Consider the following 109481-nt stretch of genomic DNA (forward strand, 5'->3'; position numbering starts at 1 on the left):
GCCGACCTGTCCAGGGCAGTTACGACAGACATCGTGACTGACAAGCGCACGAAGATGCCAGAGGGGTGGGCCCCTGAGGCATAGCGGTGGCGGATGGCGGTCAGGATCGGACGAAGAGGCCGCCGTGCCACAGCCGTGCCAGATACAGGGGTCAGCAGCGGTCAATAAGGGTGGCTGGGGATGAGCCCGTGCCCGCCAGCTCGGTCCGCGAAGCGGCAGGTCACCGACCCGATGGCCCAGCCTCGCTCCTGACGCGGGTGTCGCAAGGTTGTACCGCGAACAAGGTGGACGTCGAGGGCGACCAGGGCCAGGCACACGTACGAGGACACCGCCTGAAGCCCCGAGCTAGCTGCACGAGTCGCAGACACCCGTTGAAGGAAGCTGCACAAAGCATTTGCCGCAGACTTGTGGAGGCTTCTCGGTACGTTGGCGGCGACGCTCGATGGCAGCCTGATACTTGGGCGCAAGGGCAGGCACACCACCTCCAGCTGGCAAGGTCGCCCCAAAGTGGCGGTAGCAGTTCAGGCGGGCGCCAGCAGCGTGCTGTTCACGCTCCAGCACATCTTCTACAGGTGGTTCTCCAGCAACCTCCAAGACCTCCTTGTAACCGTCGCCCACCATGCCGTCGTCACTGCGAACGACTAGAGCGGTCAGCGGAGGATCTCCACGGCGATGCGCTGCCCGGACCACCCTGCCAAGGACGGAACCGATCCAGTTGTGCAGGAGAGCCTTGGTGCGAATCCCGGTCCTCTGCTGGATCTCCTCTGCAAGCTCCTTGTAGGTGATGACAGCGTGATAGCTGCGCGCCACGTCCGCGAGGACCACGTACGCCTCTCTCGCCCAGGCTTCACGGGCCTCTTGCGCCGTGGGCAAGGTGTTGTCCGGTCCCACGCTCAAACTCACGGTGTCTCATCTCCCCCGGCCCGCGATGGGGTCTCCGCGGTGCCCCTAGCCCATCCTTCCCCAACCTCCTGTCGAAGCACCAGTAATCGCCGCCAAGCCTCAACAATGCCGAGCAGTTGAATCAGGGCGTGCGTGCCACTTTCGTGCCAGATCGTGCGGGGAACCACGGGGAACAGCGGAGGCTGGCCACAGGTTCGGCCAGGGCTCCAACACCGATTCGCCGCAGGTCAGCGCAGCAACTGCCGCTAGAAAACCCGAGCTTCCCAAGCTGAGGTCCGAGTGCCTGTATGCACAGTTCGTTGGCGCCGTCCCAGGTTCAGCACATCTGACACCTCGCGGAACGCGGGGCGGCACTATGCATCACGTGTCATTAGAAGGAGTAGTAGCCGTAACGACGGTTGTTACAGCGTTCATTACCGTCCCAGCCACCCTGGTCGCCGCGAACTGGACCAGGCGAAGCATGGACAGAGCTGCTGATGCCGCAGTAGCCGTTGGACTTGGCCAGTCCGAGGCTGCGGTGCAGGCCGCTCGGCTCCAGGGTCGTGCTGGTCGCGAGCATGCGCTGGAGAGTGAGCGTCGCGTCGCGTACACGCAGTTTCTACGCGCAGCAGACCTCTTCGTGCGAACGGTGCGAGAGTTACCAGCCATTCCCCACGAGTCTCGCAAGGACCTACTAGATCAGAAGGTCACCGGAGTAGTTGAGGCCCAGGCAGGTGTTGCCGTACTGGGGCCGCCGGCCATCACGGCCCGAGCGCGGGAGGTACTGAAGCAGAGCCTGGAGCTGGAGAAGTTGGCAGTGCGGAGAGCTGTGCTTCGATCAGCGGTCAGCGCTTTGGAGCACCACTGGTGCCCGCGTGATGCAGAGAATTGCGAAGACCCGCACCATGGTTCGGCGTTCGTCGCCTGGGATCTCCTCGCTCGATGGGGGAGCCTAGAAGACGAGGACAGGTGGGCGCAGCTTGATTTCCTGCAGTTCGTGCTGCAGGAAAGTCACGCCCTCACCATGGAGCAGATAGACCAGGTGCTTGATGTGGCCAATTCCGTGGTCTGTTGGGACCTCATGATGGGCGGATGGCTCCGTGATCCGTTGCTTGAGCGGTTTCAAACGCTTCGTGATGAGTTCGCCGATGCCGCCTGCGGCTCCCTCGGAAGCCCTGTCATCTAGGCCAGCGAAGCACAGCGAGACGGACTAACGGCCCGGAGCGAGGACGACCTCGGTCCGGGCCGTCTCGGGGCCGTCCGAGGCCGCTCAGCAGTGGCCAACAACGACCAACGACGACCATCCGGACGTCCGGAACCACTGCCCTGACCAGCAAAAACCCAGCTCACCAAGATCCCCGACAAGACCCAGGGCAAGAAGAAGTAACTCGACGCGATCAAGCCCCCGGACCTGCGGTTTCTGCGGGCCGGGGGCCTCTTGATGTCGCACCTCGTTCGTGGTCGGCGGTCCTCGGGCTGCTTGTGCGCCGGTGCCCTTACGAGTAGAAGCCCCTCCAGTACTCGTCATGACCGCATGTGAAGTCGCCTGGGCGCTCCGCCCTGAGTACCTCGTACCTGGCGACAAAGACCTTCAGAGCCTCGTGGAGCGAGCAGCCCAGATGCTCGCGGAGGGTCTTGATGCCCAGGATGGTCTGGTTGCTGAGGATCTGCTCGTCGGCGATGTCGACTGTGGCGTCATCGGTCATGGTTGCGATCGAATCCGAAAGTCGGCTCACCGGGCAACCACGTTTGCTGCGCCCGGCACCTAGGACCAGTACGGGTCCGGCTCCTGCTGTTCCCTCGCCTCTGCGTGGGCTCCCGCATCACGGAGGGCCGAGACGGCTGCTGCCGCGTCTTCCTCGGGTACGTGGTCGAGGACGACGACGGGTGCCCGCGTCACCAGAACCTTGCTGCGCCAGAGGCTCAGTCCCGTCAGCCGGCGCACGACCTGGACGACGTCCGTCACGCGTGCACCGGGGTCGGTCAGCAGCACGTCATGGGGTGTCTCGTCGCACATCAGCCAGATGTACTCGTCCGCCATGTCTCCCCCGTCTCGCTTCCGGTGCGGAGCGTACGAGCGTTCAGTCGTCATGTCGCGCCGTTTCCAGGGGCGTTGAAGACAGTGACCACCGCTTGCGCGCTCGCTTCGCACCGTCCCCCGTACTCCTGGGAAGTGCCATGACCTTGCTCCGGCAAACAGTTACCCGAACGTAACTCGGGCGGGCGTTACCAGGGGTAACTACCAGTGCTAGTTTTTCGCGCAATCACCGCAGCAGCGCGAGGAGTGAGCTGTGAGCCGTTACCGAAGCCGTCCGCGTTCCACCTCCAACCGTCTGGCCGCCGCAGCGCTCGCCACCGTGGCCTGCCTCTGCGTCGGCGCCGGCACGGCCGACGCCACCGTGACCGACACCGCACCCGTCGTGTCCCGGGGGGTCGACATCCCGGCCTTCTACACCCCGCCCGCCCAACTGCCCGCGGCAAACGGTGCGTTGATCCGCCAGGAGCCCCTCCCCCTCGGGGTGTCGCTGCCCGGCCTCGACGGCCGCCCCCTGCCGGGCACCGCCACCCGGCTGATGTACAAGTCCACCGACTCCGACGGCCGGGCCGTCGCGGTGACCGGCGCCTACATCGAGCCGTCGGCGGCATGGAAGGGCGGCGGGGCCCGCCCGCTGGTGGCGGTGGCCTCGGGGACCATGGGGCAGGGCGACCAGTGCGCGCCCTCGTACGCCCTGCAGCACCCGCTCACCGTCAACGGGCAGACGCTGTCCGTCGGCTACGACAATCTCGCGATCTACCGTCTCCTCGCCACCGGGGCGGCCGTCGTCGTCACCGACTACGTCGGCCTGGGCGCCACCGACCGTCTGCACACCTACGTCAACCGCGTGGACGAGGGGCATGCGGTACTGGACGCGGTCCGTGCGGCGCGCGCTCTGCCCGGCACGTCCCTCACCTCCGGCTCCCGCGTCGGCCTCTACGGATACAGCGAGGGCGGCGGTGCCACCGCGTCGGCGGCCGAACTCCAGGCTGCCTACGCGCCCGACGTCCACCTGGCCGGAACCTACGCGGGCGCGCCGCCCGCCGACCTGACCGCCACCATGAAGGGCATCGACGGCAGCGTCCTGGCCGCCGCCCTGGGCTGGGCGATCAACGGCTTCGTCCAGGCGTACCCCGACATGCGGGACGCCGCCGAGGCGAACCTCAACGACGCCGGGCGCAAGGCCCTCGCCGACACCTCGACCATGTGCATCGGCGAGGCGATGGTCCGCTACGGCTTCGCCCGGAGCAGCGCCTGGACGAAGAGCGGCAAGTCCGTCGCCGAGATCATCGCTGCCGATCCGCGATCCCAGGCCGTCCTCGACGAGCAGCGCATCGGGACGCTCGAGCCGGCCGGTCCGGTCCGGGTGGCCACCGGCGTCCAGGACGACATCGTCCCGCACGCCCAGGCCCGCCAACTGGCCGTGGACTGGTGCCGCAAGGGCGGCGACGTCACCTACACGGCCGTCGACCTGCCCAACCTCGGCGACAAGATCCTCACCAACCACCTCGCTCCGCTCGTCACCGACCAGGGAACCGCGATCTCCTGGCTCACCGACCGGCTTGAGGGCAAGCCGGCCACGTCCAACTGCCGGACGATGCCCTTCCAGCGCTGACCGAGCCGCCCCCAGCGGCCCCGCCCGCCGTTACGGAGCCACCAGTCGCCGCAGTTCAGGAGCCGGTGGAGTCCGACGGCGGGCGGGGGCTGCCGAAGCCGTGTTCCGAGAGGTCGAACCGGTTGCCCAACAGCTACGACGCAGCGGCCTGCCGCCACGCCCCCGAGGCGAGTGCTCGATGAGCAGGAGCTTGCGCAGTGACGTACGGATGCGCGAAAGGACTCCGCGGCGCGGCGCGGCGGTGCGGGTGCAGACACGACTCCAGGCGAGCTGGCACACCCTCGCACACCCTCGCGCTGAGGAGTTGCAGGTGGGGCCATACTTTTGGCCCTGGCTGACGCGAACCGGCGTCGGGTCGTGGCCGAACTGGCCGAACGGCCGGATGAAGAGCGCCTGTGCGCTTCCTTCGACCTGCCGGTGGGCAAGTCCAGTCGCACCCGTCACTGGCGAGTGCTGCGCGAGGCGGGCCTGGTGTACCAACGCGACGCCGGGAACGGCCTGTACATGCGCCTTCGCAAGGAGGACCTGGACCGCCGATTCCCGGGCCTGATCCAGGCCGTGATCGCCGCAGGCCAACCGTAGGAAACGATGTCTTAGTCGTCCACCACCTCTATCCACCACCGCTATTTCACGTTGTGCGCGAAGAAGCCGTGGGGGCAGTGGCCGCATCTACCGTTGTCGCCTTGGGTCCATCCCTCGCACGCGCTGCAGGCCAGGCAGTTGAGTACGTCCGTGAAACCCGCGCCCTCCAGGCGGGATACGGCCGTCCTGTGGACCTCGTCCAGCTGAGGTTCCAGCCTTGCGATGTCCTCTGCGTTCTGTTCGAACGCTTGCTCCTGTGTGTCGGTCAAGTGCTGACTGAGCGCCATTGTCTTCCCTCTTTTCCTCGTTTCAGTCGATAAGTCACGCATTCACCCTTTCGATTGTCTCGCAAGCCGGGCGGGGAAGCATCCGCCCGCAACGGCCAGTTCGACGTCAACTATTTCCTCGGCGAAACGGAAAAGGGTCAACAATGCCGCTCACCCCCCGGCGCCCCGGCCACCGTCCTCACGACGCGAACCCCCGTGCCGCGCGCAGGACGTCGCCGGGAGCCGTTCCGCACTGGGCCCACGCGATGCCGACCCCCGCGTGCATGCGCACCGTCTGGTCGCCCAGGGGGATGGGCAGATGGATCCGGGACTGCATCCAGACCGCGGCGGTATGCGCGTCGGCCGGGCCCAGGCCGTCGGCCAGGACGACGAACTCGTCACCGCCGTACCGCGCGACCGTGTCGCCGTCGCGTACGGCCTGACCGAGGCGTCGGGCGACCTCGACGAGGACGCCGTCCCCCGCGTCGTGCCCGAAACGGGTGTTGATCGCCTTGAAGTCACGGAGGGCGAAGAACAACACGGCCAGACCGTGCGTGTTGCCGTCGCCCAAGGGGGCCCGGACATGGGTGTGGTGCGCCGCGGTCGCGACGGCGTGGCCGGGGTAGAGGTCGTCGGCCCCCTCCACGCCATCGGACCCCTCCACGCCATCGGCCCACACCACGGCATCGGACCCCACCACGGCATCGGACCGCCCCGGATGTGCGCAGAGCCGGGCGTCGATGCGGGCGTGCAGCTCGGAGGAGTTCGGCAGGCCGGTGAGATCGTCGTGCGAGGCACGGTGGGCGAGGACGAACTCGCGTCGCTTGCGTTCCTCGATGTCCTCGACGTGCGTGAGGAGGAAACGCGGGCCGTCGGCGGCTTCCGCGACCACGCTGTTGCGCAGCGAGACCCACAGGTACGTCCCGTCGCGGCGCCCGAGGCGCAGTTCCGCGCGCCCGCCCTCGGCGTTGGTGCGGAGCAGCACCTCCAGGTCCTCGGGGTGGACGAGGTCCGAGAACGAGTAGCGGCGCATGGCGGAGGCCGGGCGGCCGAGCATGCGGCACAGCGCGTCGTTCGCCCGGAGGACGCGGCCGTGCTGGTCACCGCCCATCTCGGCGATGGCCATACCGCTGGGCGCGTACTCGAAGGCCTGCCGGAAGGACTCCTCGCTGGCCCGCAGCGTCTGCTGCTCCCTGTCCAGCCTGACCAGTGCGCGTTGCATGTTCGCGCGCAGTCGTGCGTTGCTGATCGCGATGGCGGCCTGAAGGGCGTATTCCTCCAGGTCCCTGCGTTCGTCCGGCCTGGGACGGCGGCGGGTGAGGGGGTGGTCCACGGAGATCACGCCGATCAGCTCACCGTGGGAGGCACCGGAAGCGCTCGGGGCGTACATGGGGGCGAAGAGGCGGTCGGAGGGGTGCCACTCGTCCTCGAAGCGAGGGGCGGGGCCTTCGGTGTGAAACTGCGGGACGTCGTCGTCGTCGAGGACCCAGCCCTCGGTGTGCGGTATGAACACCAGGTCGCCCCAGTGCTCGCCCATGTTCAGCCTGCGCTCCCAGGACTCGCGTGAGCCGACCCGGCCGGTGATGAGGGCCTCGGCGGCGGGGTTGCCCGCCAAGGAGGCGACCACGAGATCGCCGTCCGGGCGGACGAGGTTGACGCACGCCAGCTCGTAGCCGAGACCGGTCACGACTCCGTCGGCGACGACCTGCAGGGTGTCCGCGAGACTGCGCGCGAGGTGGAGACCCTGGACCGCGGCCTGCAGATTGTGGCTCTTGTCGATGGCGAGCGCGCTGCGGGTGGCGAACTCGGTGGCGACCGACAGGTCGGCGTCCTGGAAGGCCCGCTCGGCGGCGTGGCGCACGAGGACCGCCGTGCCGATGATCCGCCTGCGACCGTGCAGGGGCACGAGGACGGTGTGGCCCCCGCCGGGTGTCTCGTGTCCCGCGCCGAGCAGTTCCGGCAGCGCGGCCTCACCGACCGGCGAGTCGCCACCGACCGGCAGCGCCCCGTTCAGTACGTCGAAGAGCGCGCTGCCGGGGCGTACCTCACACCGCGCGGCACCCCCGCCGGCGTGGAGCGGGTGCACCTGTTGCAGCCGCAGCACCAGCGGGCCGACGTGTTCTTCGTCGCTCCTTGGGATCGGGTCGCGCAGGTAGACCATGACCGCGTCGGCGACGGTGGGGACGACGGCCCGGCACAGCCGCTTCACGATGTCCTCCGGGTCCCGGCCCCGGGTGATCCGGTGGGCCGCCTCGGAGATGTCGCCCTCGGGGTCGGCGGCCGGGGACCGCGGGGATTCGAGCGCGGGGAAGGACGTCTCCTGGCTGGTCGGCGGGTTGTCCGGGGTTGTTCCGGACAACCCGCCGACCGGTCCGGAGGGCTGTCCCCCCGGGGGCTGCCCGGCCTGCCCCGGCACGGGGAGGCCCGCTTCCCCCGGAGCGGCCGAGGGAAGCGAGGCGGTCGAGGACGACCAGTAACCCACCTCGTCGGCGGCCTGCTGAACGGCCTCGTGCTCCTCGTCGAGAACGGCGCGTGCCTTGTCCAGCGCACGGTCCACGTCGTCGAGCGCGGCGTCGTCGCGGCTGAGCGTGTGCAGTTCGGGCTGGGCCAGCGGCGGCGTCGCCTCCTGGGTCCCGGAGGGCCCGTCCTCCCCCATGCGGAGCCGCAACTCGGCGAGTTCCGCCTCCAGTTGCTGGATACGGCGTGCCGCGTGGTCGGCGACCTGCTGGGCGATGCCCCGCTCCCGCTCGGCGCGAACCAGCTGTTCGCGCAGGTCCGTCTCCTGCCGTTGCGCCCGTGAGAGAAGCTCCATCACCCCCTGGCCGTCGCTGAGTTCGACCGTCACCGACTCCAGGGCGTCGAGCCGGCGCCGCAGTTCGGCGACCTTCGCCTGGGCCTGTCCGAGCATGACGAACAACAACGTGGCGATCGACAGGGCCTGTTGCCGCCCGTGTTCGCCGGCCTCGTAGGCCTGCCGGGCGCGCTGCATCTCCTGGAGGACCTCGATGGTGCGGTCCTTGGCCTCCAGTAACTCCCGAGCGGGCACCAGCTCCTGCGCCTCCGCGACCGCCGTGGGGTTCGCGCCGGCCCTGTCCCACAGCGCCCTCGCCTCCCCGAGGCGTCGCCGGGCGAGATCGGCCGGTTCGTGGGGGAAACACACGTCGGCCACGGCCTCGACCAGGTCCCACTCCAGCGATTCGCCGGCCAGCCGGTCACGTAACCGGCGTAACTCGGGCACGGTCCCGGCGACGAAGTGCTCGGGAGTGAGCCGTGCGTGCAACTCCTTCACGGACACCGCCGATTCGTCGAGCCAGGACCGCACTACCGCGACCAGCTGGTTGATCTCGACGCACGAGCCCCGGGCCTGTCCCCACGGCCGCCCCGCCCGCTTCCTCTCGCCGGCCACTCTTCCTCCCCCGATTTGTTCGCCGGACAACCCCCTGTTGTCACCGGAGAAACATCCAACCGTCCCACCTGCGGTTCCGCCCGGGGATCGTCGTAATTCCCCACGCACACCACACGACGTTCCCCACGCGACGCTCCCCGTCGACACCACGCGACGTTCGCCTCGACACCACACGACAGTCCCCATCGAGACCACACGACCCAGGCGGTGCCTTCATGAACCACACCTTCCCGGCGTTCCTGCTCCTCGCGCTGGCGGTGGCCGTCCTCTTCTCCGTCGTCGCCGCGGCGATCGCCTTCGCCCTCGCCCGCTGGGAGGGAGCCGCGGTGCCGACGGCCCTGTCCCGCTGCGGCGTGGCCTTCGCCGCGAGCCTCACCCTGTGCCTGGCGGTCTTCGCTGCGTTCGACCGGACGTAACAGACGTAATGGGCGAGAGGGGAGGGCAGGCCGACGACGGGACTCGCCTGCCCCGTCGGCCCTCTCCCCGGTTCACGGGCGTTCGCCGAACTGGAGAAGGCCGCCCACCGAGAAGCACACGGCGCCGAGGAGGGTGCCCCAGTTGGCGACACCGGCGCTGGCGAGGCCGGCGGTCGCGGGGCGGGTGTAGGCGGCGAGTGCGGAGACCATGAAGAGGACGGAGCCGAGCTGGTTCACGGCGACGATCGACCAGCCGAGACCGCGGAAGCCCAGGCAGAGCCGCGGGCCGTGGCAGATCTCGACGAAGGCGAGGTGGCCGGAGATCAGGAACAGCAGGCAGCCGATCACGTCCGGGACCCAGATCAGCCGGTTGGTCTGCTGGACGCTCAGCCCCTGGAGGAAGGAGTCCAGCAGGTCGACGCCGAACACCAGCGTGCCGGCGAAGAGGACGAACGTGCTCAGCCAGTCCACCCGCGTCGGCTCGTAACTCCACCAGCGCCAGTGGCGGGTGACGAGGCGGCCCTCACCCCCGGGGATGTGGCGTGGCGCGTTGACGGCCTGGAGCAGCGAGACGTAGCCGCCGGTGGTGAAGAACAGCCCGCCGGTGAAGTAGATCGAGGCGCAGGTGGTGGCGTCGCCGGAGCCGAACTGGGCGACACCGGCGCCGGCCGCGAAGAGCAGGCCGCCGATGACGAAGGCGGTCGCGGCGATGGCGTTGAGACGGCGAAGGCGGCCGAGCGCGAGATCGTCGGCGCTGGTGTGCCGGCCGGCCGGTGCGTCGGCCGGCCGGACCGCGAGGATGCCGCGCCGCCGGGCGAGGCGGGACTCCCATACGGCGGTGCCGCCGCCGGGGAGGTGCCAGGTGAGCCGGGTGGTGAACGGCCCCGCGCCTTCGGCACGCTGCTCGGCGGCTGTCACGCCGGCGAGGCGGCGGCGATACGACCCGGGTCTGTGGTCCGTCCGGAGCCGCGCGGTGTGTCGCTCATGGCATTCCCCGGGTCGCTGGGCGGGTGGGGCACTCGATCGCGCCCCTGAACAGGCATCGACTCTGCCAGAGCGGATTACGCATCTCGATCATTTCGGGCATCGGATCGACGGCCGCGTCGGGCAGTGAGCATCCCGGCCGGACCCCTCGGAGAAGCTGCCGGAAAAAAACTTCGGCGGCGATGTCGAGAACCCGCGTCCGGCTCCGTCCCCGGGGTGCAAGCGGCCAAGATGGGCCGCACCGTAGGAGGAGAACCACCATGGCGAAGTACCTGCTTCTCAAGCACTACCGAGGCGCCCCGTCACCGGTCAACGACGTGCCGATGGACCAGTGGACGCCGGAGGAGATCTCGGCCCACATCCAGTACATGAACGACTTCGCGGCGCGGCTGGAGAAGACCGGCGAGTTCGTCGACGGCCAGGCGCTCGCCCCCGAGGGGGCGTGGGTCCGGTACGACGGTGAGGGGCGTCCGCCGGTCACCGACGGGCCGTTCGCCGAGACCAAGGACCTCATCGCCGGCTGGATGATCATCGACGTCGACGACTACGACCGTGCCGTCGAGCTGGCCGGGGAACTGTCGGCGGCCCCCGGTGCGGGCGGGAAGCCGATCCACGAGTGGTTGGAGGTGCGCCCGTTCCTGACCGCCCCGCCCACCATCCCGGAGTGCTCCGTCCATGGATGAGGTACTGCTCCGCAGCCTCACCCCCGGCGTGCTCACGATCCTCGTCCGCCGCGGAGCCGACTTCGCGGCGGCCGAGGACGCCGTGCAGGAGGCGCTGATCGAGGCCCTCCGCGTCTGGCCGGCCGACCCTTCCCCGAGCTCCCGGCCCGCCTCGAGCGGGGGAGACCCCGTTCGGGACCCGAAGGGCTGGCTGGTCACCGTGGCCTGGCGCAAGTTCCTCGACCAGGCGCGGGCGGACAGCGCCCGCCGCCGGCGTGAGGACCTCGTCGAGGAGGAACCGGCGCCCGGACCCGCGTCCGACGTGGACGACACGCTCCAGCTGTACTTCCTGTGCGCCCACCCGTCGCTGACCCCGTCGTCCGCGGTCGCGCTCACCCTGCGCGCCGTCGGCGGGCTCACCACCCGGCAGATCGCCCAGGCCTACCTGGTGCCGGAGGCGACCATGGCGCAGCGCATCAGCCGCGCCAAGCGCACCGTCTCGGGCACACGGTTCGACCAGCCCGGCGACGTCGCGACCGTGCTGCGCGTGCTCTACCTCGTGTTCAACGAGGGCTACTCCGGCGACCTCGACCTGGCCGCCGAGGCCATCCGGCTCACCCGGCAGCTCGCCGCCGTGATCGACCACCCCGAGGTGTCGGGGCTGCTCGCGCTCATGCTGCTCCACCACGCCCGGCGGGCGGGGCGTACCGGGCCCGACGGCGCTCTGGTGCCGCTCGCCGAGCAGGACCGCGGCCGATGGGACACGCGTCTGATCGCCGAGGGCGTCCGGATCCTCCAGGCGGCACTCGCCCGCGACCGGCTGGGCGAGTTCCAGGCCCAGGCCGCCATCGCGGCGCTGCACGCCGACGCGCCCACCGCCGAGGAGACCGACTGGGTGCAGATCGTGGAGTGGTACGACGAGCTGGCGCGCCTCACCGACAGCCCGGTCGTCCGGCTCAACCGGGCGGTGGCCGTGGGCGAGGCCGACGGACCGCGCGCCGGTCTCGCGGCGCTCACCGCGCTGGACGACTCGCTGCCCCGCCACGACGCGGTGGCGGCTTATCTCCACGAACGCGACGGCGATGCGGAAACGGCGGCCCGGCTGTACGCAGAGGCGGCCCGCAAGGCCACCGACCTCGCCGAACGCGACTACCTCACCCGCCAGGCGGCCCGCCTCAACACCGGCCGACGCCGCTGACGGGCCGCTTCCCGCGGCACGCGACGCCGCTGACGGGCCGTGTCCCGCGGCACCCGGCGGGCGGGGAACGCGACGCCGGGAACCGCGGGCCGGGCAGGTCACCGCACCGTCAACGGCACGGGGTGCACCTCGTCCGCCTTGTGCCCGGCGCGCTCGTGAATGCGCTGGACCGCTTCGGCCGAGGGGGCCTCGGAGAGGCAGTAGACGTGGCCGGACTCCGGATCCGCCCAGGCCATCTCGAAGTGGACCTGCTCGTCCTTCTCTATCGCGAGGTCCGCGTTGTGGGCTTCACGCAGCTGCTCCTCCGTGATGCCCTCCATGCCGCGATGGACATCCATGAACTTGGGCATGCCTCGCGCCTCCTTCCTTGCCTACCTCTCATGCTCCGCCCGTACGGCCACCCGGGCGACCCCACGACGAGGGGCCCCGACGACACCGCCGGGGCCCCACAGGTCGTACGGAGAACGAAGTGTCGGCGTCAGCCGCACTGGCAGGGGCTGCCCGACTGACACCCGCAGCCGCAGCCCGAGCCGCAGCCGCACGCGGCGATCAGGGGCAGGCTCCTGATCTCGGCGGGCTGCTCGGTCTCACGCTGCCGGGCGGGGTCGGGCGTGGTGCTGGGGGATTCGGCCATGGGTCCCTCCTCGAGGCTGGTGCCTGTGCCCATTGGATGCCCGCCCCGCTGGGCGCATCAACGGCGCACTGAGGCGCCCCCGCGCCCCCGTCGGCCCCGACCCCCGCTCGCAGACGGCCTCAACCGGACACCCGGACCCGCCCCGGCCGCACCCGTCAGGCGCTCTCCGCCCCCGGGGCCGCCTGGATCTCCGGCTGCACGTCCGCCTGGAGCTCGTCCGCGTGCTCGCCCGTCACCAGGTAGACCACGCGCTTGGCGACCGACACCGCGTGGTCGGCGAACCGCTCGTAATAGCGGCCGAGCAGCGTGACGTCCACGGCCGTCTCGATGCCGTGCTTCCAGCGGTCGTCCATCAGGTGCTGGAAGAGCGTGCGGTGCAGCAGGTCCATCTCGTCGTCGTCCTGCTCCAGCTGGAGCGCCAGGTCGACGTCCTTGGTGATGATCACCTCGGCGGCCTTCGCCATCAGGCGCTGCGCGAGCTGGCCCATCTCCAGGATGGTGGCGTGCAGGTCGCTCGGTACCGCACGGTCCGGGTAGCGCAGGCGCGCGAGCTTCGCCACGTGCTGGGCGAGGTCGCCCGAGCGCTCCAGGTCGGCCGACATCCGCAGCGACGTGACGACGATGCGCAGGTCCGTCGCCACCGGCTGCTGCCGCGCCAGCAGGGCTATGGCCCGGGCCTCCAGCTCGTGCTGGAGCTCGTCGACCCGCTGGTCGGCCTCGATGACGTTCTCGGCGAGCTTCAGGTCGGAGTCGAGCATGGCGGTCGTGGCGCGCCCGATCGCCGACCCGACCAGCCGGGCCATCTCCACCAGGCTGTCGCCGATCGAGTCAAGTTCCTCGTGGTACGCGTCCCGCATCAGGCTTTCCCTCTCGTGCGTCTCAGTCGGGGGTCCAAGGGCCGGGGCCCACCGGACGACCGGCGGTACGACCGTCGTATGACCGGCGGTCCGAACCCCACGCTCCCACGTTCCGCCCCGTACGCGTCCGTTTCCGGCATCCCAAATGAACCAACACTGGCTCCAAGGTGAACTCTGGGCGACGAGTGTTCGAGCTCGCACCCCGACGGCTGTGGAGGGCGCCCGAGCCATGCCTAACCTGGGTGCATGGACGTGAACGCGGCGGTCGCCGCAGCGGCAGCGATCGCCGGGGTACTCACCGGTGTCATCGCCATGCTGGCGTTCCGCTTCAGCGAGCGCGAGCAGAAGCGCCCCACCCGCAGCTCCCTGCACACCGACGCGGTGCTCCCGCCGGGCGTGGACACGGTCCTGTCGGTCCTCAGGTCCTCCGCCGTCGTCCTCGACGAGGCGGACGCCGTGGTCAAGGCCAGCTCGGCGGCGTACGCCCTCGGCCTGGTCCGCGGCGGCAAGCTCGCCGTCGAGCCGATGCTGCAGATGGCCCGGGACACCCGGCGGGACGGCGAGATACGGCAGGTCGAGCTGGACCTGCCACGGCGCGGCACCGGACGCGGAGAGGCCCTGGCCGTCTCCGCGCGGGTCGCGCCGCTCGGTTCCCGGCTGGTGCTGCTGCTCGTGGAGGACCTGACCGAGGCCCGCCGCATCGAAGCGGTCCGCCGCGACTTCGTCGCCAACGTGAGCCACGAGCTGAAGACGCCGGTCGGAGCCCTCTCGCTGCTCTCCGAAGCCGTGATGGACGCCTCCGACGACCCCGAGGCCGTCCAGCGGTTCGCCGGGCGCATGCAGATCGAGGCCACCCGGCTGACCAGCCTGGTGCAGGAGCTCATCGACCTCTCGCGCGTGCAGAACGACGACCCGCTGGAGGACGCCGAGCCGGTCCGCGTCGACGAGCTGGTCGCAGAGGCCATCGACCGCTGCCGGCACCAGGCCGGCACCAAACAGATCACCATGGCCGCGGGAGGCACCGCCGACCTGCGCGTCTGGGGAAACCGCGGTCAGCTCGCCGCGGCACTCGGCAACCTCGTCGAGAACGCCGTCAACTACTCACCCGCCCGCACCCGTGTCGGCATCGCGGCCCGCAGTGTGAACGCCCCCGGCGGGGACCACATCGAGATCGCCGTCACCGACCAGGGCATCGGCATCTCCGACAAGGACAAGGAGCGCATCTTCGAGCGCTTCTACCGCGTCGACCCGGCCCGCTCCCGTGCCACCGGCGGCACCGGACTCGGGCTGGCCATCGTGAAGCACGTGGCCGCCTCGCACGGCGGGGAGGTCACGGTGTGGAGCGCCGAAGGCCAGGGCTCCACCTTCACTCTGCGGCTGCCGGAGGCCGGTGCGGCCCGCGGCGCACATCAGCCCGCCCGAGAGACACGCGCAGGAGGCGCGGGCCTCGACGAGGAGGCCGGGCGGTCCACCTCTCAATCCCCCGAATCGAACGCGTACGAAACGCTTCCCGCCCCGGAGGTCCTTCCGTGACCCGAGTGCTCGTCGTCGAGGACGAGGAGTCCTTCTCCGACGCCCTGTCGTACATGCTCCGCAAGGAGGGCTTCGAGGTCGCCGTCGCGACCACCGGGCCCGACGGACTCGACGAGTTCGAGCGCAACGGCGCCGACCTCGTCCTCCTCGACCTGATGCTGCCCGGCCTGCCGGGCACCGAGGTGTGCCGTCAGCTGCGCGGCCGCTCCAACGTCCCCGTCATCATGGTGACCGCCAAGGACAGTGAGATCGACAAGGTCGTCGGGCTGGAGATAGGAGCCGACGACTACGTCACCAAGCCGTTCTCCTCGCGCGAGCTGGTCGCGCGGATCCGTGCCGTGCTGCGCCGCCGCGGCGAGCCCGAGGAGGTCACCCCGGCGGCCCTGGAGGCCGGTCCGGTCCGCATGGACGTCGACCGGCACGTGGTCACCGTCGGCGGCACCAAGATCGACCTGCCGCTCAAGGAGTTCGACCTGCTGGAGATGCTGCTGCGCAACGCCGGCCGCGTCCTGACCCGCATGCAGCTCATCGACCGCGTCTGGGGCGCCGACTACGTCGGTGACACCAAGACCCTCGACGTCCACGTCAAGCGCCTGCGCGCCAAGATCGAGCCGGACCCGGGTGCCCCGCGCTACCTGGTGACGGTTCGCGGTCTCGGCTACAAGTTCGAGCCGTAGACCGGCCGCGTACGACGGCGACACGAACGACAGGAACGACACGAAGGGCGGGTCCTCTCCCGGGAGAGGACCCGCCCTTCGTGTCGCGCTCTGCTCAGTGCCCGGCTTCGGCGCTCGCGGAGGCCGCGTCGGTCGGCGTGCCGGAAGCCTGGTGGCCACCGGGCGTCTCACCGCCCGCGGGGGCGCCCGACTCACCCTCGGCGGGGGAACCGGACGGCGAGCCCGACGGCGAAGCGGACGGGGACGACGAGGCGCCCGGCGCGGCCGGCACCTCGCTCGGGCCCCACTCCTTGAAGTAGTGCTCGGCGGGGACGACGAACGCCTGCAGGCTCACGGCACCCGTCTTGCTGAAGGTGAAGGTGACCTTCTGGGCGTTGCCGTCCTGCACGGCCTCACGGCTGCTCGGCAGCATCGCCGTGGCGTTGTCCTTGCCGCCCAGGACCAGCGAACCGCCGGGCGGGATGCTGAGGCTTGCGCCCTTGGCGGGCTTGAGCTCGGCGGTCTTGCCGGTGCCGGGCAGGGTGATGGACTCCAGCGTCTCGGCGGTCCTGCCGGAGTTGAAGAAGGTCGCGGAGATCGCGGCGGGGCCGGTCGACTCGAGGTCGGGCTGCGTGATGACGATCGCGTTCTGGACCTTGATGTCACCGACGCTGGTCGCCGCGTTGTCCGGCTTGATCTCCAGCGTCTGGGCGTCGTTGCCGGCGCCGCACGCGGCGAGCGAGGCGATCGAGAACGCGATGGCGGCCGCGGCGAGGGTGCCGCGTCGAAGGCTGCTGCTCACGGCGGCGGCAACTCCTTGACTCGAGCGGAGCGGCCGATAAAGCCGCTCTAAGTGTCTGTCAGCGGGCCTTAGGTTACCGAGCCGTGCTCGTCCGGCCGCACCCGACCCCCCGGCACCGTTGATCCCACCTGAGTCTCACGTGACGCCCGCGTCACATTGGTCCTGTGTCCGTCCGGCATTCACATAAGAGACCCGGGCGGCACCGCAAATGTTCCGTGAAGGAATGCGCGGGCCGCACCGGAATTGATCACCGGCGGACCGTCGTGGCACCTCGTGATCAATTTCGGATTCGACCGGAACCCGGCTCGGGCCGCCGAACGGAGTAGCGGAAGTCGATCATACGGAACCGGACATTTGGGGATGTTCGCCCCTCCGGAGGATGCTCCGGATGTGTGTAACGTACGCGTTTCGCTCGCCCCGAAGAGCCGCTCCCACCTGCGAATACCTTCTTCCGATCCCTGTCCGAAGCACGTTCCTGTCGGAGTTGTCAAGCCCCGAGATATGCCCTGACCTGCGAAAACGCCATTCAGAACCCGCAGTTTCCGTGTTACCCTGGATAGCCACGGAAGGGGTACCTGTCACATGACGTTCAAGGTTGGCGACACCGTGGTCTATCCCCATCACGGGGCCGCGCTGATCGAGGCCATCGAAACTCGCCAGATCAAAGGCGTGGACAAGACCTACTTGGTGCTGAAGGTCGCCCAGGGCGACCTGACGGTACGTGTGCCAGCGGACAATGCGGAGTTCGTCGGCGTGCGTGATGTGGTCGGTCAGGACGGGCTGGACCGGGTCTTCGAGGTGCTGCGCGCACCGTACGCCGAGGAGCCCACGAACTGGTCCCGTCGTTACAAGGCAAACCTGGAGAAGCTCGCCTCGGGCGATGTCATCAAGGTCGCGGAAGTCGTGCGTGACCTGTGGCGTCGTGAGCGCGAGCGCGGACTCTCCGCCGGTGAGAAGCGCATGCTCGCCAAGGCCCGCCAGATTCTGGTGAGCGAGCTCGCCCTCGCGGAGAACACCAACGAGGACAAGGCCGAGGCTCTGCTCGACGAGGTACTCGCCTCCTGAGGCGAAGCCCGTCGCTCAGTGCTCTCTGCGCCGATCGAAGCTGCTGATCAAGGCTGCTGGTCGAAGCTGATCAAGCGCGCGCCTGCACATCGAAATGCCGCGGTGCCCGATGACGAAATTCCTGTCGCCGGGCGCTGCGGCATGTTCGCACTCCGGCGCCGATGCGCCGCCACCCCGGGATGTGTTATCACTCACGCCCCGGTGTTCGGGGGTGCCGGGCCCGGGCAGCCGGCTCGACCAGCGTCACGGAAGGGTCCGGTCGAGCGCGTCGCGCCCGGCACTCCTCCAGGCCATACCCACGCCGGGCCGGCACACAAACCTGACAGGAACCGATGTCTGACGATTCGCGCCCCTCGCCGTCCACCGGCCCCTCCGCAGCCCGAACGGCGGCCGTGATCCCGGCCGCCGGCCGTGGTGTCCGGCTGGGCCCGGGCGCCCCCAAGGCGCTCCGTGCGCTCGGCGGTACCCCCATGCTGATCCACGCGGTCCGCGCGATGGCCGCATCGCGCGCCGTCGGCCTGGTCGTCGTCGTGGCCCCGCCCGAGGGCGCCGCCGAGGTCAGGTCGCTGCTCGACGCGCACGCCCTGCCCGAACGCACGGACTTCCTCGTCGTCCCGGGCGGGCAGACCCGCCAGGAGTCCGTGAAGCTGGGCCTCGACGCGCTGCCGCCCGGCCACGACATCGTGCTCGTCCACGACGCGGCCCGGCCGCTGGTGCCGGTGGACACGGTCGACGCCGTGATCGAGGCCGTACGGGACGGCGCCCCGGCCGTGGTGCCGGCGCTGCCGCTCGCCGACACGGTCAAGCAGGTCGAGCCCGCCGGCACCCCCGGCGAGCCGGAGCCGGTCGTCGCCACACCGGAGCGTGCCCTGCTGCGCGCGGTGCAGACCCCGCAGGGCTTCGACCGGGCCGCGCTGGTCCGGGCGCACGAGTCGGTGACCGGCGAGGTCACCGACGACGCCGGCATGGTCGAGCAGCTCGGCCTCACGGTCGTGGCCGTCCCCGGCCACGAGGAGGCCTTCAAGGTCACCCGTCCCCTGGACCTGGTCCTCGCGGAGGCGGTCCTGGCCCGCAGGAGGCTCAACGATGGCTTCTGACCAGCCTGTTCTGCCCCAAGTGGGCATCGGCACCGACATCCACGCCTTCGAGGAGGGCCGTGAGCTGTGGTGCGCCGGCCTGAAGTGGGAGGGCGAGGGCCCGGGCCTGGCCGGCCACTCCGACGCGGACGTCGTCGCCCACGCCGCCTGCAACGCCCTCTTCTCCGCCGCCGGCCTCGGCGACCTCGGGCGGCACTTCGGCACCGGCCGCCCCGAGTGGTCGGGCGCCTCCGGGGTCACCCTCCTGGCGGAGGCCGCGCGCATCGTGCGCGAGGCCGGCTTCCGGATCGGCAACATCGCCGTCCAGGTGGTGGGTCCCCGCCCGAAGATCGGCAAGCGCCGGGACGAGGCCCAGAAGCTCCTGTCGGAGGCGGCCGGGGCCCCGGTGTCGGTCTCGGGCGCGACGACGGACGGGCTGGGCTTCCCCGGCCGGGAGGAAGGGCTGATGGCGGTGGCCACGGCCCTGGTCGTACGCGCCGGCTGAGAGGCGAGCACCCGGGGCGTCCCCGTTGTCAATGTCACGAAACCGGACGCCCCGAGGTGAAGTACCTGAGGCACCCCCCGGGGCCCACTACCCTGGAGGGGTGACTATTCGCCTGTACGACACCAGCGCCCGGCAGATCCGTGACTTCTCCCCGCTCCAGCCGGGTTGCGTCTCGATCTACCTGTGTGGTGCCACCGTGCAGGCCGCCCCGCACATCGGGCACATCCGCTCCGGGCTGAACTTCGACATCATGCGCCGCTGGTTCGCCTACCGCGGCTACGACGTCACGTTCGTGCGGAACGTGACGGACATCGACGACAAGATCATCGCCAAGTCGGCCGACCAGAACCGCCCGTGGTGGGCCATCGGCTACGAGAACGAGCGGGCCTTCAACGACGGCTACACCGTGCTCGGTTGCCTGCCGCCCACCTACGAGCCGCGCGCCACCGGCCACATCACCGAGATGGTCGAGATGATGCGCGGCCTCATCGAGCGCGGGCACGCCTACGAGGCCGACGGCAGTGTCTACTTCGACGTCCGCTCCTGGCCCTCCTACCTGGAGCTGTCCCGGCAGGACCTCGACGAGATGCGGCAGCCCGCCGAGGAGGGCATCACCGGCAAGCGCGACCCGCGCGACTTCGCCATGTGGAAGGCCACCAAGCCCGGCGAGCCCGACTGGGAGACGCCCTGGGGGCGCGGCCGGCCCGGCTGGCACCTGGAGTGCTCGGCGATGGCGCACAAGTACCTCGGGACCGCCTTCGACATCCACGGCGGCGGCCTGGACCTGGTCTTCCCGCACCACGAGAACGAGATCGCCCAGGCCAAGGCCTACGGTGACGAGTTCGCCCGGTACTGGGTGCACAACGCCTGGGTCACCATGAGCGGCGAGAAGATGTCCAAGTCGCTCGGCAACTCGGTCCTGGTGAGCGAGATGGTCAAGCGCTGGCGGCCCATCGTGCTGCGCTACTACCTCGGCACCCCGCACTACCGCTCGATGATCGAGTACAGCGAGGAGGCGCTGCGCGAGGCCGAGTCGGCGTTCGCGCGGATCGAGGGCTTCGTGCAGCGCGTGGTGGAGAAGGCCGGCGTCGTCGAGCCCGCCGCCGAGGTGCCGCTCGCCTTCGCCGAGGCCATGGACGACGACCTGGGCGTGCCGCAGGCCCTCGCCGTGGTGCACACCACCGTCCGGCAGGGCAACAGCGCGCTGGCCGCCGACGACAAGGAAGCCGCCGTGGCCCGGCTCGCCGAGGTCCGTGCGATGCTCGGCGTGCTGGGGCTCGACCCGCTGGACCCCCAGTGGGCCGGGGAGGGCGACCGCGGCGAGGACCTGCACGGCGTGGTCGACACGCTGGTCCGCATGGTCCTCGACCAGCGCGAGGCCGCCCGGGCCCGCAAGGACTGGCCCACCGCGGACGCCATCCGCGACCAGCTGAGCCAGTCCGGCCTGGTCATCGAGGACAGCCCGCAGGGGCCGCGCTGGAGCCTCGGCCCGCGTTAGCCCGGCCGCGGCCCGAAGATCGATTGTGCCGCCCGGGCCTCCGGGCGGCACACTTCACAGACGTACGCACTTCACCGCCTCACGGCGACAGCAGAGACAGGTAGGTCATGGCAGCCAACAACCGCCGCATGTCCGGCAAGAAGGGCGCGCAGGTCGGCAGTGGCGGCCAGCGGCGCCGGGGCCTGGAAGGCAAGGGCCCCACCCCGCCCGCCGAGATGCGCAAGGGACACAAGAAGAACCGCGTCGCCAACGCCAAGGCGAAGCAGGCCGTCCGCCGGCCCACCGTGCGCGGCCGCGGCGGCAAGGGCACGTCCGAGCTGGTCGTCGGACGCAACCCGGTCCTGGAGGCGCTGCGCGAGGGCGTCCCGGCCTCGACCCTCTACGTCCAGCAGTTCATCGACAACGACGAGCGGGTGCGCGAGGCCCTTCAGGTCGCCGCCGAGCGCGGCGGCATCAACCTCATGGAGGCCCCGCGTCCCGAGCTGGACCGGATGACCAACGGCCTCAACCACCAGGGCATGGTCCTGCAGGTCCCGCCGTACGAGTACGCGCACCCCGAGGACCTGGTGGCCGCCGCCCACGACGACGGTGAGGACCCGCTGATCGTCGCCCTGGACGGCGTCACCGACCCGCGCAACCTCGGCGCGGTCGTCCGCTCCGTCTCCGCCTTCGGCGGTCACGGCGTCGTCGTCCCCGAGCGTCGCGCGGCCGGCATGACGGCCGGTGCCTGGAAGACGTCCGCCGGTACGGCGGCCCGCACCCCCGTCGCCCGCGCCACCAATCTGACCCGGGCCCTGGAGGCGTACAAGAAGGCCGGGATCGCGGTCGTCGGCCTGGCCGCCGACGGCGAGTCGGAGCTCGGTGACCTCGAGGCGCTGGACGGCCCGGTCGTCATCGTCGTCGGCAGCGAGGGCAAGGGGCTGTCCCGGCTGGTCGGAGAGACCTGCGACTTCCGGGTGCGGATCCCGATGCCGGGTGGCGCCGAGTCGCTCAACGCCGGTGTGGCGGCGGGGATCGTGCTGTACGAGGCGGCTCGCCGACGCCGCTGAACAAGCGTCCGGGATTTCACCCGTACGGGGTAATTCCGGTGTCATCGGGGCGATGAGGGCAAGCTTGACGGGGTCCGGACAGATCCGGCGGGTCAAAGCAGTGTCCTAACGCGACGTCACTCGGTTAGATGAGTGTGGACACCAGAACACCCCGCACACCCACGGGGGACCGCTCGTCGGGACTCGACGACGCTCCCGCGCTGAGCATGGTGAAGGTGCCGAGCGACCCGGCGCAGGTCATCGTCAATCACGCGAGTTTCCGCGTGCAGTTGGGCGTCTCGACGCGTCGCGTCCAGTCCCCCCGGGTCGCACGGCATCTGACCGCCACCGAGGACACCGCCCGCATCCCCCAGGTGAGGAGCGGGGCGGACGGGGCCACCGCCCGCCGACGGCCCGTCGTCTGGAGCGGCAGATCCGCCCCGGACGACACCGGCGCGCACCGGCTCCTGCAGGCCGTCCGGCACGAGAGCGTCCGCCACGCCGACGAGGCCGCCTCCGACACCGGAGCCACCCGGGTCATCTCCCGCGCGGGCCCGGGCTACGACGGCCCCGGGTACCAGGGCGCGGGCTACGGCGGCGACGGCTACGAGGGCGACGGCTACGAGGGCGACCTCGCCCAGACCGTCGAGACCCCGGTCGTCGGCCCGCAGCGCACGCACGATCCCGCCGACGGCACCCGGCTGCTGCCGCCCATGCGTACGGTCGGCAGCGCCTACGACGAACCCGCCTACGGGGGCGGCGAGTTCGAGGAGTCCGGCACCGAAGCGGACGGCACGGGACGCCGGGGCAAGCGGCACAGCGACGACCCGGCCCGGCACGCCTACTACCCCGGGCGCCGGATGAACCTCGGCGTCGTCCTGCTCCCGCTGCGCGTCTTCCTCGGCTTCATCTCCGTCTACGCCGGCATGGGCAAGCTGTGCGACCCCGTCTACTTCGAGGGCGGCAAGCGCGGCTCCATGGTCAAGTGGCTCAACACCCTGCACCCGTGGGAAGTCGCCGAGCCACTGCGCCAGTTCGCCCTCGAGCACCCCGTCGGGGCCGGCCTGGTCATCGCCTTCGCGCAGGTCATCGTGGGTGTCCTGACGGTGCTGGGCTGCTGGCAGCGGGTCGCCGCCTGCCTGGGCGCCCTGCTGTCGGCGGCGCTGCTGGTCACGGTCAGCTGGAAGAGCGTGCCCGCCTACGAGACGCCCGACATCATCTACCTCGCCGCCTGGTCCCCGCTGATCATCGCCGGCGCCCCCGTCTACTCGGTCGACGGCCGCCTGGCCGGCAGTGCCTGGCGCCGGCTCGGCCCCCGCGCCGACATCTGGGACCTGCGCCGCTACGTGCTGCGCCGGGGTGCCCTCGTCACCGCCATCGCCACCGGCGTCACCCTGCTCGTCGGGTCGCTGCTCGGCGGCGCTGTCCGGGACGCCGACCGGGTCGTCGTCCCGGGCCCCGGCGAGGCCCCGCGCAACGAGCTGCCCGGCTCCCCGCTCCCGGGCGAGCCCGGCAAGCGCAAGCAGAAGCAGACCCCGTCGGCTTCCTCCTCGCCCACCCAGAGCGCCACGGCCGGCTCGGCGAGCCCCAGCGCGGGCACCACGACCCGGCCCGGCGCCACCCGCGACACCGGTACGGTCACCGGCGGTTCCCCCAGCCAGACCCAGGGCACGGCCGGCCAGGCACCGCCCCAGCAGTCCACCCCGCAGAACGAGGCGCCGAGCACCACGACCGGCCCCACGTCCGGCGGCACGACGACGGGCGGCTCGGGCTCGACCGGCGGCTCGGGCAGTGGAGGTTCCTCCTCCACGGGCCGCCCGGGCCTGGTGGGCGGCCTGCTGGGCTAGCACCCGACCCGAACCCGGGAAGACCCCGCATCACACTGATGCGGGGCCTTCTCACTCTAGGCGGACGACGTCGGTGTCCCGGCGTCCTCAGGGGGCGCGGCGGCGATGATGGAGTCGAGGATCGCGCGGGACGTCTGGAGGTCCTCGATAGCGTGCGTGATGCGCTCGCCCTCCCGGCGCAGTCGGGCGAGCAGGTCCGGACAGGTGGGCATGAGGCGGTCGTCGTCGGCGCGGATGCACGGCAGAACCTGAGAGATCAGAGCGGTCGGAAGGCCCGCCGCCAGCAGACAGCGGATGCGGCGTACCGTCTCGACGTCCGACTCGCCGTAGACGCGGTAGCCGCTGGGCAGCCTGTCGGGCGTCAGGAGCCCCTGCTGTTCGTAGTAGCGCAGCAGTCGCTCATGGACGCCGGTGCGCCGCACCATCTCCTTCATGCGCATGCCGCTCGCCTCATTCCCGCTTCCCTCTTCCGAGCCGCGACTTGACTCTGACATTGATGTCGGAGTTTAGCGTCGGCGCCATGACCACTGATCACGCGCTTCCCTCCTCTGACCTCGACGTTCTCGTGCAGGGGCGCGGCCCCGCGCTGCTGCTGGCACATGGCGCAGGCGGCAGCATCGAAGGAAACTTCGGCCTCGTCCTCGACGATCTCGCCCAGGACCACACTCTCGTCGGTCCGCACTACCCCGGGGCCGGGGGCTCTGCCGTCGCCGTCGCACCCCTGAGTCTGGACGACCTCGCCGATCGCCTGGTCGCGGCCGCCGTCGCGGCCGGCCAGGACACGTTCGCCGTCCTCGGGGAGTCCCTCGGCAGCGCCGTGGCCGTCCGGATCGCCACCCGGCACCCCGGTCGTGTCCGGGCCCTCGTCCTCACCGCCGGCTTCGCCGCCGCCGACCCCGTCCTGGCACTCGCCGCCCGGCTGATCAAGTCCCTGGCAGCGGCCGGGCAGTGGGAGGACGTGGCACGGCTCGCCCTCCTGTCCTGCATGTCCCCGGCGGACCTGGCGGGCCTCGAACCGGCCGCCCTTGAGGAGCCGGTCGCCCGGACTCTGGCCGCGATGCCGCCCGGCATGCTGGACCACTTCGACCTGGTCTCCCGCGTGGACGTCCGGGCCGATCTGGCGCAGGTGTCCGCCCCCACCCTGGTGGTGGCGCCGACCGGCGACCGGCTGGTGCTGCCCGAGAGTTCGTACCGTCTGGCGGAAGGCGTCCCGGGCGCCCGGCTGGTCGAACTGCCCGGTGCCGCACACATCCTGAGCCCCGCAGACCGGGCGACCTGGCTCCGCCACGTACGAGAGTTCCTCGCCGCGCTCCCCGCCACGTCGGCGTGAGCGCACCACTCCTCACGGATCGGGCCGGTCCACTCCTGACGTCGCCACGCCGACGCCGGGCGGGCCTGCTCGTTCTCGCCACCACCACTTTCGTCGTCGTCACCACGGAACTGTTGCCGGTCGGGTTGCTGACGCCGATCAGCGACGATCTGGGAGTCGAGCGATCACGGGTGGGGCTGCTGGTCACCGTGTACGCCTTCACCGTGGGCCTGACGGCGGCGCCGCTCACTCACTGGGCCGCCGGCTGGCCGCGCAAGCGCCTCTACATGACCGTGAGTGCGGTCTTCTCGCTCGGCACCATGCTCTCCGCAGTCGCGGCGAGCTACCCGTTACTGGCGATCGGCCGGTTCCTGTGCGGAACGGCGCACGGTGTGTTCTGGTCGATCGTCGCGGGATACGCCGCCGCGCTGGCCCCGCCCGGCCGCTCGGGCCGCACAACGGCTGCCGTCTTCGCCGGGAACTCGGCGGCCCTTGTTCTGGGTGTCCCCCTGGGCACGGTCCTCGGCGGCGTCGCCGGATGGCGCGGCGCCTTCTGCGCCGTGGCGGCGCTCGGTCTCGGGGCACTCGCCGCCGCCCAGTGGCTCTTGCCCGGCATTCCCCGACGCCCCGCCCCGCCGCAGTCGACTGGACTCGGTGGCGCACTTCGCCTGCCCGGCCTACGACGCATGGTCACGGCGACCGCGCTGCTCGTCCTCGGGCACTTCACCGTCTACACCTACGTGACGCCCCTCCCGCACGAGGCCGCCGCCTTCAGCGAGGGCGCCACCGGCATGCTCCTGGCGGTGTACGGACTGGCGGGCTTCCCGGGCACGTGGCTCGGCGGGGTCCTGGCGGACCGTCGCCCGCACACCGTCCTGCTCGGCACCATCACCCTGCTGGCCGGCTCGCTGGTGCTGCTCGGTGCGAGCATCCGCGTGCAGCCACTCGCCGTGGCGGCCGTGGCTCTGTGGGGCGTCGCCTTCGCCGCGCTGCCGGTGACGTTGCAGTCGGGCGTCCTCCGCCTGGGAGCCACCGCACCCGACGCCGCGTCCTCCTGGTACGTCTCGGCGTTCAACCTGGGCATCGGGGGAGGGGCCCTGGCCGGGGGGCTGCTGAGCACCTTCCCGGTGGAGGTGCTCCCGTGGATGGCGCTGATCTCCGTCGTACCGGCCGCCGCCGTCGCCTGGACCACACGGGCAGCCTTCACGCATCCACAGTCGCTGTAGGCCGGATGCGCCCAACGCCGGGCCCCAGCGCCGCTAACGCCCCAGCGCCGCCAGTTCCTTCGCCGCCTCGGTCAGGTCCTTGGCCGTGTCGATGGCCCGCCAGTACGCCCCCTGGGGGATCGTGAACCCGGCCAGCCGCCGCTCACGGGCCAGGTGGGGAAACGTCGTCCGCTCGTGGTCCCCTCGGTGCGGCAGCAGCCCGGCGAACTCGGGGGAGAAGACGTACACACCGGCGTTGATCTCGAAGGTCGACGGCGGTGCCTCGATGAAGTCGGTGATGCGCCCGAAGCCGTCGGTCCGCACGGCGCCCCACGGCAGCCGGGGCCGCGCCAGTGCCAGGGTCGCCACGGCGTCCCGCTCGGTGTGGAAATCGGCCATGTCCCGCAGGGAGAACCGCGTCCAGATGTCGCCGTTCGTCGCGTACCAGGGCTGGTCGGGGTGCGGAAGGTGCGCCGCGGCGTACTTGAGGCCGCCCCCTCGCCCGAGCGGCTCCGGCTCGACGACCGTCGTGACGGAGAGGGGCAACTCGGCGGTCTCCAGCCACTTCTGCAGCACCTCGGCGAGATGGCCGCAGGAGACCACGACGTCCGTCACGCCCTCGTCGGCGAGCCAGGACAGCTGATGGCCGATGATCGGCGTTCCCGTCCCGGGGATCTCGACCATCGGCTTGGGCCGGTCGTCGGTGTACGGGCGCAGCCGGGAGCCCTGGCCACCGGCCAGAACCACGGCTTGAACGGGGCGGGACGCGGCGCTCGGATCGCTCATGGACACGAACTCTACGTGGCGTCCCGCCCGGGGTCTGCGGCCGACGATGGTTCCGGCGTCGGCCGTTATGGACTTCCCACCCGGTGGCAGGGCGGTGGGCTCAGCTGTGCGCGGCGGCGACGCCGGTGGCGAAGGCGGTGTCGCAGACCGGCCGCGCGTACGACTGGGCGCGGGTCGGGCCGTAGACCGCGACGGCTGCCTGGCCGAGCGCGCGGGCGATCGACGCGCAGTGCTTGGCCAGCGACGGGCGGCCGTTGACAGCCTGCTGGAGGTGGCCGAGGGCGACGCCGGGGTCCTCCTCCTGCAGTTCGGTCAGCAGCCTGTCGCGCAGGACCTCGTGAGGCGCGCGCTTGGCGGCACGCGGGGTGCCCACCGAGGTGTCCGCGGCGGTGAGCACCGGGTCGGTGGAGTTCCCCGACCAGTTGACTCGGGTGACCGCGAGGGTCCCGGAGAGCACCAGGACGACGGGCAGGACGAAAGCGAGGGTGCGGCCGATCCGGCGGGCGGGGCCCCGGCCGCGTCGCGTCTGTTGGTTCATGGAGTGCTTCACGCGTGTGAGGGTAGCGCCCGGTAATGGTTTGTAGACATTTAGTCACCGGTTCGGGGGATGAGAAAGGACCACTTTCCGGGTAGGGCGTTGACGCACAGTGCTCGAAACGTCCGGTCTGCCGGGGTATTTGTCGACAACGAGAAGGGCCCCGCGGCAGGTCGCGGGGCCCTTCTCGTCAACCTGGGTGATTCACCCGGGGTTGTGTGTCTGCGAGTTGATCAGTCGGACAGGGTTGATCAGTCGGAAAGGCGCGCACCGGTCGACGTCGAGAACACGTGGGTCTCGCCGGAGCGGGGCACGACGTGCAGCTGGCTGCCCTTCTCCGGGACGTCACGGCCGCTGACGCGGACCACGAGGTCCTTGGAGTCGTCGCCGACCTTGGCGGTGCCGTAGACGTACGCGTCGGCGCCGAGCTCCTCGACGACGTTCACCGTGACCGCGAGGCCCAGCTCGGCGTCCGCGCCGGCCACCTCGAAGTGCTCGGGGCGGACGCCGACGGTGACGGTCTTGTCGGTGGCGGCGGCGATCGCGTCGCGCTGCACCGGCACGACCGACTTGCCGAACTTCACGCCGCCGTCGGTGATCGGCACCTCGACGAGGTTCATCGCCGGGGAGCCGATGAAGCCGGCCACGAAGAGGTTGGCGGGCTTGTCGTACATGTTGCGCGGGGTGTCGATCTGCTGGAGCAGGCCGTCCTTGAGGACCGCCACCCGGTCGCCCATCGTCATGGCCTCGACCTGGTCGTGGGTGACGTAGACGGTGGTGATGCCCAGGCGGCGCTGGAGCGAGGCGATCTGCGTACGCGTCGACACACGGAGCTTGGCGTCCAGGTTGGACAGCGGCTCGTCCATGAGGAAGACCTGGGGCTCACGCACGATGGCGCGGCCCATGGCGACACGCTGGCGCTGACCGCCGGAGAGGGCCTTCGGCTTGCGGTCCAGGTACTCGGTGAGGTCGAGGATCTTCGCGGCCTCTTCGACCTTCTGCCGGATCTCCGCCTTGTTGACGCCGGCGATCTTGAGCGCGAAGCCCATGTTGTCGGCGACCGTCATGTGCGGGTAGAGCGCGTAGTTCTGGAACACCATGGCGATGTCCCGGTCCTTGGGCGGCAGGTGCGTGACGTCGCGGTCGCCGATACGGATGGCGCCGGCGTTGACGTCCTCGAGCCCCGCGAGCATGCGGAGCGAGGTGGACTTGCCGCAGCCGGAGGGGCCGACGAGGACGAGGAACTCGCCGTCCTCGATGTCGATCTCCAGCGCGTCGACGGCGGGCTTGGTGGAGCCCGGGTACACCCGGGTCGCCTTGTCGAACTGCACAGTGGCCATGGTGAATGAACCCCTTCTACCGGCAGGAACGTGCCGGACGATCCGAGTAGGAAGGCGGTGCCGCGACGGTGATTCCGTCGTGGTGTAGTCCACGCGTGTGAACTGGCTCAGGACGGTACCCGGCGTTCACACGTCTGTCAGTAGTTCCGGGCCTGTGAACTTCGCGGAAATTTTCGAAGCGGCACGTTACGGCTGTCCGGACGTGTTGGTTTCCGGTTGCCCGTAACGGTCCGCGAGCACCGCGACCGCCCGGGCCACCGCCTGCCGGAGCCCGGGAGGGCCGAGCACCTCCGCCTCCGTGCCGAGCCGGAGCAGATCGCCCACGGCCACCGCCTCCGACTCGACGGTCAGCTCCACCTCCACCCAGCCGTCCCCGTCGGGCGGGCCCGCGCTCTGAAGGGCATCTACACCCGCCGCGCCGAACTGCATCGGCAGCAGCCGCCGCGCGCGGGGCGAGATCCGCAGCCGGGCGGTGTCCTGACGCAGGGCGGCCTCCAGGCGCCGGGAGGACTCGGCCCAGCAGGCGGCGAGGTCGAAGCCCGCCGGACGCTCGAAGGTCTCGCCGGTGTCCTGCACGGCCAGGACGCGCGAGACCCGGTAGGTCCGTACGGTCTCCTCCGCCAGGGCGACCAGGTACCAGATGCCGCCCTTCAGGACGAGCCCCAGCGGCCGCACCTCCCGGCGCACCTCGCCGCGCCAGCGCCGGTAGTGCAGCCGCAGCACCCGCCGCTCCCACACGGCCGCCGCCACGGCCTCCAGACACGGCACCGGGTCGGCCTCCCGGAACCAGGCCGGCGCGTCCAGATGGAACCGCTCCTGCACCCGCCGTGCCTGCCCGGCGAGCTCCGCGGGCAGCGCCGCCTGCACCTTCAGCTGGGCGCTGGCCAGTACCGCGCCCAGCCCGAGGTCCCGCGCGGGCCCGGGCATCCCGGCGAGGAACAGCGAACCGGCCTCGGCGTCGGTCAGTCCGGTCAGCCGTGTCCGGTACCCGTCGACCAGCCGGTAGCCGCCCTCGGGCCCCCGGTCGGCGCACACCGGCACCCCGGCCGCTCCCAGCGCCTCGACGTCCCGGTAGACCGTCCGCACCGACACCTCCAGCTCGGCGGCGAGCTCGGGCGCGGTCATCCGTCCGCGGTTCTGGAGCAGCAGGAGCAGGGAGAGGAGCCGGTCCGCGCGCATGGGGCCATTGTCGCGGCGTACGGCGCCGTACCTGACAGGAGATGTCAGGTACGGCGTCCAGGCTGGGGGTCGAGGACATCCGGAGCCGACCGAGCCGACCGAGCCGACCGAGCCGACCGAGAGGACCACCCATGCCCGGTACCACCCGCACCACCACCGGCCACTTCACCTTCGCCGACTGGCAGGAACGCGTGATCGCCCCCGGCGAGGACGCGAACCCCCGTCTCGCCCACGCATCGGTCCGCAACACCTTCACCGGCGGCATCGAGGCGGCGGGGACGACCTGCGAGTACGCGATCGTCTACGTCACCGCGAAGACCGGGTCCTTCAGCGGCATGGAACTCCTCACCGGCCGCCTCGACGGCCGTGAGGGGAGCTTCGCCGTGGAGGAGCGGGGGTGGTTCGGCGAGGACGGAACCGTGCACTGCACCTTCGAGGTGGTGCCCGGGTCGGGGAGCGGCGAGCTGACCGGCCTCACCGGGAAGGGCGGTTTCACCGCACGGCACGGCGAGACGGCGGTGGAGTATCGGTTCGCCTACGAGCTGGAGCAGGGGGCCGGCCGAACGGAACTTCGTGGCTCGGCGTAACGGGCTCTGTGTACAGTGGTGCCGCCCTCCCGCGCGGCAACGCGCTGCACGGCACCCGCCTCCTTAGCTCAGCTGGCCAGAGCAACGCACTTGTAATGCGTAGGTCGTCGGTTCGAATCCGACAGGGGGCTCTGAGATGAAGCGGCAGGTCACAGGCCGCTTACCTACTGCTCGTCCGGGGAGGCCCCCGGGCGGGCAGTACGCATTTTGTACGCACGGTTTCTCCTACGCGGCTTCCGCGAGGGACGCACGGAGCTTGTCCAGTGCGCGCTCTCGCCCGACGTCCAGGCGCTCCGCCACCTCGTCCAGCCGGTCCGGGAACAGGTGGCCGTAGATGTTCAGCGTCATGGCCGCGTCCTTGTGCCCCAGCATCGTCTGCACGACCTTCACGTCCGCGCCGGCCGCGATGGCGAGCGAGGCCGCGGTGTGCCGCAGCTTGTGCGGGGTGATGCCCATGCCCTCGAGGCCTGCCGCCTTCACCGCGGGGTCGAAGACCCTCGAGCGGAAGTTGGCGTAGCGGAGGGGGCCGCCCCCGGGCGCGACGAACAGCAACTCGTCAGCCTTCCGCCCGTGGGCAAGGGCGCCCAGCTCGTCGGCGAACGACCGGGGGACGGGCACGGAGCGCTTCTCGTGGTTCTTCACCGGCCCCAGCGCCAGGACGCCGCGCACGTCGGTGTAGTTCTGCACGATCCGGATGCGCCGCTGGGCGACGGACAAGCGGCCGGCCTTCACCGCGGACGCCTCCGCCCACCGAACGCCGCAGTACCCCAGGGTCAGGATCAGCAGCCGGTACTCACCGGCCGCGGCCGCCAACTGCTCGAGCTGCTCGAAGGTGAGGTAGACGTGCTCGTCCTCGTCGTCCGGCCGGGGGAGTTCGTGGTCGTGGCACGGGCTGACGCTGATGCGCTTGGAGAAGACGGCGTGTTTCATGACCATGGCCAGCACGCGGTAGGCCTTGATGATGCGGGCCGGGCCGATCGGCCGTCCGGACTTCCCGGGGCCGGTCTCGAGCTCGGTCACCCAGGCGTCGACGTCCTCCCACTGCACGGCCGCGACCTGCCAGTCACCCCAGCGCGGGATCACGTAGTTGTCGAGCAGGTCTCGGTAGTCCCGTTTCGTGGTCCGGCCGATCTTCCGCTTGGACGCGAACCACTCTTCGGCCACGACCTTCACGGCCGCTTTGCCCGACGCGGGGTCTCGGTAAGAGCCCTTGTCCAGCCGGGCCGCGAGCGCGTCCCGCTCGGCCTCGGCCTGGGGGAGCTTGCCGAACGTCTTGGCCTTGCCCTTGCCGTCCGGGCCGTACCAGCGCACCCGCCAGCGCCCGGGCGCACGGCGCTTCGAGCCTTCCCGCTTCGCCGCCTGCCAGCGCTCCAGCGCTTCCTGGTAGTCGGCGTGGTTCGCGCGGTCCTCGATCCAGACCCTAGCCATCGTCCCCCCCGTCCTTCGGGCTGACCTGCCCGACCAGCCGTTCGTACTGCTGCCGTGCCTGTTGCGCGCACCATGCCCGGTACTCGTCGACGGGCATCGGCTCCCATGCTTCGGGGAGGGCGTCCAGCCGGAACCTGAGCCAGTCCTTACCGCGGCTGTCGCCTTGCAGCGGCCGCATTCCGTGCGCCCACTCCCACGCCTGCCGCGCTGGGATGGCGCCCCCACCGGTGATCTCGATCGTCTCCGGCTGGCCCGTCTCCTCGTTCCTCTCCCTGGCCGTATGAGGCAGAAGGAGCGCGTTCGGGTGGACGCCCAGTACCGAGGCGAGCGCCATCAGGTCGTCGACGTCAACGCGCCGGATCTGCTTCGGCTCGTCGCTCGCCCCGTTCTCGATCTTGTTTAGGGCGTCGGCGCTGAGCGGCCGGCCCTCTTCCTTCAACCGCGCGGAGAGGGCTCGCAAGGTGAGGCCGCGAGCCTCCCTCATCCGCTTCACGTTGGCGGCCACTGCGCGCCCTGTCGGTCCCAACTCAATCCGCCCTGTCGTCATGATCCGGATGGTATCCGTCGAGCTTTTCTCGACAGAATCACGGATCTTGCCTATCGGGGTCTTCCTGGTTACGCTCGCCATCATCACCGCTACTCACGGGATGATGCAAGTCGTACACGAGAAAATCTCGACAAGGGGTACCGATGGCAGAAGCGAAGCTGTCGCCGCGGCAGTTGGCCGAAGAGCTGGGGGTGAGCCCTCGCACGCTGGCGAATTGGCGCTGGTCGGGCATCGGGCCGCGCTACACGAAGCTGGGCGATGGACGCACCGCGCGCGTCCGCTACCGGCGCGCGGACGTCGACGCGTGGCTGAAGGCCCGGGAGAGCGGGGCCGCGGCATGACCACTGGAAAGACGAACGCCCCCGCGGCAACGGGGGCGAACGAAGACGGCCAGCTGAGGACCGGACCAGCAAGCAGAGTAGCGCGGCAGACAACCGGCGTCACCGGCGACTGGGCGAACGCCCTCGACGGCGCCCTGGACGCCGCCGGCATGCTCGGCTTCCACGTCATCCCCCTGTCCGTGCGGAAGCTGCCCGCCATCCGCTCGCCCCACGACAAGGGGCACAGCTGCAAGGGCGAGTGCGGGCAGCTCGGGCACGGCATCCACGACGCCAGCAACGACCCCGACCGCATCCGGGCCATGTTCGACGTCGCCCGGCACGCCACCGGCTACGGCATCGCATGCGGCCGGGCACCGCACCACCTGATCGGCCTGGACCTCGACCGGAAGAACGGCGTAGACGGCGTCTGGGAGCTGCGGAAGCTGGCCGCCCGGAACGGCATCGCGGTCCCGCGCACCGTCATCATCGCCACCCCGTCCGGCGGCTACCACGCCTGGTGGTCCGGCCCGGCCGACGTGAAGGTCCCCAACCGGGCCGGACACCTCGCCCCCGGCGTCGACGTCCGTGGCAGCGGCGGCTACCTCGTCGGCCCCGGGTCCCGCAGCGCGGCCGGCCTCTACACCCTCGCCTCCGACCCGGACGAGGTCGTGGTGGAGCCGATCCCGCCGCGGCTGCTGCAGCTGATGACGGCCGACACCACCCGGCCGCGGCCTGCCCGCCCCTTCACCGGGCGCGTGACCGGCGGCCGCACGCTGGTCGGCCTGGTCCGCGTCGTCCTCGACGCTCCCCAGGGGCAGCGCAACAGCCGCCTGTACTGGGCCGCCTGTAGGGCGTTCGAGCACGCGGGCGCCGGCCTCTTCCCCGCCGACTCCGCGCACGACGCGCTCACCCAGGCCGCCGCGGCGGTCGACCTGCCCGACAACGAAGCCGCCGCCACCATCGCCTCAGCCCGGCGCGCGGTACTGGGAGCCACCACGTGACCGACAGCAAGGACAAGGCCCGCGAGATCGTCGAGAGCACGGGCACCGAGGTGGAGAAGGGCCGCGGCCCCTCCCAGGCGTCCCTCCTCGTCGCGCTGGCCCGCGAGCGGTACGAACTGTTCATGTCGGAGGACGGCCGCCCCTACGGGGTGAAGGTCGACGGCGCGAACATCGCCCTGCCGCTACGCGGAAAGGCCGGCCTGCGCTCGCAGCTGGCCCGTATCTTCACCGACGAGCACGACGGGTCGGTCCCCTCCCAGTCGGCGCTCGCCGACGCGATGACCGTGCTGGAAGGCGTCGCCCAAGACGCCGACCCGCGCGTGCCGCACGTCCGCGTGGCCCGCTCCGCCGACGGCATCGTCATCGACCTGGGCGACGCCGACGGACGGTGCGTCATCATCCGCCCCACCGGGTGGGAACGCGCCGCACGCTCACCCGTCCTGTTCCGCCGCTCGGGTGCCATGAAGCCGCTGCCTGAACCGGTCCGTGACGGTGACGGCCTGGCCAAGCTGCGCGCGATGCTGAACACCGATGACGAGGGCTTCCAGCTGCTCGTCGCGTGGCTCGTCGCCGCATTCATCCCCGACCTGCCGCACCCGATCCTGACGTTCCGCGGCGAGCAGGGCACCGGGAAGTCGTACTCCGCGAAGATGGTCATCGGCATCGTCGACCCGTCCGGCGCACCGAAGCGGACCGCGCCGCGGGACATCAAGTCATGGGCCACGCAGGCGTTCAACTCCTGGGCCCTGTGCCTGGACAACGTGTCCGTGATCGCCGACTGGCTGTCTGACGCCCTGTGCCGCGCGGTCACCGGAGACGGCATCGTCGACCGTGCGCTCTACACCGACGACGACGTCGTCGTCCTCGAGTTCCGCCGCGTCCTGGCGATGACCACCATCGATGCCGGGGCGCTCGCCGGGGACCTCGCCGAGCGTCTGCTGACCATCGAACTGCACACCATCCCGGACCGCCGGCGCCGCGAAGAGGCCGAACTGGACGCCGCCTACGCCGACGCCCACGCGGCGATTCTGGCCAGCCTGTTCGATCTCCTCGCCGACGTCCTGGCCGTCCTGCCCGACGTGCAGCTGGAGGAGCGGCCGCGCATGGCCGACTTCGCGCGGGTCCTGGCGGCCGTCGACAAGGTGAAGGGCTGGCACACCCTCGAGAGCTACAAGGCCACCGCCCGCGACGCGGTCGCCGACGTCCTCGAGGGCGAGCCGTTCGCCCAGGCCGTTGTTGCGCTCGTCGACCGTGCCGGGCCGGAGGGGGTCACCCTCACCGCCTCCGAACTGCTCGAGCGGGTGGTCGCTCCGGACAAGCTGCCGCGGAAGTGGCCGAAGGACCCGACGCGGGCGGGCGGACAGCTCAAGCGGCTCGCGCCGGCGCTGCGGACCATCGGCATCGAGGTCGACGACAGCAAGCGCGGGCCGAAGCCGAAGAAGCAGCGGCTCTACACCCTGACGGCGTCACCGGAGAGAAGGTACGAAACAGCGTCCCCAGCGTCCCCCGGAGCGGTCGGCACCAGCCCTGAGCAGGGAGAACAGGGGGGACGCTATAGGGGGGACGCTAGCGGTCCCCCCAACGCCCGGGGGGACGCTGGCAACGCTGTGGGGAACGCTGGCCTCTTCGTAGCGTCCCCCCAGGGCCCCGCCCCTGACCTGCAAGGACAAGGCAGGGGGGACGCTGGGGACGCTGGGGACGCTGAAATGCAGCCACTCTCTGATGACGTCCGCCCCAAGAGCCCGTGCGCCCAGTGCTCCAGGCCCCAGTGGAACGCCGAAGGCTCGCCCTTCTGCCTGGACTGCCGCACCGCGGCGTAGGAGTCCCCGATGCCTCCCCGACAGCCGATCACCACCTACTGCCCTGCCTGCCGCCGCATCCGGGGAGTCCGCATCGTCGGCCACACCGAGATCAGCGGCACACCCCTCGACCTCGCACGCTGCGCAGACACCAGCTGCGAACTCATCTGGGCCATGAGGCCCGCCACCCGCACCACCTGACGAGAGGTCACACCATGACGACGCACCACCACCTGCCCGACGGCCTCACCCCGGAGCGACGCGCCCACGTCCTCCGCAACCGGGCCGACAACTTCCAGCCCAACGCGGAGTACGACCAGGCCATCGAGCGCATGGAGAAGGACCCGGAGTACGCCGAGACCATCAGTCCCACCATGCGCATGGCCCTCGGTTACTACGCCGACGACAAGGCCGCCCACGACGACCTCAACGACTGAACGGAGCCCCACCATGGCCGACACCATCGCCACCCTCGAAGCCCGCGCGGAGAAGCTGCGCGCCCAGGCCGCCAAGCCCACCGCCGAACTCGACCAGGTCACCTCCGAGCTCGAAGCCGCACGCGCTGCTGAAGCCGAACGGCAGGCCGGCCGCGGCGCCGACTGGGACCGCGGACTCCTCGCCGCCTGGCCCGACCTGGACGAGCAGCTGCGCGCCGAGGAGCAGCAGGCCCGCGCCGACTTCCTCAAGGCCCTCCAGAACGACCCCGTATGGTCCGCCTGGGCCCGGATGCGGGCCACCTGGCACCGCCGCAACGCCATCCGCTCCACCGCCGACGCGATCCGGTACCGGGAGGACCCCCAGGGCTCCCAGGTCCCCCTCCTCAACTACCGGGAGCCCACCATCCTCTGGGACACCATCATCGGTGCCATCGAGGACATGGGGCAGGACGCCGCCGCCGCCGAGACCGAGCGCCTGCACGACGAGCGCGAGGCATACGCCAAGGGGAACGACTGATGACCACAGACGCACTCGACCCGGGCGAGGACGGAACCTATCCGCACTTCCCTCGCGACGGACAAGGCCGGCCGCTGTGGTCCGACAGCGCCATGACCGACGGCCAGGCCGTCGACGGCCAGGCGCCCATGCCGCGAGGACGACGACTCAAGGCCGGACCGAACGGCACGGTCATCACCATCGACCTGACACCGACCGGACCGGACGGACAGCCCATCGACCCGCCGGACCTTCCGCCGGCCGCATGACCAACCACCGCGGCGTCAAAGCCACCCCGTGACGAGCGGGGAGCCATGGACGGAGAGCGGGCCAAACCCTAGCGGGCCTCCTTCCCGCACAGACCCGACCAGCGCCACCCACAGGCCCGCCGGCCACCTCGCAACCGGCGGGCCTCGGTCATGCCCGAGCAGCTGCACGACGACCACAGGAACGGCCCAATCAGCCACCGCGAGCGCTGCCCTCCCCGACGGACGAGCGGCCCACCCCTGGGGGGTGACTCCCCCCGGGGCCCGGAGGTCACCCGCCGGGGAGGGAAAATCCCGTGCCCGCGAATCAGGGCTTTTCGATCAGGGCCGGGGAAGGGGAGTTCCGGTCGTTCGGCCGGCCGCCGTGGGTCCCGGCGCTGTCAGCTCTGCGCGTGGCTGCACAGAACGGTGAAGGGGGGTCTACCGGCTCCCCTTCACCGCTGTCTGCTCACTGGGACTCGTCGGGGGCAACGACGAACGTCCCCTTGTTCGGCAGCGTGACGACCAGGCCGCGGTCGCGGAGTTCCTGCACGGCCCGGCGCGCGGTGCCCGGCGCGACGCCGTACTGGGCGCCCATGTCCCGCTCGTTCGGCAGGCGCGCACCGTGCGGGAGCCGACCGGATCGGATCTCGGATTCCACTTCGTTGGCGACGCGCACGTAGACGTAGACGAACGGGTCTTCGCTCATGCTCCGGAACGTAGGGCGGCACCCCGCGCCCGGCACCCGTAGGTGGCGGCATGTGGCCGTATGGGGTGCCCTGTAGTGGCATATAGCGGTACCGTCCGACCAGCGGAAAAGCCCCCGCAACCGGCCAGGGTTCGGGGGCGTGGACGACTGCTGAGGAGTCGACGTGAACGAGAGTACGCAGACCGAGGCCACCGCGGGCACCCCCACGAGCTACGGCTTCTGCAGCTGGCACAACCGCTTCGCCGACGACGTGCGGCTCATCGACGTGATCGAGCAGGGCTCCGGGTCGGGCGGCGTGCAGTACGCGTGCGGGCCGTGCCGCGAGGAGCACCGCCTGGTGCCGTTCGCCGACCGGGCATGAGCGCCCCGGAGAAGTCCCCGGAGTGCCAGCGCCACGAGTGCCGCTTGTGCGCCGGCCCCCGGGTGATCCGGCGCCCCGGCGCTCCGTCGTGGGAGGCGCCCATCATGACCCTGCGGTGTGGCTGCACGTGCCACGGCAGACACCGGTCCGGCCGCTGACGATCCCCCCGTAGCGCGACCGGGCCGGGCATGAGAACGGCCCCCGTCCTCGAGGACGGGGGCCGTTGCCGTGCGCGGACTACACGCAGGGGAAGTGCGAAGGCGGGTAGTGCCCGGCGCAGTTGGGGCAGTAGTCGAGCGGCGGCTGCTCGTAGCGCAGGACCGCGGCGAGGAGTCGACGGATCATGACGTCACCTCCTCGGCGGGGTCCGGGTCGGTGACGTACTCGATGACAGGAAAGATCGTCATCCCCTCCCCCGGGCCCTGCCGCACTTCGCGCACACGCGTGCTCTCAACTGCGTATTCGTCCCCAGAGGGGGCCGTGAGGGGCGGTGGGGGAGTGGCGGACGAAACGGACATGCGCCGAGCCGAGCGCCACAGAGCCACCCATCCGACGGCCGCCACACCGAGCACGCCAACCGCCTCGTCGACGGCGAACGCGGCGGCCACGGCCACCGAGCCGAGGACGACGAGCACGCACCCGCCGGCCGCCCGGGACGGCTCCTCGGTCGTGTTCGTGCGGGCGCCCATCACACGGTCCGGTAGACGCTGTCGGCGACTGCGTTGACGGCCTGGGCGAGCGGGACCGCGGCGAACCCGGCCACCCCCGCGGAGGTGCCCAGCGTGATCCCGCACCAGGCGCCCCGCTTGAGTTCGCCGCTCGTTCCGTCGCCGGCCTTCTTCACGGCGGCGATGAACACGGCGGTCAGGATCAGCACCAGGCACGCCCCGGGCCCCGAGAGCGGGGTGAAGGTCTCTCGGGCGGCGAGCTGGCCGGGCTGCTCGCCGACGCCCCACAACAGGGCCGCGTCGCCGAGCCAGTTCGACAGACCCAGGACGCTGCTGGAGGCGGTGCCGATGAGCCCGGCGATACCGAGGGTGGTGAGGCAGCCGTAGCACCAGGAGGCGAGGAACGGCAGGAGCCTGGCCGCGTGCTTGACGGGGTCTTTCAGGGCCTTGCGGCCGGGCCACCAGAGGGTGAGTTCGTAGCCGAGGAGGCAGAGGCCGACGGTCACGCCGCCGAACGTCACGTAGTTCACGAGGGGTTCCTTCAGCGGTACATGGCCACGGCGAGCGCGGCGAAGGTGAGCACGAGGGCGCAGGTTCCGGTGACGGCCGGGACGGTGCGGATGTCGACCAGGACGAGGCCGACGAGGGCCGCGAGGGCGGCGAGGGCGAAGCAGACGGCGAGGAGCATCAGTCGCCCCGGGCGGTGCGGAGCAGGCGCCGGCCGTAGCCGTCGCTCACGTCGAGCCGCTTGCCGATCTCGCTGCCGGTCAGTTCCGGTTCCGTCTCCAGCCAGTGCCGCACGGTCGCCACGCGGGCATCGAACGTCGTGTTCTGGCTGTCGATGGTCTCGAGGTCGTCGGCGCCGGTTCCGCTCGGCGGAACTACGGGCGGAACTGGTTCCGGTGCCGGTTCCGCCGGGGTCTCACCGATCGCCGCGCGCACGGCCGCGAAGTGATCGCCGAGCAGGTCAGGGCCGGTTCCGCCCTCGGTTCCGCCAGTTCCGCCCGCGAGTTCCGCCACGGGCGTCCAGGGGCCGAGGACGGGCCCCACGGGGGTCACGTCGACGGGCTCTGGGGCGCGTTCGACGGTGATCGGTTCCGCTGGTTCCGCCGCGGGTTCCGCCACGGCCGGAACTGGTTCCGCCGCGGGTTCCGGCTGGAGCTCGGAGAGTCGGTGGACGCGCCACAGGACGAGCGGGGCGACCGCGGAGACGGCGACGACGAGCGCCACGGAGACGGGCAGGAGACCGACCTCGACGAGGTGGCTCGCCGCGTTCACGGCGATCAGGGACAGGACGACCGCGAGGACGTCCCGGCGGGCCCGGAGCGCGGCGAGGGCATACACGTCCAGCGCCGCCGGCACCCCGGCCGCCACGTAGAGGCCGAAGCCGCACGCGCGGGCCAGCTCGTACTCGGCGGAGGCGAGGACGGTGAGCACGGCCGCCGTGGCGACCCAGAGCAGCGGGTCACGTTTCACCGGCCCTCCTCCTCGAGGACGGCGTCCAGCTCACGGCCCAGGGCGCGCAGGCGCGCGGCAGCCTCTACGAGGGCGTCGGCCAGGTCCTCGACCTCGTCCGGCGTGTACGAGCCGGTGAGGTCCAACTGCTCGACGTACAGGGCGGGCACGGACGGCGCGTGCTGCGAGTAGGGGGCCTGGGCGAGCATCGCGCGGAACAGCGGGAAGCCGCCCACCTCGAGGACGTGTTCGCGGCCGTGGTGCGTGATGTCGGCCTTGAACTCCGCGCGGTCGTCGCGGTGGCCGGCGCACCAGTCCGGTTCTTCGATCTCGAGCGGCTTGGTGACGAAGACCTTCACGATCGCAGTGCGGTGCTCGGTGCTCACAGCTGCACCCCCTGGCCGTTGGCGAGGCGCAGGGCAGCAGGCAGCCGGTGGAGAGCGTCGACGATGTCCCAGCGCGCGGGCAGGAAGTAGGAGGCGACGCCGTCGACCGTCCGGACCTCGGGCCGTGAGACGTCAACGCCGGTCAGCGCAACACCGAACGCGGGACTGATGAACTCGAGGAGCAGGCCGTACTTCTGGCAGGCGCGGGCCAGGAGGCGAATCGGCCTCGCCCTGCGGTCGCCGGTGCACTGCTCGTCCAGGGCGTCACTGTCGTCCACCTGCGGCACGTCAGCGGCCGGAGCGTCGTCCTGGGGCCCGATCTCCTCGGGCTCTCCCGCGTTCCACGCAGCGAGCAGCGCGGCCTCGAGCGGGTCCGGTCGACGGTAACCGTCGGAGACGGCCGGGGGGTTGAGGAAGAGAGGTTGTACGTTGTCCTGCATGGCTCGGGTTCCTTGTCTGCGAAGGATCCGGCCGAGGCCCCGTGGTGGTGTTGCGAGCACCGCCCGGGGCCGCCCCGTTCTCGTACACATTCCGTACACGTGAGAACGGGATCAGCCGGGATTACTTGGGATCTAGCGGGATGCCAAATCCGCAGGTCACCGGCCTGTGAGGGTCTTTCCGCTGGTCATCCTGAGAGCGCTATAGACCTTGTAATGCGTAGGTCGTCGGTTCGAATCCGACAGGGGGCTCACTCGAAACCCCGGGTCAGGTGTCTTCTGACCTGGGGTTTCGGCGTTGCGGCTGCGGGGTCTGCCGTGGGTCCTCAGCTCGTCGGGCCTCGCGGCGACAAGTGCCGTGAGAGCTCCTCGATTCGTTCGAGGAGTCGCACGTTGAGTGCCGCTCGGAGGTCCTTGATGTGGTCGATCCGCCTCGAGAAGTCAGGGGCGTCTTCTCCGGTGCCGGGGCTGCGGACGATTTGCGCTCGGATCTCCCATGTGAGGTCCTGCAGCTGGTCGAAGATCTGCGCGGAGAGACTGTCCACTTCCTGGGAGGGGTCCGCCGCCGGCGTCGGTGGCTGGTAGCCCGCGGCAGCCGCTCCCAGGCTGGTCCTTCTGATCTCGTCGTCGAAGCGGTTCACGTCGACGTCCTGGCCCGCTTCGAGGCTCTGGTGAGCACGGAGCAGGACGTCGAACCAGGCCCGCCCCGTGGTCCGCAGTCGGGTCAGCCGGCTGATCTCCTCGCGTAGGAGACGCTCATGGAAGGCCCGCTCGTCGTCCCGGGACTGATGCCGTCGCTGACGCATCGGTACCCAGACGGCGGCAGCGGCCCCGATCACGGCCCCGCCCAGCCCGGTGATCAGGGGGACCACGGTGGAAGCGTCTGTCATGTGGACGCCATACCCAGCGAGCGGCTCGGAATCGACGGGGCGCCGTTCATCGTCCACGCCGGGGTGCTCGGGATCCGGCTCTTCCCAGGCGCCGGGCGATCTCCAGCTGGCCGTCGTCGACCGGGCGGCCGTCCTCGATGTCCCACAGGGTGTTCTGGAGGAGGCGTGCGAAGGTCCAGGCCCGGGCGCGGTCGCGGTCCAGGGCGAGGATGTCGGTCATGGCGTCGAAGCGCCAGAGGATGTCCTCGGGGTCGTAGCGGTTGTCGAGGGCGGGCCACAGTTCGAATCCGGGGTCGCCGGCGAGGGGTTTGGGGTCGATCGCGAGCCAGGGGGCGCGGTCGGAGGCCAGGACGTTGTCGAAGTGCAGGTCCCAGTGGAGGAGCCGGTCGCCGGGTTCGTCCACGACCTCGCGGACGGCGGCGGCCAGGTCGGCGACGAGGCGGCGGGTCTCCGGGGCGGGGACGCGGCCGAGCGCCCAGGGGGTCCGGTCGAGCATCGCCCGGGCGATGTCGCCGAGGCCGCGCATGCCGGGCGGGGCCGGGAAGGACGTGAGGTGGGCCAGGAGTTCGGCGATGGTGACCACCGCCTGGTGGGTGTCCGGCACGTGGGACAGCATGCGGTTCTCGTCGAGGCGTTCCAGCAGCATGGTGCCGGTGGGCTCGTCGTGGGCGAGGAGGCGGACGGCTCCGTCGCCGTCCCAGGCGCGCAGCGCGACCGGTTCGCCCTCGCTCTCCTCGTCGAGGATCTGGAGCTTGAGGACCGCCGGGGTGCCGTCGGCGGTCCGGACGACCGGCACGACCAGGGCGGAGACGCCGTGCATCGGGGGGCCGTCGGGCTTCAGGTCCCAGAGGCCGAGGAAGCGGGCCGTCTGCTCCGGCAGTGCGGCGATGAAGGCTCGGCCCGCCTCGCCGTTGAACTTCTCCTGTGATGCAGCCAGTTCCCTGGGAATGTCGATCACATCCGGCACGGTAGTGGGGCGTGCCGGGGCGGGCATGCGAATTTTCGCCGCAGCTGCCGCCGTGCTGCTGGGGCTCCCCGTCCCTCAGGTCACCGGTTCCGGCACGGGTGCGTCGGTCGGTGCGCCGTGTTTCGGGGCCTTGGTCGTCACCATCAGGCCCGCGATGAGCCCGGCCAGCAGCATGATGCCGGCGGCCCACCAGATGGCGACGGTGTAGCCGTGGACGACACCCTCGCGGACGACCCGGGTGCGGTCCGACGGGTTGGTGAGGCGGGCCGTGACGTAGGTGGCGGTGCTGGTCGTCGCGATGGTGTTGAGGAGGGCCGTGCCGATGGAGCCGCCGACCTGCTGCGAGGTGTTGACCGTCGCGGACGTCACGCCCGAGTCGTGCGGGGCGACGCCCGCGGTGGCGGTGGCGAAGACCGGCATGAACGTCAGGCCCATGCCGAGGCCGAGCAGCAGCAGCGCGGGCAGGATCTCCGAGGCGTAGGAGGAGTGCGTCGTGATCTGGGTGAGGAGCACCATTCCGGTCGCGGCCAGGACCATGCCGGGGACCATCAGCATGCGCGGCGGCACGCGCTGGAGCAGCCGGGCGGAGATCTGGGTCGAGCCGATGATGATCGCGGCCGTGAGGGGCAGGAAGGCCAGGCCCGTCTTGACGGGGGAGTACAGGAGCACGGCCTGGAGGTAGTACGTCATGAACAGGAACAGGCCGAACATGCCGATCACGGCCAGTGCCATGGTCAGGAAGCAGCCGGCGCGGTTGCGGTCGCGGATGATGTGCAGCGGCAGCAGCGGCATGGGTGCCCGGGACTGCCACCACACGAACACCGCGAGCAGGACGGCGCCCGCGGCGAACAGCGACAGCACCCACGGGTCGGTCCAGCCGCGGGACTCGGCCTCGCTGAAGCCGTAGACGATCGCGACGAGGCCGCCGCAGCCGAGCAGGACACCGGGGACGTCGAGGCGGGCGCCGGCGTGGCCGGGGCGGTCGTGCAGCAGGGCGAGGGCGCCGAGTACGGCGGCGATCGCGATGGGCACGTTGACGTAGAGGCACCAGCGCCAGCCCAGGTACTCGGTGAGCAGGCCGCCGACGATGAAACCGAGCGCGGCGCCGCTGCCGGCCAGGGCGCCGTAGATGCCGAAGGCCTTGCCCCGTTCCCTGGGGTCGGTGAAGGTCGTCGTCAGCAGGGACAGCGCGGAAGGGGCCAGCACCGCTGCGAAGACGCCCTGGAGGGCGCGGGCGCCGAAGAGCATGCCCGCTCCGGTGGCGGCGCCGCCGAGTGCGGAGGCGGCGGCGAAGCCGACCAGCCCGATGACGAAGGTCCGCTTGCGCCCCACCAGGTCGGCGATCCGGCCGCCCAGCAGGAGCAGTCCGCCGAAGGCGAGGGTGTAGGCGGTGATGACCCACTGCCGGTTGCCGTCGGACATGCCGAGGTCGCGTTGTGCGGAGGGGAGGGCGATGTTCACGATGGTCGCGTCGAGCACGACCATCAGCTGGGCCAGGGCGATGACGACCAGGCCCCACCAGCGGCGCGGGTCGGTGTCCAGGGGAGGGCCGTCCCCGCCTGTCCGGGTGACACTCATCTGGTCAGAAGACCACGGATCGGGGCGGCCTGCATCCGCGCAACCGTCGCCGCTGGTGGGTGTCGGGTCATGGCTCCAGAACCACCTTGCCGGTCGTGCCGCGGGTCTCCAGGGCGCGGTGCGCGGCCGCGGCATCGGCGAGCGGGAAGCGCTGCACGGCCGGGGTGAGCCGACCGGCGGCGGCCTCGGCGAGGGCGCGCAGCTCGAGGGTGCGGAGGGGATCGGGCCCGCCGGTCTTCCCCAGCATGACCGGGCCGAGGACCTGCTCGGAGACGCCGTCGACGAGGTAGGGGCCGCCGTCCCGGATGCCCTCGCCGGACCAGCCGAACACGATGTGCTTGCCTCCCGGGCCGAGGAGGGCGACGGCCTCGCGCGCGATGTCCCCGCCGACGCCGTCGAAGACGACGGTCGCGGTCCGGCCGCCGAGATGGGCGCGGACCTTCGCGGGCCAGGCCGGGTCCTTGTAGTCGACGGCCAGATCGGCGCCGCCCGCCTGCACACGCGCGGTCTTCTCCGGCCCGCCCGCGAGGCCCACGACGGTCGCCCCGGCGTTCTTGGCGTACTGCACGAGGAGGGTGCCGATGCCTCCGGCGGCGGCCGGTACGACGGCCACGGAGTCGGGGCCGAGGTCGGCGAACTGCAGGATCCCCATCGCCGTACGGCCCGTGCCGATCATGGCGACGGCCTCGGCGAAGTCGAGGTTCCCGGGGATCTCGTGCAGGCGCTCGGCCTCGGTGACGGCCAGTTCGGCGTAGCCGCCGGGGACGAAGCCGAGGTGGGCGACGACCCGTTTGCCGAGCCACAGCCCGGCGACGCCCTCGCCCAGGGATTCGACGACACCGGCGACCTCGCGGCCGGGGACGGTGGGCAGGGCCGCCGGCTCCTTCGCCGGGCCGCCCGGCATGCCCTCGCGCAGGGCCGCGTCCAGGAGGTGGACGCCCGCCGCGCGTACGGCGATGCGCACCTGCCCGGGGCCCGGCCGGGGGTCCTCGATCTGCTCGTAGGTGAGGTTCTCGGCGGGGCCGAAGCGGTGCAGGCGGATGGCGTGCATGACAGCTCCTCTGGTGGGCGTGCGGTTCCGCTGAAGGAACATTCGCTTCTTCTGACGGAGGCTCGATGCGACCAGCTTTCAACCTCAAGCTTGCTTGAGGTCAAGCTCGCGTCGGCCGAGGGCCAGGGAGACCGCCGTCAGGGCGCTGTTGAAGGACACCTCCGACAGCACTCCGGGCGCCGCGACCTGGTCTCCGGCGAGGTAGACCCCGTCGCCCCGGTCCACGGCCGGCCGGTCGCGCCAGCTGGTGCCGGGCAGGTCGACCGCACCCGTACGGCCGTTCGCCACCGCCTCGCGCCGCCAGGTGAGCCGCTCGCGCCAGCCCGGGAAACCGAGGTCGAGCAGCTGCTCGGCGCGGGCGGTGCCGTGGGCCCTGGACTCGTCCGGGGCGAGGGGGATCTGCCCCTGGATCAGCTGCTCCCCGGCCGGGGCCAGGCTGCGGTCCTGGGCGGTGAACCGCTCCAGCCAGCCCGGTGCGTCCAGGTCGGAGACCGCGAAGGCGTCCCCGCGCCGGGTGCGCACGGCCAGGTCGATCAGGGCGGTGCGGCCGCTCGGCCAGGTCAGGGAGTCGTCGCCGAGCAGGCGGCGGGCGGCGTCGAGGGAGGTGGCGACGACGACGGGTGTCTCGGTGGGCAGCGAGTCGACGCGGGACAGGGTCTCCATCCGGACGCCCAGGTTCCAGGCGCGGGCGGCCATCCGGTCGACCAGGCTCGCCCAGCCGCCGCGCGGGTAGTGCGCCTCGGGCGGCAGCTTGGTGGCCCGGCGCAGCCGCTCCTGCACGAACGCGGCCGACAGCGACCCGGGGTCGTGGTGGAACAGGGCGACCGCCGAGTAGTTCGCGGCGGCCCGGGCCCCTTCCTCGCCCGCGATGCCCGTCGCCCAGGTCAGGAAGTCGGCGTCGACGGGTGCCTGCCGGCCCGTCCGGCGCAGCAGCTTCAGCATCGCGAAGGGCGGGGTGCGGCGCAGCACGCCCTGGTGCCGCAGCCGGAGCCGGGCCGCTTCCAGGGGAGGGAGCGGGGCGAGCGGGCCGATGAGGTCGCGTTGCTTCAGCCAGGCCCAGTGCGGACCGCCGTTGTAGAGGGCGTGCGGACCCTCGTTGGTGCGGTACGGGCCGTCGGCGGTGCGCGCCCGGCCGCCGAGGGTGTGGTGGGCCTCGTGGAGGGTGACCTTGGCGCCGGCCTCGGCAGCGGTGATGGCCGCGGTCAGTCCGGCGAAGCCGCCGCCGATGACGGTGATGCGGTGCATGGCTGGGATCTCCCTCGGGAGTGGGGGTCGCCTGGTGGTGTTCGTCTGGTGGTGTGCCTCTCCGTAGTACGACCGATCAGGGCGCCGGAATGTGACATCACCGGTGTCCGCGCAGGTCAGGGGCGTTGTCAGCGGCGGGGTGCAGCATGGGGGCATGGCGAGGAGAGCGGCGGGCGGTACGGGTGTGAAGGGCGCGCGGCGACCGGAGGTGCGGCTGCCGGTGCTGGAGCCGTACGGGGGCGGGGGGCTGGAGCCGGACGGGGACTACGACGGGCTGGAGTTCCGGGAGGCCGGCCTCTCCGGGCAGGACGGGTCGGGCGCCCGTTTCATGGACTGCGCCCTGACGGGCTGCGCGCTGGACGAGACCCGGCTGCGGCACGCCCGTTTCCTGGACTCGGCCCTCACCGGCGTCCGGGGCGTGGGCACCGACCTCGCCGAGGCGACCCTGCGCGACGTGGAGCTGACCGATGCCCGGCTCGGCGGACCGCAGTTGCACGGGGCGGTGCTGGAGCGGGTGCTGATCCGCGGCGGCAAGTTCGACTATCCGAACCTGCGCGCGGCCCGGCTCAGAGACGTCGTCTTCGAGGGCTGCGTCCTGGTCGAGCCGGATTTCGGCGGGGCCCGCCTGGAGCGCGTGGAGTTCGTGGACTGCGCGCTGAAGGGCGCCGACCTGCACGCCGCGACCCTCACGGACGTCGACCTGCGCGGCGCCGCGTCCCTGGAGATCAGCCGGGGCCTGGACCGGCTGTCGGGGGCGGTGATCAGCACGGCGCAGCTGCTGGATCTGGCGCCGGTGCTGGCGGCGCAGTGGGGGATCCGGGTCGAGGGCTGAGGGGGCCTTTCACCATGGGCGCCCGGCACGGGCGGGCGCGGTGAAAGGGGCCCCTGGGCCGGGCGCGGCTACGGCAGGCGGGGGAAGCGGGCCTGGAGGGTCCAGAGGGCCGGGTTCTCCGCGAGGTCGTCGTGCAGGTCGGTGAGGTCGGCGATCAGGTCGTGCAGGAAGTCCCGGGCCTCACGGCGCAGTTCGCTGTGGGAGACGGTGAGAGCGGGCTCCTCCGCGCGCATCCAGTCGGCCTCGATGTCCACCCAGCCGAAGCGGCGCTCGAACAGCATGCGGTCCGTCGACTCGGTGAAGTCCAGCTCCGCCCGCTGCGGCCGGGACGCCCTGGAGCCCGCCGGATCCCGGTCGATCCGCTCCACGATGTCGCACAGCGCCCACGCGAAGTCGAGCACCGGCACCCATCCCCAGGCTGTGGACACCTCGTGGTCCGTCTTGGTGTCCGCCAGATAGACGTCCCCGCAGAACAGGTCGTGCCGCAGTGCCCGGACGTCCGCGCGGCGGTAGTCGGTCTGCGGCGGGTCGGGGAAGCGGTTGGAAAGGGCGTAGCCGATGTCGAGCACGGAGGTGATGGTGTCACGCGCCCGTAGGATCACGAACGTGGCCCGATCTGTGCGTCTCGTCCCCACGCTGCCCGCAGCCACCCTGCTCGTCTGCGCCCTCGCCCTCACCGCCTGCGGCGGCGGGGTGCACGGCACTCCGGGCGGCTCCGGCGTCCGCGACCCCTACTTCCCGAAGGCCGGCAACGGCGGCTACGACGTCACCCACTACGGCCTGCGCCTCGCCTACGACCCCGGCGCTCACCACCTCACCGGCACGGCCACCCTGACCGCCCGCGCGACGAAGGACCTCTCCGCCTTCAACCTCGATCTGCTCGGCATGGAGGTCGAGCGGATCACCGTCGGCCGCGAGACCGCCCGCTGGAACCGTGCCGGGCAGGAGCTCACCGTCCGGCCGCACGGCGACATCGACCGGGACGACACGTTCCGGGTGACCGTCCGCTACTCCGGAGCGCCCGAGACCGTCACCGACCCGGACGGTTCGGAGGAGGGCTGGCTGCGCACCCCGGACGGGGCGCTCGCGCTGGGGGAGCCGACGGGGTCGATGGCGTGGTTCCCCGGCAACCACCACCCCTCCGACAAGGCGGCCTACGACCTCGCGGTGACCGTGCCGAAGGGGCTGCGGGCCGTCTCCAACGGGGAGTTGCGCAGCGAGACGACCGCGCGCGGGCGTACGACGTTCGTGTGGCACACCGGTGAGCCGATGGCGAGCTACCTGGCCACCCTCGCGATCGGCCGCTTCGACATCAGCCGCTCCCGGGCCGGGGACCTGCCCGTGTACACGGCCGTCGACCCGGCGGAGGCGGCGGCGAGCAGGCCCGTGCTCGGCAGGCTTCCCGAGGTGCTGCGGTGGTCGGAGCGGCGGTTCGGCCCGTACCCCTTCTCGGCCACCGGCGCGATCGTCGACAGCGCGGGCTTCGTCGGCTACGCCCTGGAGACCCAGAGCCGGCCGGTCTTCCCGGGCGCACCCGACATCACGTTCCTCGTCCATGAGTTCGCCCACCAGTGGTACGGCGACTGCGTCACGCCCGCGAGCTGGCGGGACATGTGGCTCAACGAGGGGTTCGCGACGTACGCGGAGTGGCTGTGGTCGGAGGACCACGGCGGACGGAGCGCGCAGGAGACGTTCGAGGCGGTGTATTCGGGCGCGTACTTCGACACGCAGGAGGCGGGGGAGGAGATCTGGCAGTTCCCGCCGGCGGACCCGCCGAGCGCCGAGCGGATCTCCGACCCTCCGGTGTACTGGCGGGGGGCGATGGTGCTGCAGAAGGTGCGGCAGGCCGTCGGGGACGAGCGGTTCTTCCCGATCCTCGAGGAGTGGGCGGCGACGCACCGGTACGGGAACGCCGACACCGCCGACTTCACGGCCTATGTCGAGAAGCGGGCGCCCGGAGCGGACCTGGAGGGGGTCTGGGAGGACTGGCTGTACGGGGAGGGGAAGCCGGAGCGGCCCTGAGGGCGCTACGACGCGGTCAGCTCCTTGCGCAACACCGCGCAGGGGCGTCCGTGTTGCAGATCCTCACGGTGGTCGAGGACCTGGTAGCCGAGGGCGGTCCAGAAGGCCAGGGCCTTCGGGTTGTTCGCCAGGACCGCCAGACGCACGGCGCTGCGGCCGGCCGCGCGGAAGCGGTCCTCGACGAGCGCGGCCAGGCGGCGCCCGTGGCCCTGGCCGTGCAGGCTCGCGTCCACCATCAGCAGGCCGATCCAGGGGTCCGGGTCGGCCGGGTCGGGGTGGTGGGCGAGGGTGACGGCGATGCCGATGAGCCGGCCGAAGCTGCGGGCGAGCAGGATCTCGGTGCCGGGGTGTTCCCGCTCCTGTGCCAGGGCGGCGGCGACCTGCTCGGGGCGGATGTCGTGCGGGTCGGGGAAGTCGCCGGTCAGGGTGTGGAACTCGTGGTTGGAGGTGTAGAGGGCGGTCAGCTCCGCGAGGAGGGAACCGCTCAAGGGGGCCGGGGGCAGTGGGTCGAGGATCACGTGGCGAACGTATCCCGGGCGCGCGGGTATCCAGTCGCCGTGGGGGCTCGGGCGTTCGTCCGTGCGGGTGGGGCGTGGCTTGTCTCGCCCCGCGGCGGAGCCGCCGATCAGCACAGCCCCGCGCCCCTTGGGGGAAGTCCCCAGGCCCGGTCGTACGGCCCTGGGGGCTTCCGTGAGGAACGCTCAGGCATCCGTCAGACGTTCACGCCGAAGTCCTGGGCGATGCCGACCAGGCCCGAGGCGTAGCCCTGGCCGACCGCGCGGAACTTCCACTCGGCGCCGTTGCGGTAGAGCTCGCCGAAGACCATGGCCGTCTCCGTCGCCGCGTCCTCCGACAGGTCGTAGCGGGCGATCTCGGCGCCGCCGGCCTGGTTGACGATGCGGATGTAGGCGTTGCGGACCTGGCCGAAGTTCTGGCTGCGGTTCTCGGCGTCGTAGATCGACACCGGGAAGACGATCTTGTCGATGTCGGCAGGGAGGGCGGCGAGGTTGACGTTGATCGCCTCGTCGTCGCCGGCGCCCTCGCCCGTGCGGTTGTCGCCGGTGTGGACGATGGAGTTGTCCGGCGTCTGCTTGTTGTTGAAGAAGACGAAGTGGGCGTCCGAGTAGACCTTGCCCTGCGTGTTGACCGCGATCGCCGAGGCGTCGAGGTCGAAGTCCGTGCCGGTGGTGGTGCGGACGTCCCAGCCGAGGCCCACGGTGACGGCGGTCAGGCCCGGAGCCTCCTTGGTGAGCGAGACGTTGCCACCCTTGGACAGGCTTACAGCCATTGTTGGGAGTCCCTTCCCTCGTTTACATGCGGCGAAGAAGCTGCGGCACCGAAGCTACAGCTACCCCCATGAACGTGGAGAGGGGTACGCGAGGTTCCAGGTCCTTTACTTTCTTTACCCGCCGTTATTGGGATGACGTGGACGGGACAGAAGCGGGAACATGGACGGCATGTCCGCTCACCACGTCATCCGCGGCTCCGTCTCCCTGCCCGAGGCCGAGCTCATGTGGCGTTTCTCGCGGTCGTCGGGGCCGGGTGGGCAGCACGTCAACACCAGCGACTCGAAGGTCGAGCTGAGCTTCGACCTGGCGAAGACCGAGGCACTGCCCGCGGTGTGGAAGCAGCGGGCCCTGGAGCGGCTGGCCGGGCGCCTGGTCGACGGGGTCGTCACCGTACGCTCCTCCGAGCACCGTTCCCAGTGGCGCAACCGCGAGGCCGCCGCCGTACGCCTCGCCGCGCTCCTGGCCGAGGCCACCGCGCCCCCGCCCAAGCCCCGCAAGCCGACCCGGATCCCCCGGGGCATCAACGAGCGCCGGCTGCGGGAGAAGAAGCAGCGCTCGGAGACGAAGCAGGGGCGCTCCGCGCGGAACTGGGGCTAGCGGGACACCCCCTGGGCATGTCCGCGATATCTCGTCGCCCGCCCGGAGTCGCGGGGCGGGCGGGTGGTGCGGACTCCGCCCAGGACAGGTCCAGGACGCCCACCGTCTGGTCGCCGCTGGTCTCGCCGTTCGTGCGGAATCCGAGCCCCAGGTAGAAGTCCCCGGGGCCGTCGTCCCCCGGGTGCCAGGTGACGTAGAGCTGCTTCGTGCCGCGTCGGCGCAGTTCCGCGGCGACGGACTCGACGGCGAACCGGCCGTACCCCCGCCCCTGCTCCCCGGCCGCGATGTTCAGCCGCCACAGGCCCGAGCGCCGGGCGCTGCCGTCCTCGTACCAGTCGATGTCGAGGAAGGCCATGAGGAAGCCGACCGGGCGGTCGCCGTCGACGATCAGGCGGGGCCAGGCCACGCCGGGATGGACGTAGGCCTCGGCGAGGGACTTCACGACGGGGGCGACCGCGTGTTCCTGGTCGGGGCGGACGCGGATGCCCAGGGCGGCGTCGAGGTTCGCGGGGGTGATCTCTTCGAGGCGCGGGCCGGGTGTCGACATGCGCGCACCCTAGGCGGGCGGCTCGGCCCCGGCCAATGGTTTCTGCAGCAGGTTCCGCCCGGGGCCGCTCAGCCCAACTGGCGGTACCTGCCCCGGAAGTAGGCCAGCGGGCCGCCGTCCGCGCTCGGCACCCGGGCGGTCAGGACACGGCCGATCACCAGCGTGTGGTCACCGGCGGGCACGCGCTGCTCGGTGCGGCACTCCAGGACGGCCAGGGCGCCGCCGACGAGCGGGGCGTCGGTGTACTCGCCGCGGGTGTAAGGGATGTCGGCGAACAGCAGCCGGTCGCTGACGCGGCCCTTCATGGCGAAGCGGCCCGCGATGTGCCGCTGGCTCTCGGAGAGGACCGACACCGCCCACAGGTCCCGTTCCTCCAGCAGCTCGTCCATGCGGGAGCCCGCACGCAGGCTCACCAGCACCAGGGGCGGGTCCAGGGACACCGACATGAAGGCCGTCGCCGTCATGCCCGCGTCCTCGCCGCCCGGCGCCGTGGGGTCGTCCGGGTCGAGCGGCGGCTCCTGCGCGGTCACCAGGACCACGCCCGAGGCCAGCCGGGACATGGCGGCGCGGAACTCGTCGTTGCTCACCCCCTCAGCATGCCCGGAGGCGGGCGACGGAATGACCGGGGACGTGGCGGCGGGAGTGTTCGGCACACCCGGAACGCTAATCTCCGCCCCGCGGGCGCCGCATCGGACTCCGGCCCGATCACGGTCCTAGGACCACCGGCTGACATCCGCGGTCGTGTGACGGGTACCGGGGAGATAAATGTGCGCAACCTGACAAAGTTTGCGTTCGGTGGACGGAAGTGAAAACGCAGAAACTCCACTCAATTGTTCAGGTTTGCATGTGACTTGAGTCACAAGGGGCAGGAATTGTTGACCCTGTGTACCGAGTGGGCAGCGCGCTGTGATTCAGTGGCGGGGAAGCTGCCAGGGCGGTACGCCGACGAGAACCCTTGAATCGCTGCGAGTAATCGGGGGGAGGGCGAGCATGGAGACCGAGTCGGAGCCCTACGTCCGTCTTGCGTCCCTGCGACAACTGCACCAGGTCATGGCCGACATGAACACGGCCCGCAGCCTGGCGGACACACTGCAGACCGTCGCGGAGGGCGTCGTCACCGCCCTCGGGTACGAGCTGGCGTGCGTGAACCTCGTCCGGCCGGACGGCGACCTCGTCGTCGCCGCGTTCGCCGGGAACCCCGCCGCCGAGGCCCTGATCACCGGCCGGGTCGGCTCGCGCACGTCCTGGGAGCGCCGCCTCGGCATGGGCGAGCACTGGGGCGACCTGGTGTTCATACCGCACACCGAGGGCTGGGTCCTCGACGACGACGACGTCCCGCAGTGGTACACCGACGGCCCCGCCCCCCGCTTCGAGGACGAGTGGCACCCCGCCGACCGCCTCTTCGCCCCCATGTACGCGCCGGGCCCGCAGGGCAGCGCGGCGGGCGGCGAACTGATCGGAGTGCTCTCCGTGGACCGGCCGCGCAACGGCCGCCGGCCCGGAGCGTGGGGCCGCGAGGCGCTCCAGATGTACGCCTTCCAGGCCGCCATCGCCATCAGCAACGCCAGGCTTCGCGCCAACATGCAGCGCGCGCTGGTCCGCCTGGAGCGCGAGCAGCAGGCCCTGCGGGCGAGCGAGGAAAGCTTCCGGCAGGCCTTCGAGTACGCACCGTCCGGCATGGCCATCGCCGAGATGGGCGGCGACCAGCACGGCCGCATCCTGCGCACCAACGACGCGCTGTGCCGGCTGCTGGGCCGCCCCGCCTCCGCGATGCGCCGCTACTCCTTCTCCGACCTGGTCCACCCCGAGGACATAGGCACCCTGCTGCGCACCTCGGCGGAGGGCGGACGCGCGGAGCTGCGCCTCGGCCGCCGGGACGGCACGTACGTCTGGGTCAGCCTGCGCAACAGCGTGGTCGCCGACGCCGCCGACGGCCCGCGCTTCCTCCTCACCCACGTCGAGGACATCGAGGAGCGCAAGCGCCGTGAGCTCCAGCTCGCCCACCGCGCCTCGCACGACTCGCTCACCGGCCTGCCGAACTCCGCAGAGCTGCGCTCGCGCCTGTCGTCCCGGCTCTGTCAACGCGCGTCGTCCCCGCACACCGCCGTGGAGTCCGTCGACGCGGCCTACGGCCATCCCGACTTCGACGTGGTCGGACCCGGCTTCGACTTCCGGCAGGGTGCCGAGCCGTACGACGCCTACGACCACCACGTGCACACCGTCGCCCCGGACGGGAGTCACGACGACGGCACCAAGGGCCTCGCCGTGCTCTTCTGCGACCTCGACGGCTTCAAGTCGATCAACGACCGGTTCGGGCACAACGCGGGTGACGCGGTTCTCATCGAGGTCGCCCGGCGGCTGAGCAACGGCGTCCGCGACGGTGACACGGTCGCCCGGCTCGGGGGTGACGAATTCGTCATCCTGGCCGACGGGCTCGGCCGGGCCGATGCGCAGGACCTGGCGGTGCGCCTCCGCAACGAGATCATCCAGCCCATCCGCGCCGAAGGGCGGGCCGTCCGGGTCGGTGCCAGCTTCGGCATCGGATGGGCACACTGTGGAATGACGGCGGACGAAGTGTTGAAATCCGCTGACGAGCGGATGTACGTCGAGAAACGATCTCGTCCCAAACAACACAGACGCGCCGGGTGAAGCCCTGGTCAGCGAGTTGATGCGGTCTGGGTCACCCGTTTGGGTCTCTGGGAGCGGGTAGGCTCGCTAACTCACCCGTGTACCGCATGCACCGCACCTGACTGAGGAGACCAAGGGATGACGCCCGGCAACAACGGCGCGAGCACGCCCGAGGACGACGACCCGTTCGGCTATCTCTACGCCGACGGGCAGGCCAACGGAGCCCAGCCGCCGTCCGGGGGCTACGGCTACCCGAACTCGGTCAACCGGGTCAGGGCGGTCGGCACGCGCCCCTATGGCCAGCAGACGCAGAACGCGCAGACGACGCCGTACGGACAGGTCCCGCAGCAGCAGGGCGCGTACAGCCGGCCGAACGCGCACTACGCGGCGCCGGAGACCCTGCCGGGCGGTGCGCAGACCGCACAGCAGCAGATGCCGGCCGGTGGCGGTGGCCGGGGTGGCCGCGGCCCGAACCACAAGGGCCTGCTGATCGGCGCGATCGCGGTGGTCGCCGCGGTCGTCGTCGGCATCGGTGTGGCCATGCTGGGCGGCGACAAGGACAAGGACGACGCGTCCGACGAGGTGGGCACGAAGCCCACCCAGTCCCAGGACTCGAAGCCGAGCCCTTCGGCGAGCCAGGGTGGAGCGGCTTCGGAGGAGGAACTTCCGAAGACCGACGCCAAGTCCCTGCGTCTGGGCGGCAGTGCGACCCTCGCCCAGGACGTCGAGGGCGCCCAGTCCGACGGCGGCATCTACGTCGGGAACCTCAACCAGGTCGGCTCGTCGGTCACCTGGACCGTCAACGGTGTCCCCAAGGACGGCGCGTACACCGTCTTCGCCCGCTACAGCACGGCGGACGAGGACCAGGAGATGACCCTCACCGTCAACGGCAAGCCGTTCGGCAACAAGCTCAACCTGGGCAACTTCACCCACGCCAAGGACGGCGACTTCGCCAAGGGCTGGACGAAGACCTACGCCTGGCCGACCCTCAACAAGGGCACCAACACGATCACGCTGTCCTGCGAGGACGGCGACAAGTGCAACGTCCTCCTGGACCAGCTGTGGCTGAAGGCGGGCCAGGTCAAGGACTGACCGGCTCAGGCCGCGCTGACCTCTCCCGAGACCGTCACCCGCCCCAGCAGCTCCTCGTACGCCCCCCGGTCGAACTCCCCGGCCACCGGTGACTGCACCGTCGCCGCCGCCAGGGCCGTCGCGCGGGTGAGGCGGGGCGGCCAGGGGAGGTGTTCCACCAGGCCTGAGAGCAGGCCTGCCACCGCCGCATCGCCCGCGCCTGTCGGGTTGCCTCGTAGGGAGGTCGGCGGGAGGGCTCGCCAGCGGCCCTCTCGGGTGACTGCCAGCAGGCCTGCGGCGCCGAGGGAGGCGACCACCGCGCCGGCGCCACGGCGGCGGGCGTCCTGGGTCGCGCGGAGTGGGTCGTGGGAGCCCGTGAGTTCCGCCAGTTCGTCGGCGTTCGGCTTGATGATGTCCGGGCGGGCCGCGACGCCCCGGCGCAGGGGCTCGCCGCTGGTGTCCAGCAGGACCGGGACCGAGAAGGAGCGGGCCGTGCGGACCAGGCCCGCGTACGCGCCCACCGGGACGCCCGGCGGCAGGCTGCCGCACAGGGCCACGGCGGAGACGGACGGGAGCAGGTCCGCGTAGGCCTCCTGGAAGGCGGACCACTCGGCGGGCGTGATCGTCGGGCCCGGTTCGTTCAGCTGTGTCGTGTCGCCGGTGCGTTCGTCCACGACGGCGACCGTGCGGCGGGTCGCACCCGAGACCGGGACCAACGCGTCCACGACCCCCGGCACCGCCGCGAGTCCCTCCCGCACGACCCGGCCCGTCGCCCCGCCCGTGAATCCCGTCACCGTCACCTCGTGCCCGAGCGCCGCCAGCACCCGGGCGACGTTGACGCCCTTGCCGCCGGGGCGTTCCGTCACCTCGGAGACGCGGTGGGAGGTGTGCGGCCGGAGGGACCGGACGCGGTAGGTGATGTCGAGAGCGGTGTTCAGTGTGACCGTGAGGATCACCGGGCCGACCTCCCCCGATGTGCGTGCCGACAAGAACGTGCAGGTAGCCCGATCATGCCAAAGACACGGCGGTCGGCCCAGTCCTGGAGTCGGCCACCGTCTGCCGACTGCGGGACGGATCAGCCCAGTTGGGGACCGACCACCCACTCGCCCCGCCGCATCACACCCTTCAACTCGTACGCGGAGTCGAGGATCAGCAGGTCGGCCTGTTTTCCGGGCTCCAATGAGCCGATCGTGTCGGCCAGGCCGAGCAGACGGGCCGGGTTGGCGGACAGGGCCGTCACCGCGTCCTGGACGGAGAGGCCGTCGACCGTGACCGCCCGCTTGAACGCGCGGTCCTGGGTGAGGGTCGAGCCGGCGATCGTGCCGTCCTCCACCAGCCGGGCCACGCCGTCCGCGACCTCCACCTCCAGCGGCCCCAGCCAGTAGCGGCCGTCGCCGAAACCGGCCGCGTCCATCGCGTCCGTGATGAACGCGACCCGGTCCGCGCCCGCACGGTGGAACGCCAGCTGCAGTGCGGCGGGGTGCAGGTGCGTGCCGTCGTTGATCAGCTCGACCGTGATCCGGTCGTCCTCCAGGAGCGCGGCGATCGGGCCGGGGGAGCGGTGGCCGAGCGGCGGCATCGCGTTGAAGAGGTGGGTGGCGACGGTGGCGCCCGCGTCGATGGCCTCCACCGTCTGCTCGTATGTGGCGTCCGTGTGGCCGATCGCCGCGATCACGCCGTGGTCGGCGAGCAGGCGTACGGAGTCCAGGCCGCCGGGGAGTTCGGTGGCCAGTGTGAGCATCCTGGCCCGGCCCCGGGCCGCGTCGATCAGCTTGCGGACGTCCCCGGGGTGCGGGTCGCGCAGGAGGGCCTCGGAGTGGGCGCCCTTGCGGCAGGGGGAGATGAACGGGCCCTCGAAGTGAATGCCCGCGATCTCGCCCTGCTCGGCGAGTTCGCTCAGCAGGCCCGCGCGGTGGGTGAGGGAGTCCATGTCGCCGGTGACGGTGGAGGCGACCAGGGTGGTGGTGCCGTGCAGGCGGTGGGTGTGGATGCCCTTGAGGATGTCGTCGACCGTGCCGGAGGTGAAGGAGGCTCCGCCGCCGCCGTGGTTGTGCAGGTCGACGAAGCCGGGGATGACGTAGTGGCCCGTTACGTCGATGACCTGGGCGTTTTCCGGGGCGGTGGCGGCGATGCGGGTGCCGTCGACGCTCACCCGGCCGTTTTCGACGGTTCCTGTGGGGAGTACCACCGCCGCGCCGGTGAGGACCGTCGGGGTTCCCGGTGTCGCGGGGTGCGGGTGGTGTGTGGTTGGTCGCGCAGTTCCCCGCGCCCCTGGGGCATCCGTCATCAGGGCGTTACCTCCATACGGTCGGTCGATGCCAGAAGATCCCAGGCCAGCAGGCCCGCCCCCAGGCAACCGGCGCCGTCGCCCAGCGCCGCGGGGACGATCGTCGGCTGTTTCTGGAAGGTGATGCGCTGCCGGATGGCCTCCCGCAACGGCGTGAACAAGGTCTCCCCGGCCTCCGCCAGGCCACCACCGATGATCAGGGTGCGGGGGTCCAGCAGGGTCAGGGCCGTGACCAGGCCGTCGGCCAGGGCGTCGATCGCCTGTTGCCAGACCGCCTCGGCTCGCGGGTCGCCGGAGTCCACCGCCCTCGCGCAGTCCGCCGCGTCCGCGCCCGGGTCACCCGAGGCGACGGCCCAGGCCTCGCTCACGGCCGCCGCCGAGGCGAAGCGCTCCAGGCAGCCGTACTGTCCGCACGGGCAGGGCGCCCCGCCGGGGCGTACGACGATGTGGCCGATCTCGCCCGCGAAGCCGTGCGCGCCCGCCTCGACCCGGCCGTCGACGCCGATGGCGCCCGCGATGCCGGTGCCCAGTGCCACGAACAGGAACCGGTCCGCGCCCCGGCCCGCGCCGACCCGGCCCTCGGCGAGGCCGCCGGTGCGCACGTCGTGGCCGAGGGCCACGGGGATGCCCAGCCGCTGCGCCAGCAGGTCGCGCAGGGGGACGTCGCGCCAGCCGAGGTTGGCGGCGTAGGCGGCGACGCCCCGGGCCTCGTCGACGATGCCGGGGACGGCCACGCCGGCGGCGGACGCGGGCGTGCCGAAGCGCTCGGTGCCGTACGCGTGCAGCTCTTCGGCGAAGTCGAGGATGCCCGCGACGACGGCGTCCGGCCCCTGGGCACGTCCGGTGGCCCGGCGGGCCCGGTGCAGCACCTCGCCCCCCGGCCCGGCCAGAGCGGCCTTCATTCCGGTGCCGCCCACATCGAGGGCGATGACATGTCTCACGGGAACAGTGTGACCCGGGCACCCGCAAGAGGTCTAGTCCACTCACGTGGTGTAGACCTTGTTCCGAATAACGAAATGTTTCGGCGGCGGTGACGCCGGGGTTGGGGAAGAACAGCGGTGCAGCGGCGGATGGCAGGAACGATCGCGGTGGTGTCCGCACTGGGCATGACGGCGGTCCTCGGCGGCTGCGGCCTCACGGGCGGCTCGGCCGACGTGACCCTGAAACTGGTCGCCGCCGACTACGGCGACAACGCGGCCAACAGCTCGAAGAAGTACTGGGACAAGCTCGCCGAGGAGTACGAGGCCGACCACCCCGACGTCGAGGTCGACGTCAGCGTGTACTCCTGGAACGACGTCGACCGCAAGGTCCGGGAGATGGTCGCCGCCGGTGACCCGCCGGACATGGCGCAGATCGGCGCGTACGCCGACTACGCGGCGAAGAACCAGCTCTACAAGGCCGACGACCTGCTCTCCATACCCGTACAGGCCGACTTCGTCGGGCAGCTGGCCTCCGCGGGCCAGGTGAAGGGCGTGCAGTACGGGATGCCGTTCGCCGCCTCCACCCGCGTGCTCTTCTACAACAAGACCCTCTTCGCCAAGGCCGGCATCACCCCGCCCGAGTCCTGGAACGACCTGGCCGAGGACGCCGAGGCGCTCAAGGCGGAGGGCGTGAAGTACCCGTACGCGCTGCCCCTCGGCCCGGAGGAGGCGCAGGCCGAGACCATGCAGTGGATGCTCAGCGGCGGGGGCGGCTACACCGACAGCGTCGACAGCTACGCCATCGACTCCCCGCAGAACATCGACACCTTCTCCTGGCTGAAGGAGGACCTGGTCGGCAAGGACCTGACCGGTCCGGTCGCGCCGGGCGAGCTCAACCGGGCCGCGGCGTTCGCCGCCTTCGCCAAGGGCGAGGTCGGCATGCTCGACGGCCACCCGTCGCTGATGAAGATCGCCGCCAAGGGCGGCGTCAAGTACGGGATGGTGCCCACGCCGGGCCACGAGGGCCCGAGCAGGTCCACGCTCGGCGTCTCCGACTGGATGACGGCGTTCCGCAAGAACGGCCACCGCGACCAGGTGGGCGACTTCCTCGACTTCGTCTACAGCGAGAAGAACGTGCTGGCCTTCTCCCGCGAGTACGACCTGCTGCCGGTCACCTCCTCCGCGTCGGGCACCATGGCCGCGTCCGAGGAGGACCGGCACCTCAGGCCGTTCCTGGAGGAGCTGGTGGCCTCCGAGCTCTACCCGGTCGGCAAGACGTCCTGGGCCGACGTGGCTTCCCAGGTCAAGGGGCGGATCGGCAAGGCCGTCGCGCCCGGCGGCAGCCCCTCGGGCGTCCTCGGCAGCCTCCAGGCGGCGGCGACCCGGGCGGAGAGCGCGGAGTAGCTCCGCTGTCGGTGGCAGGCGTTACGGTGCCGGGCATGGACGAGGACACGGGTGAGCGGGGGCTGGGGCGCAGGGAGCGGGACATCCTCGCGCTCGAACGCCGGGGCTTCTCCGGGCCCGGTGCGAAGGAGCGGGCCATACGGGAGGAGCTGGGGCTCGCGCCGGTGCGGTACTACCAGTTGCTCAATGCGTTGCTGGATGACGCTCGGGCGTTGGAACATGATCCGGTGACCGTGAATCGGCTGCGGCGGGTTCGGGAGCGGCGTCGGTCCGAGCGGTGAGTGGGGCTTTCCGGCCGTCGCGGAGTGCGGGTGCGTCGTGGTTGATCGCGCCCCGCGGCGGAGCCGCATATCGATGCTGCCCCGCGCCCCTACGGGGCCCGACCTCTCAGCCGATCCGATGCGCCAGCGCGGCCAGTAGCTCTACGACACCTGCCGGGCCGTCCACCACCACGTCCGCCCGGTCCCTGAGTTCCGTCACCTCGTCGCTGCCGCTGCACACCAGCAGGCCCGGGGTGCCGGTCGTGCGGAGGGTGTCGACGGCGGTGTAGGCGGGCAGGTCGCCCAGGTCGTCGCCGGCGTAGAGGACGGAGCCGGCGTCGATCTCCCGGGCGTAGCCGGTCAGGGCGACGCCCTTGTCCATGCCGGGCGGGCGCAGTTCGAGGACCAGGCGGCCGGGCTCGACGATCAGGCCGTGCCTGCTCGCCAGGTCGGTGAGCGGCTCGCGCAGGGCCTCGAAGGCGGCCTGCGGGTCGGCGGCCCGGCGGGTGTGCACCGCCACCGCCCGGCCCTTGTCCTCCACCCAGGTCCCGCCCCCCTCGAGCAGTCCGGGCAGCTCGGCGCGGGCGGCGTCGACGCCGGGGTGCGGGTCGGGTGCGGTGACCTTGCCGCTGCGGGCGTCCCACCGCTCGGCGCCGTAGTGCCCGAGGACGACGAGGTGCTCGAGGCCCGGGGCGTCCGCGAAGCCGCCGTTGCGCACGGCGACCTCGGCGGGCCGGCCGGTGATCACGGCGACGGCGGCGACCTTCGGGGCGAGCGCCGTCAGCGCGTCCAGCGCCTCCGGGTGGGCCCGGGCCAGCTCGGGGTCGGCGACGATCGGCGCGAGCGTCCCGTCGAAGTCCAGGGCGATCAGCGCCTTGCCGGGGTCGGCGAGCAGGGCGGCGAGACCGTCCTGCCCGGCCTCCGTGGCGGCGGTGGGAAGGCTGCTCATCCGTCCCTCAGCCCCTCAGCGCGTCGAGCTGATCCAGGAACCAGCGGGCCGGTGGCAGGGCCGTCGCCGCGGCGGCCAGGCGTTTGGTGCGTTCGGCGCGTTCCTCCGGGCGCATCGACAGCGCCTCGTGCAGGGCCGCCGCCGTGCCCGTGATGTCGTAGGGGTTCACCGTGATCGCGTCCTCGCCCAGCTCCTCGTGCGCCCCGGCCTCCCGGGACAGCACCAGCGCGCAGCCCGCGTCGGAGACGACGGGGACCTCCTTGGCTACGAGGTTCATGCCGTCGCGGATGGGGTTGACGAGGGCCACGTCGGCCAGCCGGTAGGCGGCCAGGGAGCGGGCGAAGTCGTCCTTGACGTGCAGGACGACCGGCTTCCAGCCCGGAGTGCCGAACTCGGCGTTGATCTCGTCCGCCAGCCGCTGCACCTCGGCCGTGTAGTCCCGGTACACCGCGAGGTCCTGCCGGGAGGGGTAGGCGAAGGCGACGTGCACCACCTGCTCACGCCACTCGGCGTGGGTTTCGAGGAGCCGGCGGTAGGCCAGCAGGCCGCGCACGATGTTCTTGGACAGTTCGGTGCGGTCCACCCGGACGATGGTGCGGCGGCCCTCGCCGATCTCCTGCCGCAGCGCGGAGATCCGCTCCTCGACGTCCGGCTCGTGGGCCCGCTCGCGCAGGAAGTCCGCGTCGGCGCCGAGGCCGTGCACCCCGACCCGGGTGCCGCCGAGGCCGCCCGCGAACCGCTCGGCGCACGCGGTGAACGCCTCCGCCCAGCGCTCGGTGAGGAAGCCGAGCCGGTCCGCGCCGAGCATGCCGCGCAGCACCTGCCCGGCCACGTCGTCCGGCAGCATCCGGAAGTACTCCGGCGGCGCCCACGGCGTGTGCGAGAAGTGCCCGATGCGCAGGTCGGGCCGCAGCTCGCGGAGCATGCCCGGCACCAGCGTCAGGTGGTAGTCCTGCACCACGACCGCCGCGCCGTGCGCCGCCTCCTCGGCCAGCGCCTCGGCGAACGCCCGGTTGTACGCCTCGTAGGACGCCCACTGCCGCCGGAACTCCGCGTCGAAGACCGGCTCCAGGGGCGTCTGGTAGAGCATGTGGTGCACGAACCACAGGACCGAGTTGGCGATGCCGTTGTACGCGTCGGCGTGCACGTCGGCCGGGATGTCCAGCATCCGCACGCCGTCCTCGCCGACGCCGCGCCGCACCGCCTCCCGGTCGCCGTCGGACAGCGCCGAGCACACCCACAGCGCGTCCGCGTCCGAGCCGATCGCGGAGAGCCCGGAGACCAGCCCGCCACCGCCCCGCTTGGCGTCCAGCGAACCGTCCTCGCCCACCGTGTAGGAGACCGGGCCCCGGTTGGAGGCCACCAGCACCTGTGCAGCACCGTACGTCGAAGCCATAAGCCTCAACCTAGCCCGGCCCCCGAACGCTCAAACGTGCGGATCTGCCGCGACCGGCCGAAAACGGCCCGGTCAGGCCGCTCTCCGCGCCTGGTACTCGGCGATCTCCACCATCGGCGGACGCTCCTCGGTGTCCACGGAGTACGTCCGCGGCTCGAAGCCGTCCGCCCCCCGCTCGAACTGCGTCAGGGACGGCCGGATCAGGTGCCCGCGCGCCAGCCGCAGCTGGGCCGTGCGGTAGATCGCGGCGGCCATCCGGCCCAGCGCCTGCCCGTCCTGGTGCCGGTGCTTGCGCACCCCCACGTCCACCTGGGCGAGGGCGTCCAGGCCCACCAGGTGCAGGGCGTCCACCAGCATGCCGAGCTCCACGCCGTAGCCGACCGGGAACGGCAGCTGCTCCAGCAGCGAGCGGCGGGCCGCGTACTCGCCGCCGAGCGGCTGCACGAAGCCGGCCAGCTGCGGCCAGTGCATGTTGAGCAGCGGGCGGGCCATCAGCTCGGTGACCCGGCCGCCCTGCCCCGCAGCGCCCGCGAGGGGACGGTCGTACATGGCCTTCACCAGGTCCACGTCCGGGTCCGTGAGCAGCGGGCCCACGATCCCCGAGACGAAGTCGGACGAGAAGTCCCTCAGGTCCGCGTCGACGAAGCAGACGATGTCCCCGCGGGTGGCGAGCAGCGAGCGCCACAGCACCTCGCCCTTGCCGGGCACGGCGGGCAGGCGCGGGAGTATGACGTCCCGGTGCACCACCCGCGCGCCCGCGGCGGCGGCCACCTCGGACGTGCGGTCGGTCGACCCCGAGTCCACGACGACCAGCTCGTCGACCAGCGGGACCTGCCGCATCAGGTCGTGGCGGATGACGGCGGCGATGTCGCCGACCGTCGCCTCCTCGTTCAGCGCGGGCAGCACGACACTGACCGTCTGGCCCGTGCGCTGCTTGGCGGCGAGGATCTGGTGGAGCGGGCGATCGTTCGCGGACCAGGAACGGGTGCTCAGCCAGCGCTCGACTTCTTCCAGCACCGTGGCGGCTCCTCTGCGTACTCTCGGCGGGACGGACCGCCCGCCGCGACAGCGGCTGACGGATACGGTCATCTCGCGGTTCGGACGACTATCTCAACTGTCCTGGTCGTCGGTTACAGTCTTGAACAACGCGGATGACCATCGCATGTCCGGGGTCACCCGCCGCCTACAACCACATACAGCTCATCCAGAGGGGCAGAGGGAAACGGCCCGATGAAGCCCCGGCAACCCTCCAGTCGGTACTCGTAGGTCACTGTCGACCACACACGCGAGGCTCCCGGCTCGGGAAGGTGCCAAATCCGTCTCACGGCGAGATGCGTCGTGAGGAAGATGAGGAGAAAGGGCCTCGCCTCACATGGCTGCGCAGACTGTTGCAAGCACCACTGAATCCACCGTAGACCTCGGCCCCGCCGCCGCGCTCAGCTGCCGCGAGTGCGGCCACCGCGTACCCCTCGGCCCGGTCTTCGCGTGCGAGGAGTGTTTCGGCCCGCTGGAGATCGCCTACGACTTCTCGGCCTACGACACCGAAGAGCTCCGCAAGCGCATCGAAGCGGGCCCCGCGAACATCTGGCGCTACGCCCCGCTACTGCCGGTCCCGGCCGACGTGGCGGACAAGCCGAACATCAACCCGGGCTGGACGGCGCTGGTCAAGGCCGACAACCTCGCGCGCGAGCTGGGTGTCGACGCCGGCAAGCTCTTCGTGAAGGACGACTCCGGCAACCCGACGCACTCCTTCAAGGACCGCGTCGTCGCCCAGGCCCTGGAGGCCGCCCGCGCCTTCGGCTTCACCACGCTGTCCTGCTCCTCCACCGGCAACCTCGCCGGTGCGGTGGGTGCCGCCGCGGCCCGCGCCGGCTTCCGCTCCTGCGTGTTCATCCCGCACGACCTGGAGCAGGGCAAGGTCGTCATGGCCGCGATCTACGGCGGCGAGCTCGTCGGCATCGAGGGCAACTACGACGACGTGAACCGCTTCTGCTCCGAGCTGATCGGCGACCCGGCCGGTGAGGGCTGGGGCTTCGTCAACGTCAACCTGCGGCCGTACTACGCGGAGGGTTCCAAGACCCTGGCGTACGAGATCTGCGAGCAGCTCGGCTGGCAGCTGCCCGACCAGCTCGTGGTGCCGATCGCCTCCGGCTCGCAGCTCACGAAGATCGACAAGGGTCTGCAGGAGCTGATCAAGCTCGGGCTCGTCGAGGACAAGCCGTACAAGATCTTCGGCGCGCAGGCGCTCGGGTGCTCGCCGGTGTCGACCGCGTTCAAGGCGGGGCACGACGTGGTGCGGCCGCAGAAGCCGGACACCATCGCCAAGTCGCTGGCCATCGGCAACCCGGCGGACGGGCCGTACGTGCTGGACATCGCGCGGCGGACCGGTGGGGCCGTGGAGGACGTGACGGACGAGCAGGTCGTCGAGGCGATCAAGTTGCTCGCGCGGACCGAGGGTGTGTTCGCGGAGACCGCCGGTGGGGTGACGGTGGGCGTGACGAAGAAGCTGCTGGAGAACGGGCTGCTCGACCCGTCGAAGTCGATCGTCGTGCTGAACACGGGTGACGGTCTGAAGACGCTGGACGCGGTGGCCGGGACCGGGCTCACCGCGACGATCCGTCCCAACCTCGATTCGTTCCGCGAGGCTGGGCTCGTCTGATCGTTGTCGCCTGCGGGCCGGCGGGGGCTGGTCGCGCAGTACCCCGCGCCCCTAGAAGCAGGTCTGCTACCCAACCGGAGGTTTTGAAGTCATGAGCGTCACCGTTCGGATCCCCACCATCCTGCGTACCTACACCGGTGGGCAGGCCGAGGTCGCCGCCGAGGGCGCGAACCTCGGTGAGGTCATCGCCGATCTGGAGAAGAACCACACCGGGATCGCCGCCCGGGTGCTGGACGACCAGGGCAAGCTGCGGCGGTTCGTCAACGTCTACGTCAACGACGACGACGTTCGGTTCGAGCAGGGTCTGGAGACGGCGACGCCGGACGGCGCCGGTGTGTCGATCATTCCCGCCGTCGCGGGTGGCTGAACCGGTCGACCGGCCTGTTTGTTACCTTCGGTAACGATGGTCACTGAGAGTTTATCGAATTGCCCCCTCCGTGAGAGAAGCGGAGGGGGCAATTCTGTGTGGTTGAGCGGGGTACAGTTGGGGAACGCGGTCCCGATTCCCTGATCGGAACCCTGTTTTCCCGCTTCGAGCCCGACAAGATGTAGCCAAAGTGTGCATGTCTTTTGAGGCTTTTGTTCCCTTTGTGGAGCCCGACTTGCCCTGAATTCGGGCGAATTCTCCCCACATTCCGGACCCTGCGCGTCCAGATTTCTCGTCCGATTGACCTGTTGCAGACGGCAGTTGGACAGATACATTCAGCCGCGGTCGACGCGTTCCGGCGCACGCCCCCAACCGTGGGGGGTGAGGTCTGACCCGGGTCCGCGAAGTGTGGATCTGTGCAAGGGCCAGTAATAGGGGAGTTAGGCATGGCTCAGGGCACCGTCAAGTGGTTCAACGCGGAGAAGGGGTACGGCTTCATCGCGGTCGACGGTGGTGCGGATGTTTTCGTCCACTACAGCGCGATCCAGATGGACGGCTACCGCACCCTTGAAGAGGGCCAGCGGGTCGAGTTCGAGATCTCGCAGGGTCAGAAGGGACCGCAGGCCGACATGGTTCGCGTCTCTGCCTGAACGCGCACCACGACCAACGCTCAAGCGACCGGTCTTCTCAGAAGGGCCCGTACCCCCCGGGGTGCGGGCCCTTCGGCCTGCTCGAAGCGGGTGCCGGGGGGTGTTCGCCGGGGGCTGACGCCACCGCCCGATCCCCGGGAGGCGCTTGCACTCGCCATGCCCGAGTGCTAATCATTGCGTTAGCACTCTGAAGGTGAGAGTGACAACGTAAGGACCGGGTCGGTGAGGCCCGCAGGCCAAGTGGGGGAAGGAACCCACGAGGCGAGCGAGCCGTCCGTCGCGGGCGCGGGCGCGGTCCGAAGTAATCACCCCCAGTCCTGGAGGGACCACTTCACATGGCCAAGATCATCGCGTTCGACGAGGAGGCGCGGCGCGGCCTCGAGCGCGGCATGAACCAGCTCGCGGACGCCGTCAAGGTGACGCTCGGCCCCAAGGGCCGCAACGTCGTCCTCGAGAAGAAGTGGGGCGCGCCCACGATCACCAACGATGGTGTCTCCATCGCCAAGGAGATCGAGCTCGAGGACCCGTACGAGAAGATCGGCGCCGAGCTGGTCAAGGAAGTCGCCAAGAAGACGGACGACGTCGCCGGTGACGGTACGACCACCGCGACCGTTCTCGCCCAGGCCCTGGTCAAGGAGGGTCTGCGCAACGTAGCCGCCGGCGCCAACCCGATGGCCCTCAAGCGCGGTATCGAGCGTGCCGTCGAGGCCGTCTCCGCCGCCCTGCTGGAGCAGGCGAAGGACGTCGAGACCAAGGAGCAGATCGCCTCCACGGCCTCCATCTCCGCCGCCGACACCCAGATCGGCGAGCTCATCGCCGAGGCCATGGACAAGGTCGGCAAGGAAGGCGTCATCACCGTCGAGGAGTCCCAGACCTTCGGTCTGGAGCTGGAGCTCACCGAGGGTATGCGCTTCGACAAGGGCTACATCTCGGCGTACTTCGCCACCGACATGGAGCGTATGGAGGCCGTCCTCGACGACCCGTACATCCTGATCGCCAACTCGAAGATCAGCAACGTCAAGGACCTGCTGCCGCTCCTCGAGAAGGTCATGCAGTCCGGCAAGCCGCTGCTGATCATCGCCGAGGACGTCGAGGGCGAGGCCCTGTCGACCCTGGTCGTCAACAAGATCCGCGGCACCTTCAAGTCCGTCGCCGTCAAGGCCCCGGGCTTCGGCGACCGCCGCAAGGCGATGCTGCAGGACATCGGCATCCTCACCGGCGGCGAGGTGATCTCCGAGGAGGTCGGCCTCAAGCTGGAGAACGCCACGCTCGACCTGCTGGGCAAGGCCCGCAAGGTCGTCATCACCAAGGACGAGACCACCATCGTCGACGGTGCCGGCTCGGCCGACCAGGTCCAGGGCCGGGTCAACCAGATCCGCGCCGAGATCGAGAACAGCGACTCGGACTACGACCGCGAGAAGCTGCAGGAGCGCCTGGCGAAGCTCGCCGGCGGTGTCGCGGTCATCAAGGCCGGTGCCGCCACCGAGGTGGAGCTCAAGGAGCGCAAGCACCGCATCGAGGACGCCGTGCGCAACGCCAAGGCGGCCGTCGAGGAGGGCATCGTCGCCGGTGGTGGCGTGGCCCTGCTGCAGGCCTCCCAGGTCTTCGAGAAGCTGGAGCTCGACGGTGACGAGGCGACCGGCGCCAACGCCGTGAAGCTCGCGCTGGAGGCCCCGCTGAAGCAGATCGCCGTCAACGGTGGTCTCGAGGGCGGCGTCGTCGTGGAGAAGGTCCGCAACCTCACCGTCGGCCACGGCCTGAACGCCGCGACCGGTGAGTACGTCGACATGATCGCCGAGGGCATCATCGACCCGGCGAAGGTGACCCGCTCTGCCCTGCAGAACGCCGCCTCCATCGCCGCGCTGTTCCTCACCACCGAGGCCGTCATCGCCGACAAGCCGGAGAAGGCCGCCGCGCCCGCCGGCGGCGGCATGCCGGGCGGTGACATGGACTTCTGATCGACCCCCTGGGGATATCCCGGGTTGATCGACGTCCTTACCGAGGGCGGCACCCCCTGTTCCGGCAGGGGGTGCCGCCCTCGGGCGTGTGCGGGATCACAAGGGGGCCGGGATGGCGGGGCCGGGCCGGGTGGTTGAACACTAGGTCCTATGCGTGTGCACATACTGACCGGTATGCGTGCACTGTCCGGTATCCGAAGGAGCCCCCCGTGACCGCGTCCGCTTCCCGCGCCGCCGAAATCCTGTCCCGGCCCGTAACGCTGGGCGGCCTGACCGTTCCGAACCGGATCGCGATGGCGCCGATGACCCGCATGTTCTCCCCGGGCGGCGTGCCCGGCGAGGACGTCGTGTCGTACTACGCGCGCCGCGCCGCCGCCGGAGTCGGCCTGATCGTCACCGAGGGCACCTACGTCGGCCACGAGTCGGCCGGGCAGAGCGACAGCGTGCCGCGCTTCCACGGCGACGAGCAGCTCGCGGGCTGGGCGAAGGTCGCCGAGGCGGTGCACGCCGCGGGCGGCACGATCGTGCCGCAGCTGTGGCACATCGGCATGGTCCGCAACCAGGGCGAGCCCCCGTTCGCCGACGCCCCGGCCGTCGGCCCCTCCGGCCTGCGCATCGGCGCCGACGAGCCCACCGGCAAGGCCATGACCCAGGCCGACATCGACGCCGTGATCGGCGCGTTCGCCGAGGCCGCGGCCGCCGCCGAGCGCATCGGCTTCGACGGTGTCGAACTGCACGGTGCCCACGGCTACCTGCTCGACCAGTTCCTCTGGGAGGGCACCAACCGCCGCACCGACGCCTACGGCGGCGACCGGGTCGCCCGCGCCAAGCTCTCGGAGGAGATCGTCGCGGCCGTCCGTGAGACCGTCTCCGCCGACTTCCCCGTCATCTTCCGCTTCTCCCAGTGGAAGCAGGAGGCCTACCGCGCCCGCCTCGCCGAGACGCCCGAGGAGCTGGAGTCCATCCTGGCGCCGCTGGCCGCCGCCGGTGTCGACGCCTTCCACGCCTCCACCCGCCGCTACTGGGTCCCCGAGTTCGAGGACTCGGACCTGAACCTGGCCGGCTGGACCAAGAAGCTCACCGGCAAGCCCACCATCACCGTCGGCTCGGTCGGCCTGGACGGTACCGACTTCCTCAAGTCCTTCCAGGGCGAGAGCGCCCAGGTCGGCGACCTCGACAACCTCCTCGACCGCTTCGAGCGGGACGAGTTCGACATGGTCGCCGTCGGCCGTGCCCTGCTCCAGGACCCCGAGTGGGCCCGCAAGGTGCTCGACGGCCGCTTCGAGGAGCTGGCCCCCTACAGCCCGGCGGCGCTGAAGACCCTCAGCTGACCCGCCTCCGAACGGGGTGCCTGGATCTGCGTCCGGTCGGTCAAGGAGACTGACCGGACGCTTGTTCACCGGCACCTCGTGAGGAGACCCCAGTGACGACGACCGACTCCCGCCCCTCGGCGGGCGGACCCTCCGAACAGCCCGGCCCGGTGGTGCGCACCACCGCCGGCTCGGTACGCGGACGGAGGGAGGAAGACCTCGCCGTCTTCCGCGGCATCCCCTTCGCCGCGCCCCCGGTCGGCGAGGCCCGTTTCCAGGCACCGCGCCCCGCCGAGAGCTGGGACGGCATACGCGACGCGTACGCCTTCGGTCCGCCGCCCCCGCAGGACCTCGGCAGCATGGGCGGCCCGGGCCTGATCGCCGTGCCGCAGGGCGACGACTGGCTCACGGTCAACGTCTGGACCCCCGAGCCCGACCCGGCGGCCCACCGCCCGGTCATGGTGTGGATCTACGGCGGCGCCTACAAGCTCGGCCATGCCGGCAGCCCCGGCTACGACGCCCGCCGCATCGCGGCCGACGGCGACCTCGTCGTCGTGTCCCTCAACTACCGCGTCGGCATGGAGGGCTTCGCCCACATCGAGGGAGCCCCCGCCAACCGGGGCCTGCTCGACCAGGTCGCCGCGCTGGAGTGGGTGCGGGACAACATCGAGTCCTTCGGCGGCGACCCCGACCAGGTCACGGTCTTCGGCGAATCGGCCGGCGCCGGTTCGGTCGCCTCGCTGCTGGCCATGCCGCGTGCGGCCGGGCTGTTCCGCCGGGCGATCGCGCAGAGCGTGCCGGGGACGTTCTTCTCCGACGCCCTGGCCCGCGACATCGGCACGGCCCTCGCCGCGGAGCTGGGCCTGCGCCCCACGGTCGCCGACCTGTCGACGATCGCCCCGCGCAAGCTGACCTCGGCGGGCGAGACGCTCGGCCCGAAGATGCCCCAGCACATCGACCGCTGGGGCCAGGCGGCACCCACGGTCACACCGTTCTCGCCGGTGGTCGACGGCGAGGTACTGCCGACGAGCCCGTGGCAGGCCCTGAGGTCGGGCTCCGCGAAGGACATCGAGCTGCTCGTCGGCCACAACCGTGACGAATACCGCCTGTTCAGCGCCATGGCCGGGCGGCTCGGGCAGATCCCGGACGAGCGGGCGACTTCGGCCCTGCGCCTGTTCGCCCCCGGCCCTGACGGCGAACAGGCCTACCGCGCGGCCTTCCCCGACGCCTCCCCGTCCGAGCTGTACGAACGCGTGCAGACGGACTGGCTGTTCAGCATGCCCTCCCTGCACCTGGCCGAGGCGCAGCGCGCGGGCGGCGGACGCGCCCACGTCTACGAACTGACCTGGCCGGCCCCGGGCAACGGCGGCGCGCTCGGCGCCTGCCACGCCCTGGACATTCCGCTGCTGTTCGGCACGTACGGGGCGGACCTGGGGCTGCTGCTGTTCGCGGGCGCGGAGCCGTCCGCCGAGGCCCTTGCGCTGTCGTCCCGTTTCCGCGCGTCCTGGACGGCTTTCGCGCGCTCGGGCGACCCGGGCTGGCCGATGTACGACGACGAGCGGCGGCTGGTGCAGGTGCTGGACGCGGAGCCGGAGGTGCGGGCGTACCCGGAGGAGGCGTCGCGGCGGCTGTGGGAGGGGTACGAGTTCAGCCCGCTGCCCCTGCTGGGATGACCTACAGGTTGCCCATGGGCTCGATGTCGGTCCGCATCGGCGTCCCCCACACCCGCAGCACCTCGTAGTCGGTGAACTCGTGCACCAGCCGGTACGCCATGGCGGCGCGGGGAGCCTTGCGCTGGGCGTTGATGAACAGCTCCGCCTCGCGTCGGTCCCGGCGCGGGGTGCCGCACAGCTGCCACGCCTGGCCGTTCCACAGCTCCGCGAGCCAGCGCTGCTGGGGCTGGGGACGGTCGCCGCGGACGCCGTAACGGGACGGTGAGGGTTCGGCGGGCTGCTGCTGGGGGGCGGGGCCGTTGAACTCCGCCCGGCGGGCCGCCCTGCGCCGCGTCTCGCACAGCAGGCACAGGTCGGGGGCGGCCTCGTCGACGGGGCCGTTCGGGTGCTCGGGGCAGCGGGTAGTGGGCGCGGCCGTCGTGACGCTGTCCTCCAGCAGGTCCAGCGCCCGCTTCAGATCGGCCCTGACCTCGTGCAGTTTGCCGTCCGGGGTGTCGGAGGTGAGGGCGTCCCCGTGCTCGCCGAGGAGGCGTAGGGCGCGGCCTAGGGCGGTGAGCTGGGCGTGGTTCATGGTGCCCATTGTCCTCAGTCGGCGTAGTTCTTGAGTTTCTCGGTGTCCAGGGTGATGTTCACGGGGGTGGGGAGCTCGACGGTGGCGCCCCAGGGGTGCCGGGAGATCTGCTGGTATCGGCCGTCCTTCGGTTCGCTGTGGACGGTGAGTGTGTTGTTGTCGCGGTCGATGAGGAGGTAGACGGGGATGTCGGCCGCCGCGTAGCCGAGGGGCTTGTCGATGCGGTCGCGCTGGTCGGTGTCGCGGTCGTGGGAGGTGATCTCCACGGCCATGAGGGAGCCGTCGGGGTTCGACCACTCGCCATCGCCTCGGAAGTGGTCCACTGGCACCAGAGTTCCGTCCGTGCGCGCGCGGCCCTTGCGGTAGGCCTCGGCCTTGACACCGGACTCGGGCACGAGATCCAGGTCAGGCCGGTGCTGCATGCACTGGCGCAGCAGCCACATGAAGATCGAGCGGTGGTTGCCGTCCGGCACAGCTTTGACCTCTACCTTTCCGTTGATGTACTCAAGCCGCACCGTCTCGGGCGCTACCGCGGCAAGCTCCTCGAACTCGTCGACGTCGAGCGGGCCGTGCCGGATGCACAGTCGTCCGCCCAGGAACTCCAGCCTGTTCCGGATCTCCCTCGGAGCCCTGCTCACGAGTTCGTCGAAGTCCTCGACATCCATCTGCGGGCGGTCGGTCGTGTCTCGGGTCATGGCTTCGCCTCCTTCCCTCCATCGTGCCCCGGGCTGGTGGCGCCGGACCGTAGGAGCCGTCATGTGTGTGCCCTCTCTTGTCGTCGTTTGGACATCGCAGCGCGGATCTGGGCCGCGTGGTCGTGAACCGTGGGGGCGGACAGGGGTGCGGGGGGTTGCGCGGGGGCGCGTTCGCCCCGGCAGGCGTTGCAACGGCCTCCTGGCAGGGTTTCCGGGCGGCCCGGGGCGCCGCAGTTCGCGCACTCCAAGATCCGTAGGGATGGGCGTGGAGGGGGTGGGGGTGGAAGTTTGCTGGTCAGGCGGTTTCGGATGAGGGCTGCGGCGTGGTGGACGGGTGTCGGCAGGCCGGCTGTGAGCGCACGCAGAACGTCGTCCTCCGTGGCGCCCCGCTCGAACCAGTCCGTCACCAGTGGGGCGAGCGTCGCGCAGTCCGCCTCGGAGAGGGACAGGGCGGGTGCGGTGCGGCCGAGGGCGGCCAGGAGGATGTGGGCGCGGGAGCGGGTGGGGGGTGCTGGCTGCGGCCGTGGTGCGTCGCCTCGGGTGAACGCCGTCCACCAGTCGTCATCCCGGGCAGTACGGGACCACCACGATCGGGTGATCCAGCGGGAGCTGCCGTCGCCGGCCGTCACACACTCCCGGCCGCGGCGCAGGTGGCCTGCCTGTTGGATGCGGTTGAGGGCCGTGCCCAGGGCGCACTGTCCGTAGGGCAGTTGCTTGGCCAGTGTCTTCACGGAGATGTCCGCGCCGTCGGGGAGCCGGTCCAGGTAGGCGGCGATGGCGGCTTCGCGGGGTGGGAGGTGGGCGAAGTCGTGGTTCGTGCGCGGTGCTTGGTCGCAGGCGGTGCGTTTGCCGTAGCCCGGTCCTGCCATGGGGTGCGCGGACGGGGCGGCAGCACTAAAGTTGGCATCAGCCATGGGATCGAACTTGTCCTTCGATCTAAGTGGTCAAGCCCCCGCAGGTGTTGGTAGCACCGGGCGGGGGCTGTTGCGTATGCAGGCACGTTAGAGGCCTGTCACTGTCCGTGGCAAGCCGAACGCGTCAAGTCAACACGCGGGGTGGGAGGGTGGGTTGAGGCCCTCCACCCATTCCTTGAAAAGAGGGCTCGAAGCCCGGGTCCCGAAGCTCAGGCCGTCTCGTCCTTGAGGTTCTCGACGAAAGCGGACCAGGCGGTGGCCCGGAACACGAGCTTCGGGCCGTGGGGGGTCTTGGAGTCGCGTACGGGGATGACATCGGGGGTTGCCCGGGTGACTTCCAGGCAGTTGTCGCCGCTGCCGCCGCTGTAGCTGGACTTGTACCACTCAGGCGTGTTCCTCATGGTCGTAATCCTGCGTCATCGCTTCGAGCAGGGCTAGAGACTTCTCCGGCGAGACTGCGGAGGCTGCGAGGAACTCGTAGGAGAAGCGGTACTCCGCGACGGTGGCGGGGTCGTCATCCAGCCGCCCGGTGCCGACGCCTTCCAGGTACGCCAGCGGAGGCGCGTCGTCGAAGTCCATCAGCTTGACGCACCCCTGCATGGCCGGGTGCGCCCCCGCGTCGAACGGCAGCACCTGCACGATGGACCGGCTGCGGCGGGCCAGGTCGGTGATGTGTCGCAGCGCTTCGGCCATGACATCCGGCCCACCTGTCACCCGGCGCAACGCCGACTCGTCAATCACAGCCCACAACAAAGGCTTTGTTGGATCGTCGAGGATGCGGGTCCGCTCCATGCGGGCGGCCACCCTCTTCTCGATCTCCTCTTCCGGTGCAGTCGGTTGATATGCGCGGCACACCGCTCGGGCGTAGGCGGGTGTCTGGAGCAGGCCGGGAATCAGCATCGACGCGAACTCCCTGATGGCCACAGCCCGGCTCTCCGCCTCCGCCGCCTCCGCGAAGTGCTCGGGATACTTCGACTTCGCCGCCGCCCCGCAGTTCCGCTGGAAGAAGTCCCCCGTCCCCAACTCCTCGTCCAGCAAACGGGCGTACTCCGCCTGCAACCTCCGCGTCCCCGCCTCCAGCTGCCCGATGAACGACCCGCTCACGAACAGCCGCTGGCCCAGTTCCTCCTGGCTCAGGCCGGCCTTCTCGCGGGCGTGGCGCAGTTCCGCGCCCAGGAGGGCCCTGGGGGAGGAGGACGGGTCGAGGTCCCTGGAACCGGGCATGGGCAACTCCCTGTCGAACAGATCGGGTTGTTGGACCGCCGTATATGGCCAGGTTAGGGATGCGTCGGACACGCTGTGTGGTGAATCACCAACTCAGCGTGGAGGTAGGGGAAAGTGCGCTCGACCGAAGAGATCGTGGAGTCGTTGCGGGACGCGCTCGCCGGAGTCGGGGTCGTGTTGCCGTCGCTGGGGGTCGATCCCGTGACCGGGGCGAGTAACGAGCCGTTCGCGCTGGTCGATCTGGGCCCGTGCAACGTACGGACGGCCGAGCACCTCACCGACGTACTGCGCTCGCTGCCCGTGCGGGAGACGCTGCGGGCCCGTGTGCGGCAGGTCAACCGGGAGCCGAAATCGCGGTGACGTAATGGTGACAGTCAGGTGTACAACCATTCGACCGCCAATGCCGTCGAACAGGCGTATCGCGCATACACACCGGCGTACGCCCCACCGCACGCCACTCCGGAAATAGACGTCCTTTCCCAGAGAAAGCACTACTCATGACGTTCCGTTGGCTGTGTGGTGTCCTGCGTGTGCGCGGGAAGACCGACCTTCTGCTCGTGTTCCTGTTCGCCGCCGGATTCGCCGCACTGCCCGTCTTCGCGTTGCTCCCGTCGCTGTGGGGCTTCGCTGCCGCCTCGGCCGTGACGTACGCCGCGGACGAGGTGCTGCACACGCGCTCGCCCGCGTTCGTGCGGCGGCTGGCCGCGCTGCAGCTGACCCGCACGCTGCGGTTCGCCGTCAGGACGGTGATGCTGCTGGCCTTGGCCGAGCGCATGGACGCGCCGGACGCGGTGCTGGTCGCCGCGCTGGCCGTGCTCAGCGCCCATTTCACCCTGGTGGTGCTGTACACGGCGGTGCATCACGCCATCCGGCGGCGGCGCACGCTGCCGGTCGTGGTGCGCAACCTCGACATGAGCGGGGCGGGCATCCCTCAGTCCCCGCCCGCTCTTCTCTACCGGCGGTTCCTGCGCAAGCTGCTGCATCTGGACCTGCCCGCCCACGCGGGGCTCCTCGTCGCGCTCGCGGCGGGGGCCTGGGAGCCCGCGGGCGTCGGTTTCGCACTCACCGCGGGGCTCGCGGCCGCAGCCGTGGTGGCGCTGCTGGGGCAGTTGCGCCGGGCTCGCCGGATGCCCTCGGGCGACGAGGTGATCGCGGAGGTCAACCGCCAACTCGCCGGGTACCGGCCGGAGGTGGCGCTGTACTTCAGCTTCGCGTCCGTGTCCCGGGACTTCATGTACCAGGTCAACATGTGGATCGAGACGCTGGAGCAGCTCGACCGGCGGCCGTTGATCATCCTGCGGGAGCGGGCCTCGTTCCGTTACCTCGGCCGTACGTCGATCCCGGTGGTGTGCGTGCCGAAGGCCGACGACGTGGCGCAGCTGGAGCTGCCCGAGCTGCGGGTGGTGCTCTACCCGGGCAACGCGGGCAAGAACGTGCACATGCTGCGCGTCGCCGAGGCCAAGCACGTGTTCATCGGGCACGGCGACAGCGACAAGCTCGCCAGCAGTAACCGGGTCAGCAAGGTGTACGACGAGATCTGGGTGGCCGGACGGGCCGGGCGCGACCGCTACCAGCGGGTGCGGCACGCGATCAGCGACTCGGCGATCGTCGAGGTGGGCCGCCCGCAGCTGTCGTCGATCCGGCTGCACGCCGACCATGTGCCGGGTCCGCTTCCGACCGTGCTGTACGCGCCGACCTGGGAGGGCTGGAGCGACGACGACTGCCACACGTCGCTGATCCCGATGGGCGTGCCGCTGATCGAGAAGCTGCTCGCCGAGAACGTACGGGTCCTCTACAAGCCGCACCCCCTCACCGGTAAGCGCTCGCGTGCGGCGGCCGAGGCGGACCGGGCCATCCGGGAGCTGCTGCGCGCCGACAACGAGCGGCGCGACGGCCGGGAGGCCGAGGACGCGATGGCCGTCGCCCGGCCGCGGCTCGCCGAGATCCAGACCCGGCTCGGCGAACTGTCGGGGCGGCTCACCGGCGACGACGCGCAGCAGACGCGCGAGGCACGGGTGGCCGGCCTGGAGGGGGAGGCGGAGTGGCACGAGCTGCGTGCCGCGTGGCACCGCGTGTTCTGGGAGAGCCGGGGGCCGGTCGCGCACCAGGTGATCACGCGGCAACTGCCCACGCTGTACGAGTGCTTCGACCAGGCCGACATCCTCATCAGTGATGTGTCGTCCGTGGTCGCGGACTTCGTGGCGAGCCTCAAGCCGTACGTGCTGACCAACGCGAACGACCTGCCCGACGAGGAATTCCGGGCCGCCTACACGACCGCCGGGGGCGCCTATCTCCTCGACCGGGACTGTGCCCGGCTGCCGGAGATCCTCGACTCGGTGCGCGGGCCGCGACACGACCCGATGGCACCCGAGCGCCGGATCCTCAAGGAGTACGTCCTGGGCCCGGACCGTCCCACGTCGATGGAGCGGTTCAACGCGGCGGTCAACGCCCTGGCGGAGAAGTCCGTGACGGAGCAGGACGAGCGCTGTGAGGGGAGGCAGCCGCTGGTCGCCGGGCTTACGGCCTGACCGGCGCCGATCCTGTTCCGGTGCGCCGATGCGCGGGCCGCTCGGATATCGTTGCGGGCGCCAACGAACGTTCGAGCGGCAGGGGATCGGGACCATGAGCGCGTCCGGGACGGCGGTGGCGGCCGACGGCGCCGGAGGGGCGGGGACTTCGCTGTCCGCCCCGTCCGGCGGAGGCAAAGCGGTCAGCTCCGTGCTGTGGGCCGTGCTGGTGCCCGCTCTGCTGCTGCTCGGTGCCGTGCTCGGGCAGTGGATGACCTGGGCCGGAGTCGTCGTCGGCCTGGCGGTCATCGCGGTCGCCGCCTGCGTCGTCGGCGGCTCCTGGCACCGGGCCGGGGCGGCGACGCTCGTCTCCTTCGGCGGCTTCGCGCTGATGCTGTTCGCAGGGCCCGCCGCGTACGAGGCGTACATGAACACCGTCGGAGAGCCCGTCGACGCCGTGGTGACCCAGGTGGTCGACCGGGACCAGCGGCGCGGGCCGGACATGTCCTGCACGGTCCGGGAGCTCGGCGGGAAGCAGACGACGTACGAGGTGTCCCAGCAGGAGAACTGCTTCGGCCAGGCCCGCCCCGGTGACCGCGTCGAGATCCGCAAGGACCCCCTCGGGCTGCTCGACCCCCGGCTGCCCGACAGCCCCGACCAGCGGAACACCACGGAGATCACCCTCGCGATCACCGCCGCACTGACGCTGCTCGTCGCCGGGGGCACCCTCTACGGCGGCCTGCGCCGACGGGGCTGACCCCACCGACCGGCTTGACCCTCACGCCGCGTGAGGCCGGAGGGTGGGGTGCATGAGCGACTACTACAACGCGTTCGAGATGAGCCCCGTGCCGCCTCCCGGCCCGGACGCCGTCGCACCCGAGCCGTTCCGCGGCATCTACGGCATGCCCGCGTTCTTGACGATCCCCACGAGCGACCTGACGGCCTCGACGGACTTCTGGGTTCGCGGGCTCGGGTTCTTCGAACTGTTCGGCATTCCGGGCACGTTGGTGCACCTGCGTCGGTGGGCGTTCCAGGACGTCCTCCTCGTCGCGGCGGAGAGCGTTCCGGACCAGGCGCCGGCGATGAGCGTCAGCTTCGCTTGCGTGCTCGGCGAGGTCGAAGCCCTCGCCGAGTCCTGTCGTGCGCTGCGGCCGGACTCGGTCGACGGCCCACGGGACACTCCCTGGACCACCCGCGACGTCGAGGTGATCACGCCCGAGAACGCACGCATCGTGTTCACCGCGGCCAAGCCGTTCGACCCGGACAGTCAGGAGGCGAAGAATCTTGCAGCAGTCGGCATCACCCCACCGGACATCGGTGGCGGCGACAATGGGGCGTATGCCCGATGACCCCGACGCCGATGGCCTGACCGTCGGCCAGGTCTCGACGCGGCTGTGCGTGACGGTGCGTGCGCTGCACCACTGGGACGAGATCGGTCTGGCGCGACCGTCCCTGCGTACTGCCGCCGGGTACCGGCTCTACACCACCGGTGACCTGCAACGCCTGCACCGCATCGTCGTCTACCGGGAGATCGGTCTCGGCCTGGACAAGATCGGGACCCTCCTGGACGACGCGACCGCGGACGTGCCCGGCGCGCTGCGCGCACAGCGGGCCCAGGTCACCGAACGGATCGAGCGCCTGCAGCAGCTCGGCGCCGGACTGGACCGGATGATCGAAGCCCACGAGCGAGGTCTGCTGCTGACCGCCGAGCAGCAGGCCGCGATCTTCGGCCCCGAGTGGAACGAGGACTGGCCCGCCCAGGCCCGCCGGCGCTACGGGCACACCACGCAGTGGCAGCAGTACGCCGAACGCTCGGCCTCCCGGACCCCGGAGGAGTGGCAGGCCGTCACCGACGCGGTGGCCGCCCTCGACCGGGCCCTCGGGGAGGCGATGGACGCCGGTGTCACCGCGGGCAGCCCGGAGGCGCAGCGGCTCGTCGAGCGGCACCGCGAGGTGTTCGCCTCGTACTTCCCCCTCACCCGCCCGATGCAGGTCTGCCTCTGGCGCATGTACGAGGACGATCCGGGCTTCACCGCCCACTACGACGGCGTCCGCCCGGGCCTCGCCGCGTGGTTCCGCCGGATCGTCGACGCCGACGCCCGGGCCCACGGCATCGACCCGGACACCGCGACCTGGCAGTGAAGCACGCTCCCTCAGGGCAGCGCGGCCGCGTCTGGTCCCCGGTGCCCGCCTGGTCCTGATCGAAGGCATGGGCCACACCCTGCCCTCGGCACTGGACGACCGCCTCGCCGAGGAGATCCTGCGCCACACGGGGCAGGCATCACCCGTGACCGCCTGACCGCCGGTCTAAGGGCGAGCCTCCAGCGCCGCCCTCAAGTGCCCGTCGGACTCCTCCAGCAGGCGGGCCGCCGTCGGGCCGTCCACGTCGGCCAGGATGCTGAGGATGGCGTTCTTCACCTCGCCGTCGGTGGCGGACAGGGCGCGGTCGATCTCGTCGTCCGCGGCGCCGGTGGCGAGGGCGACGATGCGGTGGGAGCGGGCGCGGAGTTTGTCGTTGGAGGCGCGGACGTCGACCATCAGGTTCCCGTAGGTCTTGCCCAGCCGGATCATCGTGATGGTCGAGATCATGTTGAGGACGAGCTTCTGCGCCGTGCCGGACTTCAGGCGGGTGGAGCCGGTGAGCAGTTCGGGGCCCACCACGACCTCGATGCCGTGCTCGGCCGCCGCCGCGAGCGGGCTGCCGGGGTTGCAGGCGAGGCCGACGGTGAGGGAGCCGCGGGCGCGGGCGTGCTCCACCGCGCCGATGGCGTACGGGGTGCGGCCCGAGGCGGAGATGCCGACCACCGTGTCGTCCGGTGTCAGGGCGAGGGCGTCCAGGTCCGCCCGGGCCAGTTCCCGCGAGTCCTCCGCGCCCTCGACGGAGGTGATCACGGCGTCCGGGCCGCCCGCGATCAGGCCGACGACCCGGGAGGGGTCGGTGTTGAACGTGGGCGGGCACTCGGAGGCGTCCAGAATCCCCAGCCGGCCGGCCGTGCCCGCGCCCGCGTAGACCAGGCGGCCGCCCCGGGCCATCCGCTGCGCGACGGCGTCGATCGCGGCGGCGATCTGCGGCAGCCGTGCCCCGACCGCCCCGGCCACCGTGGCGTCCTCGCCGTTCATCAGCCGGGCGATGTCGAGGGTGGGCAGCCGGTCGATGTCCGCGAGCTCCGGCCGGAAGGCCTCGGTGGTCAGGGACTCCAACTCGGTCCTGAGATCACGGGGGTGGGAGGTGGAGGTCATGGACGGCTCTTTCCGTGTCTTTCCGGTGCTGGGCGGGGCGGCTGCCTCAGGAACGATGCCGGTGGGCCAGCGCCTCGTACGACGCCGACAGCGCCGGCGCCGCCTTCTCGTACGTCCGCTGCGCCACCCCCACGAACAGGCAGTCCACCACGAGGAGCTGACCGGTCCGGGACGACATGGCCGCCGGGCGCAGCTCGCTCTCCCGTGCGGTGGACGTGGTGAGGACGTGGTCGGCGTACTGCGTGACCGGACCGTCGGGGCGGCCGGTGACCGCCACCGTCGTCGCTCCGCGCTCGAAGGCCACCCGCAGCGGCTCTATGACGTCTCCCGTCGACCCGGAGTGCGTGATGGCGATCGCTACGTCGCCCGCGCGCAGTTGCACGGCGTTGGTGACGGCCAGGTGCGGATCGCTGTGGGCGTGCGCGAGCATCCCTATGCGCAGCAGCTTCTGTGTGAGGTCCTGCGCGACCAGGCCGGACGCCCCGACCCCGTAGACGTCGGTACGGCGGGCCGTGGTCAGTGCGGTGACGGCCGCGGCCAGTTGGACGGTGTCGAGGCCGGCGGCCGTGTCGGCGAGGGTCTGCTGCTCGTCGTAGGCGAGCTTGGCGACCACGTCGGCGATCGGGTCGTCCACCGCGATGTCCGTCGTGATGGCCGGGGCGCGGCCCGACTGCTGCTGGGCGGCGAGGCCGGCGAGGGCCAGGCGCAGGTCCCGGTAACCCGGATAGCCCAGCAGGCGGGCGGTGCGTACGACGGTGGCCTCGCTGGTGCCGGTGAGTTCCGCGAGGCCGGTGACCGTGAGGGCCGCGCAGCCGGCCGGGTCGCCCGCGACGGCCTCGGCGACGCGCTGCATGGACCGCGTCATCGACGGCCCCAGCGTGCGGACCTTGGCCGCGAGGGCGGCCGGGGCGGGCGGGGCGGCGCTCGCGCCGGAGGAGCCGCCACGCTCACGGGCGAAAATTTCCTTCACGTCACGGGTCACGCTTGAAAGATATTTTCGGCGCGGCGTTCGGGTCAAGAGTGCGCACAATGGGTGCATGGAACCCATCAGCCCCCTGGAGCAGGCGCTGCACGCCGCGCGCGCCCTCGTGCTGGCCGATCTCGTCGCGGGACGCGTCGCCGACGCGGATGTCGTGTCGCTGGTCGAGGAGTCCGTCAAGCAGCGCCGATGGTGGGTCGAGCAGTGGCCCGAGGGCGCCCGGTACGTGGCGGGCCTGGTCGCGCAGGACGTCCAGGACGCGCTGCTGGAGCGGTACGGCCGCTGGCCGCTGTGCCCGGTGTGCGGCACCGGCGACCCGCACGCCCTCGACGTCGAACCGGAGTTGGGGCCCGACCCGCACTGGGTGTGCAGCGAGGCGGGCGTGAAGGTCGCCGCCGTGGGGTCGCTGGGCGAGGCCATCGGCGGGCCGGCGTCCTCGTGAGGTCCTGGTGACGATCTACATCGACCCGCCGACCTGGCCGGGCCATGGCCGCGTGTGGTCCCACCTCGTCAGCGACGTGTCCTACGACGAACTGCACACCTTCGCCGCCCGCCTCGGCATCCCGCGCCGGGCCTTCGAACGCGACCACTACGACATCCCCGAGCAGCGGTACGCCGACGTGGTGCGGGCCGGGGCCGTCGAGGTCAGCAGCCGCGAGGTGGTGCGGCTGCTGCACGCGGCGGGGCTGCGGCGGCCCAAGGGGCGCTGTCCCTCGCGGGGTTCGCGCAGCTCGTAGGTCAGCTGCGGCGGCCCAGGGAGCGCTGTCCCTCGCGGGGTTGGGCCAGCTCGTAGGTGAGCTGCTCGGGGTCCTCGGCGACCTGGACGAACCCGGCGCGCGAGAGCACGTTCTGCGAGGGCGCGTTGTCCCGCTCGACGTTCGCGACGACGGTCCGCACCTCGTCCCGGCCCAGCGCCCAGGCGGACAGCGCGCGCAGCGCCTCGGTGGCGTAGCCGTGGCCACGGGCGCCCTCGACCAGGTCGTAGCCGACCTCCACCCGACCCTCCTCGTCCGGGACGCTGTGGAATCCCATGGCGCCGATCGCGCGGCCGTCCTCACGCCGGACCAGCACGTAGGTGCCCCACTCCGGCCGGTGGACGCCGTCCTCGTACTGCTTGTACACCAGCCCGGTGCCGACCCGGGTGCCCTCCAGCGGGCCGCCCTCGATCCACTCGAAGCCGCCGTCGCCGACCGTGGACAGGTCGGCCGCGGCCGCCGGGGTGACACCCTCGAGGGTGAGCCGCTCGGTGCCGATCACCAGGTTGTTGTTCCAGCGCCACTGCGTGACCGGGGCGCGTCCGGCCAGTTCCCCGCGGCCGGTGGCCCACAGCAGGGTCGTCCACGGGGTGGGCCCCGGCTGGACGTGCGGGAAGATCCGGGTGAGCACGAAGTCGCACAGCTCGGGTGCCGGTTCGTACGGCACGCCCAGCCCCTCGGCGATGTCGTGCGTGTGCAGCAGCACCTCGGCCACGCCCATCGCGGCGAACCCCTCACGGTTCGCGCTGCGGAACGGGTACGGGTGGAAGGCCCGCACGTCACGCGGGGTGGTGCGGACCGCCGCGGCGAGCAGCGCGCCGGTCGTGCGGATCACCTGCACCGCGCCCGCGTTGTCGGTCCCCTCGTCCAGCGAGATCTCGAAGGGCGTGTACCCCTCGGGCTCCCGGCCGGCCAACTGTCCCGCGTAGGCGATGAGGTCGCTCGCGATGTGCACGGCCGTCCCCCGGCAGTCCCACTCCAGCCGCCCGGCCCGCACCCCTTCCCAGTCCCGGTCGGCGACCGTCCCCAACAGCCCCACGCACTCGGCGACGGCCTGCTCCACCTGTTCCGCACCCGTTGTCCACATGGGGGCAGGCTACGAGGGGTCGTGGGGCGGGGGCGACAGCATTTCCAGCTCGGCGGTGAGGTTGTAGCGGGCCGTGGCCTCCCACGCGGCGGTGCCGTGCGGTGTCCTGAACAGGCGGGGGAGGTCGAGCAGTTGGCGCAGGATCGCGGCGCGGCCCTCGCGGAAGGCGTCGCTGGGCACGAAGTGGTACTCCTCGCGGACGGCCGTGGTGTACGCGGCGTACGCCGACGGGGGCGAGGCGAGGATCGCGAGGTCGGCGTCGCACAGGACCTGGCCGTCGGGGTCGTCGTCGGCGGGGTCGTGGGTGACGGTGAGCCGGACCAGGCGGGCCACCTCGGCGGTCTTCGCCTCGGGCACGCCGGCCTCCACGAGGGCGCGTTCGGCGAGGCGGGCCGAGCGTTCCTCGTTCTCGGAGCGGTCGGGCAGGTAGACCGCGTCGTGGAACCAGGCGGCCAGCCGGACCACGTCCGGGTCGTGCGCGTACCGCTGGAGTTCGTCGACGCGGTCGAGGACCGCGGTGAGGTGCTCGGCCGTGTGGTAGCGGCGCTGGGGCTCCTGCCAGCGGGCCAGCAGGTTGTCGGCGTACGGCGCGGGGTCCGGGCCGGCGGCCGGGCCCCGGGCCGCTTCCAGGGCGCGGGCGAAGCGGGTGCGCAGGGAGTCGAGATCGGCCATGGGGGCATTCTCCCGCCGAGCGGGTGCGGGCACCTAGCGTGGGGGTATGACGACACCTGCTGATGTGTATGACGTACGGGACCCCGAGCAGCCCGGGCGGCTGCTCACGATCGAGCGTGACGCGCTGATCCCGCTGCTGCGGGGCCTGGCCGGGGAGGACTTCGAGCGGCCGGTCGCCGCGTGTCCGGGCTGGACGGTGCGGGACGTGCTGGCGCACTGCTCGGCCGCGCTGACCCGGGTGGCGGAGGGCAGGCTCGAGGAGGGTGTGTTCTCACCCGAGTCCAACGACCGGGACATCGCGGAGCGGGCCGACTGGAGCGACGCGCAGGTCGTCGACGAGCTGGAACGGGGCATGAGCCAGGCCGGGCCCGTGATCGCCCGGGCCGACGGGAAGCTGGACGGTCTCGCCCTGGGGGAGTGGGTGCACGCCGGGGACGTCCGCGAGGCCCTGGGCGAGCCGGGGGCGTACGGCGGGGCCGGGCTGCCGGACGCGCTCGCACTGCTCGCGCGGATCACCCGCGAGCGGGGGCACGTGCCGGTCCACGCCGACCTCGACGACCTGGACGAGCCGCTGCGGCTCGGCGAGAGCGGCGGGGAACGCCCCCCGGGCCGTTTCATCGGGGACGGACCGACACTCGTACGGCTGTACATGGGGCGGCCGGTCGACGGGGCGCCGGACTTCGAGCTGGCCGGGGTGGAGGCGAAGGAGCTGAACATCTTCGCGTGAGCGCGTCCCCGGGGGCATCGGAGGCGGCGCGGACGGGCAGCGTAGTCTTGATTGGACTAGACCTGTCAGTCAAGCCTGTCATCGAACGCCGACGCATGCCGACGAAGGGGCCACATGAGCAAGCGTGCAGTCCTGGAGGTGATCGCCCTCGGGGCCGAGGATGCGGTCGCCGCCCAGGCGGGAGGCGCGGACCGCCTCGAGCTGGTCACCGACATGGCGGCCGACGGGCTCAGCCCGTCGGCCGCCACCGTCGCCGGGATCCGGCGTGCGGTCGACATCTCCCTGCGGGTGATGATCCGTCTGGCGGACGGCTTCGCCGCGGGGGATGTGGAACGGCTGGTGCGGGTGGCCGGTGAGCTGCGGGAGGCCGGGGCGGAGGAGTTCGTGCTGGGCTTCCTCGACGGAGGGCGCACGGTCGATCTCGCCGCCGTGGAGCGGGTGGTGGCGGTTCTGGACGGCTGCCCCTGGACCTTCCACCGGGCCATCGACCGGGCCGCCGACCGGGACGCCCTGCGCAAGCAGCTGGACGGGATGCCGGGGCTGGACACGTACCTGACGGCCGGGTCGGCGGACGGGGTCGATGACGGGTTGCCCGTGCTGCTCACGGAGGCTGCCCGGCGGGGACAGCCGGGGTACGAGCAGCAGCTCCTGGTGGGAGGCGGGCTCCGGCTCGACCACGTGCCGACGCTGCTGAGGGCCGGGGTCGACGGCTTCCACATCGGCGGGGCGGCCCGGCCGGAGGGCTGGGAGGCACCGGTGTCGGCGGATGCCGTCGCACGGTGGCGGGCCGCCCTGGACACCGTCTGAACGCCGTCGGGTCCCACCCCCTGGGTGGCGGTGCCCCGCGTGCGGTGATGCTTCACAACACCTCGACGGGAGAGGGCGCTTCGCCGTCGCACGTCCCCGGATCGCCTCTGTGCGGGGAAGCAGGGGAGGTACCCGTGCGTTGTGCCGTTGCATGAGCCTGCGCTTCTCACTGATGGGTCCGGTACGAGCCTGGCGCGACGAGGAGGAGGTCGAACTGGGGCCGCGCCAGCAGCGGGCGGTGCTGGCGGCGTTGCTGCTGAACAACGGCATCCGGCTGAGCAACGACCAGTTGATCGACATGGTCTGGGACGACCCGACGCCGAGCGCGGTGATGGCGTTGCGGACGTACGTGTACAAGATCCGCAAGACGCTTCCGGAGCTGAACCTGACGTCCAGGGACGGCGGATACACGGTCCGCGCGGAGATCGTCGACGATTGCCGCGGCGAGCCCTTGGAAGGCCTCCGGAGTGCCTACTTCGACGCACAACGGGTGCGGCTCGGCGACCACCGGCTCAAGGCGCGGGAGGACTGCCTCGAACGCGAGCCCGACGTGCTGGAGCTGCAGAAGCACGTCGCCGCCTTCCCGCTCAGGGAACGACCGCGCGCCCTCCTGATGCGCGCGCTCTACCTGGAGGGCAGGCAGGGCGAAGCGCTCGACCACTTCCACCGGGCGCGCGCACTCCTCAACGAGGAGCTCGGTCTCGAACCAGGCCCGGAGCTGCGCAACGTCTACGCGCAGATCCTCAACGGCGACCTCACCCCGACCCGCAGACCGGAGCAGCTGCTGCCGGATCTGATCGACTTCACCGGCCGCGCCGAGGAGATCGCGCAGGCTCTCCGGACGTTGCCGGGCACCGTGGGCATCACCGGTATGCGGGGCAGCGGCAAGACCGCGCTGGCCACCCGGATCGGCCACCTCGTCAAGGGCCGCTTCCCGGACGGGCAGATCTTCGTCAGGGGCGGGGACGTCGCCGACGAGCTGTTGCGCGCCGTCGGCGTGGAGAACCCCGTCGGCGACAAAGCCGCCCTGTGGCGGGAGAAGGCGCGCGGCAAGCGTTTCCTGGTCGTGGTCGACGACGTACCGGACGCGGCGGCCGTACGCGATCTCGCCACGCCCGGCTCGGCGATGATCATCACGAGCGTCCGCCAGTTGAACGAACTGCCGGGGGTGACCTGGCTTGAGATCGCCGGGCTCACCGAGCGGGAGGCACGGGAGTTCCTCCGCAAGGTCTTGGGTCCGGTACGCGTGGAAGCGGAACCCGAGCAGGCCGAGGTGCTGCTGGAACGCCTTTCGCGACTGCCGCACCCGATCAGGGTGGTCGGCGGCAGGCTCAGCTCGCGTCCGCACTGGACGATCGAGATGGTTCTGCTGCAGATGGGGCGGGACCGCCGGCTCGGAGAGGTGATCCCGCCCGACTGCACCGCGATGCTGGCCCCGTTGATCGAGGCCGAGAAACAACTGAGCGATCCGGAACGGCACATGCTCTCCTGCTTCGCGCGCCAGGACGCCGAGGTGATCGACAGCCACGAGGCGGCGGAGATGTCCGGGGCCGACCCCGGCGGCATCGAGCTGGTGCTGGAGTCACTGGCGGGCGTGCACCTGATCGAGCCGCTCGTACTCGGCCGCTACCGGCTGCCACAGTTCGTGCGCTTCGGATTCGGGCTGCTCGCGGCGGATCCTCCGCGAGCCGACCAGGCCGTATATGCGGAAATTATGCTCTGACGATCTGGCGCTGCCACGTTTGCAGACATGTCAACCAACGAACTGCAGGACAAGAAGGCACTCGTCACCGGCGCCACGTCGGGCATCGGCCGCGCGATCGCGGTCAAGCTCGCGGAGGCGGGAGCCACCGTCTACGTGACCGGGCGCAGGGCCGAGCTCGGCAAGGAGACCGTCGAGCTGATCGAGCAGGTGGGCGGGACGGGCCACTTCGTCGTCGCGGACGTCGCGAACATCGACGACGTCCGCAAGCTCGCCGAGGAGGTCGGCGAGGTGGACGTGCTGGTGAACAACGCAGGCATCTTCCCGTTCTCGACGACCCCCGAGCAGCCGCTCGACAGCTACGAACAGGTGTTCGACGTCAATGTACGTGCGACCTACTTCCTGACGGCCGCTCTCGTGCCGGCCATGGTGGCCAAGAAGAAGGGTGCGATCGTCAACGTCTCGTCGGTCGCCGGGCAGATCGGCACCCCGGTCGGCTCCGTCTACAACGCCTCCAAGGCCGCGATGGACGCGCTGACCCGGTCGTGGGCCGTCGAGTTCGGCGCGGCGGGCGTACGCGTCAACTCCGTGGCGCCCGGCCCGATCCGGACCGACACGGCCGTCGACACGGTGGGCGAGCTGTTCGACGAGTTCAGCCGGAACACACCGCTCACCCGCGCCGGCGAGCCGGAGGAGATCGCCGAGGCCGTAGTGTTCCTGGCCTCCGACAGGGCCGGCTACATCACCGGCGCGGTGCTCAACGCCGACGGCGGCCTCGTCGCGACCTGAGCGGTCAGGGCGATGCGGGCGCCCGGGGCCTCCCGGCGCTTCAGGGACGAGTGGTTGACGCCAGCTGCGGCGGCAGCCCGGCCGCGTGCGTGACGGTCAGACCCGACACCGCACGTGTCAGCGCCACGTACAGGCGCCGCAGGCCCGTCCGTTCGTCGGGCTCGCCGTCGACCACGGCCTGCGGCTCGTCCAGGACCACGTAGTCGTACTCCAGGCCCTTCGCGAGGGAGGCAGGGACCAGGGTCAGGCGGGTGTCCTGGGTGGTCTCCTCACCGGGGCCGAGATACGGGACGCCGGCCTCGGTCAGGGCCTCGGCGAGTTCGGGCACGCGGGCGTCCGCCGCGATGAGGCCCGTCGAGCCCTCGTGGCGGAGGGACTCCCGGCAGGCGTCGACCACGTCCGCCGTCCCCGTCACCGGCCGGACCTCGAAGTGGCCCGGGTTCTCGCGGATCGAGGCCACCGGGGTCAGGCCGGGGGCGATGTGCGGGAGCAGCCGGGACGCGTAGGTGATGACGTCCGTCGGGACGCGGAAGCCGGCCGTCAGCTCCTCCACCAGGGCGTCCGGCTTGCCGAGGTGGGCCAGAGCCTCCTGCCAGCTCCGGGTCGCCCAGGGTGTCGTGCCCTGGGCGAGGTCGCCGAGGACGGTCGCGCTGCCGGTGGTGCAGCGGCGGCCCACCGCCCGGTACTGCATGGGGGAGAGGTCCTGCGCCTCGTCGACGACGACGTGCCCCAGGGAGTGCGTGCGCTGGATCAGGTCGGTGGCCTCGTCGATCAGGACGGCGTCCGCGGTGGACCACTTCGCGGACTTCACACTCCGCGCCGGCTTCTCCCAGAGGATCGCCTTCTGCTCGTCCTCGTCGAGGATCCCCTCCGCGTGCACGGCGAGGAACTCCGCGTCCGACAGCAGCCGCAGCACCAGCTTCGCCGGGTCGACGGCCGGCCAGACCGCCTTCACCGCCGCCTTGACGGCGCTGTTGCGGGCCACCGCGTCCTGCACCCGGTCGTCCGGCGCCTCCCCCGACCGTTCCATCTGCACCAGCACGGCATGCGCGATGCGCTGCGGCAGGGCATCGCGCGCGGCACCGTAGCGGATGTCGCGGTCGAGCAACTCGCGGACGATGTCCTCCAGTTCGTACGCCGGGACCCGCCAGCGGCGCGAGCCGCGCACGACCACGACCGGCTCCGTGGGCATCGTGACGTGCGCGTAGAGGGCCCGGCGCAGCACCCGCGCCATGCGGGCGTCGCCCTTGACGACGGCCGCGGCCGCCTCGTCCGTGCCCGTGATCTCCACGTGCGCCACCAGGTCGTCGACGGTGGCCTGCTGCACGGTCAGCTCACCCAGCGCGGGCAGGACCTGCTCGATGTAGTGCAGGAAGGACCGGTTCGGTCCGATGACCAGCGTGCCGGTGCGGGCGAGCCGCTCGCGGTGGGCGTAGAGGAGGTAGGCGACCCGGTGCAGGCCGACGGCGGTCTTCCCGGTGCCCGGGCCTCCCTGCACGCACACCGTGCCCGCGAGACCGGACCGGACGATCTCGTCCTGCTCCGGCTGGATCGTCGCGACGATGTCCCGCATCGGGCCGACACGCGGCCGCTCGATCTCCTGCTGGAGCAGCTTGCTGGTCCGGGAGCCCCCGGCGGAGCCGGATAGTGTCACAGCGGCGGGGTCCGACAGGTGCTCGTCCTCGTACGCCGTGATGTCCCCGCGGGTGTAGCCGAAGCGGCGGCGCAGCGCGATGTCCATCGGGTCCTTCTTGGAGGCCCGGTAGAACGGCTGCGAGACCGGCGCGCGCCAGTCGATGACCATGGGGTCGCCGTCGTGGTCGTGCACATGGCGGCGACCGATGTAGAAGCGCTCGCCTTCCGCGCCCTCCGCCGCTTCGATGCCGGGGGCGTGCAGGTAGTCGAGCCGGCCGAAGAACAGCGGGGTGTCGCTGAGGTCGGCCAGCGCCTCGATGCGCTCCTCGATCTGGCGGGCCAGCACCTCCGCGTCGACCCAGTTCGCGGTGACGTTGCTGATGTCGAGGGCCTCGACGTCCTCGCGCATGGCACGCAGGGCGGATCGGGACGAGGAGAGGTGGGAGCGCTCACGCGCGAGCGGGTCGTCGTCGACGGGCGTGGACAAGGGGGTGCCTCCGGAGGGACCTGCTGGGGGTGGGCGGTGAGGTGCCGACCGGTTTCCGTCCGGTCGACGGCACTCCGCGAGGGAGGCGGGCAAGAGCGGAGATTTTAGAGGAGCGGGGGTGGTGTCCGCGAACGGTTTTTCTGTCCCCTAGGGGACAGGTGGGGGACGGGCCCCTCCTCCTCGGGGGAGCGGGTCGGCCCAGCGGCGTACGCGGCGGCCGGGAGGTTCGGTCTCGAGACCGACGCGGGCCTTATGGGCCGAATCGCACCATGGAGACATGAGCGCAGCAACCATCCACCCCGCCCCGGCACCGGGCCGTCCGCCCGGCGCCACCGCAGTGACAGGCAGCCACCGTCACCGCCTCGGCGACGCCCTGCGCGCCGTCAGGGTCTTCGCGGGCGCCGCCTTCGACGTGATCGTCCTCGGCCAGTACGGACAGGAAGTCGGCGTGGTCCGCCGCAAGTGAGTCGGCAGTGAGCGACCGGCGCGTCAGCTCTCCGCGAGCAGCTCGTCCGCGTCCACGATCCGGTACGCGTACCCCTGCTCCGCCAGGAACCGCTGGCGGTGCGCGGCGAAGTCCTGGTCGATCGTGTCCCGGGCGACCACCGAGTAGAAGTGCGCCTGGTGGCCGTCCGACTTGGGACGCAGCACCCGGCCCAGGCGCTGGGCCTCCTCCTGCCGGGAGCCGAAGGTGCCCGAGACCTGGATCGCGACCGTCGCCTCCGGCAGGTCGATCGAGAAGTTCGCGACCTTCGACACGACGAGCACGCTGATCTCGCCCTCCCGAAAGGCGTCGAAGAGCTTCTCCCGCTGCGCGTTCGACGTCTCGCCCTTGATCACGGGCGCCCCGAGGTGCTCGCCCAGCTCGTCCAGCTGGTCGATGTACTGCCCGATGACGAGGATCTGCTGCCCCGCGAACTTCCGGACCAGCGCCTCCGTGACCTTCCGCTTGGTCGCGGTCGTCGCACAGAAGCGGTACTTCTCCTCCGTCTCGGCCGTGGCGTACGCGAGCCGCTCGGAGTCCGTCAGATTGACCCGGACCTCCACGCAGTCGGCGGGCGCGATGTAGCCCTGCGCCTCGATCTCCTTCCACGGCGCGTCGAACCGCTTGGGCCCGATCAGGGAGAACACGTCCGACTCCCGGCCGTCCTCACGGACCAGCGTGGCGGTCAGGCCGAGCCGCCGCCGCGCCTGGAGGTCGGCGGTGAACTTGAAGACCGGCGCGGGCAGCAGGTGCACCTCGTCGTAGACGATGAGCCCCCAGTCCCGGGAGTCGAACAGCTCCAGGTGCGGGTAGACACCCTTCCGCCGGGTGGTCAGCACCTGGTACGTGGCGATGGTGACGGGCCGGATCTCCTTGCGGGTGCCGCTGTACTCGCCGATCTCGTCCTCGGTCAGCGAGGTCCGCTTCACCAGCTCGTGCTTCCACTGCCGCGCCGAGACGGTGTTGGTGACGAGGATGAGGGTGGTCGACTTCGCCTGGGCCATCGACCCGGCCCCGACCAGCGTCTTCCCCGCACCGCAGGGCAGGACGACGACGCCCGAACCGCCGTGCCAGAAGTTCTCCACGGCCTGCTTCTGGTACGGCCGCAGCGCCCAGCCGTCCTCGGCCAGCTCGATCGCGTGCGCCTCGCCGTCGACGTACCCGGCGAGGTCCTCGGCCGGCCAGCCCAGCTTCAGCAGCGTCTGCTTGATCTGCCCGCGCTCGGAGGGGTGCACGGCGACCGTGTCCGGGTCGATGCGGGCGCCGACCAGGGGCGTGATCCGCTTCGACCTGAGGATCTCCTCCAGCACCGGGCGGTCGGTGGTGGTCAGGACCAGTCCGTGCGCCGGGTGCTTGGACAGGGTGAGACGGCCGTAGCGGTCCATCGTCTCGGCGATGTCGACGAGCAGCGCGTGCGGCACCGGGTAGCGGCTGTACTGCACGAGCGCGTCCACGACCTGCTCGGCGTCGTGGCCCGCCGCGCGGGCGTTCCACAGGCCCAGCGGGGTCACGCGGTAGGTGTGGATGTGCTCCGGCGCCCGCTCCAGTTCCGCGAACGGGGCGATGGCCCGGCGGCAGCCGTCGGCCTGCTCGTGGTCGACTTCCAGGAGCAGGGTCTTGTCGGACTGGACGATCAGCGGACCATTCACGCGCGGCACCCTTTCTGTGGCCGGAGGGCTCGGACGGCTCGACAGCGCGACGCCTCGGCCAAACGTCCAGTGTGCCTGATCGACCGCGTCAGGTGGTGTGATCTGCGCGTCCGGTCGTACTGAATGCCTATTCATCCCAACGTGTGGTGTGAATTCAGTTTTTCCATCGCGGCCCCGAAGAATGGCGCACGTGCGCAACCCGACGACCACCACGCTCGGCTACGCCCTGTTCGCCACCCGCTGGCTCCAGGCCCCGCTGTACTTCGGGCTGGTGGCCGCCCAGGGCGTCTACGTCTACAAGTTCTTCAAGGAGCTCTGGACCTTAATCCTGATGTGCGTGAGCGGGCACGCCACCGAGACGTACGTGATGCTCGCGGTGCTCAAGCTGGTCGACGTCGTCATGATCGCCAACCTGCTGATCATGGTGATCGTCGGCGGCTACGAGACGTTCGTCTCGCGCATCGGCCTGCAGGGCCATCGTGACCAGCCCGAATGGCTCTCCCACGTCAACTCCAACGTGCTCAAGGTCAAGCTCGCCACGGCGATCGTGGGCATCTCCTCGGTGCACCTGCTGCAGATGTTCGTGGACGTCCACCACACCTCCCGCCACGCGCTGCTGTGGGGGACGGTGATCCACATGGCGTTCATCGCCTCGGCGGCGATCCTCGCCTACATGTCGGGGCCGATGGTCGCGCAGGCGGACCGGGGCCACGCCGACCGGCCGCAGGCCGGGCACACACGGGCAGGCCAGGGGCGGGCGGGGCAAGCCGAGGCGGGGCACACGCAGGCTGCGCATGCCCCGGCCGCCGGGCCCGCACAGGCGGGGCATCCACCGGCCGGGTCCGTGCAGTCCGGGGCCGCGCAGGTCGAGCAAGCTGCGGTGCGGCCCGCACCGGCCCTCCCCCGGCAGTCCGGCCCGGACGCCGACGCCGAGGCCCGGATCCGTGCCGCCGGCTTCCCCGCCCGCAAGCTGCTGGAGGAGTTCGACCAGCGGCACCCCCGGGACTTCGACCGGGAGACCATGGCCCGGCTGGGCAAGGCGGAGTTCGTCACCGCCCGGCGCAACGTGGTTCTCGTCGGACCGCCCGGCACCGGCAAGACCCATCTCGCCGTCGCCCTGGGCGTCCGCGCCTGCCAGGCCGGGCACCGGGTGCTGTTCGGGACGGCCTCCGAGTGGGCGGCCCGGCTCTCGGACGCCCGGGCCGCCGGCCGGCTCGACGCGGAGCTGACCGCTCTCGACGATCACCCCCTCCTGATCGTCGACGAGATCGGCTACACGCCCTTCGACGCGGCGACCGCGGGCCTGTTCTTCCGGCTCGTCGCCCACCGCTACGAGCGGGCCTCGCTGATCGCGACCAGCGACCGCCCGCTCGGCCGCTGGGACGAGGTCTTCGGCCCGTCCGCCCCGGCGTTGACGGACCGCCTGGCCCATCACGCCGACCTCGTGCGGCTCGACGGGGACAGTTACCGCACGCGCCGCGCTACTTCAGCGTGGGCAGACTGATGTTGTTGACCAGCGGGCCCTCGATGCCGACCCCCTCGGTGACCAGTGATTCCACAGCGGCGACCGGCAGGGGCGGCGGCGCCGCGGGGGCCGCCGCGGCCGAGGGCGCGAGCACCCCCGAGAGCGCGACGGCACAGAGAGCGGCGGCGGGCAGGTTCTCACGCATGGGGACAGCAGGGCCTTTCGAAGACTGACATCGGAGGACGGCGACACCGCACCGCCGCGAGCCGGCCCGGGGACGCCCGGACCGGCCCGCACAGCCCGCGGGAGCACATCGGACGGCTGCGGAACAGACGGGTGCAGCGGGAGCGGATCAGACGGGAGCGGAACAGACGGGTGCAGCGGGAGCGGATCAGACGGGAGCGGAACAGACGGGTGCAGCGGGAGCGGATCAGACGGGAGCGGATCAGATCTGCGGTGTCTCCAGGACGAGGCCGGCGACGTCGATGCTCACCGCGGAGGCCGGGGTGGCGAGTCCGCCGAACGTCATCAGGGCGGCGGTGACGAGGACGGCGGCGACTCGACGGACAGCGCGCATGGGGGGATTTCCTTTCGGAGCGGCTCACAGGACACCCGGTGGCTGCCCCCGCGCACACGGCGGGATGCGGCACACCCGGAAAGGTCGCCCGAGCGTGGGAAATCCCCGGCGTGGCGTGCATGAACGGCCGCGCGCACCCGAACGGGTGACGCGGCCCGCCGACCGACAAGCCGCGCGCCGCAACCCACACCCTCCGGGGCGGTTCGCGGCGCCGGCGCGTGACGCGGGGCCGTCAGCCCGCGTCGTCGGCGAGCTCGGCGACCCCGGTGATCCGGTGCAGCGGATACGTACGGACCTCGTCCGCGGTGTGGTCGTACGCCGTGACGAAGCCGCCCTCGACGCGGATCGGGGCGATGACCCGCTGGCTGGCGGCGCCCTCGGCGTTGACGTAGCCGATCCACAGGGCCTCGCCGGTCAGCACGGCGGCCTGCATGGTGGCGAGGGTCTCGGCGGCGCCGGTGCGGGGCAGTTCGCCGTCGGCCGCCGGAGCCGTGCCCGGCTTGCGCGGGGCCGTGGAGGCGAGGTCGCCGGCCCGGATGGCGCGCAGTGCGGCCGCCAGGAGGACGTCGTCGGGGACCGGCGGGCCGTCCGGGACCGGCTCGGGCGCGGAGCGGGGCGGGGTGCGGTGGGCCAGGGCGCGGGTGATCAGCACATCGCCCTCCGCGGACTCGGCGGCCGGCGCGAACCCCATCGCCCGCAGGCCTTCCAGGAGCCCCGCCGGGTCGGCCTGGGCGGCCAGCACGGTCGGGGCGAGCCGGCGCAGCCCGAGCCCGGCGGCCCGCTTGTCGGCGAGGATCTCGCTGAGCACCGCGTCGTCGTCGCAGCGCACGTACGCCGAGGCCGCGCCCACCCGCAGATGGCCGTGCCGGCGGGCCACGTCGTCGATCAGGTACGCGAGCGGCTGCGGCACCGGCGTGCGGGAGTGCGCGGCGAGGAAGGCGTGCAGGTCGGAGGCGGCCTGACCGGCGTCCAGCGCCCGCCGCACCGAGCCGGGCGTGAACCGGTACACGGTCGCCCCGCCCTTGGACTCGACGTCCGCCAGCACACCCAGCATGTCCGCGAGCGGCCGCCGCAACGGCCCGGGCGCCACCGCCGTCAGGTCGGCCTGGAGCAGCACGTGGTCCAGCGGTTCGGGCAGCAGCGGCGCCAGAAGCCGGGCCGCGGCGGCGGAGGCGACGGCCTGTTCGGCCGGGGAGAGGGGAGCGGGCGGGGCCGAGCGGTGGTGGTGGACGGGCAGCTTGGCGCCCGGCCCGGCGGGTTCCGCTTCCGGATCCGGCGCGGCAGCCGCGGCAGCCGCGGGCGCGCCCAGCAGCGCCCGGCCCTGGGTCGACAGCGCGCCCCGGCCCGTCACACCCAGCAGCTCCGCCTCGGTCAGCGCCCACTCGGCGAGCCGGCCGCGCAGGTCGTCCTCGCGCCGGTCGCCACGCAGGGGCCGCTCCCAGCGCAACCGGGCGAGCACCGACTCCGCGGCGGGTGCGGCGCCTTCCGGCAGCGCGGCGAGCAGTGCCAGCACCCGGTGCCGTACCTCGGGCGCCGCCGAGCGGTCCAGGCCGGGGCCGAGCGCCGACAGGGTCCGGTCCTTGGCGTCCCGCCCGCCCACCAGACCGGCCGTCCTGGTCGCCGTGAGCCATGCGGTGACCAGCCGCGACCAGCGCTCCGCGGGGGGCTGCTCGAGCCACTCGTCGTAGGCGGGGGTCGCCGCGTACCGTTCGTCGGCCTCGCCGTCCGAGGCGATCAGACCGGCCGCGTACGCCAGTTCCACCCAGAACGCGGCCGTCGGCTCGGGCACGTCCAGGGCGACGGCGGTCCGCTTCAGGTCCCGCACGCTCAGCCCACCGGCCCGCAGCACCGCCGGACCGCCCTCGTCCCAGTCCTTCAGCAGCTCCTCGACGGTCGCGAGCGCGGTGTACGCCTGCCCGGCCGCGGTGCTGTCCACCACCTGTGGACGATGTGCGGCGGCCGCCTCGACCACCGGCGGTACCGGCTCGGCCGCCCGGTGCGCCAGGCCCCGCCGCAGGTGCAGCGCGACCTCGCGCGGCAGCACGACCGTCCCGGGCGCCGTCGGCAGCAGCAGCCCGCGGTCCAGCAGCCAGCGCAGCCGGGGCGCCGGATCGGCGGTGACCTGCCCGTACGGCGGACCCCACACCAGGCGTTCCAGTACGTCGAGGGAGTCGGCCGGGGCGCCGGCGAGCAGCGCCGCCATCCGGGCCCGGTCGGTGAACAGAGCGGCCAGGGCGGTCACCGCGGAGACCGAGTCGTGTGTCGAGGCCAGTCCGGCGGCCGCGACGATCTCCTGGATCCGGCCCGGGGACATCCCGGCGGTGGCCTCCCGGACCGTCGGGCCGAGCCCGGTCGGCGAGGGGTGCTGCGGCGAGGGGGCCAGCAGCTCACGCGCCGTGCGGACCAGCCGCAGCCGGTCGTCGTCGCCCCACACCAGGGCCTGCTCGCGCAGCAGGCCGACGGCATGCGGCAGGGCAGCGACCACGGCCGGGTCGGCGTCGTCCCCGGCCATGAGCCCGAGCAGTTCGCCGTACGTCGCCGGATCCCCGGCCACGGCCAGCGCCTCCGCCGTCTGCAGCGCGAACCGGTCCAGCCGCTCCAGGGCCCGCACCACCGAGGCACGGGTGCCGGCGCGGGTCGCGAGCTGGGTGAGGTCGGTGGGGACGGGCGTGATGAGATCCGGGCGGCTGCGCAGGAGCGCGCCCAGCGAAGCATCATCCCGCGCGCGGAGCGCTTCCGCGAGGGAGCGGGGGGCCGTGGGCCTGTCCTCGGTGCTCATCCGGTCCACGGTAGCGGGTCGCCCCCGGCGGCCGGGCCGACCGTGGGCCGCTCCGCCCCCCCCCGTACGCGGGACGGGCTTTTGGCCGCCCGGCGGGCACTCGCGGTACCGTCGGGCGACGGCGTCACGCAACGCACCCGCCCCGGAGGGGACTTCGTGGGGATTGAGAGCGACCAGGTCGTTTACGAGTATCTGAGCCGCGTCGGCGACGTGGCCCAGCAGCGGCAGTTGTCGTCGGCCACCCGCATGCGTCTGGTCGCGGACCTGCGCAACGAGATCGACAAGCGCCGCTCGAAGGCCACCGTCGACTCGCCCGCCGCCGTCCGCCGCATCCTGTCCCGCCTTGGCAGCCCCGACGACATCGTGACCGCGGCGGCGGGCGGCACGACCGGTGAGCCGTACAGCGCCGCCTCCGCCTCCGCCTCCGTGCCGGTGCAGCGCGAGACCGAGCCGGAGGAGCGGGGCGAGCGGGCCAGGGGCGTCATGCGGCGCGTCGTACCGCGCCCCCGCCCGGCGCGACCCGCCGAGGACCCCCACCCCGCGCCGTCCGACGGTGCGGCCCCGCCGCATCTGGCCGCCGGGCACGAGCTCGGGGACAGCGCGCTCCAGCCGGACTGGTGGCGGGTGGAGAGCGGCCCCTTCGGCGTGGGCGACGAGGTGCCCGGCTTCGTGGGCGGTGTGGAGCTGCCCGACCTGCTGAAGCCGCCGGCGCCGCGGAAAGCGCAGCAGGAGAGGCCGGACGCCGAGGAGACGGCCCCGGCCGTGGAGACGGCCGAGGTGGCGGACGCGGCAGACCCGGCCGGGAAGAGGGGCCGCCGCCGTCTCGTCCGGCTCCCCGCCGGGAACTGGAGCAACCCGCTCCTGCTGATCGCCGCCGGGCTCCTCGTCGCCGGCGCCGTCCTCGGCAACTGGTTCGTCCTGCTGCTCGGCTGGCTCATCGCCTACGCCTCCCGCCGCCTCACCCAGGCCGAGACCAAGTGGGCGGTCGTGATCCTGCCCGGCCTCTCCCTGACGGGGGGCGTGGTCTGGCTGTGGGGCCGGATGAACGGCCGCTGGGGCACCCCGATCGCCGAGGGCCACATGAACGCGGCCGTGTCGGAGACCTGGCCGTGGGTGGTCAGGGGCGCGGCCGTGGCCTCGGCCCTGTTCCTGGTGTGGCGCTCCCAGCGCCCACGCTGACGGACACGGCCCCGGCGACCACAGCCGGACGTCTGCCGTTCACACCCCCTGGGCACAATGGCCCATATGGCACTCACCGTCGGCTTCGACCTCGACATGACCCTCATCGACTCCCGGCCCGGCATCCGCGCCTGCTACCAGGCACTGTCCGAGCGCACGGGCACGTACATCGACGCCGACCTGACGGTCACGCGGCTCGGGCCACCGCTGGCCGAGGAGCTGATCAACTGGTTCCCGGCCGAGGAGGTCCCGGCCATGGCGGAGCTGTACCGGGAGATGTACCCGGCGATCGCCATCACCGCGACCCCGGCCCTGACCGGCGCCCGGGAGGCCATAGCGGCCGTACGGGAGGCCGGCGGACGCGCGATAGTCGTCACCGCCAAGTACGAGCCCAACGCCAAACTGCACCTCGCCCACCTGGGCATCGAGCCCGACGCCGTCATCGGTGACCTGTGGGCCGAGCAGAAGGCGGAGGCCCTGCGCGAGCACGACGCGGGCGTCTACGTCGGCGACCACGTCGGGGACGTCCGCGGAGCCCGGGCCGCCGGGGCCCTCTCGGTCGCGGTGGCCACCGGCCCCTGCCCGCCGGAGGAACTGCGCGCGGCGGGCGCGGACGTCGTCCTCACCGATCTGACCGAATTCCCGCGGTGGCTTTCGGACTACCGTCCCGCACGCGCCTGACACCGGCCCGCCGCCACGGAACGCAGCACTCCCGCTCCGGCCATCAGGAATCCGACGGCCATGAGCATGCTCAATCCGAACATGTACGTCGGAAAGGGAGTCGTCCCGAGCAACAGCGGGGCGACCGTGACCAGTGTGGCCAGGGCGCCGATGAAGAACACGACGGCCCCGGCCCGGACCAGGCGGTCACCGGGAGCGGCGGAATTCGTTTGGGTTTTGTCACGCACCCCACCAGGGTAGTTCCCAGCGCGAAGGAACAACCGGGTGACGTCTTGTCACCGACCGCAAGAGCATTAGCCTTGGTACCGGCGGGTCCGTTCGACCCGCCCGAGTGCTATCAAGAGCCGTTTCCAGAAGCAGTTTTCCGACGAGTACGAGGACGAGGACAGACGTGCCCACCGGCAAGGTCAAGTGGTTCAACAGTGAGAAGGGCTTCGGCTTTCTCTCCCGTGACGACGGCGGCGACGTCTTCGTCCATTCCTCGGTCCTCCCCGCCGGAGTCGAGACGCTCAAGCCGGGCCAGCGAGTGGAGTTCGGCGTCGTCGCCGGACAGCGCGGCGACCAGGCGCTGTCCCTGGCGATCCTGGACCCCACGCCGTCCGTCGCCGCCGCGACCCGCAAGAAGCCGGACGAGCTGGCCTCCATCGTCCAGGACCTGACGACGCTGCTGGAGAACATCACGCCCATGCTGGAGCGGGGCCGCTACCCCGAGAAGACCGCGGGAAAGAAGATCGCCGGCCTGCTGCGCGCGGTCGCCGACCAGCTGGACGTGTAGCGCCGATCAGGGAAAGCGCAGCGCGTCGGGGCCGAGGGGCGGGACGAGTCCCTCGGCCGCCGCGCGGGTCAGGAGCCCGCGTACGGCCGCGTAGCCGTCCTCTCCGAGGTCCGCGGTGAACTCGTTGACGTACAGCCCGATGTGCTGGTCGGCGACGGCCGGGTCCATCTCCTGGGCGTGCTCCATGACGTAGGGCCGGGACGCCTCGGGATCGTCCCAGGCGGCGCGCACCGACGTGCGGATGGAGTCGGCGAGCAGCCGCAGCTTCTGCTCCCCCAGCGACCGCTTGGCGATGATCGCGCCCAGCGGGATCGGCAGCCCGGTGGTGTTCTCCCAGTGCTCGCCCATGTCGGCGAGCTTGTGCAGTCCGTACCGGCCGTAGGTGAAGCGCGCCTCGTGGATCACGAGTCCCGCGTCGACCTTGCCGTCCCGCACGGCCGGCATGATCTCGTGGAACGGCATGACGACGATCTCGCCGACTCCGCCGTCCAGGGTGTCCGCCGCCCACAGCCGGAACAGCAGGTAGGCGGTCGACTTCTCACTGGGCACCGCGACGGTACGACCGGCAAGGTCGAGACCGGCCTCCCGCGTCAGCACCAGCGGCCCGCAGCCCCGCCCCAGCGCGCCCCCGCAGGGCAGCAGGGCGTAGTCGTCGAGGACGTAGGGCAGCACCGCGTACGACACCTTCAGCACGTCGAACTCGCCGCGCTCGGCCATGCCGTTGGTGATGTCGATGTCCGCGAAGGTCACGTCGAGGGCCGGAGCGCCCGGGACCCGGTCGTGGGCCAGGGCGTCGAAGACGAACGTGTCGTTGGGGCAGGGCGAGTACGCGATCTGCAGCTGCTCAACCGTCATGCCGGTTCCAACCCTCCAGTACGGGCGCGAGCTTCCCGAACCCTTCCGTCAAGGCTGCCAGGGCGTCGGGGATCCGCCAGGCGGCGCGGTCGCGGGGACCGACGGGATTGGAGATCGCCCGGATCTCCAGCACGGGCACGCCGTGCGCGGCGGCGGCCTCGGCGACGCCGAAGCCCTCCATGGCCTCGGCGAGGGCGGTGGGGTGCCGTTCCCGCAGCGTGGCGGCCCGGGCGGCGGTCCCGGTCACGGTCGACACGGTGAGGACGGCACCGGTGCGGGCCCCGGTGGCCTCGGCGACCTGCCGCACGAGAGCGGCGGGCGGCTGGTGCCTGACGGTCCCGAACCCGAGCTCGGTGACCGGCACGAACCCGTCCTCGGTCTCGGCCCCCAGATCGGCCGCGACGATCCCGTCGGCGACGACCAGCGACCCCACGGGCGCCCCGGGCCGGAAGCCGCCCCCGATCCCGGCGGACACGACGAGGTCGTAGGGCTCGCCCTGCAGGGCGGCGGCGGTGAGAGCGGAGGCGGTGGAGGCGGCGGCGAGCGCGGGCCCGACACCGACGGCGATCACCTCGACGCCGCCGTGGTCGGGAAAGGCCCGGGCCACCGCGTCCCTCTCCACAGGAACAGCGGTGGCCACCAGCACCCGGCTCAGCCCGGCGGCAGCGATCAGGCGTCCTTCTTCAGCTTGAAGTTCCACAGGCCGGACGGGTCCTTGTCGCCCTCCTTGATGGACACCAGCGTCGAGTTGCCCTGCGCGCCGTACTGGGCGTTGAAGAACACGCTGCCCGGAATGGTGCGGTAGGTCTTCGTGCTGGAGTCGGTCAGCGGCTGACCGTTCATCAGGATCGTCCAGCCCTCGTCGGCGATCTCCGGGTCGACCCCGAAACGCACCGTCTCGTCGGGGTCGACGGAGATGCTCTTGATGCCCTTGTCCTTCAGGCACCCGGCGAGATCGGACGGCTTCAGGGCGTCGCCCTCGCCGCCGCAGGTGGCCTCGGAGTTCACCGAGTCGCTGCCCACGGTGACCGTGGCCATCGGCGTCGGCTTGTCACAGGCCGACAGGACGAGCAGTCCGGCGGATACGACGCCGGCGACGGCGACGGCGCGGCGGCGTCGCACAACGGATTGCAACGTGTTCATGGGCGAAGGCTATCGGGCCCGCGCAGCGGACCGCCCACGCGGGGTACGGCTCCCTGGGAGATCCATCGGAAGGCCCCCTGCCCGGCCCCGTGCGGCCCTAGGCCACCCGCGCCCGCCCCGTGCTCCCGCGCCGGGCCGAGTCGATCAGCCCCCGCACGGTCGTCAGCCACCCGATGCCGACGATCACGGCACCCACCGCCAGCCCGGCCGTGCCGTTGAGCGGCATCGCGATGCCGATCGCGCCGCCCAGCACCCAGGACATCTGCAGCAGCGTCTCCGAGCGGGCGAAGGCCGACGTGCGGACCAGTTCGGGCACGTCCCGCTGGATCAGCGCGTCCAGGGACAGCTTGGCCAGGGCCTGCGCGAACCCGGCGATCGCCGCCAGACCGGCCACCAGGACCGCGCCGAAGAACACCGCCGCCGTGATCGCCGCGCCCGCCACGCACGCCACCACCGTCACGATGATGATCTCCGGGGCCCGGGAGCGCAGCCACGCCCCGACGGCCGTACCGAGCGCGTTGCCCGCGCCCGCCGCGACGCCCACTATCCCCAGGGAGACGGCGGCGCTCTGGCCGGAGATCGGGTGCTCGCGCAGCAGGAACGCCAGGAAGAAGATCAGGAACCCGGTCAGGCAGCGGATGGCGGCGTTGGCGGCCAGGGCGTGGGTGACGGCCGGGCCGACCGTGCGCAGCCCGGGCCGCTTGACCGGCTGGCGGTGCGGGCCGTGCAGGTGCTGCTCGTCGGCCGCCAGCAGGGCGCGGTCCTCGCCCTTGGCGGAGTCGACCTTCGGCGGCAGCGTGAACGACAGGATCGTCCCCGCCACGAAGAGCACGAAGGCCCCGAAGAGCGGCCAGCGCGGCCCGATCTGCTGGAGTCCCGCACCGACGGGCGCGGCGATGCCGGTGGCGAGGAGGCCGCCGAGGGTGACCCGCGAGTTGGCCTTCACCAGGGAGAACCGTGGCGGCAGCAGCCGGGGCACGACGGCACTTCTGACCACGCCGTACGCCTTCGACGAGACCAGGACGCCGAGCGCGGCGGGGTACAGCTCCAGGCCGCCGCTGACGACCGCTCCGGACAGCACGATCGCGAGCAGCGCCCGGGCCAGCATCGCGCCGGCCATGGCGGCGCGGCGGCCGTGCGGGAGACGGTCGAGGAGGGGGCCGATGACGGGGGCGAGGAGGGTGAAGGGCGCCATGGTGATGGCGAGGTAGAGCGCGACGCGCCCGCGCGCCTCGTCGGTGGGCACGGAGAAGAAGACCGTGGAGGCGAGAGCGACGGTGATCATGACGTCGCCGGCGCCGTTCACCCCGTGCAGTTCGATCAGCTTGCCGAGGCCGGACTCTCCGGCGCCGTGCGCGTGGGTGGCCTTGCGGATGCCGCGGGCCGTGCCGGTCACCGGGAAGTGCAGGGCACGGCCGACCGAGCGGAAGAAGCCGCCCACACGGCCCGGTCCGCCCGGTCGGATACTTCCCTTGACCCCTTTCGACCCACCGGTCCCGGTGGCGCCCGGGGGTGTCTTCGCGGCTGCCACGACGTCATAGTGCCCCGATAAGGCCGTGGGTAGTGCCATTACCGCTTGTATAGGGCCTGTGGGGTGACTGTCCGGGGCGGCGGACCGGGGTGCGGTCGACGGCACAACAGGACCGTCGGTGTACGCGGCGTGGGGCGGAAGGGTAGCGTGCGTATCTCAGCCATCCCGCAAAATGGAGGAAGGACGTCGACGCGGTCCCCCGGTCCGCTCCGTCCGCCCCTGTGCCGGGAGTGGCGCACTCGTGAGACGGCGTATGGAGAGAAGCGATACCTGTGAGCGCAGCGACAACGCGAAGCCGCACCCCTGACCGTCTGTGCGCCGAGGCCGTCGACCTCGCACGCGCCGCAGCCGAGGAGGCCGCCGCGCCGGGAATCGTCGGCGAGCACGTGGGGCTGGTCTCCGAGGGCGACCGCGTTGTCACGCACTTCTTCGAGTGCCGGGAGCTCGGCTACCGGGGCTGGCGCTGGGCGGTGACGGTGGCCCGGGCCTCCCGGGCGAAGATCGTCACGGTGGACGAGGCGGCGCTGCTGCCCGGTCCGGACGCGGTGCTGGCGCCCGAGTGGGTGCCGTGGAGCGAGCGGCTGCGTCCCGGCGACATGGGGCCGGGCGATCTGCTGCCCACCGACGCCGAGGACCTGCGCCTGGAGCCGGGCTACTCGGGCGAGGACGAGCCGGCGCCGAACGTCCCCGTGTCGCACGAGCTGGCCGACCTGGTCGAGGCGGAGGACGCGGACCTCACCACCGGCTCCGCCTCCGGCTTCACGTTGCCCCCCTCCCGCGGTTCGATCCCGGCGGTCGCCGAGGAACTGGGCATGCGCCGGGCGCGCGTCCTGTCCCGGTACGGCCTGCACAGCGCGGCCGACCGCTGGGAGGAGGCGTTCGGTCCCAAGACCCCCATGGCCCAGTCGGCCCCCGCGGCCTGCGTCAGCTGCGGCTTCCTCGTCCCCATCGGCGGCTCCCTCGGCCAGGCCTTCGGCGCCTGCGCCAACGAGTTCTCCCCGGCCGACGGCCGCCTGGTCTCCCTCGCCTACGGCTGCGGCGGCCACTCCGAGGCCGCGGTCATGCCCCGTCCGCCCCAGCCGCCCGCCCCGGTCATCGACGAGACCCGGGTCGACCCGTTCCCGCTGCGCCCGGCACCGGACTCGGGCTCGGTGACACCGACGGCGGACGCGGACACGGAGGAACTGGGGCACTCCTAGTGCTGCCGCGGCACTAGCCCCCGCGTCTTCCGGCTACCACCCCGGGGCCGCCCACGCCGGGCGGGCGCACGTCGTCCGCTCGCCAAGCGGTACCTTCTCCTCACGTCCACGAGGACGTCCACGAGGAGAAGGAACGGAACGTGAGCAGCAAGTTCGTGCGGCCCGCCGCCGAGGGGGCCGATCCGTTCGGTACCGCCCGTCTGCGGCGCGGTGTCCTCGACGCCTGGGCCACCAGCCCCGCCCGGTTCCGTGAGGACGCCAACGCCGAGGAGGACCTGGTCCTCGGCGGCTACCGGGACCGGCTCGTCGTGGAACTCGCCCAGAACGCGGCCGATGCCGCCGCCCGGGCCGGAGTACCGGGGCGGCTGCGGCTCACCCTGCGCGACGACGTGCTCGTCGCCGCCAACACCGGCGCCCCGCTGGACGCGGCCGGGGTCGAGTCGCTGTCCACCCTGCGGGCGTCGGCCAAGCGGGACACCGGGGACACCTCCTCCGTGGGGCGGTTCGGAGTCGGCTTCGCCGCCGTGCTGTCCGTCACCGACGAGCCCGCCGTCGTCGGCCGGCACGGCGGTGTGCGGTGGTCGCTCGCCGAGGCCAGGGCACTGGCCGCCGAGACGGCCCGGCACAGCCCCGGCCTCGGGGACGAGGTCCGGCGGCGGGACGGCCACGTACCCCTGCTGCGGCTGCCGTACGCCGCCGAGGGCACCGCCCCCGCCCCCTACGACACCGCCGTCATCCTGCCGCTGCGGGACGACCCGGCCGCCGATCTCGCCGAGCGTCTGCTGCGGGCCGTCGACGACGCCCTGCTGCTCACCCTCCCCGGGCTCCAAGAACTGGTCGTCGAGATCAACGGGGAGAGCCCGCGCACCCTCACCCGCCGCACGGACGGCGCCTTCACGGTCGTCGACGACTCCGCCCACGGCGTCACCCACTGGCGCACCGCCGTCGCCCACGGCCCCCTCACGCCCGACCTGCTCGCCGACCGGCCCGTCGAGGAACGGCTGCGGCCGCACTGGTCGGTCACCTGGGCGGTGCCCGTGGACAGCGACGGCAGCCCGGCCCGGCCCCGCACCAACGCCGTCGTGCACGCCCCCACCCCGAGCGACGAGCCGCTCGGCGTCCCCGCCCTGCTCATCGCCTCGTTCCCGCTCGACTCCACCCGCCGGCACGCCGCCCCCGGCCCGTTGACCGACTTCCTCGTCGAGCGCGCGGCCGACGCCTACGCCGAACTCCTCGGCGGCTGGCGGCCGGTGGCGTCCGGGATCATCGACCTCGTGCCGGGTCCGCTCGGCAAGGGCGAACTGGACGGTGCACTGCGCTCGGCCATCCTCCAGCGGCTGCCGCGGACCTCCTTCCTGCCGCCCGCGCTCCCGCCCCGCGAGGACGACGAGCTGCCGGACACCCTGCGGCCGCGGGACGCCGAGGTCGTCGAGGGCGCGGGCGCGGACACCGTGCGCGTGCTCGCCGAGGTGCTCCCCACCCTGCTGCCCGCCGGTCTCGAGCGCCGTGCCGAGCTGCGGACCCTGGGCGTCGCCCGCGTCCCGCTGACCGACGCGACCGACCGGCTGGCCGGCCTGGAGAAGGAACCCGGCTGGTGGCGGCGGCTCTACGACAGCCTCGCCGGCATCGACCCGGACCGCCTGTCGGGGCTCCCGGTGCCCCTGGCGGACGGCCGGACGACCATCGGGCCCCGGCAGGTCCTGCTGCCGGGTGCGGAAGCCGCCCGGATCGACCCCGAAGTGCTGGCCCGGCTCGGCCTCAAGGTCGCCCACCCCGACGCCGCCCACCCGATCCTGGAGAAGCTGGGCGCCCTGCCCGCGACACCCCGGGCGATCCTCACCACCCCGCAGGTCCGGGTCGCCGTCGCCGCGTCCCTGGACGACGAGGGCGGCGTGAACTGGGAAGAGGACTCCCTCGACGCCGACGAACTGGCCGGCACCGTGCTCGCTCTGGTGCGGGACGCCGGCCTGGAGCCCGGTGACGAGCCCTGGCTCGGCGCGCTCGCCCTGCCCGACGAGGACGGCGAACCGGCCCCGGCGTGCGAACTCGTCTTCCCCGGCGGGCCCTTCGCCCAGGTCATGCGCGAGGGCGAACTCGCCGCGGTCGACGCGGAACTGGCCGAGAAGTGGGGCGAGCAGCCGCTCGCCGCGTGCGGTGTCCTGGTGGACTTCGCGCTCGTCCGCGCCACCGACGTCGTCCTCGACCCGGACGAACTGGAGCCCCGGGAGGGCGACTTCGCCGAGCCCGACGACGCGGGCCTGCTGGACGCCGTCGACGTGTGGTGCGAGGACGTCCTCGACCGCTTCCCGGACAGCCCGGTGCCGCCGGTCGCCACCGAGATCGTCGCCGTACGGGACCTGGACCTCGTGGACGAGGACAAGTGGGCGCAGGCCCTGGCGCTGCTGTCCCGGCCGCCGTTCAGGGACGCGATCGTGCAACCCGTGCGGATCCTGCTGCCGGACGGGACGCACGAGACGGTCCGGCCGTACACCGCCTGGTGGCTGCGCGGGAACCCGGTGCTCGACGGCCGCCGCCCGGCCGGACTGCGCGCCGCCGGGGGTGATCCGCTGCTGCGTGGGCTGTACGACGAGGCCGACGCGACCGGGTTCGAGGACGAGCAGGTACTGCGGGCGCTGGGGGTGCGGACGTCCGTCGCCGCGCTGCTGGACGAGCCCGGCGGTGCCGCCGAGCTGCTGGAGCGGCTCGCCGACCCCGAGCGGGAGGTGACGGGCGCTCAACTGCACGCCCTGTACGGGGCGCTGGCCGATCTGGACCCCGAGCAGGTGACCCTGCCGGACGACCTGCGGGCGGTCGTCGACGGCCGGGTGGAGGTCGTGGACGCGGCCGACGCCGTGGTGTGCGACTCGCCCGACCTGCTGCCGTTCACCGAGGGCGTGCCGCTGCTTCCCGTCCGCCCGTCACGCGCCGCCGAGCTGGCCGAACTGTTCCAGGTGCGGCGGCTGAGCGAGTCGGTCACCGGGGAGGTCACCTCCGAGGGCACGGAGCACGACGTGCCGCAGCCGGTGCGGATGCTGCTCGGCCGGCAGACCCCGTCCTCCTACGTCGAGCACGAGGAACTCGTCGTCGACGGCGTGGAGATCGACTGGCGGCTCACCGACGACGGCGTCCTGCATGCCGCGACCCTGGAGGGCGTCGCCGCGGGGCTCGCCTGGGCGGCGGGGCAGTGGCCGCGGCGGTTCGAGGTGGCGGCGCTGCTGGAGGACCCGTCCCGCACGGACGAGTTGGCGCGGGACCGGTGGTTCGACTGAGCCGGTGGTGAGGTACGGCCGGGGCGGCGCACTCCTGGTGTGCCGTCCGACGGTCGATGAAAACTCCCGCACAAATTTTTCACCTGTCGTACAACCATACGCATCGCTGGGCTATCTGATCACTTGAGTCAACAGACTCCACGATCACTTGGGCCCCCGAGAGCCGACGACGAGCACCGGGGTCCCTCTCCACTTGGAGAACGCATGCGTATCCGAGCCACCGTGGCCGCCGTCACCGGCGCCCTGGCCCTTTCCGCCTTCGCCGTGCCCGCCGCGCAGGCGGACAACCACACGCCGGACCTGGCGTCGCTGGTTCCGTCCACCTCGAAGGCCACGCCGTTCGCCGCCGCCGCTCCGGCGGACGAGTCCCTGGGCGACACCAAGATCACGGGTGTGACCGTCAACGGCGGCAAGAACATCGTGGTCGGCACGACCGTCAAGAAGTCCTTCACCGTCTCCGTGACGGCCACCGACCCGGAGGGCGTCCAGGACGCCTTCGCGATGCTGTGGCACGGCCCGGACACCGACAACGCCGACGGCGCGATCGTGCCGGAGAGCCTGGACGACGAGCAGGTCGGCAACTGCACCAACTCCAGCGCGACCACCGCCACCTGCAAGGTCACGCTGATCGCCGACCCGAACGAGAACGTCTACAGCAACATCCTTGCCGGCACCTGGAAGGTGTGGGCCGCTGCCGCCGGTAACGACGGCGACTACGTGATCCGCGAGGCCTACAAGACGGCCAAGGTCCAGCGGGCCTCCAAGCTGACGGTCAACGCCTCGCCCGAGCCCGTGAAGAAGGGCAAGACCATCACGGTCACCGGCAAGCTGTCCCGTGCCAACTGGGACGACCACAAGTACCACGGTTACACCGGCCAGTCGGTGAAGCTGCAGTTCCGCAAGAAGGGCAGCGACACCTACACCACCGTCAAGACCATCACGTCCAACAGCACGGGCGAGCTGAAGACCACCGTCAAGGCCTCGGCCGACGGCTACTTCCGCTACTCCTTCGCGGGCACCACGACCACCCCGGCGATCAACGCCACGGGTGACTTCGTCGACGTGCAGTAACACCGCCCCAGCGACGACACCGCCGGTCCCGGAGCCATGCCGGGGCCGGCGGCGCCGTTTCCGCGGCACAACGCCGTGCATATGCCACGAGCGTGTCAAACATTGCGGATGAGACGGCAAAACCCGGCCGGACCCTACAACCCTGCCCGGGGCTCGTGGATCTGATCATCCGAGTCAGTCAGACTCCTAGTTCGACTCTCCCCTTGGGGAACACATGCACATGCGAGCCACCGTGGCCGCCGTCTCCGGCGCCCTGGCCCTTTCCGCCCTCGTCGTTCCGGCCGCGCACGCCGCCGACGCCCCGTCCGGCAAGCAGGCCTTCAGCTCCGCGTCGGCCGACGCGGGCACGGGCACCACCGCGTCGAACCTCGACGTCACCTTCTCCAACGTGAAGGTCAACGGCGGCAAGAACATAGTCGTCGGCACCACCAACGTGGTGAGCGTGCCGGTCACCTTCTCCGTGACCCACGCCGCCGACCTCGACACCGGCTCCGACAACTTCGCCACCGGCCCGCTGATCTACCACGGCTCCTCGGTCGACACCGCGGACAACCTCTTCATCAGCGACGACCCGGCCACCTGCACCGCCGCCTCCTCGACGGTCCTCAACTGCAAGGGCGTCATCACCATCCGCCCGGCCGACGGCGACCTGTTCAACTCCGACGCCGGCACCTGGGGCGCCGGCGCCCTCGCCGTCACCAGCAAC

Annotated in this window: 116 protein-coding genes, 1 tRNA gene, 1 pseudogene and 1 riboswitch (2 of these 119 cut by a window edge); of the genes and pseudogenes, 60 read left to right on the forward strand and 58 right to left on the reverse strand. The window is 71.6% G+C overall.

Annotation, left to right across the window (positions count from 1 at the left end):
- On the forward strand, positions 1-84 hold the final stretch of the coding sequence (locus AB0B29_RS09095; protein ID WP_362236003.1) for a pentapeptide repeat-containing protein. It extends 921 nt beyond the left edge of the window; only the last 84 of its 1005 coding nucleotides appear in the window; its start codon lies beyond the left edge, outside the window; its stop codon occupies positions 82-84.
- Positions 85-345: 261 nt separating this feature from the next.
- Here AB0B29_RS09095 and AB0B29_RS09100 read toward each other — a convergent pair whose 3' ends face one another.
- Positions 346-903, reverse strand: a complete 558-nt coding sequence (locus AB0B29_RS09100; protein ID WP_362236005.1) for a hypothetical protein — start codon at positions 901-903, stop codon at positions 346-348.
- Positions 904-1363: 460 nt separating this feature from the next.
- Between AB0B29_RS09100 and AB0B29_RS09105 the strand changes: the two genes are divergently transcribed.
- Positions 1364-2068 carry a hypothetical protein gene (locus AB0B29_RS09105; protein ID WP_362236007.1) on the forward strand — a complete coding sequence of 235 codons (705 nt, stop codon included), beginning with the start codon at positions 1364-1366 and terminating at the stop codon, positions 2066-2068.
- A 310-nt stretch (positions 2069-2378) separates the two neighbouring features.
- On the opposite strand, the gene AB0B29_RS09110 is transcribed toward AB0B29_RS09105, so the two are convergent.
- Positions 2379-2588 carry a hypothetical protein gene (locus AB0B29_RS09110; protein ID WP_362236009.1) on the reverse strand — a complete coding sequence of 70 codons (210 nt, stop codon included), beginning with the start codon at positions 2586-2588 and terminating at the stop codon, positions 2379-2381.
- 59 nt (positions 2589-2647) lie between these two features.
- Positions 2648-2923 carry a ribosomal protein L7/L12 gene (locus AB0B29_RS09115; protein WP_362236012.1) on the reverse strand — a complete coding sequence of 92 codons (276 nt, stop codon included), beginning with the start codon at positions 2921-2923 and terminating at the stop codon, positions 2648-2650.
- A 250-nt stretch (positions 2924-3173) separates the two neighbouring features.
- Between AB0B29_RS09115 and AB0B29_RS09120 the strand changes: the two genes are divergently transcribed.
- Both AB0B29_RS09120 and AB0B29_RS09125 read left to right on the forward strand, forming a co-directional pair.
- Positions 3174-4532 carry a lipase family protein gene (locus tag AB0B29_RS09120; RefSeq protein WP_436845811.1) on the forward strand — a complete coding sequence of 453 codons (1359 nt, stop codon included), beginning with the start codon at positions 3174-3176 and terminating at the stop codon, positions 4530-4532.
- Positions 4533-4889: 357 nt separating this feature from the next.
- A complete protein-coding gene (locus AB0B29_RS09125; protein ID WP_362236014.1) occupies positions 4890-5114 on the forward strand; it encodes a helix-turn-helix domain-containing protein in 225 nt (74 codons plus the stop codon).
- A gap of 465 nt (positions 5115-5579) precedes the next feature.
- On the opposite strand, the gene cdgB (AB0B29_RS09130) is transcribed toward AB0B29_RS09125, so the two are convergent.
- The gene (gene cdgB, locus AB0B29_RS09130; RefSeq protein WP_436845828.1) at positions 5580-7160 is read right to left on the reverse strand and encodes a diguanylate cyclase CdgB; all 1581 of its coding nucleotides are present in this window, start codon (positions 7158-7160) and stop codon (positions 5580-5582) included.
- 1841 nt (positions 7161-9001) lie between these two features.
- Here cdgB (AB0B29_RS09130) and AB0B29_RS09135 point away from each other — a divergent pair.
- On the forward strand, positions 9002-9202 hold the full coding sequence (locus tag AB0B29_RS09135) for a hypothetical protein (RefSeq protein WP_362236017.1): 201 nt from the start codon (positions 9002-9004) through the stop codon (positions 9200-9202).
- A 72-nt stretch (positions 9203-9274) separates the two neighbouring features.
- Here the strand turns inward: AB0B29_RS09135 and AB0B29_RS09140 are convergent, their stop codons facing one another.
- The gene (locus AB0B29_RS09140; protein WP_362236019.1) at positions 9275-10120 is read right to left on the reverse strand and encodes a hypothetical protein; all 846 of its coding nucleotides are present in this window, start codon (positions 10118-10120) and stop codon (positions 9275-9277) included.
- Positions 10121-10446: 326 nt separating this feature from the next.
- On the opposite strand from AB0B29_RS09140, the gene AB0B29_RS09145 reads away from it, so the two are divergent.
- A complete protein-coding gene (locus tag AB0B29_RS09145; RefSeq protein ID WP_362236022.1) occupies positions 10447-10869 on the forward strand; it encodes a YciI family protein in 423 nt (140 codons plus the stop codon).
- Entirely contained in the window at positions 10862-12046 is a 1185-nt protein-coding gene (locus AB0B29_RS09150) for an RNA polymerase sigma factor (protein ID WP_362236024.1), read from the forward strand. Before AB0B29_RS09145 ends, AB0B29_RS09150 begins: the two co-directional genes overlap by 8 nt.
- A gap of 98 nt (positions 12047-12144) precedes the next feature.
- On the opposite strand, the gene AB0B29_RS09155 is transcribed toward AB0B29_RS09150, so the two are convergent.
- The 3 genes from AB0B29_RS09155 to phoU form a co-directional block, all read right to left on the reverse strand.
- On the reverse strand, positions 12145-12396 hold the full coding sequence (locus AB0B29_RS09155) for an SCO4226 family nickel-binding protein (protein ID WP_053670838.1): 252 nt from the start codon (positions 12394-12396) through the stop codon (positions 12145-12147).
- Between the two features lie 128 nt (positions 12397-12524).
- Positions 12525-12680, reverse strand: a complete 156-nt coding sequence (locus AB0B29_RS09160; RefSeq protein ID WP_167345925.1) for a hypothetical protein — start codon at positions 12678-12680, stop codon at positions 12525-12527.
- Between the two features lie 155 nt (positions 12681-12835).
- On the reverse strand, positions 12836-13537 hold the full coding sequence (gene phoU, locus AB0B29_RS09165; protein ID WP_362236027.1) for a phosphate signaling complex protein PhoU: 702 nt from the start codon (positions 13535-13537) through the stop codon (positions 12836-12838).
- Between the two features lie 246 nt (positions 13538-13783).
- Between phoU and AB0B29_RS09170 the strand changes: the two genes are divergently transcribed.
- Together AB0B29_RS09170 and AB0B29_RS09175 are read left to right on the forward strand one after the other, a co-directional pair.
- Positions 13784-15070 (forward strand): sensor histidine kinase, encoded by a 1287-nt coding sequence (locus tag AB0B29_RS09170; protein WP_362236029.1) that lies wholly within the window; start codon positions 13784-13786, stop codon positions 15068-15070.
- Positions 15067-15747 (forward strand): response regulator transcription factor, encoded by a 681-nt coding sequence (locus AB0B29_RS09175; RefSeq protein ID WP_030243122.1) that lies wholly within the window; start codon positions 15067-15069, stop codon positions 15745-15747. The genes AB0B29_RS09170 and AB0B29_RS09175 overlap by 4 nt, the downstream gene beginning before the upstream one ends.
- A 94-nt stretch (positions 15748-15841) precedes the next feature.
- Here the strand turns inward: AB0B29_RS09175 and AB0B29_RS09180 are convergent, their stop codons facing one another.
- On the reverse strand, positions 15842-16528 hold the full coding sequence (locus tag AB0B29_RS09180) for a DUF461 domain-containing protein (RefSeq protein ID WP_362236032.1): 687 nt from the start codon (positions 16526-16528) through the stop codon (positions 15842-15844).
- A gap of 582 nt (positions 16529-17110) precedes the next feature.
- On the opposite strand from AB0B29_RS09180, the gene AB0B29_RS09185 reads away from it, so the two are divergent.
- The 6 genes from AB0B29_RS09185 to AB0B29_RS09210 all read left to right on the forward strand — a co-directional run bounded on the left by AB0B29_RS09185 (position 17111) and on the right by AB0B29_RS09210 (position 23547).
- A complete protein-coding gene (locus AB0B29_RS09185; RefSeq protein ID WP_003953493.1) occupies positions 17111-17593 on the forward strand; it encodes a CarD family transcriptional regulator in 483 nt (160 codons plus the stop codon).
- A gap of 332 nt (positions 17594-17925) precedes the next feature.
- The gene (gene ispD / locus AB0B29_RS09190; protein WP_362236035.1) at positions 17926-18690 is read left to right on the forward strand and encodes a 2-C-methyl-D-erythritol 4-phosphate cytidylyltransferase; all 765 of its coding nucleotides are present in this window, start codon (positions 17926-17928) and stop codon (positions 18688-18690) included.
- Positions 18680-19174: a 2-C-methyl-D-erythritol 2,4-cyclodiphosphate synthase gene (gene ispF / locus AB0B29_RS09195; RefSeq protein ID WP_362236038.1), complete on the forward strand. Its 495-nt coding sequence runs from the start codon at positions 18680-18682 to the stop codon at positions 19172-19174. Before ispD ends, ispF begins: the two co-directional genes overlap by 11 nt.
- 100 nt (positions 19175-19274) lie before the next feature.
- Complete coding sequence (gene cysS / locus AB0B29_RS09200; RefSeq protein WP_362236041.1) at positions 19275-20672, forward strand: cysteine--tRNA ligase; 1398 nt, start codon at positions 19275-19277, stop codon at positions 20670-20672.
- Positions 20673-20779: 107 nt separating this feature from the next.
- Positions 20780-21721 carry a 23S rRNA (guanosine(2251)-2'-O)-methyltransferase RlmB gene (gene rlmB / locus AB0B29_RS09205; protein ID WP_362236044.1) on the forward strand — a complete coding sequence of 314 codons (942 nt, stop codon included), beginning with the start codon at positions 20780-20782 and terminating at the stop codon, positions 21719-21721.
- A 128-nt stretch (positions 21722-21849) separates the two neighbouring features.
- The gene (locus AB0B29_RS09210) at positions 21850-23547 is read left to right on the forward strand and encodes a DoxX family protein (protein WP_362236047.1); all 1698 of its coding nucleotides are present in this window, start codon (positions 21850-21852) and stop codon (positions 23545-23547) included.
- A 56-nt stretch (positions 23548-23603) separates the two neighbouring features.
- On the opposite strand, the gene AB0B29_RS09215 is transcribed toward AB0B29_RS09210, so the two are convergent.
- Positions 23604-23987 carry a MerR family transcriptional regulator gene (locus AB0B29_RS09215; RefSeq protein ID WP_362236050.1) on the reverse strand — a complete coding sequence of 128 codons (384 nt, stop codon included), beginning with the start codon at positions 23985-23987 and terminating at the stop codon, positions 23604-23606.
- 80 nt (positions 23988-24067) lie between these two features.
- Here AB0B29_RS09215 and AB0B29_RS09220 point away from each other — a divergent pair, with 80 nt between their 5' ends.
- Positions 24068-24877: an alpha/beta fold hydrolase gene (locus tag AB0B29_RS09220; RefSeq protein WP_362236053.1), complete on the forward strand. Its 810-nt coding sequence runs from the start codon at positions 24068-24070 to the stop codon at positions 24875-24877.
- Entirely contained in the window at positions 24874-26082 is a 1209-nt protein-coding gene (locus AB0B29_RS09225; RefSeq protein ID WP_362236056.1) for an MFS transporter, read from the forward strand. The genes AB0B29_RS09220 and AB0B29_RS09225 overlap by 4 nt, the downstream gene beginning before the upstream one ends.
- 33 nt (positions 26083-26115) lie before the next feature.
- Here the strand turns inward: AB0B29_RS09225 and AB0B29_RS09230 are convergent, their stop codons facing one another.
- The 4 genes from AB0B29_RS09230 to AB0B29_RS09245 form a co-directional block, all read right to left on the reverse strand.
- Positions 26116-26847, reverse strand: coding sequence for a nucleotidyltransferase family protein (locus AB0B29_RS09230; RefSeq protein ID WP_362236059.1), 732 nt, complete (start codon positions 26845-26847; stop codon positions 26116-26118).
- 100 nt (positions 26848-26947) lie between these two features.
- Positions 26948-27397 (reverse strand): hypothetical protein, encoded by a 450-nt coding sequence (locus AB0B29_RS09235; protein ID WP_362236062.1) that lies wholly within the window; start codon positions 27395-27397, stop codon positions 26948-26950.
- A 236-nt stretch (positions 27398-27633) separates the two neighbouring features.
- Positions 27634-28722, reverse strand: a complete 1089-nt coding sequence (locus AB0B29_RS09240; protein WP_362236064.1) for an ABC transporter ATP-binding protein — start codon at positions 28720-28722, stop codon at positions 27634-27636.
- Positions 28723-28908: 186 nt separating this feature from the next.
- Complete coding sequence (locus AB0B29_RS09245) at positions 28909-29901, reverse strand: helix-turn-helix transcriptional regulator (RefSeq protein WP_362236067.1); 993 nt, start codon at positions 29899-29901, stop codon at positions 28909-28911.
- Between the two features lie 131 nt (positions 29902-30032).
- Between AB0B29_RS09245 and AB0B29_RS09250 the strand changes: the two genes are divergently transcribed.
- Complete coding sequence (locus AB0B29_RS09250) at positions 30033-30488, forward strand: DUF3224 domain-containing protein (RefSeq protein ID WP_362236070.1); 456 nt, start codon at positions 30033-30035, stop codon at positions 30486-30488.
- A 57-nt stretch (positions 30489-30545) separates the two neighbouring features.
- A tRNA-Thr gene (locus tag AB0B29_RS09255) sits at positions 30546-30619 on the forward strand.
- A 94-nt stretch (positions 30620-30713) separates the two neighbouring features.
- Here AB0B29_RS09255 and AB0B29_RS09260 read toward each other — a convergent pair.
- Positions 30714-31916, reverse strand: a complete 1203-nt coding sequence (locus AB0B29_RS09260) for a tyrosine-type recombinase/integrase (RefSeq protein ID WP_362236072.1) — start codon at positions 31914-31916, stop codon at positions 30714-30716.
- Positions 31909-32463 (reverse strand): helix-turn-helix domain-containing protein, encoded by a 555-nt coding sequence (locus AB0B29_RS09265; protein ID WP_362236075.1) that lies wholly within the window; start codon positions 32461-32463, stop codon positions 31909-31911. Before AB0B29_RS09265 ends, AB0B29_RS09260 begins: the two co-directional genes overlap by 8 nt.
- A 143-nt stretch (positions 32464-32606) precedes the next feature.
- Here AB0B29_RS09265 and AB0B29_RS09270 point away from each other — a divergent pair, with 143 nt between their 5' ends.
- From AB0B29_RS09270 to AB0B29_RS09300, 7 genes are read left to right on the forward strand one after another with little or no spacing between them, the layout of a single operon-like run.
- The gene (locus tag AB0B29_RS09270; RefSeq protein ID WP_362236078.1) at positions 32607-32804 is read left to right on the forward strand and encodes a helix-turn-helix transcriptional regulator; all 198 of its coding nucleotides are present in this window, start codon (positions 32607-32609) and stop codon (positions 32802-32804) included.
- Complete coding sequence (locus AB0B29_RS09275) at positions 32801-33784, forward strand: bifunctional DNA primase/polymerase (protein WP_362236081.1); 984 nt, start codon at positions 32801-32803, stop codon at positions 33782-33784. Before AB0B29_RS09270 ends, AB0B29_RS09275 begins: the two co-directional genes overlap by 4 nt.
- Complete coding sequence (locus AB0B29_RS09280; RefSeq protein WP_362236083.1) at positions 33781-35604, forward strand: ATP-binding protein; 1824 nt, start codon at positions 33781-33783, stop codon at positions 35602-35604. Before AB0B29_RS09275 ends, AB0B29_RS09280 begins: the two co-directional genes overlap by 4 nt.
- 9 nt (positions 35605-35613) lie before the next feature.
- Positions 35614-35784: a hypothetical protein gene (locus tag AB0B29_RS09285; RefSeq protein ID WP_362236086.1), complete on the forward strand. Its 171-nt coding sequence runs from the start codon at positions 35614-35616 to the stop codon at positions 35782-35784.
- Between the two features lie 14 nt (positions 35785-35798).
- Positions 35799-36020, forward strand: coding sequence for a hypothetical protein (locus AB0B29_RS09290; RefSeq protein ID WP_362236089.1), 222 nt, complete (start codon positions 35799-35801; stop codon positions 36018-36020).
- A gap of 13 nt (positions 36021-36033) precedes the next feature.
- Positions 36034-36537 (forward strand): hypothetical protein, encoded by a 504-nt coding sequence (locus AB0B29_RS09295; RefSeq protein ID WP_362236092.1) that lies wholly within the window; start codon positions 36034-36036, stop codon positions 36535-36537.
- Positions 36537-36785 carry a hypothetical protein gene (locus AB0B29_RS09300; protein ID WP_362236095.1) on the forward strand — a complete coding sequence of 83 codons (249 nt, stop codon included), beginning with the start codon at positions 36537-36539 and terminating at the stop codon, positions 36783-36785. Before AB0B29_RS09295 ends, AB0B29_RS09300 begins: the two co-directional genes overlap by 1 nt.
- Before the next feature lie 445 nt (positions 36786-37230).
- Here the strand turns inward: AB0B29_RS09300 and AB0B29_RS09305 are convergent, their stop codons facing one another.
- Complete coding sequence (locus tag AB0B29_RS09305; RefSeq protein WP_362236098.1) at positions 37231-37470, reverse strand: winged helix-turn-helix domain-containing protein; 240 nt, start codon at positions 37468-37470, stop codon at positions 37231-37233.
- 163 nt (positions 37471-37633) lie between these two features.
- Between AB0B29_RS09305 and AB0B29_RS09310 the strand changes: the two genes are divergently transcribed.
- Positions 37634-37831, forward strand: a complete 198-nt coding sequence (locus AB0B29_RS09310) for a hypothetical protein (RefSeq protein ID WP_362236100.1) — start codon at positions 37634-37636, stop codon at positions 37829-37831.
- A 341-nt stretch (positions 37832-38172) separates the two neighbouring features.
- Here AB0B29_RS09310 and AB0B29_RS09315 read toward each other — a convergent pair whose 3' ends face one another.
- The 11 genes from AB0B29_RS09315 to AB0B29_RS09365 all read right to left on the reverse strand — a co-directional run bounded on the left by AB0B29_RS09315 (position 38173) and on the right by AB0B29_RS09365 (position 46508).
- Positions 38173-38520, reverse strand: coding sequence for a hypothetical protein (locus AB0B29_RS09315; RefSeq protein ID WP_362236104.1), 348 nt, complete (start codon positions 38518-38520; stop codon positions 38173-38175).
- Positions 38520-39029 carry a hypothetical protein gene (locus AB0B29_RS09320; protein WP_362236107.1) on the reverse strand — a complete coding sequence of 170 codons (510 nt, stop codon included), beginning with the start codon at positions 39027-39029 and terminating at the stop codon, positions 38520-38522. Before AB0B29_RS09320 ends, AB0B29_RS09315 begins: the two co-directional genes overlap by 1 nt.
- 11 nt (positions 39030-39040) lie before the next feature.
- Positions 39041-39187: a hypothetical protein gene (locus tag AB0B29_RS09325; protein ID WP_362236110.1), complete on the reverse strand. Its 147-nt coding sequence runs from the start codon at positions 39185-39187 to the stop codon at positions 39041-39043.
- Complete coding sequence (locus AB0B29_RS09330; protein WP_362236113.1) at positions 39187-39975, reverse strand: hypothetical protein; 789 nt, start codon at positions 39973-39975, stop codon at positions 39187-39189. The genes AB0B29_RS09325 and AB0B29_RS09330 overlap by 1 nt, the downstream gene beginning before the upstream one ends.
- Complete coding sequence (locus tag AB0B29_RS09335) at positions 39972-40340, reverse strand: DUF6907 domain-containing protein (RefSeq protein ID WP_362236116.1); 369 nt, start codon at positions 40338-40340, stop codon at positions 39972-39974. The genes AB0B29_RS09330 and AB0B29_RS09335 overlap by 4 nt, the downstream gene beginning before the upstream one ends.
- Positions 40337-40780, reverse strand: a complete 444-nt coding sequence (locus tag AB0B29_RS09340; RefSeq protein ID WP_362236118.1) for a hypothetical protein — start codon at positions 40778-40780, stop codon at positions 40337-40339. Before AB0B29_RS09340 ends, AB0B29_RS09335 begins: the two co-directional genes overlap by 4 nt.
- 323 nt (positions 40781-41103) lie before the next feature.
- Positions 41104-41667: a hypothetical protein gene (locus AB0B29_RS09345; RefSeq protein WP_362236121.1), complete on the reverse strand. Its 564-nt coding sequence runs from the start codon at positions 41665-41667 to the stop codon at positions 41104-41106.
- Between the two features lie 46 nt (positions 41668-41713).
- Complete coding sequence (locus AB0B29_RS09350; RefSeq protein ID WP_436845812.1) at positions 41714-42661, reverse strand: aminoglycoside phosphotransferase family protein; 948 nt, start codon at positions 42659-42661, stop codon at positions 41714-41716.
- A 48-nt stretch (positions 42662-42709) separates the two neighbouring features.
- On the reverse strand, positions 42710-44212 hold the full coding sequence (locus AB0B29_RS09355; RefSeq protein ID WP_362236126.1) for an MFS transporter: 1503 nt from the start codon (positions 44210-44212) through the stop codon (positions 42710-42712).
- A 67-nt stretch (positions 44213-44279) separates the two neighbouring features.
- Positions 44280-45263 carry a zinc-binding dehydrogenase gene (locus tag AB0B29_RS09360; protein ID WP_362236129.1) on the reverse strand — a complete coding sequence of 328 codons (984 nt, stop codon included), beginning with the start codon at positions 45261-45263 and terminating at the stop codon, positions 44280-44282.
- 84 nt (positions 45264-45347) lie between these two features.
- Positions 45348-46508, reverse strand: coding sequence for an FAD-dependent oxidoreductase (locus AB0B29_RS09365; protein WP_362236132.1), 1161 nt, complete (start codon positions 46506-46508; stop codon positions 45348-45350).
- 154 nt (positions 46509-46662) lie between these two features.
- On the opposite strand from AB0B29_RS09365, the gene AB0B29_RS09370 reads away from it, so the two are divergent.
- Positions 46663-47340, forward strand: coding sequence for a pentapeptide repeat-containing protein (locus tag AB0B29_RS09370; RefSeq protein ID WP_362236135.1), 678 nt, complete (start codon positions 46663-46665; stop codon positions 47338-47340).
- A 68-nt stretch (positions 47341-47408) separates the two neighbouring features.
- Here AB0B29_RS09370 and AB0B29_RS09375 read toward each other — a convergent pair whose 3' ends face one another.
- The gene (locus tag AB0B29_RS09375; protein ID WP_362236137.1) at positions 47409-47909 is read right to left on the reverse strand and encodes a hypothetical protein; all 501 of its coding nucleotides are present in this window, start codon (positions 47907-47909) and stop codon (positions 47409-47411) included.
- Positions 47910-47916: 7 nt separating this feature from the next.
- Here AB0B29_RS09375 and AB0B29_RS09380 point away from each other — a divergent pair, with 7 nt between their 5' ends.
- On the forward strand, positions 47917-49362 hold the full coding sequence (locus tag AB0B29_RS09380; RefSeq protein WP_436845829.1) for a M1 family metallopeptidase: 1446 nt from the start codon (positions 47917-47919) through the stop codon (positions 49360-49362).
- A 5-nt stretch (positions 49363-49367) separates the two neighbouring features.
- Here the strand turns inward: AB0B29_RS09380 and AB0B29_RS09385 are convergent, their stop codons facing one another.
- Both AB0B29_RS09385 and AB0B29_RS09390 read right to left on the reverse strand, forming a co-directional pair.
- Complete coding sequence (locus AB0B29_RS09385; protein WP_362236143.1) at positions 49368-49880, reverse strand: GNAT family N-acetyltransferase; 513 nt, start codon at positions 49878-49880, stop codon at positions 49368-49370.
- Between the two features lie 194 nt (positions 49881-50074).
- Positions 50075-50650: a TerD family protein gene (locus AB0B29_RS09390; protein ID WP_010035999.1), complete on the reverse strand. Its 576-nt coding sequence runs from the start codon at positions 50648-50650 to the stop codon at positions 50075-50077.
- Positions 50651-50810: 160 nt separating this feature from the next.
- Between AB0B29_RS09390 and arfB the strand changes: the two genes are divergently transcribed.
- Positions 50811-51248, forward strand: coding sequence for an alternative ribosome rescue aminoacyl-tRNA hydrolase ArfB (gene arfB / locus AB0B29_RS09395; protein WP_362236146.1), 438 nt, complete (start codon positions 50811-50813; stop codon positions 51246-51248).
- Positions 51249-51333: 85 nt separating this feature from the next.
- On the opposite strand, the pseudogene AB0B29_RS09400 reads toward arfB, so the two are convergent.
- Both AB0B29_RS09400 and AB0B29_RS09405 read right to left on the reverse strand, forming a co-directional pair.
- A pseudogene (locus tag AB0B29_RS09400) lies at positions 51334-51795 on the reverse strand (GNAT family N-acetyltransferase); the annotation flags it as partial.
- A 68-nt stretch (positions 51796-51863) separates the two neighbouring features.
- A complete protein-coding gene (locus AB0B29_RS09405; protein ID WP_362236149.1) occupies positions 51864-52448 on the reverse strand; it encodes a flavin reductase family protein in 585 nt (194 codons plus the stop codon).
- A 337-nt stretch (positions 52449-52785) separates the two neighbouring features.
- On the opposite strand from AB0B29_RS09405, the gene cdgB (AB0B29_RS09410) reads away from it, so the two are divergent.
- Complete coding sequence (gene cdgB / locus AB0B29_RS09410; RefSeq protein WP_362236152.1) at positions 52786-54444, forward strand: diguanylate cyclase CdgB; 1659 nt, start codon at positions 52786-52788, stop codon at positions 54442-54444.
- A 117-nt stretch (positions 54445-54561) separates the two neighbouring features.
- On the forward strand, positions 54562-55515 hold the full coding sequence (locus AB0B29_RS09415) for a carbohydrate-binding protein (RefSeq protein ID WP_362236155.1): 954 nt from the start codon (positions 54562-54564) through the stop codon (positions 55513-55515).
- Between the two features lie 5 nt (positions 55516-55520).
- On the opposite strand, the gene AB0B29_RS09420 is transcribed toward AB0B29_RS09415, so the two are convergent.
- The 3 genes from AB0B29_RS09420 to AB0B29_RS09430 all read right to left on the reverse strand — a co-directional run bounded on the left by AB0B29_RS09420 (position 55521) and on the right by AB0B29_RS09430 (position 58722).
- Positions 55521-56450: a 1-phosphofructokinase family hexose kinase gene (locus AB0B29_RS09420; protein ID WP_362236157.1), complete on the reverse strand. Its 930-nt coding sequence runs from the start codon at positions 56448-56450 to the stop codon at positions 55521-55523.
- 119 nt (positions 56451-56569) lie between these two features.
- Complete coding sequence (gene nagA, locus AB0B29_RS09425; protein ID WP_362236160.1) at positions 56570-57781, reverse strand: N-acetylglucosamine-6-phosphate deacetylase; 1212 nt, start codon at positions 57779-57781, stop codon at positions 56570-56572.
- Positions 57781-58722 (reverse strand): ROK family protein, encoded by a 942-nt coding sequence (locus AB0B29_RS09430; protein ID WP_362236162.1) that lies wholly within the window; start codon positions 58720-58722, stop codon positions 57781-57783. Before AB0B29_RS09430 ends, nagA begins: the two co-directional genes overlap by 1 nt.
- A 129-nt stretch (positions 58723-58851) precedes the next feature.
- Here AB0B29_RS09430 and AB0B29_RS09435 point away from each other — a divergent pair, with 129 nt between their 5' ends.
- Both AB0B29_RS09435 and AB0B29_RS09440 read left to right on the forward strand, forming a co-directional pair.
- Positions 58852-60105, forward strand: a complete 1254-nt coding sequence (locus tag AB0B29_RS09435) for an ABC transporter substrate-binding protein (protein WP_362236165.1) — start codon at positions 58852-58854, stop codon at positions 60103-60105.
- 35 nt (positions 60106-60140) lie between these two features.
- Positions 60141-60386 (forward strand): DUF3263 domain-containing protein, encoded by a 246-nt coding sequence (locus AB0B29_RS09440; protein WP_362236168.1) that lies wholly within the window; start codon positions 60141-60143, stop codon positions 60384-60386.
- 106 nt (positions 60387-60492) lie between these two features.
- Here AB0B29_RS09440 and otsB read toward each other — a convergent pair whose 3' ends face one another.
- From otsB to AB0B29_RS09455, 3 genes are all read right to left on the reverse strand, one after another.
- Positions 60493-61314: a trehalose-phosphatase gene (gene otsB / locus AB0B29_RS09445; RefSeq protein WP_362236171.1), complete on the reverse strand. Its 822-nt coding sequence runs from the start codon at positions 61312-61314 to the stop codon at positions 60493-60495.
- Between the two features lie 7 nt (positions 61315-61321).
- Positions 61322-62710, reverse strand: a complete 1389-nt coding sequence (locus tag AB0B29_RS09450) for an alpha,alpha-trehalose-phosphate synthase (UDP-forming) (RefSeq protein ID WP_362236174.1) — start codon at positions 62708-62710, stop codon at positions 61322-61324.
- A 72-nt stretch (positions 62711-62782) separates the two neighbouring features.
- The gene (locus tag AB0B29_RS09455; RefSeq protein WP_362236177.1) at positions 62783-63727 is read right to left on the reverse strand and encodes a glucosyl-3-phosphoglycerate synthase; all 945 of its coding nucleotides are present in this window, start codon (positions 63725-63727) and stop codon (positions 62783-62785) included.
- Positions 63728-63907: 180 nt separating this feature from the next.
- A riboswitch (SAM riboswitch) is annotated at positions 63908-64064 on the forward strand.
- A gap of 18 nt (positions 64065-64082) precedes the next feature.
- Between AB0B29_RS09455 and thrC the strand changes: the two genes are divergently transcribed.
- From thrC to AB0B29_RS09485, 6 genes are all read left to right on the forward strand, one after another.
- On the forward strand, positions 64083-65369 hold the full coding sequence (gene thrC / locus AB0B29_RS09460; protein ID WP_362236180.1) for a threonine synthase: 1287 nt from the start codon (positions 64083-64085) through the stop codon (positions 65367-65369).
- A gap of 91 nt (positions 65370-65460) precedes the next feature.
- Complete coding sequence (locus tag AB0B29_RS09465) at positions 65461-65736, forward strand: MoaD/ThiS family protein (RefSeq protein WP_003991133.1); 276 nt, start codon at positions 65461-65463, stop codon at positions 65734-65736.
- A gap of 446 nt (positions 65737-66182) precedes the next feature.
- Positions 66183-66386 carry a cold-shock protein gene (locus tag AB0B29_RS09470; protein WP_010035953.1) on the forward strand — a complete coding sequence of 68 codons (204 nt, stop codon included), beginning with the start codon at positions 66183-66185 and terminating at the stop codon, positions 66384-66386.
- A 335-nt stretch (positions 66387-66721) separates the two neighbouring features.
- Positions 66722-68344 carry a chaperonin GroEL gene (gene groL, locus AB0B29_RS09475; protein WP_053672570.1) on the forward strand — a complete coding sequence of 541 codons (1623 nt, stop codon included), beginning with the start codon at positions 66722-66724 and terminating at the stop codon, positions 68342-68344.
- Positions 68345-68553: 209 nt separating this feature from the next.
- Positions 68554-69675 (forward strand): NADH:flavin oxidoreductase, encoded by a 1122-nt coding sequence (locus AB0B29_RS09480; protein ID WP_362236184.1) that lies wholly within the window; start codon positions 68554-68556, stop codon positions 69673-69675.
- Positions 69676-69767: 92 nt separating this feature from the next.
- Positions 69768-71327, forward strand: coding sequence for a carboxylesterase/lipase family protein (locus AB0B29_RS09485; RefSeq protein ID WP_362236187.1), 1560 nt, complete (start codon positions 69768-69770; stop codon positions 71325-71327).
- Position 71328: 1 nt separating this feature from the next.
- On the opposite strand, the gene AB0B29_RS09490 is transcribed toward AB0B29_RS09485, so the two are convergent.
- The 5 genes from AB0B29_RS09490 to AB0B29_RS09510 form a co-directional block, all read right to left on the reverse strand.
- Positions 71329-71898: a hypothetical protein gene (locus tag AB0B29_RS09490; RefSeq protein ID WP_362236189.1), complete on the reverse strand. Its 570-nt coding sequence runs from the start codon at positions 71896-71898 to the stop codon at positions 71329-71331.
- A gap of 14 nt (positions 71899-71912) precedes the next feature.
- Entirely contained in the window at positions 71913-72593 is a 681-nt protein-coding gene (locus tag AB0B29_RS09495) for a Uma2 family endonuclease (protein WP_362236192.1), read from the reverse strand.
- A 59-nt stretch (positions 72594-72652) separates the two neighbouring features.
- Complete coding sequence (locus tag AB0B29_RS09500; RefSeq protein ID WP_362236195.1) at positions 72653-73462, reverse strand: hypothetical protein; 810 nt, start codon at positions 73460-73462, stop codon at positions 72653-72655.
- A gap of 254 nt (positions 73463-73716) precedes the next feature.
- Positions 73717-73908: a DUF397 domain-containing protein gene (locus AB0B29_RS09505; protein WP_362236198.1), complete on the reverse strand. Its 192-nt coding sequence runs from the start codon at positions 73906-73908 to the stop codon at positions 73717-73719.
- Entirely contained in the window at positions 73892-74731 is an 840-nt protein-coding gene (locus AB0B29_RS09510; protein ID WP_362236201.1) for a helix-turn-helix domain-containing protein, read from the reverse strand. Before AB0B29_RS09510 ends, AB0B29_RS09505 begins: the two co-directional genes overlap by 17 nt.
- Before the next feature lie 114 nt (positions 74732-74845).
- Here AB0B29_RS09510 and AB0B29_RS09515 point away from each other — a divergent pair, with 114 nt between their 5' ends.
- The 5 genes from AB0B29_RS09515 to AB0B29_RS09535 all read left to right on the forward strand — a co-directional run bounded on the left by AB0B29_RS09515 (position 74846) and on the right by AB0B29_RS09535 (position 79380).
- On the forward strand, positions 74846-75091 hold the full coding sequence (locus AB0B29_RS09515; RefSeq protein ID WP_362237281.1) for a hypothetical protein: 246 nt from the start codon (positions 74846-74848) through the stop codon (positions 75089-75091).
- 137 nt (positions 75092-75228) lie between these two features.
- The gene (locus AB0B29_RS09520) at positions 75229-77259 is read left to right on the forward strand and encodes a hypothetical protein (protein WP_362236204.1); all 2031 of its coding nucleotides are present in this window, start codon (positions 75229-75231) and stop codon (positions 77257-77259) included.
- A gap of 94 nt (positions 77260-77353) precedes the next feature.
- Positions 77354-77995 carry a hypothetical protein gene (locus AB0B29_RS09525; RefSeq protein ID WP_362236207.1) on the forward strand — a complete coding sequence of 214 codons (642 nt, stop codon included), beginning with the start codon at positions 77354-77356 and terminating at the stop codon, positions 77993-77995.
- 52 nt (positions 77996-78047) lie between these two features.
- Positions 78048-78587, forward strand: coding sequence for a VOC family protein (locus tag AB0B29_RS09530; RefSeq protein ID WP_362236209.1), 540 nt, complete (start codon positions 78048-78050; stop codon positions 78585-78587).
- Entirely contained in the window at positions 78577-79380 is an 804-nt protein-coding gene (locus AB0B29_RS09535; RefSeq protein WP_362236212.1) for a MerR family transcriptional regulator, read from the forward strand. The genes AB0B29_RS09530 and AB0B29_RS09535 overlap by 11 nt, the downstream gene beginning before the upstream one ends.
- A gap of 165 nt (positions 79381-79545) precedes the next feature.
- Here AB0B29_RS09535 and murQ read toward each other — a convergent pair whose 3' ends face one another.
- On the reverse strand, positions 79546-80478 hold the full coding sequence (gene murQ, locus AB0B29_RS09540; RefSeq protein WP_362236215.1) for an N-acetylmuramic acid 6-phosphate etherase: 933 nt from the start codon (positions 80476-80478) through the stop codon (positions 79546-79548).
- Between the two features lie 46 nt (positions 80479-80524).
- Positions 80525-81460 (reverse strand): MurR/RpiR family transcriptional regulator, encoded by a 936-nt coding sequence (locus tag AB0B29_RS09545; protein ID WP_362236218.1) that lies wholly within the window; start codon positions 81458-81460, stop codon positions 80525-80527.
- A 55-nt stretch (positions 81461-81515) separates the two neighbouring features.
- On the opposite strand from AB0B29_RS09545, the gene AB0B29_RS09550 reads away from it, so the two are divergent.
- Complete coding sequence (locus AB0B29_RS09550) at positions 81516-81899, forward strand: hypothetical protein (RefSeq protein WP_362236221.1); 384 nt, start codon at positions 81516-81518, stop codon at positions 81897-81899.
- Positions 81900-81906: 7 nt separating this feature from the next.
- Positions 81907-82194: a DUF4031 domain-containing protein gene (locus AB0B29_RS09555; protein ID WP_362236224.1), complete on the forward strand. Its 288-nt coding sequence runs from the start codon at positions 81907-81909 to the stop codon at positions 82192-82194.
- A gap of 1 nt (position 82195) precedes the next feature.
- Here the strand turns inward: AB0B29_RS09555 and AB0B29_RS09560 are convergent, their stop codons facing one another.
- On the reverse strand, positions 82196-83299 hold the full coding sequence (locus AB0B29_RS09560; protein ID WP_436845813.1) for a GNAT family N-acetyltransferase: 1104 nt from the start codon (positions 83297-83299) through the stop codon (positions 82196-82198).
- Positions 83300-83308: 9 nt separating this feature from the next.
- On the reverse strand, positions 83309-83971 hold the full coding sequence (locus AB0B29_RS09565) for an HD domain-containing protein (protein ID WP_362236227.1): 663 nt from the start codon (positions 83969-83971) through the stop codon (positions 83309-83311).
- Between the two features lie 46 nt (positions 83972-84017).
- Between AB0B29_RS09565 and AB0B29_RS09570 the strand changes: the two genes are divergently transcribed.
- The 4 genes from AB0B29_RS09570 to AB0B29_RS09585 all read left to right on the forward strand — a co-directional run bounded on the left by AB0B29_RS09570 (position 84018) and on the right by AB0B29_RS09585 (position 87996).
- A complete protein-coding gene (locus tag AB0B29_RS09570) occupies positions 84018-84698 on the forward strand; it encodes a maleylpyruvate isomerase family mycothiol-dependent enzyme (protein WP_362236231.1) in 681 nt (226 codons plus the stop codon).
- A 114-nt stretch (positions 84699-84812) separates the two neighbouring features.
- Positions 84813-85505 (forward strand): copper homeostasis protein CutC, encoded by a 693-nt coding sequence (locus AB0B29_RS09575; protein ID WP_362236233.1) that lies wholly within the window; start codon positions 84813-84815, stop codon positions 85503-85505.
- A 172-nt stretch (positions 85506-85677) separates the two neighbouring features.
- Complete coding sequence (locus tag AB0B29_RS09580) at positions 85678-87228, forward strand: BTAD domain-containing putative transcriptional regulator (protein ID WP_362236236.1); 1551 nt, start codon at positions 85678-85680, stop codon at positions 87226-87228.
- A gap of 27 nt (positions 87229-87255) precedes the next feature.
- Positions 87256-87996: an SDR family NAD(P)-dependent oxidoreductase gene (locus AB0B29_RS09585; protein ID WP_362236239.1), complete on the forward strand. Its 741-nt coding sequence runs from the start codon at positions 87256-87258 to the stop codon at positions 87994-87996.
- 40 nt (positions 87997-88036) lie between these two features.
- On the opposite strand, the gene AB0B29_RS09590 is transcribed toward AB0B29_RS09585, so the two are convergent.
- Complete coding sequence (locus tag AB0B29_RS09590; RefSeq protein WP_362236242.1) at positions 88037-90118, reverse strand: HelD family protein; 2082 nt, start codon at positions 90116-90118, stop codon at positions 88037-88039.
- A 277-nt stretch (positions 90119-90395) separates the two neighbouring features.
- Between AB0B29_RS09590 and AB0B29_RS09595 the strand changes: the two genes are divergently transcribed.
- On the forward strand, positions 90396-90584 hold the full coding sequence (locus tag AB0B29_RS09595; protein WP_362236245.1) for a hypothetical protein: 189 nt from the start codon (positions 90396-90398) through the stop codon (positions 90582-90584).
- A gap of 23 nt (positions 90585-90607) precedes the next feature.
- On the opposite strand, the gene AB0B29_RS09600 is transcribed toward AB0B29_RS09595, so the two are convergent.
- Complete coding sequence (locus AB0B29_RS09600; RefSeq protein WP_362236247.1) at positions 90608-92251, reverse strand: DNA repair helicase XPB; 1644 nt, start codon at positions 92249-92251, stop codon at positions 90608-90610.
- A 190-nt stretch (positions 92252-92441) separates the two neighbouring features.
- On the opposite strand from AB0B29_RS09600, the gene istB reads away from it, so the two are divergent.
- Entirely contained in the window at positions 92442-93755 is a 1314-nt protein-coding gene (gene istB / locus AB0B29_RS09605) for an IS21-like element helper ATPase IstB (protein WP_436845814.1), read from the forward strand.
- On the opposite strand, the gene AB0B29_RS09610 is transcribed toward istB, so the two are convergent.
- The 3 genes from AB0B29_RS09610 to AB0B29_RS09620 all read right to left on the reverse strand — a co-directional run bounded on the left by AB0B29_RS09610 (position 93733) and on the right by AB0B29_RS09620 (position 97072).
- Positions 93733-93921: a hypothetical protein gene (locus AB0B29_RS09610; protein WP_362236253.1), complete on the reverse strand. Its 189-nt coding sequence runs from the start codon at positions 93919-93921 to the stop codon at positions 93733-93735. The two genes, istB and AB0B29_RS09610, sit on opposite strands and share 23 nt — an antisense overlap.
- A gap of 240 nt (positions 93922-94161) precedes the next feature.
- Positions 94162-94293: a hypothetical protein gene (locus AB0B29_RS09615; protein WP_257027809.1), complete on the reverse strand. Its 132-nt coding sequence runs from the start codon at positions 94291-94293 to the stop codon at positions 94162-94164.
- Positions 94294-94525: 232 nt separating this feature from the next.
- A complete protein-coding gene (locus AB0B29_RS09620; protein ID WP_362236256.1) occupies positions 94526-97072 on the reverse strand; it encodes a helicase C-terminal domain-containing protein in 2547 nt (848 codons plus the stop codon).
- Positions 97073-97228: 156 nt separating this feature from the next.
- Between AB0B29_RS09620 and AB0B29_RS09625 the strand changes: the two genes are divergently transcribed.
- Both AB0B29_RS09625 and AB0B29_RS09630 read left to right on the forward strand, forming a co-directional pair.
- On the forward strand, positions 97229-98251 hold the full coding sequence (locus AB0B29_RS09625; protein WP_362236259.1) for a hypothetical protein: 1023 nt from the start codon (positions 97229-97231) through the stop codon (positions 98249-98251).
- A 57-nt stretch (positions 98252-98308) separates the two neighbouring features.
- A complete protein-coding gene (locus AB0B29_RS09630) occupies positions 98309-98932 on the forward strand; it encodes an HAD family hydrolase (RefSeq protein ID WP_362236261.1) in 624 nt (207 codons plus the stop codon).
- Here AB0B29_RS09630 and AB0B29_RS09635 read toward each other — a convergent pair.
- Positions 98911-99159: a hypothetical protein gene (locus AB0B29_RS09635; RefSeq protein ID WP_362236264.1), complete on the reverse strand. Its 249-nt coding sequence runs from the start codon at positions 99157-99159 to the stop codon at positions 98911-98913. The two genes, AB0B29_RS09630 and AB0B29_RS09635, sit on opposite strands and share 22 nt — an antisense overlap.
- A 164-nt stretch (positions 99160-99323) precedes the next feature.
- Between AB0B29_RS09635 and AB0B29_RS09640 the strand changes: the two genes are divergently transcribed.
- Positions 99324-99707: a cold-shock protein gene (locus tag AB0B29_RS09640; protein WP_003991106.1), complete on the forward strand. Its 384-nt coding sequence runs from the start codon at positions 99324-99326 to the stop codon at positions 99705-99707.
- A gap of 6 nt (positions 99708-99713) precedes the next feature.
- On the opposite strand, the gene AB0B29_RS09645 is transcribed toward AB0B29_RS09640, so the two are convergent.
- The 4 genes from AB0B29_RS09645 to AB0B29_RS09660 all read right to left on the reverse strand — a co-directional run bounded on the left by AB0B29_RS09645 (position 99714) and on the right by AB0B29_RS09660 (position 103236).
- Positions 99714-100562, reverse strand: coding sequence for a 1,4-dihydroxy-6-naphthoate synthase (locus tag AB0B29_RS09645; RefSeq protein WP_362236267.1), 849 nt, complete (start codon positions 100560-100562; stop codon positions 99714-99716).
- Positions 100552-101262, reverse strand: a complete 711-nt coding sequence (locus AB0B29_RS09650) for a futalosine hydrolase (RefSeq protein WP_362236270.1) — start codon at positions 101260-101262, stop codon at positions 100552-100554. The genes AB0B29_RS09645 and AB0B29_RS09650 overlap by 11 nt, the downstream gene beginning before the upstream one ends.
- Positions 101232-101705 carry a DUF2771 domain-containing protein gene (locus tag AB0B29_RS09655; RefSeq protein ID WP_170320984.1) on the reverse strand — a complete coding sequence of 158 codons (474 nt, stop codon included), beginning with the start codon at positions 101703-101705 and terminating at the stop codon, positions 101232-101234. Before AB0B29_RS09655 ends, AB0B29_RS09650 begins: the two co-directional genes overlap by 31 nt.
- A 97-nt stretch (positions 101706-101802) precedes the next feature.
- A complete protein-coding gene (locus tag AB0B29_RS09660; RefSeq protein WP_362236272.1) occupies positions 101803-103236 on the reverse strand; it encodes an MFS transporter in 1434 nt (477 codons plus the stop codon).
- Positions 103237-103508: 272 nt separating this feature from the next.
- Here AB0B29_RS09660 and AB0B29_RS09665 point away from each other — a divergent pair, with 272 nt between their 5' ends.
- The 4 genes from AB0B29_RS09665 to AB0B29_RS09680 form a co-directional block, all read left to right on the forward strand.
- A complete protein-coding gene (locus AB0B29_RS09665; RefSeq protein ID WP_362236275.1) occupies positions 103509-104435 on the forward strand; it encodes a DUF3027 domain-containing protein in 927 nt (308 codons plus the stop codon).
- A 140-nt stretch (positions 104436-104575) separates the two neighbouring features.
- Positions 104576-107704 carry a sacsin N-terminal ATP-binding-like domain-containing protein gene (locus tag AB0B29_RS09670; RefSeq protein WP_362236278.1) on the forward strand — a complete coding sequence of 1043 codons (3129 nt, stop codon included), beginning with the start codon at positions 104576-104578 and terminating at the stop codon, positions 107702-107704.
- A 204-nt stretch (positions 107705-107908) separates the two neighbouring features.
- Positions 107909-108775, forward strand: coding sequence for a calcium-binding protein (locus tag AB0B29_RS09675; RefSeq protein ID WP_362236281.1), 867 nt, complete (start codon positions 107909-107911; stop codon positions 108773-108775).
- A 214-nt stretch (positions 108776-108989) separates the two neighbouring features.
- Positions 108990-109481, forward strand: partial view of a hypothetical protein gene (locus AB0B29_RS09680; RefSeq protein WP_362236284.1) — the 5' portion only. 363 nt of this gene lie beyond the right edge of the window; 492 of the gene's 855 nt are visible here — the first part of the coding sequence; the start codon lies at positions 108990-108992; the stop codon falls past the right edge of the window.

It is taken from the genome of Streptomyces tibetensis, from assembly GCF_040647715.1.
Taxonomy (GTDB): domain Bacteria; phylum Actinomycetota; class Actinomycetes; order Streptomycetales; family Streptomycetaceae; genus Streptomyces; species Streptomyces tibetensis_A.

What these genes read in the sequence shown, in the direction of transcription:
- AB0B29_RS09105 (WP_362236007.1), top strand. Translation starts at nt 1,364, where the DNA reads ATGGACAGAGCTGCTGATGCCGCAGTAGCCGTTGGACTTGGCCAGTCC.
- AB0B29_RS09110 (WP_362236009.1), bottom strand. Translation starts at nt 2,588, where the DNA reads ATGACCGATGACGCCACAGTCGACATCGCCGACGAGCAGATCCTCAGC.
- AB0B29_RS09115 (WP_362236012.1), bottom strand. Translation starts at nt 2,923, where the DNA reads ATGGCGGACGAGTACATCTGGCTGATGTGCGACGAGACACCCCATGAC.
- AB0B29_RS09135 (WP_362236017.1), top strand. Translation starts at nt 9,002, where the DNA reads ATGAACCACACCTTCCCGGCGTTCCTGCTCCTCGCGCTGGCGGTGGCC.
- AB0B29_RS09145 (WP_362236022.1), top strand. Translation starts at nt 10,447, where the DNA reads ATGGCGAAGTACCTGCTTCTCAAGCACTACCGAGGCGCCCCGTCACCG.
- AB0B29_RS09150 (WP_362236024.1), top strand. Translation starts at nt 10,862, where the DNA reads ATGGATGAGGTACTGCTCCGCAGCCTCACCCCCGGCGTGCTCACGATC.
- AB0B29_RS09155 (WP_053670838.1), bottom strand. Translation starts at nt 12,396, where the DNA reads ATGCCCAAGTTCATGGATGTCCATCGCGGCATGGAGGGCATCACGGAG.
- AB0B29_RS09160 (WP_167345925.1), bottom strand. Translation starts at nt 12,680, where the DNA reads ATGGCCGAATCCCCCAGCACCACGCCCGACCCCGCCCGGCAGCGTGAG.
- phoU (WP_362236027.1), bottom strand. Translation starts at nt 13,537, where the DNA reads ATGCGGGACGCGTACCACGAGGAACTTGACTCGATCGGCGACAGCCTG.
- AB0B29_RS09170 (WP_362236029.1), top strand. Translation starts at nt 13,784, where the DNA reads ATGGACGTGAACGCGGCGGTCGCCGCAGCGGCAGCGATCGCCGGGGTA.
- AB0B29_RS09185 (WP_003953493.1), top strand. Translation starts at nt 17,111, where the DNA reads ATGACGTTCAAGGTTGGCGACACCGTGGTCTATCCCCATCACGGGGCC.
- ispD (WP_362236035.1), top strand. Translation starts at nt 17,926, where the DNA reads ATGTCTGACGATTCGCGCCCCTCGCCGTCCACCGGCCCCTCCGCAGCC.
- ispF (WP_362236038.1), top strand. Translation starts at nt 18,680, where the DNA reads ATGGCTTCTGACCAGCCTGTTCTGCCCCAAGTGGGCATCGGCACCGAC.
- rlmB (WP_362236044.1), top strand. Translation starts at nt 20,780, where the DNA reads ATGGCAGCCAACAACCGCCGCATGTCCGGCAAGAAGGGCGCGCAGGTC.
- AB0B29_RS09210 (WP_362236047.1), top strand. Translation starts at nt 21,850, where the DNA reads ATGAGTGTGGACACCAGAACACCCCGCACACCCACGGGGGACCGCTCG.
- AB0B29_RS09215 (WP_362236050.1), bottom strand. Translation starts at nt 23,987, where the DNA reads ATGCGCATGAAGGAGATGGTGCGGCGCACCGGCGTCCATGAGCGACTG.
- AB0B29_RS09220 (WP_362236053.1), top strand. Translation starts at nt 24,068, where the DNA reads ATGACCACTGATCACGCGCTTCCCTCCTCTGACCTCGACGTTCTCGTG.
- AB0B29_RS09230 (WP_362236059.1), bottom strand. Translation starts at nt 26,847, where the DNA reads ATGAGCGATCCGAGCGCCGCGTCCCGCCCCGTTCAAGCCGTGGTTCTG.
- AB0B29_RS09240 (WP_362236064.1), bottom strand. Translation starts at nt 28,722, where the DNA reads ATGGCCACTGTGCAGTTCGACAAGGCGACCCGGGTGTACCCGGGCTCC.
- AB0B29_RS09245 (WP_362236067.1), bottom strand. Translation starts at nt 29,901, where the DNA reads ATGCGCGCGGACCGGCTCCTCTCCCTGCTCCTGCTGCTCCAGAACCGC.
- AB0B29_RS09250 (WP_362236070.1), top strand. Translation starts at nt 30,033, where the DNA reads ATGCCCGGTACCACCCGCACCACCACCGGCCACTTCACCTTCGCCGAC.
- AB0B29_RS09260 (WP_362236072.1), bottom strand. Translation starts at nt 31,916, where the DNA reads ATGGCTAGGGTCTGGATCGAGGACCGCGCGAACCACGCCGACTACCAG.
- AB0B29_RS09265 (WP_362236075.1), bottom strand. Translation starts at nt 32,463, where the DNA reads ATGACGACAGGGCGGATTGAGTTGGGACCGACAGGGCGCGCAGTGGCC.
- AB0B29_RS09270 (WP_362236078.1), top strand. Translation starts at nt 32,607, where the DNA reads ATGGCAGAAGCGAAGCTGTCGCCGCGGCAGTTGGCCGAAGAGCTGGGG.
- AB0B29_RS09275 (WP_362236081.1), top strand. Translation starts at nt 32,801, where the DNA reads ATGACCACTGGAAAGACGAACGCCCCCGCGGCAACGGGGGCGAACGAA.
- AB0B29_RS09285 (WP_362236086.1), top strand. Translation starts at nt 35,614, where the DNA reads ATGCCTCCCCGACAGCCGATCACCACCTACTGCCCTGCCTGCCGCCGC.
- AB0B29_RS09290 (WP_362236089.1), top strand. Translation starts at nt 35,799, where the DNA reads ATGACGACGCACCACCACCTGCCCGACGGCCTCACCCCGGAGCGACGC.
- AB0B29_RS09295 (WP_362236092.1), top strand. Translation starts at nt 36,034, where the DNA reads ATGGCCGACACCATCGCCACCCTCGAAGCCCGCGCGGAGAAGCTGCGC.
- AB0B29_RS09300 (WP_362236095.1), top strand. Translation starts at nt 36,537, where the DNA reads ATGACCACAGACGCACTCGACCCGGGCGAGGACGGAACCTATCCGCAC.
- AB0B29_RS09305 (WP_362236098.1), bottom strand. Translation starts at nt 37,470, where the DNA reads ATGAGCGAAGACCCGTTCGTCTACGTCTACGTGCGCGTCGCCAACGAA.
- AB0B29_RS09315 (WP_362236104.1), bottom strand. Translation starts at nt 38,520, where the DNA reads ATGGGCGCCCGCACGAACACGACCGAGGAGCCGTCCCGGGCGGCCGGC.
- AB0B29_RS09325 (WP_362236110.1), bottom strand. Translation starts at nt 39,187, where the DNA reads ATGCTCCTCGCCGTCTGCTTCGCCCTCGCCGCCCTCGCGGCCCTCGTC.
- AB0B29_RS09340 (WP_362236118.1), bottom strand. Translation starts at nt 40,780, where the DNA reads ATGCAGGACAACGTACAACCTCTCTTCCTCAACCCCCCGGCCGTCTCC.
- AB0B29_RS09345 (WP_362236121.1), bottom strand. Translation starts at nt 41,667, where the DNA reads ATGACAGACGCTTCCACCGTGGTCCCCCTGATCACCGGGCTGGGCGGG.
- AB0B29_RS09350 (WP_436845812.1), bottom strand. Translation starts at nt 42,661, where the DNA reads ATGCCCGCCCCGGCACGCCCCACTACCGTGCCGGATGTGATCGACATT.
- AB0B29_RS09355 (WP_362236126.1), bottom strand. Translation starts at nt 44,212, where the DNA reads ATGAGTGTCACCCGGACAGGCGGGGACGGCCCTCCCCTGGACACCGAC.
- AB0B29_RS09360 (WP_362236129.1), bottom strand. Translation starts at nt 45,263, where the DNA reads ATGCACGCCATCCGCCTGCACCGCTTCGGCCCCGCCGAGAACCTCACC.
- AB0B29_RS09365 (WP_362236132.1), bottom strand. Translation starts at nt 46,508, where the DNA reads ATGCACCGCATCACCGTCATCGGCGGCGGCTTCGCCGGACTGACCGCG.
- AB0B29_RS09370 (WP_362236135.1), top strand. Translation starts at nt 46,663, where the DNA reads ATGGCGAGGAGAGCGGCGGGCGGTACGGGTGTGAAGGGCGCGCGGCGA.
- AB0B29_RS09380 (WP_436845829.1), top strand. Translation starts at nt 47,917, where the DNA reads ATGGTGTCACGCGCCCGTAGGATCACGAACGTGGCCCGATCTGTGCGT.
- AB0B29_RS09390 (WP_010035999.1), bottom strand. Translation starts at nt 50,650, where the DNA reads ATGGCTGTAAGCCTGTCCAAGGGTGGCAACGTCTCGCTCACCAAGGAG.
- arfB (WP_362236146.1), top strand. Translation starts at nt 50,811, where the DNA reads ATGGACGGCATGTCCGCTCACCACGTCATCCGCGGCTCCGTCTCCCTG.
- cdgB (WP_362236152.1), top strand. Translation starts at nt 52,786, where the DNA reads ATGGAGACCGAGTCGGAGCCCTACGTCCGTCTTGCGTCCCTGCGACAA.
- AB0B29_RS09415 (WP_362236155.1), top strand. Translation starts at nt 54,562, where the DNA reads ATGACGCCCGGCAACAACGGCGCGAGCACGCCCGAGGACGACGACCCG.
- nagA (WP_362236160.1), bottom strand. Translation starts at nt 57,781, where the DNA reads ATGACGGATGCCCCAGGGGCGCGGGGAACTGCGCGACCAACCACACAC.
- AB0B29_RS09435 (WP_362236165.1), top strand. Translation starts at nt 58,852, where the DNA reads ATGGCAGGAACGATCGCGGTGGTGTCCGCACTGGGCATGACGGCGGTC.
- AB0B29_RS09440 (WP_362236168.1), top strand. Translation starts at nt 60,141, where the DNA reads ATGGACGAGGACACGGGTGAGCGGGGGCTGGGGCGCAGGGAGCGGGAC.
- otsB (WP_362236171.1), bottom strand. Translation starts at nt 61,314, where the DNA reads ATGAGCAGCCTTCCCACCGCCGCCACGGAGGCCGGGCAGGACGGTCTC.
- AB0B29_RS09450 (WP_362236174.1), bottom strand. Translation starts at nt 62,710, where the DNA reads ATGGCTTCGACGTACGGTGCTGCACAGGTGCTGGTGGCCTCCAACCGG.
- thrC (WP_362236180.1), top strand. Translation starts at nt 64,083, where the DNA reads ATGGCTGCGCAGACTGTTGCAAGCACCACTGAATCCACCGTAGACCTC.
- AB0B29_RS09465 (WP_003991133.1), top strand. Translation starts at nt 65,461, where the DNA reads ATGAGCGTCACCGTTCGGATCCCCACCATCCTGCGTACCTACACCGGT.
- AB0B29_RS09470 (WP_010035953.1), top strand. Translation starts at nt 66,183, where the DNA reads ATGGCTCAGGGCACCGTCAAGTGGTTCAACGCGGAGAAGGGGTACGGC.
- groL (WP_053672570.1), top strand. Translation starts at nt 66,722, where the DNA reads ATGGCCAAGATCATCGCGTTCGACGAGGAGGCGCGGCGCGGCCTCGAG.
- AB0B29_RS09490 (WP_362236189.1), bottom strand. Translation starts at nt 71,898, where the DNA reads ATGAACCACGCCCAGCTCACCGCCCTAGGCCGCGCCCTACGCCTCCTC.
- AB0B29_RS09495 (WP_362236192.1), bottom strand. Translation starts at nt 72,593, where the DNA reads ATGACCCGAGACACGACCGACCGCCCGCAGATGGATGTCGAGGACTTC.
- AB0B29_RS09500 (WP_362236195.1), bottom strand. Translation starts at nt 73,462, where the DNA reads ATGGCAGGACCGGGCTACGGCAAACGCACCGCCTGCGACCAAGCACCG.
- AB0B29_RS09505 (WP_362236198.1), bottom strand. Translation starts at nt 73,908, where the DNA reads ATGAGGAACACGCCTGAGTGGTACAAGTCCAGCTACAGCGGCGGCAGC.
- AB0B29_RS09510 (WP_362236201.1), bottom strand. Translation starts at nt 74,731, where the DNA reads ATGCCCGGTTCCAGGGACCTCGACCCGTCCTCCTCCCCCAGGGCCCTC.
- AB0B29_RS09520 (WP_362236204.1), top strand. Translation starts at nt 75,229, where the DNA reads ATGACGTTCCGTTGGCTGTGTGGTGTCCTGCGTGTGCGCGGGAAGACC.
- AB0B29_RS09525 (WP_362236207.1), top strand. Translation starts at nt 77,354, where the DNA reads ATGAGCGCGTCCGGGACGGCGGTGGCGGCCGACGGCGCCGGAGGGGCG.
- AB0B29_RS09530 (WP_362236209.1), top strand. Translation starts at nt 78,048, where the DNA reads ATGAGCGACTACTACAACGCGTTCGAGATGAGCCCCGTGCCGCCTCCC.
- AB0B29_RS09535 (WP_362236212.1), top strand. Translation starts at nt 78,577, where the DNA reads ATGCCCGATGACCCCGACGCCGATGGCCTGACCGTCGGCCAGGTCTCG.
- murQ (WP_362236215.1), bottom strand. Translation starts at nt 80,478, where the DNA reads ATGACCTCCACCTCCCACCCCCGTGATCTCAGGACCGAGTTGGAGTCC.
- AB0B29_RS09550 (WP_362236221.1), top strand. Translation starts at nt 81,516, where the DNA reads ATGGAACCCATCAGCCCCCTGGAGCAGGCGCTGCACGCCGCGCGCGCC.
- AB0B29_RS09560 (WP_436845813.1), bottom strand. Translation starts at nt 83,299, where the DNA reads ATGTGGACAACGGGTGCGGAACAGGTGGAGCAGGCCGTCGCCGAGTGC.
- AB0B29_RS09565 (WP_362236227.1), bottom strand. Translation starts at nt 83,971, where the DNA reads ATGGCCGATCTCGACTCCCTGCGCACCCGCTTCGCCCGCGCCCTGGAA.
- AB0B29_RS09570 (WP_362236231.1), top strand. Translation starts at nt 84,018, where the DNA reads ATGACGACACCTGCTGATGTGTATGACGTACGGGACCCCGAGCAGCCC.
- AB0B29_RS09575 (WP_362236233.1), top strand. Translation starts at nt 84,813, where the DNA reads ATGAGCAAGCGTGCAGTCCTGGAGGTGATCGCCCTCGGGGCCGAGGAT.
- AB0B29_RS09580 (WP_362236236.1), top strand. Translation starts at nt 85,678, where the DNA reads ATGGGTCCGGTACGAGCCTGGCGCGACGAGGAGGAGGTCGAACTGGGG.
- AB0B29_RS09585 (WP_362236239.1), top strand. Translation starts at nt 87,256, where the DNA reads ATGTCAACCAACGAACTGCAGGACAAGAAGGCACTCGTCACCGGCGCC.
- AB0B29_RS09595 (WP_362236245.1), top strand. Translation starts at nt 90,396, where the DNA reads ATGAGCGCAGCAACCATCCACCCCGCCCCGGCACCGGGCCGTCCGCCC.
- AB0B29_RS09610 (WP_362236253.1), bottom strand. Translation starts at nt 93,921, where the DNA reads ATGCGTGAGAACCTGCCCGCCGCCGCTCTCTGTGCCGTCGCGCTCTCG.
- AB0B29_RS09615 (WP_257027809.1), bottom strand. Translation starts at nt 94,293, where the DNA reads ATGCGCGCTGTCCGTCGAGTCGCCGCCGTCCTCGTCACCGCCGCCCTG.
- AB0B29_RS09620 (WP_362236256.1), bottom strand. Translation starts at nt 97,072, where the DNA reads ATGAGCACCGAGGACAGGCCCACGGCCCCCCGCTCCCTCGCGGAAGCG.
- AB0B29_RS09630 (WP_362236261.1), top strand. Translation starts at nt 98,309, where the DNA reads ATGGCCCATATGGCACTCACCGTCGGCTTCGACCTCGACATGACCCTC.
- AB0B29_RS09645 (WP_362236267.1), bottom strand. Translation starts at nt 100,562, where the DNA reads ATGACGGTTGAGCAGCTGCAGATCGCGTACTCGCCCTGCCCCAACGAC.
- AB0B29_RS09655 (WP_170320984.1), bottom strand. Translation starts at nt 101,705, where the DNA reads ATGAACACGTTGCAATCCGTTGTGCGACGCCGCCGCGCCGTCGCCGTC.
- AB0B29_RS09675 (WP_362236281.1), top strand. Translation starts at nt 107,909, where the DNA reads ATGCGTATCCGAGCCACCGTGGCCGCCGTCACCGGCGCCCTGGCCCTT.